This window comes from Bacillus sp. JJ1562 (genome assembly GCF_036962705.1).
GTDB lineage: Bacteria > Bacillota > Bacilli > Bacillales > Bacillaceae_L > Ferdinandcohnia.
Window position 1 is genome coordinate 77459 of the sequence record NZ_JBALOQ010000024.1, and the last position, 115343, is coordinate 192801.

Below are 115343 nucleotides of genomic sequence, written 5' to 3' on the forward strand. Positions count from 1 at the left end.
ATACGTTATACAGTATTGCAACACGTAATGGCACGACCGTAGATGGTATCAAAAAGGCCAATAATTTGTCTTCGGATTTATTAAATATTGGACAAACATTGACAATCCCTTCTGGCGGTACGACCGCAAAGCCTGAAAAGTCTATCGCCTCTGAGAAGCAGTCAGCGTATAACCAAGAAGAAGTAGAGTGGCTTGCAAAAATGATCTATAGTGAAGCAAGAGGTGAATCACTTGAAGGGCAAATTGCCGTTGGTGCTGTTATCATGAATCGGGTAAAAAGTCCTTTATTTCCAAATAACGTGAAGGATGTTTTGTTTGAGAAAAGCTACGGTTATTATCAATTTACACCAGCAGAAACCGGTGCAATCAATACTGCAACTCCTAATGCACAGCATCTAGAAGCAGCCAAACGAGCGATGAATGGTGAAGATCCAACAAATGGAGCATTATTTTTTTACAACCCTAATAAAACATCAAGCTCCTATCTTAGAAGTCGTACAGTCTCAACAACTATTGGGAACCATGTATTTGCTTTTTAGTGTATATATCTGCCGTAAAAAACTACTATTGGAGGTAAATAATATGTCAAAAAATAATAAAGAAACGCCAAATAATATTGAGTTTAGTATTTGGGACACAAATACAGAAAAAAGTCGATCAATACCAACTTCTAATTCTTCTGAAACAGTAAAGCAAAAACCTCTCGGAATAGAAAAACTGAAGAGTATCACATGATAAAAGAGAACAACTTATAGAAGGGATGAACGACATTGAACTTTAAAAGCAAATTACAAGAAGCTCAAGATATTATTCATAAAGCACATCATCATTTAAAACAAGTTAATTCAAATAGTAGTGAATCAGAGGCATGTCATTTCGCCCAAAGTGAACTAGAAAAAGCGCAACAGATCATTCAACAGGTTCAACAACAAATACATAATTAGATTATTAAGTACAAAATGGCTAAGAAATTCAGCCATTTTCTTTATTTATTTATATTAAAAAAATAAATAAATGACACCATTGCCGATAAACGGTGTCATTGATTTATAGGATTTTGTAGATTATTTGTGAAATTATAAATAAATGATCAATCTTTTTGATGATGCATAGATTTTTGCTCGTTCAATCTACAGTTCTGTCCGTTAAAATGAAAGTAATGCCCCTTTCATAACATTCGTTTAATTCCTCATCAATCCCCTATACTAGCGATTTACTGCATCCAATCAGGTCTATGGAAGCCTTGGAATTTTTCATCAATTACTTTCTTGAAGGCATCTGATTCTATTGCTTCTACAATATCCTTCACAAATTGCTTATCGATATTTTCTGTTTTTACAACAACCCGATTGATGATATTTTCAGGCAGTTTATCTCTAACAAGAGCAGTGTTTAAGTCTAATCCCGCTGATATAGCAAAGTTACCATTTATGGCAGCAAGATCGACTGATTCTAGGGTTCGTGGTAATTGCGCTGCTTCAATTGGCTGAAATTTTAACTCTTTTGGATTGATTGTGATGTCTTTCTCGGTAGCTCTGAGCGGATCCACATTACTATCAAAGTCAATAACTCCGTTTTCCTTTAACACGGTAAGTCCTCTGGCTAGATTCGCAGGATCATTAGCTATTGCGACGGTACTGCCCTTTTCTATTTCACCCAATGAATCATATTTATTCGAATAGATACCTATTGGCGCTGTTGGAACCGTAATCACACTGGATAATTCCATATTATTTTCCTCAGCGAATGCATCCATATACACTTTGTGCTGAAACAAGTTTGCATCTAATGACCCATTGTTTAGTGCTGTATTTGGTTGTACGTAATCATTGAACTCTTTCACTGTAACCGTATACCCTTTTTCTTCTAAATAAGGTTTTACACCCTCTTCAAGCATGTCACTATATGGAACCGTTGCACCTAACACCAACTCTTTCTTTTCTCCATCAGTCGCCGAACTATTATTAGCCCCACAAGCAGTAAGTGCACTAACGACTAATACCGATAAAACTACAAAAAACATTTTTTTCATTTTTCACTATCACTCCTTTTTATTTACCTTTTATTAACGGCCTTTGCTATAAAGTCCCCAAAATACTGCACTCATTGTAATAACACAATTTAAAAAATAATCTTCAACACACTTATGATGGCTGTTTCCCTTACTTCCTATTTCAGGCATCTTCTACTGTTTAGCAGGCACACGTCTATATTTACTTCCAGGGTGATCTTCCGGCAAGGTACTTTTACCCTCTGGGAACAGCTTTTCTCGTAAAGTACCTTTCTTGTATTCTGTTTTATAAAACCCACGTTCCTGTAAAACAGGGATTACTAAATCAACGAAGTCTTCCAAGTCGCCAGGCGTGACTAAATGATTTAAATTAAAGCCATCAACCCCGGATTCTTCAAATTGGAATTGAATCGCATCCGCAACCTCTGTAGGACTTCCAAAAATAATACTGTTTCGGTCCAATGACTCAAAACGATTCAACACTTCACCTACCGTTAATTTTTTGGGTGCATCTTTGGTAAGAGTCGCAGCTTTATAATGCCCTCCTTCCGTCTTCTTTTTATATTCAAATGGCTCATTTGGATCCAAATCTTCGTACTCGGCAATGTCATATCCACTTGCCCCATACTGTGCTTTTGCAGCATCTGAGCTCCACAGCTTGTTATATTCCTCAAATTTCCGTTCCGCTTTTTCAGTTGTTTCAGCAACAATTACACTGAGAAATGAAAAGATCTTAATATTTTCTGGATTCCGACCATGTTTTTCTGCTCTTTTTCTAATATCATCTGCATAATATCGAATTCTTTGAGGCGTCGGACCGCCAACAAATATACACTCGGCATGCTTTGCAGCAAATTCCCGACCTTTTTCGGATGTACCTGCTTGATAAATAACAGGAGTTCGTTGTAAAGATGGCTCACTTAAATGCGGCCCTTCAACTTTAAAATAACGGCCTTCATGATTAATTTCATGTACCTTGTCTGGATCAACGAGCGTATTATTTTCAACATCTTCAACGACCGCATCATCTTCCCAGCTTCGCTCCCATAATTTATACGAAACATCAAGAAATTCATCTGCAATATCATATCGCTCATCGTGCTTAATCATATCTTGCAGACCAAAGTTTTTTGCAGCATTTGGCAGATAAGAAGTGACCACATTCCACGCGATTCTTCCCTTTGTCAAATGATCTAAAGTAGAAAAACGCCTAGCATTAGCAAATGGCGGTTCATATGTAGTACTTACCGTAACCGCAAAAGACAGATTTTTCGTTACATGAGCCATTGCAGAAATAAGCAAGGCAGGATCATTTAATGGCACCTGCAGCCCATCTCGGATTGAGGGTGCTTTACTCTTTTGATACACATCATAAATGCCAAGGACATCAGCGAAAAACACCGCATCAAACTTCCCTCTCTCTAAAAGCTTCGCTAAATCAACCCAATAGTCTAAATCCTTATATCTACGATGTCTTTTATTTTCTGGATGCTTCCAAAACCCGTGTGAATTATGCATGGAACTATTCATTTCAAACGCATTTAGAATAATTTGTTTTTGTTTACTCACTTTCAATCCTCCTATTGTTAAATTTTTTTAAAAAATAAAAAAGCCTCTCCTAAGAAAAGAAGAGGCTTTTACACAAATAAGCACAAATCCTTCCTTATCTTTCAAGCTTATCGCTTGCTGGAATTGGCACAGTACTTTTTAAAGCCTGTTGCCGAGGTATCAAAGGGCCAGTCCCTCCACCTCTCTAGATAAAGAAAATAGATTATTAAATTTAATCCAAAATATACATGAGGATGAAAATATTGTCAACATGTTTTTTGAACACTTTAATAATTCCTATTTGATAGTACTTTTTTAATATTGACAATAACAGAATCATCATATAAAGTGTAAACTAATTTAAATAGTTTAAGAAACTTATCAAGAGTCAGGGGAGGAAACTGGTCCTACGATCCTGCAGCAACCACTTATATTATTAAGCAAGGTGCTAATTCCAGCAGACATAAATGTCTGACAGATGAGAAAGGATAGAACAACCGAAGTCCTCTTTCGTCGCCTCGAAAGTGGGCTTTTTTTATGAGAAAAAATGATTGGAGGAATGAGTATGACAATTGCATATGATCAATTAACCAACAGCACGATACAACAAAACTTATTAAAACAAGCCAAAGATTTAGCTGAGATTTTTAGGGAAAGGTCTGCCAATATTGATGCAAACGGAGAATTCCCTTATGAAAATTTTGAGGATATAAAGCAACTTGGATTCTTAGCACTTACTGTCCCAATCGAGTATGGTGGCCTTGGTATTAACCTATATGATTTTCTCAAGATTCAGGAACAGATAGCCACAGGGGATGGACCAACTGCCCTATCACTCGGCTGGCAGCTCGGCCTTATCCTCGAGGTAGCTGAAAGTAGAAATTGGAAGGAAGAAAGCTTTGCCAAGGTATGTGATTTAATCGTAAAAGAGAATGCACTTATTAACCTTGCTCAAACAGAACGCGCTACAGGGAGCCCTTCTAGAGGTGGCGTTCCTACCTCTACCGCGATTAAAGAAAAGAATGGATGGCGGATAAATGGAGCTAAGGCCTTCACTTCAATGGCCGTTGCACTCGATTATTCAATTGTTACAGTGGATATTAATCTAACTGGAAGAAAAGGGTTTATTTTGGTTGACCATAAATTAGACGGAGTTCATATAAAAGAAACTTGGGATAGTGTTTCCATGAGGGGAACAAAAAGTGATGACCTTATTTTAGACCAGGTGCTTGTTGCTGAGGATGCTTTATTGGTAGAAGAGGATATCCAAAAACCATTCCCTAAAGCTTGGTATCTACAAGTCCCAGCTGTATACATAGGAATAGCTACATCTGCTAGAGATTATGCGATAAAATTCGCTTCTGAATACAGCCCTACCACATTACCAGGTCCGATTAAAGACGTACCAGAAGTAAGAAGAAAAATTGGAGAGATGGAACTAGAATTATTTAATGCACGTGAAGTACTCTATTCCGTCGCCAGAAAATGGGTAGAACATCCTGAACAGCGTGGTAGTATGGGATCAGAGCTAGCAGCGGTAAAACATATAGCAACAAACAGTGCAAACAAGATAGTAGATTTGGCAATGAGAATTGTTGGGGCTAGAAGCCTCTCCGCACAAAACCCTCTCCAACGCTATTTCCGTGATGTTCGTGCAGGGCTCCATAACCCTCCAACAGATGATGCAATTGTTTATACACTAGCAAAGGCAGTATTAGATGAATAAAAGATTAATATTTGCTATTACCTTGTCGAAAAGGACCTGTCCCGATGTCGATTGTTAAAATGAAATAAAAATGACACCATTTGAATGATAAATGGTGTCATTGGCTTTTAGGATTTTGGTTGATTATTTGTGAAATTAAAAAGTTAATCCACCTTTTCTGGTGAAAACACATGGAAGCCTCATGATCCTGAAGCTACAGCCCTTCTCTTTTTTATAGGTTCCACAATTATGGCATCTACTAAAATCAGGATTATGCCGAAATTGAGTGCATAGTCTGCGAGATTAAGAATACCTCCATTGTATTGAAAGTCGATAAAGTCTGTAACTTGATTGAAAAATATCCGATCTATAGCATTTCCAATCGCTCCACCAACATAAAGTCCGGCTCCTATTTCCATAATGAACCCATTTAAATGACCCTTCTTACGCATATAAAGGAAAATACCTACAACAATGATGGCAACAGGAACAAATAGACGACCATATCCTTCAAACATTCCAAAAGCCGCTCCGCTATTTTGATAGTGTGTGAAATGGAGAACCCCATTCCAAACTTCGAGAGTCTCTCCGACTTCTAAATGGGCACGAACCAAATATTTTGAAACTTGATCAATGAATATCGCAACTATAGCAACAGCATAGAACCAAATATGAATCACACTTTCTTTGTATTTTGATAGTAATTTTAATATATAGATTCAAGATATTAAAGGAATCTGCTTAACTAGCGTGCGTTCCTCTAAAAGCGTTGCAGCATTTTTTATTTCAGCTGTGCAATAGTCCTCCTTTAAAAAGGTGTAGTTTAATACACGTTATTTCGTCTAAACTATAACTATCTCATCCAATGGAGGTAAAAACATGCAAAAAATCGCAGGAAAAGTCGCAGTAATTACAGGAGCTGGCCGTGGAATAGGACGAGCAACAGCAATTGCCTTCGCGCAAGAAGGTATTCATGTAGGTCTTATTGGGCGTACACCTGAAAATTTACAAAAAGTAGCAGAAGAACTTAAAGAGTATGATGTGAGGACAGTAATAGCTGCAGCAAATGTAGCGGATTTAGACTCTATTACCTCAGCGGTTCAATCCATTCGTGGTGAACTTGGAGCAATCGATATATTAGTAAACAATGCCGGCATTTCAAAATTCGGTAACTTCATGGACTTAACGCCTGAAGAATGGACAAATATTATCGATGTTAATGTAAAAGGTGTGTATTACACAACACGTGCGGTATTACCGGAAATGATAGAGCGCAACACAGGCGACATCATTAACATTTCATCAACAGCCGGTCAAAAAGGTGCACCCATTACGAGTGCATACTCTGCTTCAAAGGCTGCAGTTATCGGACTAAGTGAATCATTAATGCTTGAAGTGCGCAAGAAAAATATTCGCGTAACAACGTTAACACCAAGTACGGTTGCAACAGATATGGCGGTTGAGTTAAACCTAACCGACGGCAACCCAGAAAAAGTGATGCAAGCAGAAGATTTAGCAGAATTAATGGTTGCACAGCTAAAACTTCATCCGCGTGTTGTATTAAAACATGCTGGACTTTGGTCGACAAACCCTTAATAGGGCTATTCGAAATAAAAAGACGCTATCCGATGTATTTTGGATGGCGTCTTCTTTTTATAGGATGTTATGCACTAAGGGGGAACTACTACCTTGTCATAACTATTCATTCCAATGTCATGAACGGTTTTATTAAAAGTATGGGACTCCTGCTGAATAAAGTTAAATTAACACGCCAGATACTTCAAGTGGAGTTAAAGCATTTGTGTTATTTACAAAAACAAACGCATCATATCGGTCTGCTATCACTGATGGAACATAGTTACCGTAATGCTCATATTGTGGATGATAGACAACGCCAATTGCGCGATGGCCAATAGGCCTAGTAAATAATTTTCTATTTTTATCCGTAAATACTAGGAGTTTATCGTAAGCACCTGCTTTATAGAGAAAATCTTCCCAACTTCCGGAAACCGCGGGAGGGGTATTCATTTTTTCAAAGTCTACACCCCACTTGGTAGCTGCAATAACCGTCCCATGATGTGTACCGAAACCAACAATAAACACGGTTTCCGAACCTACTTGTTCCCTTATGAGTTGTCCTACATTGACAATTCCTTCTTTTTCCATGTCCGTCGCTCTTGCATCCCCAACATGTGTATTGTGTTCCCATATAATCCCTTTGGAATGACTGTTATTAAACGAATCAATTTTATTTATGACTTCTACCATGTGACGATCTCTAATATTCCATGATTCATTATCGTTTGTAATCATGGTTGTATAATAGTTTTCAGCGTTAGCGGTAATAAGCGCGTTTACCTCGACGTTTAAACTGCTTTCCTCTGAATCATGATAGGTATGTTTGTTTAAACTCACTTCCATTAGAAGTTTTGTTACTTCTTCATGACATCCCTCAGAATAAAAAGATGAGGACAAAGCATACTTTTCCGCATCACGATTAAATGGTTCAAAACAGGCGAAAGCCTTTCTCGCGACCTCAAAATCTGGTGAGTTTCTTTTTTCTAAATACTTAAGTATTTCATCCATCGATTCCCATAGATTATAGATATCAATTCCATAAAAACCAACTTTTCTATCAAACGGTTTTCCTTCATTAAATTCTTTTAACCATTCGATTAATTCAATTATTTCTTCATTTGCCCACATCCAGGTTGGCCACTGTTTAAAAGACATTAGGACATCACGAGCATTATTATATTGAGTTGAATACCCTTTTATATAGCGATTCACCTCTTGACATGCTGGCCAATCACCTTCTACAGCTATAAAGGTGAACTCTTTTTCAACGATTAATCTTTTGGTGATGTCAGCACGTATTTTATAGAACTCAGACGTTCCGTGTGAGGCTTCCCCCAACAAAACATATTTCTGATTTTTAATAGAAGTAACAAGTGAATCAAGGTTATCTTTAGAATTGGTAATTGGAATTGCATGTTGTTTTATTGCTTGTATCATTTTATCTTCCATAATAACCCCTTCAGTTTTTGTATTCTGCATTATACGTATTCTCACCTGCATGAACTGAGAGAAGAGTATCCGCATATCCAACCAATCGGTTTACAAGCTCATCAGAAATAGCATAAACAAGGTGATGAAGTGATTCTTTATGTAAGGCAGGGTCGTCAAATAGTATTGTAGTATTGATGAATATCTCCTTTGTATCATATAGGTTATAGTGAATAATAACCTTGCCAGCTGCACCACCAGTATTCGGGTCTTTATAGCTCGGTAAAAAAACGTACCATTCCTCGGCAGAAGGCGATCGAAAGTTTTTTGTAAACGTCAAACCTTCTATTTCTTTTTCTATTTGATTCCTCATTTGATGATCAATAACATCTAGTATCTTCTTTTCCATTCAGAATTTTACTCCGCTGGATTAGCATCAATAGCTATCTCATATGCATCTAGAACCATATCACGTTCGGATGGATCGCTAATTCCTGTCAAAAACTGACCATCATCCGTATTCTCCACTTGCATGACAAATGTGTTATTTTGATCTTGTTCAGAGCGTAACAATGCAAATGTTTTGTCCTTCATATCAAATAAGGCTTCAATCGAAAATTCTTTTTCAACCCCATTCTGATCCAAAACAACAATTTTATCTCGATATACGTCACTGTTCATGTAGTACACCTCCTGTAATTTGCATTCATATCTTTACCTAAACCATCAAAATTACTTAAAAAACAAATTTTCATAAGTGATGACCGCATTTAAAAAGTGTCCTTTTTTCTGGTATTTCGTTTCATATTTAAATACAACAAAAAAACAACTCTTATTACATATTAAGGGTTGTTTTTTGTTGTATTACTTTTACTATAGTTTTAATTTCCTCATTAAAGATCAGTTTTGTAATATCGATCTTAAATGGCTATTTCTTTGTTCAAGTCTGTATTCATCTTCATTTTCTTTTGAAACAGATTCTAATCCGTATCCTGTCGAACTAATTTCTAATGTTTCACTTTCTTTTCTTTTTAAATTGGCATCTTCATTATAATGACCCTTTTCCATATTACCCTCCTGTATTTTATTATATTTCTCCTTTTTTGTTATATTTCCACTTTTTCTTAGAGGCATACAGAAAATTTCTACGTAAATGCTTTTTTCCATATCCATTTTAATACGCCTTTTGAATCGAACAATCGACAATATTCGAGCATTTTCTAAGTGTTAAAATTTTCTCTATGTTAGAATAATAATGTAAAGACAACAAAAGGAAATTACATAAGGGGTGTTAGGTATGACAAATTCAAAAGTAGCAGTTATCACTGGTGGTGGAAGCGGTTTAGGACAAGCTTCTGCTGTTCGACTAGCAAAAGAAGGTATTAACATCGTAGTGGTCGATATTAATGAACAAGGTGGGGCTGAAACGGTTAATCTTGTTAAAGAATTAGGCGTTGATGCCATCTTTGTAAAAGCGGACGTATCAAAAAAAGAAGATGTAAAAGCTTATGTAGATGCAGCTATTGAAAAATTTGGTACGATTGATTACTTTTTCAATAATGCAGGGATTTCTGGTAGTGGCGTACCTTTTGGCGAGGTCTCAACTGATGAAATTGAACAGATTGTTGGAATTAACTTAATGGGTGCATTATATGGAGTTAAATACGTATTAGACGTTATGTTGAAAAACGGTGGCGGTTCAATCGTTAACACTTCTTCAACCGCTGGTGTGATTGGTCAAGCAGGTGTTGTCACTTACTCTGCTACAAAACACGGCATTGTGGGATTAACCAAGAGTATCGTGATGGAGTATGCAAGCAAAGGTATTCGTTGTAACGCGATTGCTCCTGGTGGAACAGAAACACCGATGATCAAAGCTTATTTCGAATCTCAACCACCTGAAATTAAACAGGCTGCAATCCAATCGGTTCCTCAAAAACGCTATGGTCAACCAGAAGAAGTAGCAGAATTAGTTGCCTTCTTATTAACATCGCCTGCCCAATACATTAATGGCGAAGTTATCAGCATTGATGGTGGGTTTACAAATACACGTGGATAATAGAAAATAATTAGCGTATGTTGCACAACAAACGCTCAGAATTGTCTGAGCGTTTGGTTTATTCTAAATTACTAATGCCTTTTTAGGAACACGTTTTCGACTTCTAATAATTTTCTAGTAATATTGGAAAATAGAAAAAAACTTTACCTCCTTGTTATATATTTTTTTATTTTTATTGAGATAATAGGCTAATGACAGTATTCAAGACGACGTTTACTCCTTTTTCGCATTCCTCCAAGGTGGTCAGTTCTTCTTCGCAATGGCTTTTTCCATTTTTGCTCGGTACAAACAGCATGGTGGTAGGGATATAGCTTGCGATGAACTGCGCGTCATGCCCGGCACCGCTAACCATGCGTTTATGGGTGTAACCAAGTGATTTTGCGGATTGCTCTATAAGATTGCAGAGTTCGGGCTTGAACCAAACTGTATCTCGTTCCCATAATTTCGTTGCTTCTATCTCACATCCTTCATTCATTTCCAAATTCGAAAGACCTTCAACGAAATTTTTCACATCGTTGACGATATCCATATCCTTGTGACGAGCCTCAAGGGTAAAAACAACTTTATTCGGAATAACTGTATGAATGCTTGGATAGACATTTATCCTTCCTATTGTATAGACTAGATCCTTATCTAAAGAACCAAAGTATTTCCGTATCTCATTTATAAGGTTATTCGTTGCAAACAGTGCGTCCTTACGCATGTTCATCGGGGTGGTACCTGCATGATTGGATTCCCCAGTCACTTCAATTTCATAACAAGCCATACCTACAACACATTCTACAACACCAATCGAAAGCGCTTCAGATTCTAAAATTGGTCCTTGTTCTATATGTAATTCAAGTAAAGCGGTTGCTTCTTTAAGGCGGTTTTCCACATTCCCTTCGTATCCAATCGCCTTTAGTGCTTCGCCAAAAGTAATTCCTTCAGAATCCTGCTTTTGCATCATGACGGACTTTGTAAATTTACCTGCTAGAACACCAGATGCCATCATCGAAGGCTCGAATCTAGCACCTTCTTCATTGGTAAAATTCACAACAGTAATTGGAATTTTAGGTTTAATATTATGGTCTACGAGGGTTCTTACTACTTCTAAACCGGCTACTACCCCTAGTACACCATCAAACCTGCCTCCTTTTTTGACGGAATCTAAATGGGAGCCAATCAGGATAGGAGGTTTTTTCTCAGTGCCTTCAAGTGTAGCATACATACATCCCATATCATCAATCTTCACATCCATTCCTAATTCCTCACAACATGCTCGGAAATAATCCCTGGCGTGTCGGTCTTCATCTGTTAATGCTAGCCTTGTCACTCCATTTTTTTCTGTCCTGCCAAAGTCTGCAAATCGTTCCAATTCGTTCATTAATCTTTCCCTATTGATTAACAGTTTTTGTTTTTGCAACATTGTAGACTCCCCTTTAATTAGTGATAACCAAAGATCCTTCTTGCATTCTAGTATCTGATGGAGTTGAAACTAAACAATCAAAAGGACCTCGTCAGAAGCATCCCATGCCAAAAAGTCTTAATGTATTAATTACTTAAATATTCAGTTATTTAAAATTATAACTCTATTAACCATAATGTCATTATACAAAATGTAAAAAATATAAACGGATTATTTTATAGTATGTTAAATCATTATTGGCAGCATCATAGCCTAATTAAAAATGAGACCCAGTACACCTTTGCGTTTTTTCACTTAAATAGAATCAGATCAACGGCATTCCAATTAATTTGGAAATTGATGCAGCATCTTTCGTGTCTTTGCTCTCATTTCTGAAACTGTTTGTCCAGCCCCATCGAAAATTTGGATATTGGTTTCATTTAGCTGCCCAATTACTTCCACCCATCGATCCTTTTGACTTTGACTTAACATTTTCCCAGGGTCCCTCATTTTCAATCGATTAAACCCACAAGTTGACGCAATTAATCGAGAGGTGATCAGTTTTTAAGGCATCTCTAACGAAAAGACAATTAGCAGATAACCTGCCCATCCAGCTTCCTTTGCAAAATGCAGCATCACGTCGGTTTTTCTCATAAAAAAACGCGCCTTACTAGGGTAAGAGACGCTAAATTTATCATGTTTGCCTTTTAATTTTGATCAAATGAGAGTTACGAAAGAAGCAGGGCGAAAACAATTGCATAAACTATAAAAATAGATTGGGGAGGATTTCTAATGAATAATTTCAACACACTCTGCCAACAATTTGGCCAAATTCTAAACCAAAAACCAGAAGTAAAAAATGAAGTTTGTTCTGTAAGTATTAAACGGAATCTACATGTTACCATTCAAGGTCGTCCAAGCCCTGGAAAAATAGAGGCCGAAATATCATTTGCATCTTTGGATTATGAGGGCAATGCCCTTAATCTTGGGGAAACCGTTATACTCGAAGAAGAAATTCCAGCATTTACAAAAATTTTAATTAAAAATGGGATAATAGTGAGCGCCATTCATAATCATTGGCTGTTCACCAAACCGAATATTCTTTATATCCACTTTCAATCTGTTGAACCCCCATTACATTTTGCTCACAAAATTTCAGAAGCACTGAAGGTTCTTCGATAATTGTTTTCCGGAGATAGAAGCTTATTTTTGAATCGAGGATCCAGTCAAGTTGAATGAACCGTTTTCCGTGCTTTTTCAATCCCACAAAAAAATCACAGGCTTTACACCTGTGATTTTCATTTTATTATTAATATTTCAACCCATGACCAAGTTTATATACATTACCATCACTGTCTTTATACGCATAAGTCATTCCTGCTGGCATGTATTTGTCTTTGTCATATCCTGGTACGTCATTTGGTGATACGCAATCTCCATTTTGGTAAACGGCAATCACTCCTTCACTTGCTGGTAAAGTTATTGGTAAGACACCTGTTGGCTTATGATTCCCTGCAATCACTTCAAGCTGTGCATTGTGGAATGTATCGTAGCCCGCAATCAAAGCATCAGCCATTGGTTCTACATTTCCTAAAATCCATGGAAGGATAATATTTACACTCATCACGACTTTACCGCCGCGGCTATGGATGCTGTCAGCAACTTCTTTTAGGTGGTCAAGTCCACTTAAAGTAGATTCCTGATACAATGAACCATCAATCGCCGAGTTTACTTTATCCTCACAAATATCAAGCTCTAGTAGACCTGGTGTTGCATTAAAGTAAGAACCAGATTTTGGATGTAGGAACAGAATCGCTGTATCGGCTTCTTCATAGTTGCCTGTTAAGTTAAACAGTCCGAGTTCTTTTGCTTCATTTCTTGCTTTTTCTGTATAAGAAGTTGCTCTTTCCTGCTCCTTATGGAACACTTCAATATACACCTTTTTACCATCCAGCTTGTCCGATGTAAGTGGCAAGGTTTCGTTTGAATTTTTTAGTACGGTCACTGATTTTTTATGCGCTTCGTATGCAGCTTCCCAGTGCGCTTTCGTGCTGACAACCTCAGTTGCCTTTTCTGGATCATTGTATGTGCGGTCATCAAATAGACCTAAAGCGAACATTTCTGTTAAGAGTCGTACATTTGACTCATCGATTCGTTTTTCAGTGATCCATCTATTGCTAATAGCCAATTTCAGATTTTCAATATCATTCGTATCAGCAATCAAATCGGTACCCGCATTTATTGCTTTCGCAAAGCGTTCCGCTTCACTGCTGTTTTCCATACCCCAGCTCATGTTATTAATAATCCCGCTGTCACTATTCACATAGCCTTTGAATCCAAGCTTTCCACGAAGGATATGGTCGATGAAATAACGATTAAACGTAAATCCAACCTCTTCGAATGGGATTTCTTCCCCTTCAAACTCCTGGACCACACTCTTCTTAATACTTGGAATCGAGTAATATGGCATGATGGAAGATGTTCCATGATCTGCCGCTGCTTTAAATGGTGGTAGATGGTATTTTTCTAAGCTACCCGGAGTTGGGTATAGATTCCATTTTCCTTCTTCATAGTGAGGGTCAAAGCCATTTTCTCTCGCTCCCCCACCTGGGAAATGCTTCGTAGTCATCGCAATACTATCTTTTCCTAAGGTTTCGCCTTGGAATTCGTCAAGGATACGACCGATCACATCAGCAATAAACTCTGGATCTTCCCCAAATGTTCCATACGTACGCTGCCATCTCGGATCTGTCACCACATCTGCCATATACATATACCCTTTTCTTAAACCTGTGGCATTCCATTCTTTTTGGGCAATGTTTGCAAATTCACTAATAAGGGAGGCGTCACCACCATTTTGGATATCGCCCTTAGCCGCTGCTGCCAATCCTAATGTTCCTGGCCATGTAGAGAAGATACCGATTGCATCATTCATACCAAATACTGCTTCACCATTTTCATTTCTGGAGTTCGATGCAACGAGAACGGGAATTCCTAAGCGCGTACCCTCAGCTACTTCATTCAGCGCGTTAACCCATTCCGCCATTTCAGCTGGTGTGAAGTTATCTCTTAAAATGAAATGTCTTAGTTTCCTGTTAGCAATCGTATGAGTGGTTCCGTATACTTTGCTAGTAGCGAAAATGGTTTCTCCTCTTTCGATAATACTTTCATCTAAGACGCCATCATGGCTTGTCTTGCTTTTATCTTCCTGGGCAAGTCCCATTTTCCTAGAATTGATCAGCATCATCCCGATTTTTTCATCGATGTTCATCAAGGAAACAAGATTTTCTGCACGTTCTTTCGGGCTTAAACGCCAATCTTCATAAGGATCTAGTTTGCCATCATTATTTAAATCTTTAAATTTCAAACCATCTTGTTCAATCAGTTTCTTCGTTCTAACTTGTAAATCAGGTTGCTTTTGCATGTCAGTTCCTCCTAATAGGTTTCATTATTACGATTTCTAAGTGTTTACACCATTGTTTTTGTTTGCTATGCATCTAGTTTTAGTAATGTATCATCACCTGATTCAACATTACCCGTTTTTATTGGTTTTACTTCTAAATATTCTTCTGTATTGGTAATCACGACAGGAGATTTCAGATCGTATCCAGCTGCTTTAATATTCTCGATGTCAAATTCAATGAGTAGATCACCTTTTTTCACTTGAGACCATTGCTCTACATGGGAAGTAAAATATTTACCCTTCAACTTAACTGTATTAACCCCAACCGAGATTAAAATTTCAGCCCCGTCATTCGATGTGATTCCAATCGCATGTTTACTCTGGAATAATGTCGTTACGACTCCGTCCACTGGAGAAATGATGGCACCTTTTGTTGGTTCGATTGCAGTTCCCTTTCCTACAATTTCTTTTGAAAAAAGCGGATCGGCTATTTTACTTAATGGAACGATATGACCTGTTAATGGACTTGCGATCATTTCTTTCTTTACGTTTCCTAATCCAAATTCTTTGTTTGTCTTCTTAGCTGCTCTTAGGTCGTTCTTGCCTTCATATCCAAATACAATGGTAAGTACCATTGCGATTAGTAAGGAAGCAAACACACCGATTGCAAAGATTCCGATTGGTGTAAATACAGGAATGGACAAGAAACTTGGAAGTGCAAAGGCCGTTGCCGATACTCTAAACGCTCCGATGATTGCCCCACCGACTGCTCCAGCTATCCCAACGTATAACATTGTTCGCTTATATCGTACGAGAATACCATATGTGATAATTTCTGTTGTCCCTGCTAATGCACTTGGTAGTAGTCCTGATCCAGCAAGTGTTTTTAATTGTTTATCTCTTGTTTTAAAGAAAACGCCAAGCCCCATACCGATTTGTGCAAATGGTGCCGCGGCAGCCATCGCAATAATTGGATCAAGACCCGATGCACCAAGATTGGCAATCGCGATTGGAATAACCGCCCAATGAAGCCCTAAAATCGTAAGGAAAGACCATGCCGCACCCAATACGGCTCCTGTAACTAATCCACTTTGATCACTTAAAAACTGAATAACGAATGCTAAGCCCTGCCCCACATACGTCCCAAATGGACCAAAAATAAGGATGGTTAATGGCACAATTACGATTAAGGAAATCATCGGATTGATGAACATTTGTAAATCTTTATAAATCACTTTCTTTAAAAACTTATCTAATAAAGCATAGATGGATGCTGCGATTAAGATAGGAAACACGGTGGATGAATAACTGGCTAGTAGAACCGGAATCCCTAAGAACGATACATCCTGTGCCTGAGAGGTAACTAAATTCACATAATTTGGTTCTAATAACGCTGCTCCAATTGCTGCTCCAACAAATCCATTGGCTCCCAGCTTGTTTGCCATCGTAAATCCGAGGAAAATAGGAAAAAAGTAAAACACTGCATGTCCAGCAGCAGCAAGGATTGCATAGGTACCGCTTTCAGCGGATACCCAGCCTAATGACTTTAAAATAGATAATAAAGCCGTAATTAAGCCCGAACCGGCAAGTACCCCTAAAATGGGTGCAAAACTTCCACTAATGGCCCCTAATATTTTATTAAAGACTGTTTCCTTTTGCTCTGAAGTAGTATCATTGTTGTTCAAGATCATGTCCTCCTTGGTGTGAGTTCTTTTGATGTAAATGAAATTCTATTTCTAATTTATCTTAGAGGAATAAAAGGCCGTTGGTTCAGACTAACTAAACTAGATGTCAAGTGCATCTACTAAAAATCTCCACAAGACAAGGCTTTCATTTTCAAAACTTTTTACGCCTAGATAGGGCTTTCATTTACTCTGAGACTTCTTTTTTTAAAGATTATAGTGATATAATATCAAGGAAATACATGAAATAAATTGTTAATCTTGCTGATAACATTGTATATCTTGCTATATTAAAAGGAGCAAATTATGAAAGAATCTACATTTATGCCGGTATTAAATGAGAATTTTGAGGTTTATTATTGGAGCAAAAAATATCAGTCACATGATTGGGGCAGACCGCCTGACAAATCATCAGAGAATTATTCTGAAATCGAGCCCTTATTCCGCTTGCATAGTCACGACGCAATGGAGGTTCTCGTATTTTTAGGAGGTGAATGTGAGTTTTTTTGTGAAGGACAAGTATATTCACTAACCAAAGGGGATGTTGTCATCATTCCCCAATATGCGGTACATAAGGCAGAAGTAAGTGATTTCGACAACTATGAGAGAATTGTATCGACCATTAGCAAATCATTATTGGCTGAATTCTTATCGATTTCTCCCTATATGAGTGATAGGATAAATTATCATAAAACTCAGGGTTCTTATGTCGTCCATCTCCAATCCGAAAATATAAAGGAAATTCTCTCGCTTTTCCAAGATATAAGTAATCGTCTAAAAGTTAATAGTGGCCCTAATTCCTTTGCCTTACATTATCTATTATTTCAAGCTCTGCAAATTATCTTAAATCCAGCCAGTAGTGAGCCAACAAACAGTCTAAGCAGTGATGCAGATCAACGCTTAAATTCCATTATCGAATACATTGAAAACCATTTGACCGATCCAGAAATGAATTTAGACAACGTATCAAGTCATTTTCATTTAAATAAATATTATTTTTCTCATTATTTTAAAAATCACATGAAAGTACCATTTTATCGATATGTACTTTTGAAACGACTTGCAACCTCCGTTGCATTAATTAAGCAAAATGAACTCTCAATCGAGGAAATTGCTACGAAATGCGGTTTTCAAGATTACTCCAGCTTTTATCGACTCTTTAAAAAGGAATATAATCTGTCTCCCAAAAACTTACAAAAGGAGTTTAGAAGGTAGTCCAAATAGACACCTAGGAAGTCGCTGAACGAAGGATAATCGAAACTTTACTAATTAGCTACCAAATAAGTAATAGGCCTAACACCAAGTGCGGTGATGCTTTAACACACTTGCGGTCAGGCCCTTTTATCTGAAATGTTCTCGACAGGATGAACCCATAATGGTAAATAACTTTATTTCTCCTGATGATATCCTCAGTTGGAATGTCATATCCACCGCATTTTATATCTCCCCTACACTCTCCACAGTTTTAATGGAAAAATAGATACTAAGTGCTCCTAGTATGCAAAGTACTGCAAGAATGGTTTCCAGATCAAAATTAAAGTATATTGATAATTTCGGTGAATTCATTATGACTATTGAGCTTATAACAGTGGTAATTGTTCCTCTTTTCACAATCCCAAAGAGAAAGAGTGGTATGAAACTAATTAGAGTTATCATAAGCGAAACGAAAATCATATTTTTTAAATAGGCGATCATATCCGAATTCGTTGGCTGTCCGTTAATAAAAGGGAATGCCTGATCAAGCAAATAGGTTGTTAAACCCGTAAAAATATAGGAAAGAATTGTTGTAAGAAAGATAAAAAGAGAGATAAAAAGTACTTTTGCCATAAACAACTTTTTTCGGCTGATCGGGTATCCGAAAGAAAGCGAGATTGTTTTATTTTTATATTCATCAATGAAAACCTGACAGATAAGGGATCCCCCAAACAGGACGAGTCCCATTTGTATATTAAAATTAAGTTCCATGAATGCAGCATAGCTCTCACCAAAAAAGGGCGTAACCGTTTTTATAAAAATCATAGGCATTATCATTAGCACTAGCAAGTAAATGATTACTTCAGAAATAATAGAAACACGTTTTAATTTTTTCCACTCTAGCATCATTAATTTAAACAATTTTTTCACCGCCATTAATTTGCTCATAAAAATAATCTTCCAAGGAGCTCGTATGCTTTTGAATCTCCTCAATGCCAATATCATGGAGAATCAACAATTTTGAAATATCGCTTTGAGAATGAGTTAGATCATATATCCGGATCCTATTTCCTTGAATGACTTTCATATTGGAAATATGCAATTTATATTCAAGTAAATAAAGAGTTTTTTGTACATCTGTTGTCAATAACTCAATATAATCAGTTCGTTGGCTTTGAATATCTGCTAATGTCACTTCATTTAACAACCTTCCATTATCAATGACGCCAATTCTGTCTACAACCTGTTCCATTTCTCCTAAAATATGGCTTGATAGGATAAAGGTTATTCCGTACTCCTTGTTAAGCATTAAGATTAAATCCCTGGTATCTTTTATCCCAATCGGATCGAGACCATTTGTAGGCTCATCTAAAATAATCAGTTCAGGCTTAGTAATAATCGCTCTAGCTATCCCAAGTCGTTGCTTCATCCCTAGTGAGAATTCTTTCACAGATTTATTCTCAATCCCTTTTAGATAAACCATATCCAATGCTTGTTTTATTCCCTTATCATCATAGTATCCTAAATATTCGCAATGGAGCTTCAAATTTTCCATTGCAGTTAAGTGTTCAAAGAAGATGGGATATTCAATAATACTTCCGACTCTCTTTAACATAAATTTCGAACTTTCCGTAAGCCTCTTGCCAAATAATTCGATCTCTCCGCTCGTTGGCTTCAATATTCCGGTGAGCATTTTCATAATCGTTGTTTTTCCAGCACCATTTTGACCGAGTAAACCGTATATTTCTCCTTTATGAATATGAAGATCTATATTTGTTACCAGCTCTTTTCCTTTTCGCTTTTTTGTAAGCCCGGTTGTTCTTACCACACCATTCATTCTGATTTCTCCTTTCCTTCATCTATTTTCATCATAAACATCAAACATATCTTTTTTCTTTCTCAATCCTTACAAATTTCTTAAGTTATACATTAGTAGTAAAATGAGGCCGTTCTACCTCTAACGGATTCCGTTACTTTTGCAAGAACCTAATTTACACAAGAATATCAAACCCCAATCAGCGGTGCTTTTTGTATATAAAAATAGCTTAGTAGTTACCAAGCTATTTCTTGTGATTATTTATAATCCCTTATTAAACTATAGTACCCCGTAAGCCATCCATGAAACAGAACTCACCACAGAAAAAATGAAAGTTAATAACGTTCTTTCATGGTAGCTTAAGTGTAATTAATCACATTCATAATTTTTACAACACCTTATAAACGGCGATATTTATAAGACTTTACTCAAAATCTCTCCAGGCAAACCTCCTATTTCACACAACTTTTCTGAAATAAATTCTTGTCTAATTAAAATTTTTCTTGAAGGCAGATTTTTAGGGTCAATAGTAGCAGTTACCCGTTTTAAGTTTGATTTTTTAGCTTTTTGTATTAAAATCGCAGCAACTTCACTGCCATATCCTTTTCCCCAATGCTCTGGATGTATCATATAACCTAATTCAGCTTCTTCAAGATTTCCTTCATTCAATATCAAACTTCCAAGTCCTATAAATTCATTAGTTTCATTGTTATAAACTTTATATGTACCAAATTGCTCGAATTTTTCGTTTCGTTGTAATATTTTTTGGAAATTTGTGATTGCTTCTTCCATTGGTAAAGAACGTTCTGTAATCATTGCCATTACTGATTCATTTGATACGAGGCGAAAATAATCATTAAAATCATTGGATTGAAACTTTTTTAAAATAAGATTTATCATTTTTATAACCACCCTAATAACTCCTACAATGTAGTTTAGTATAGACCTGAGAAAACAACTATAGAATACATATTTGTAATTAAATTCTTCATAACGGCAAATAATCCTTTTTTTTCTAACCTGCCCCGGTTGTTCAATTAGGAATTGAGCAAAAAAGGTGGTTAATCCTTCTAAGATCAACACACCTGTGAGGTTAAGTACAATTCTTCACAATTAATTTTACGATTAATATTAGATATTATTCTTCAAAACGTTCCAACACTACATAAATCACATTTGAGTATATATCCTTAGAACGAACAATCGTTTCCCACGATCCTCCAACTGTAGCAACTACACTAACAGGAACTACATTCCAAATTAATGATCCTAAAGTTGTTAGTACTTGAAACATTCTAAAATAGTCTCCCAAGCCTTTTCCCCTTTAGTTGTAGAACGCATTTTTTACATCTTAAAAAATAGTGCTTTAATAATTGTTTTTATCGTTGATTCAGTTTCTTTATGGACCCTAACCTTATCTAAAAAAGGAAAATCAATTGGTGTAACGGTTAATTTCGCAAGCGGTTCCACTTCTTTTTTACAAACCCATTCGTCTCTAATTCCACCTTGTTTGAATAGGGTCTTTGAAAAGAAATATATCGTTCCGTCTGTCCAACGATTCGGAGCATCATTATTATTAGTCGAAAAATAATAATAACGTTTTTTTCCTTTATTTGAAGCAATAGAAAAGCACATATTTCTAATGGAACCAACATAATCTTTTCTTTTTAGAACTGCAAAAAATAATGACCATACTCCGTCAGATGAAGCAAAAACAGCTTTAATAGGTTTACCATTAAAGAGAGTACTATTTCTTGGCTCAAATTTATTTATTGAGGAATTATTAGAACCGTGTACTACTAGGCCCTTATTCTCAATTACATAATTCAAAAACATATATAATGGGTATCTACTGTTATATGTAAAAATACTACCATCACTTGATGATATATATCTGATGAACATTTTATCAAACTCTTCAATAGCTTGGTCAGACAAATTCAGTTCTTCTATTTTTAATAATCTGGTTTTATCTAAAATAAACTTTTTAATCGGGCTTAACATTCCTTGTTTATTAATATTGACCCCTCCTAGACGAAATGTAATACAGTGCTTTACTCTTCAACCCTGCTCCGTTACTTCAATAATTTTTTCTTACTTAGAATTGATGACACGCTCAAGTTTCTGTATCCATTTATAATCCAAAGGTGCACTCAATACCCTGTAAACTCTGTTTGATACAACAACATCCCGTTCAAATGTATATATTTCTATTTCCCCATTTTTGTATCCAAGGTAGAGTTCAAATCTTTCATTCTCATTATTGGAGATCCAACCATCCTTATTTGTTAGTTTTACTTTGTATTGATTTATAAAGTTAGCAAGTTTATTAATATTTTCTTGATCAACTTTTGAAATTTCAAATTCTTAAGAGTCTTTATACTCAGTAATAATATGAAACTTATCAACGTTATCCATATCTAATAACTCACCCAAGTTCTGCTCACGATACTTATAAAAATTAATTAAAACTACTCCAATTATTAGTACTATCAGAGAAAAGAACAAATATTTTTTCATTAATATCCCCCTAACAATCCTTACTAAAAAGTATGTAGATAAAATCTAACTTTCTTAATTAGTGTTGGGATATCCTATTTTCATAATTTAGTTAGCCTAGAATTATATCTTTTACCCAACTAATTCCCTCATTGACAAATATCTCTATTGAATTTATATGTGGTGTATGTTCAAAATTGAACTGGCAAAGTTATCGCTTTTTCAACTTTGTCTTGACCAAAAGAAAACCATAAATCGCTTATTCCACTGCCACTCCATTTGGTGTCGTGAAGTGTAAGCGTTTTTATTCAAAGTATACGTAAATACGAAGTTCCCTGACTTGGCCTCTTTAAGACCGCTAATGGTCATTTGGTCATATCGGGACTGTTCCCACACTTTGGGCCATATGGAGTGGTTATCTTGAATTTGTTTGACGGTGTTACGTGCTTTCAGTAATATTCTAGTCCCAATTACCACACTCTTGATATTCTTTTTAAGAGGGTGTTGCAATTTATGTAATCTATCAAATCGAAATTTTAAGCGTCCTAACCGATTTTTCAACTTTTTAATTTGAACATCCATATATTCAAGTTGTCTCCCATAGGATTTAAGCACTCCGTTAGCACAAGAACCAGCCATGCTTATTTTTCTTTACCTTGTTTTAATAGTTCTACGATTTCTTTGTTTTGTTCGCTTACTTTTCTTAATTTCCCATCTATTGACAAACAAGAAATTGCAATAACAACGATTGCTATTGTTATAATAAATTCCATAATACCAACCACTTCCCTCTCCATAAACCCAAATATTTATATATTCCTGTTTTTTAATTGAAAAAGTCACTACACGACCACTCAGCTATGTTAAAGCTACCCGTTTACTTTAAGTTTATAATTCACAATCTTTCTTCTGATTTAGTAAAAAGACAGGCTTCATCTAATGGCTTTCCATACCTCACTAAAACGTGCCACAATAGTTTTAATTCTTGAAGTACCTCCTTATAATCCCCACAATTGCTCCAAGATGCTGGATTGCGTTTTAAGTCCATTACAGCAGTTCCAATTATGCTCGCATCGATAACATTATTTTGTCCAATGCGTTTTGCTAAGGAGGGCATAGATGGGCCTCTAAAATCTTGTGGAACTTCGTCTATCATAAGTGCAAAACCCTTGTGCCAATACAGTTGAATGGAATATTTAAGGCATAGGTGCTCTAAGATTCTCCCTACATGAGTTTTCTTGAAAGAAGGGTCTGCAACAAGCAAATCCACGTCTTCTTTCAGTGAAATATCTCCATGAATCTGGGCTTCAATATAGTGATTAAGATTTCGATTTGGCTTTATCGATGCTGGGTCTGTAATCGATCGTTCAAGTTTAACTAGTAAATGATTTACTAATCTAACTGGAGTCAGATTTCTTTCACCAATGGCAAACTCTCTTACGAACGCCTCTTCTAAAAGTGCAGCCAAAATCATGTCAAATTCTTCATAAGTTCCCTTTTCTTTTGGGTCTTGATGCGAATCTAAATATGTATAGGTGGAACGATATGAAACCCTGGGAGATAGAAGAAAATAGCATGAACCAAAACGTGGAGCAGGTCCATCTGGGTGCAACATCAAATTTAATGCACCATATTTAGGACGTTGGTTATTGGTTGTGCCCTCCAGTTGATATGCACCTCCAAAAATTTTCTTCTCCCAAAGGTCTCGTTCACCACCAGGGTAAGCAGATACACTGCCGTTAGACAAACCTGTTTCAAACTGGCTCTTATATATTCCGGACTCTAACAATGCTTCAGCAACATTTTTCAAAGATGAATCTGGTCTATCTGGGTGAAAATGTAATCCTATCCTTGCATAGGCTTTTAATTTATCAACAGCATTTTCAAATGTTTTATCCGAAATATTTGACATTTTCAGTATGTGATTTATTGTCTTTTTAGCTTCATTGGTATAGTTCCTTGCATATTTTGTAATATTTTCCAAAGCTAATAATTGTGACCTTGATAATTCTATAAATATATGAATCTCTCCTTTCATCTGGTTAAATCAAAATTCAGAAAAGATACCTTATTTTCTTTCTTCAACAAACCCGCACCTTACTTCAATAAAAAAAATCATTACCATCGTTATGGTAGAGCAGCCGTTAAACAACTACTCATTATTCTTCTTTCCTAATAATCTTGTAATGAAATACGCAAAAACTAATTTCCAAGAATTTGGGTGCCGTACCACTCACATACATTGCATTGTCCATATTCGTTACCACCTACGGCCACCGCCGTGCCGTCAGATTTAATTCCAATGGTATGTGTGCAACCTGCCGCAACTGCTTCTATATCGCACCAGTCAATTACATTGCATTGACCATACTCATTCCAGCCCACAGCCAACACTGTTCCGTCAGATTTTAGTCCAACGGTATGATTACTCCCCACCGCTATCGCAACAATACCACCCCAACTACTTACATCGCATTGTCCTACATTATTTTTACCCACAGCAACCGTCGTACCATCCAATTTAAGACCAACAGTATGAAGATCTCCCGCTGCAATCGCTTCTATATCGTACCAGTCGCTTACATTACATTGACGATACCTATTATTACCAACTGCCGTAACTGTTCCATCCGATTTAAGACCGATGGTATGCCAGTCACCCGCAACGACTGCCACTATATCATGCCAACTACGCACATTACATTCACTTTCATTATTTCTTCCCACAGCAAACACCGAACCATCTTTTTGGGCTTTTCCATAACATTATCTCAAAGATAAGGATATCTTGTTGCAATAACTTGCACAGTTTGTTCAATAAGGAATTTAACAAAAAAGGGGGTTAATCCTTCTTAGATCAACGCACCCATTTGTTAAGATGATAGTTTTTTAAACATTACGATATGTAAACCAATAGGCGGATAATCAAAAACATCTCCATACGGCTTAAAACCCAATTTCTCGTAATACTTTTGAACTGTCGTCCTTCCTTTACACCACAGAAAATCATACCCACGTTCTTTTATAATATTCTCGGCGAAATTTACCACTGCTCTTCCAGCACCTAAATTTCGATATTCCTCAAGAGTAGCCATTTGCCTTAAACGATATTGTCTTTCAATTGTAAAATCAGGATTTTTTTCTCTAATAAATGATGCAACACTAATCAACTTTTCTTGTAAAAATGCCCCAACATGAAATGCATCTTTTTTATGGTCAGTGTCATATTTAGAGTCCTCAATACTTTGGTTCGGTCGCAAAACCGTATGTCTAAGACTGTATGTCATTTCTGGTTCAATAATTCTTATATCTAGCATGTTTTCCCCCTCTTATTATGAAAATCAACGGGAAAATAATTCTTCATATTAATATGGAATCCTCTTTAATGCTTTCTAAAATGTTTAAGGATTTAGTATGAAATTAATAAAAATAAAAAATGCCTTGCTATAATGAAGCAAAAGTTATCCTTTTGATGACTTAGAAAATCATTTAAATATTTTAGATTTAACTGGGAAATGTAATGAAAAACTCGCAACCTGTCGCTCTAATGCATTGTATTCCTCGGGATACATCTCAAATCCGAATGACCCCGCTTGTTCATACTCTGAATCATTAATCCATTCGAACAATTCTCCATATGCACTCCCAGCATTATCTATGTCTCCATGATATTCTAAAACTGCATAAGTTCCTTTTGGAATTACATATGAAATCATATCAATTGGGGGTTCTGCTTCATGAGATACTTCTACTCCTGCTATCCAAGTAAAAAGATCAGTATCAGGGTTGTAATTTGGAGGATCAATAAATATTCCATAAGTTGTTGGAAAACCAATAGCTCCAACTACCTCATTTACCCTTTTATTAAATGATTGTTGAAGCGTAGGTATAAGTTTTTGTTCTCTGGTATCTTGTAATAATGTTTCTAACTTCAAACCGATAATACGAACGGGTCCTCTTTCAACAATTGTTATTTTCATCTACTTATCCCCTTCTATTATTTTCTATAAATGAATTCTACTTTAATTTTCAAATTCCCTCTTTTTGCAGGAATTATTCCTTTGATAAATATCAACCTTCTTGAACTGCATCATTGGTAAAATTACTTCAACAAAAATGAGCGATAATCCTTTGTCTCTTGCATCGCACATTTTTGTTTAAGTACATTGTTTCACAATAATCCTATCGAAAAATTTTTTAGAAGGATCTTGATAAGCGATAGAATTAGCCAATGTAGTTCTCGAAACTTTTTCTTTTTTAGAGTTTCAAAATGCCGAAGCCATTAAACAATGTGCAATTACGGGAATCGGTATTGCCTTCTTCCTGAAAAAAAAGAAAACCGACGTTGAACTGAGTAAACTTGTTGCTCTTCCATGGCAAAATCCCGAATTGCACGTTTATACACATATTGCAAGGCATAAAGTCAAGTCGATTTCACCAATCATTTTATCTTTCATGGTAGCAGCAAAGGAGGTTATAGCTATAAAAGAGGAGAATAAAACGGTTTAGCCGATTCAGCGATATTTTCCTTATTTCTGCTGATTATCTATCAGGCTTACAAACAGTAGTAAGGCATCTTGGTATTGATAACTAAGGTTCCTTATTTATGCTCTTCTATAAATAGTGAGGTATTTTTTTACGTTGTTATTTAATAGAAGATTCTAACAGCCGTTTACTAAAGTTTCGTGAAAAGTTTCACTTAAACTATTCTTCTTCGTTTGTTCAATAAGGAAATGGTGGTTAATCCTTCTTAGATCAACGCAGCCGTAACTTTAGGTGAAGCACTTCATAAGTTAGCCTTTATCGAAAAAAAAGTGGCTGATAATCCATAGTCGTTTAATCATTTTTTATTAGTATTTTGTGCTTTTTTATTAAATAGATTGTTTGTAACAATAGAAACAATAAATATTGTTAAGCCTATTAGTACGGCTCTTAATATACTATGATCCATAAATATCGTTATTAGTACTGCGATAATAGCGCTTATTATTGCTGAATTAAATATACCTTTCATTTTTGATGACTTCATATAGATAATCCCTACCTTTTGATTGATTAATAGTATTTCTATAATCCTTTAATTCGTAAGGAAAAAGTGATTATTCGTTAAGCATTGCACCCTTTCGTATTAAGTGAAGTTATCCACATAGCATTGTCATATTATTATGGGCAGTAGCGATTTATAATCTCAATAAGTCTTTCTGAATTCTCCGATGAGACACTTTCAGATAATCTTGCCCCAGCAATGATCGGAGCCCATTGAAATACTTCAGATCTTAAAAGCCCACTCTTTTCACAATAAAGTCGTAAGTACATATCAGCTAATTTAGACGAAAATTGGGAGTATAAAAGATAGGTCCGATATATATCAGCATGAATATCTCCAGCACTCGAATCAACCCAATCGATAACTACTACTTGGTTATCTGTCATTATCAAATTAAATAAATGAAAGTCACCATGACAGAGCCTATCTTCGTAAGTAAATGATTCCAATTTCTTTAATAAATAATTTTTTTGCCTTTTATCTAATTTATTCACACTCTCAATTTGACGGTATAACTTATCATACATTGGTTCGATTGCATCTGGAATAACACTATGAATATCAAGTTGCATATCGACTGAAATATTCAAGTAATATTCTGCTTGTTCATTATCTTTGATAAATAAATCTCCCAATGTTTCTCCCTTAACATATTCCATTATGATTGCTTGTTTTCCGTTTATCTGAGTAACATCAAAAATCTTAGGTACAGGAAGTCCACATGAATAGGCATGTTTTTGTTTATTTGCTTCTTTTATGGATTCCGTATCTGGCAAATACTCGTTAAAAACTTTTACAATTTTGTTGTCAGAAAGATATATTTTTGCAGTATTTCCACTTGCTATTGGATTACCTAAAATCATTGGGTTATCTCCTTACATTATTAATTACCCTACTTCGTTAATACTATAATTTCAACAAAACAAGCGATAATCCTTCATGGATTACCGCACACTTTAGTTCAATAAAGATTTAATTCTGCTCAATTCATACAATAAACTTTTTATGTTGACTTTATTACAACTTCCCCATCTTGTGAAGGTACTTCAAATCCGTTTAGGTAAGAAATTAACGTATTTTCAGTGATTGGAAAGGATGCATTTGCATCAAATCTTTTACTCCTATGCTAACTGAACTCACCTTCAGCTATTTCCGACTCCATATGTTTCTACTCCCCCTATTACTTCATTACCGCTATACATTGAATCCCCAACATTTAGCGTTCAGTATGCAGGTAAGAGTCCGAGGGTAAACAATAGCATCGGGACCACTATAAAGATCAAACCAAGCACCACGGGTGCGCCGACCACCCCGAGAACGGCGTAGCCTCTTCGTGTGCCATGACGCCGTGAGTAGGAGACGGCCAGGAAGCCATAGCCAACCGCGGCCAACAGGAACATAAATACGTAGCCGACTCCTTTCAGATTGATTTGGTCGGCAGTACCCGCAAATCCGGAAATCATGCCTAGCGCTTGCGTCACGCTACCCAGGGCATATAAGCCGAGCGTGGCGAAAGCTCCCCACAACAATACGGTCATGAGAGCCGGTAGGTGAAGTTTGGGAATGTTCGCAACCGACAATAACGCCACAACCGCGCCCAATGCCTTAAAGCTAACGACAAGCCAGTTCATCACCGTGATGCCGGCCGTGTAATCGGCAAGTGGACCCCCTGCGAAATAGTCTGTGACCTCGAAGACGATATTTACCACCGCAAACGCCATGCACCACAGAGCCATCAGGACCCCGATCACAGTAACACCTGGCCCAGGGGATGTCTGTGACACCTGACTTGTTATTAAATGCGTTTTCATTATAAATATTCCAACTCCTTTGATTATCTTACCTTTGATGATACATGAGAAGTGTTTTATAATAACGGTTCCGGAGTTCTATTTATAACTACGTCTGGAGTACTATTTATAATGGTTTCCTGTCGTTTCACTCTACAATTGAATTGTTATCCTTTATTATTTTTGTGATTGTAATAAATAACAGGATTAATGTGGCACCAAAAAACGCTAATGTACCGAGAAAACTATATATAGCATAGGAAGTAACACTATTCATATCAGTAGTATTTTCTCTGCTAAAGAACCAGTTATCAGCCAAGTTATTAAGCAAATGATAAATAACGAGAATGAAATCATCAAGTATCTATGCTTTTTCAAGATTTATATCCCCTTATGTTTATATAAATAAAATTCACCATAAAAATCCATTATCATTGGAAGTTTTTAATTTTAAATGACATAAAATGAATAATTCACCACCAATATATTGTTTTTATATATGAATTATCTCTTCCTACTTCAACTATACGCAACGTTAGCACAATAACTTCAACAAAAATAAGCGATAATCCTTCATCTATCGCTATCCGATAGCCATCTATGAAGCTGAGTTTCAGCACATAAAATGAAAGTTAATTACATTCTTTCAAGCTAGTTTAAGTGTAATTCTTCACATTTACAATTATTTATCTGGTAATCTTTTGTTTCGTAAAACAGTTATAAATCCATTCAAAATATTGTGGCTAACAGCAAAACCTTTACGTGTATAAAATTCTAATGCATCATTACCGTTTGAAACAAAAATAAAATAATCCTCTATATCATCAAATTGATTCAACCATTTCATTGAAATATCAAAGAGCACTGAACCAATCCCATATCGTCTATATTCTTCTTTTATATAAAACTGAGATAAACACCCTACATTGTTTCTATTCACTGAAGAAAGGTCAAAAAAAGTTGCGAAATCATTTGAGTAGGCTTCTTTAGGAGAGATATTTGAATAAACATAACCAACTATTTTGTCACCATCTCTTACAACTACAATTTGATTGTCTATTGCACTTTTTATAGAAGAAAGCATCCTTGTCTCAAAATTCATATCATCAAACAATTCAGGTGTAATTTTTGCCTTTGATTTTTGAAAAACCATAAGTTCATTACACAACTCTTTACAAGAGTAAGCTTTTTCAATTGGTATAATTTCATATTTTATATTCATCTTTTATTTCACACCTTTTGATATCATAATAATAATAATCATACCTTCCTTATCTAACAATCCTGTTTCTTTAGTTTAATAACTTCAACAAAAAAGTGCATTAATCCTTCTTGAATCAATGCACCAGTTTGTTTAAGTACAATTCTTCACAATGTTTGCTTTTAATGCAATCATCATTATCATTCATCATCTGCCCTTGTTATACAAAGGCTTAAACTAAAAGTGCGTTAATTCTCTTTGGATCAACACACTATAACTTTGAAGTAAAAAGGCTTCATACTATTTAGTAGTATTCAATATTTCAGTTCCAGTTCGGACTTTTTCGATGGTTAGTGGCCTGTTCAAATGCATATGCTAACTTAATTAATTTTCCTTCACTATAAGCTGTTCCTGCAAAGGTAACTCCAAAAGGCTGGCCATTCTGCTTATAACCAGCAGGTATGGCAACGGATGGATACCCTGCTTTTGCACTAATTGTTGAACCTATATAAGAAGGGAAAAGAATTGAATCTAGATTGTACTTTTCCAAAGCAAGATCGATACCTTGATCCTGGGAAAAATAGAGGTCTTCCAATTTGCTTAATAAATAATCGGGATTCCTTAATGTATTTGAAAAGATGGCTCTTTGTTCCAGTTTATCCTGTCCATATTTTAATGCCTTTTCTTTGTTGATTTGATTATATTGAATTAAATCTCTAATTGAATGAATAGGTAAGTTTGTTGGGAGTTGTGAAAGAAAATTATCTAAACTGTGTTTCAATTCGTATAGATTTACCCCCCAACTCCATTTTCTATGAAAGGAAGGTATTTCTATCTCTTCTATAATGGCTCCCTGATTTTTAATAACTTGTATAGCTTTTTGAAACAAGGCCTCATCGTACTCATCCGAATTTAGAAAGTCATTGGATGCATTTTTAAATATGCCGACCCTAGCTCCTTTAAGGCCATCGGAATCAAGGAATATAGAATAATCCTGCTCTATCCTTCCTTCACTTTTTAATGTCGCAGCATCATTCTTATCAACACCAGCCATAACCCCGAGCAAAAGGGCTGCATCCGTAACATTCCTTGCCATTGGCCCAGCAGTATCTTGAGAATATGTAAAAGGAATAATACCGCTTCTGCTAATTAAGCCTACAGTTGGTTTGATTCCTACTACTGAATTTTGTATAGCAGGACTAAGAATTGAAGCATCTGTTTCTGTACCTACGGATAAAACCGTAAAGTTAGCAGCAACTGCCACAGCAGAACCAGAACTAGACCCACCCACAAAAAGGTCGGGGTCTCCATAAGGGTTTAGTACTTGCCCTCCTCTAGAGCTATAGCCGGCCCACATTGTCGTAGACATTGCATTAGCTAATTCAGTCATATTCGTCTTACCTAAAATAACCGCACCTGCTTTACGGAGCTTTTCAACAAGAAATGCATCTTTTTCCCCAATATAATGCTCCAATGCAATCGTACCTGCACTTGTATGCATTGAATCCGAGGTTTCAATATTATCCTTTAGAAGGACAGGAATTCCGTGCATAGGGCCTCTAACTCCCTTTGTGTTTCTTTCATTATCAAGGGCTTCGGCTATAAAGATAGCGTCAGGATTTATTTCAAGAACGGAATTTATTCCCGGCCCGTCCTGATCATATTTCGCTATCCGATATAAATAATACATCACTAATTCTTTTGAAGTAACTAACCCATCTCCCATTGCACTTTGAATCTCATTAATCGTTAATTCCTCTTTATAAAACTCATTAAATTTAATAGTCATAATAATACCCCTTATTGAATTGCGAATTTACAACATTTTAACACTTTTATAAATATTTAAGCACTATTTCTTTAAACCATTCTTCCACTATACTGCACCTTTAGTACAACAAGAAAAAACTGCCCCTTATGATAGCTCTAAACTTCAATTCTTGCACCCGATAGCCATCCATGAAGTAGTTTCATAAAAGAAAATGAAAAATGAAAATTGAAAAACGTTCTTTCAGGGTTGTTTAATACAACTTTAGGAAGTTTTTAAATGTCAATCTTATATAGTTTAATGAATTACTCTCTTTTTTCTTAAAGTTCCCGTCCAAATGCTTTTGTCTTAATATTTTTCTTATCAAGGAATTCTTCTATTTTTTTCTGTTCTCTTCCATTCACCACATTACTTTTATTCATAATTGATCCAATGTTTATTTTTGGAAAAACCCCTTTATTTGCGTCATCTGTAATATTACTAAGGATTTCATCTAGTTCATAAAGAATCTCATTGTAAGTTGTAGTGTACTGGCTAATTCTTTCAGACTCTTCTTGATAACCTGTAGGTAATGTATTATTTAAGATAAAGTTAGAAAAATTTTCATCATTTTCTTTTGTAAGCTTGGTAATTTGGGCGAACTTCTTTAATTCATTTTTATTTAATTCCTCTCCCTCATATATAATCTCTTGAAATGGGTAACTAGCATTAACTAATTCATCATGGCTGTCTAGATATGTTTTTATGCTTCCTTTTATCTCTTCTTCGTCAATTACACTATTCAGTTTTTCAGAGGTAAAAATAATACTTGGAACCTTTACATCCTGCGTAGAAAGAATTTCATTTTCTCCATTATCAATACTTTCTGTATTATCAGTATTTTCACCCTGCGAACATGCGCTTAATGCAAAAATAATTAAGAAGCTATAAATAATCCTTCTCATAATCATTTCTTCTCCTTTGCTTGATTTATTGCTTTTTTCTCTTTACCCCTTTATCAATAGCATAAACAGCGTTTAATTCTTTAGCGATCTCAACTTTAATACGATTAGCTCATGAATAAGTTCCAATTTCAATAAAATTTTCCATTTGAAATTACAATCCAATCTTATCAGTTAGCTTTTTTATCGCACTGACTACCACTTCGGGAACATCATTTTGTATATAATGAGCACTGTTTTCAACTATAACCAATTCATTATCAGAGGATATTTCAAGAATTGCCCTCTGCATTTCATTCCATAACTCTTGTGATTCCTTTGAATAATGAGCTTTTTTACCAGCTGAAAGAACAATTAGTGGGACATTTAATTTAAATTTAGTTTCTTTTACCTGCTTTAGGCTTTCCATAAATTCATCATAATTGCCTTCATAAACGAATTGCTTGTTGTATGCTTGTTGAAACTCTTTTGACATCGTTGGAAGAAATCTTTCTCTGTAATCTTCAGGCGTAGAGTCAACTAAGACAAGTCCACAAACTTCATTTTGATATTCAGTTGCAAACATTCGCATATTAACTCCACCAAATGAATGACCTACTAATATGTAGGGAGGTTTAATCTTGGCTTCAATAAGAAGTTCCTTCAATTCTCTTACCATCTCACGACTGGTTCTGGGATTCGAACTTTTTTCACTGTTCCCAAGTCCTGCTCTATCATAAATTAAAACGTTAGAGAGCATTGAAATATCTCCAATTACTGAATCCCAAGCCTTGGAAAAATCTCCATATCCAGCGTCCATTACAATTGTTGGTTTTCCTATATTTTCTCCCACTAATTTAGCATATAAATTACAATCACTTATTTGCACAAACATTTCTTTAGTCATTTAGTCCATTCCTCTCATTTTGCCAACTAATTAACAATCCTTAGTTGAAAAAATTCAACAAAAAGGTGCATTAATCCTTCTTGGATCAACGCACCCTTTAAGTACAATACTTCACAATCTTTTGTAGTTATAGAATCCCGTACTTTTTCAATGCAAAATATATCCCATCTTCACTTGATTTTTTTGTCACAAAATCTGCTACCATTTTCAATTTTTTATTTCCATTTCCCATCGCAATTCCAAGTCCTACTAATTCCAACATATCTATGTCGTTCTCTCCATCCCCAAACGCAAGCGCCTCAGACTTATCAATATTAAAATACTCTAATACTTTGTTGATTGCTAAAGATTTTGATATGTCTTTTTCTAATACATTTAATATATAGGGATGCCATCTTTTAAAGGTTAGGTGCGGGAATCTTTTAATATATTTCTCAACCATTTCGTCATTCGCGAATAGACACATTAAAAATATCTCACTATTATATACCTGTTGGTTTATGGTAGGATATTCCTCCAGTGATAAGGTTTCCCTTAATGCTTTTAATATATTGTCATTCTTTACACCATTCATACTGTAATCTTCAGTATAGAATGATAGTCCATTATTCTCCGCATACGCAAATTCAACCATTTCTTGAACTATTCTTTTATCCATCGGCACTTTATGAATAATTTTTTTATTTTGTTTTACATACGCTCCATTTGCTGTGATGAAAGTATCAATTCCTAACGCTTTTATTTCGTTACACATGGATAATGGTCTACCTGTTGCCACTACAACCTTTAGCCCTTTACCTATTAAAGCTTTAATTGCCTCTTTGGTGCTTTCTGAAATGCTACCATCCTCATGGTTCGTAATTGTTCCATCTACATCAAAAAATACAATTTTATACTTCATTTAAAACTCCTTTACTTTTTTGAAGAGAAGCAATATTAACCCAATTAAAATAAATTGTACCAAAATATTAGTATCTAAGGTTAATATAAATTCAGAGTGTTATTTCTATAGGAGTGAGTATGCTGTTAGATATGTTGTTATATAACTGGCAGGTAAAAGAGGACTGATAAAAACTTTGATACTAGAAGAGTAGAAATAAAGAGTGGAATGGGATTACATTTTCATTTACATATGGAATAATCATTCATCATATGATTTCACATGAAATTCATCATATTGGGCAATTATCAATTTGGGCAAGAGCAATGGATCTAAAACCAATTTCTTCGGATTTAATTATAGGCTGTTTTCGTAAACTTTGTTGCTTTTGTAAGTAAGGGATTTATGTTATACTTTATAAATCAATATAGTTCAGAATTATCAAAAAAAATATAAAGAGGGATGAAGATACTTTGAAGAGGAAATTTGGATTTTTATCTTTTATTTTAGCCATTGTAGGGATTTTGCTATTTTACTTGAGTTCTCAGGGCAGTAACGGAATTTTCAACCCTTATTTTTTCACAGGACTTGCTTCTTGGATAACAAGTTTTGTGCTAGGCGTTAAAGGAGTCAAAGCAAAAGAAAGTGGTTCTTTAAAATTTGTTGGTATGGGAATGATTTCTCTTATTATTATTGGTTATGGATTGTCAATAGTTCTAATGGGCATTCGTGGATTCGGAGCTTAAACACATTTTTGGACAGATTATCACTGTTTAAGGGTGAATTTTTTGTACTACTTATGCTATTCCTTTCAACATACAAGTTAAACAACACTCTTCAACTGAACCGTTAGCACAACAAGAAAGGATTACCACAGCAATCCCCTTTTTTCACTCTTGCACCCGTTCGTATTTAAGCTATAACGGTTTCCAATTAAAGTCTCTCTTATCATTTTCATTAGGTTTTCTTACATACTCGGTACAGCTTTCCTCACAAGCGCCAAATAGGATATAGTTTCTCTGTGCTTGTCTTAAAGATGGAATATTGGCTCCACCCTTATAATCAGGGTCAGCATATTGAATCCCATCATCTTCCCAAAAACAGATTCTACATATATCATAAGTTCCAGGAGGTTCTACATCTAATGTTTTATAACCGCAGCAAGGACAAGTGAATTTCATATAATCACCCCAATAAAGCATACCTCTTATCTCAATTATACTACCCTATAGCCATCCATGAAGCAGAAAAATCATTGCCTCATCACAGAGATTGAAAATACATTTGTATGACTATAATGGTGATTAATCCAGTCAACCAAGCAATATCAATGATTTGCAGCTCTCTCATTTTTAAAAAACACATGAGACGGGTTTCTTTTTTTGGATTTTAGAGAAGTTTATTTTCATGGTAATTTAAGTATATTCTTTCACAATCTCCATCTAATTTAACATAAAGCAAGCGTGCAATTCTTATTACAGAATTGCGCCCGTTAATTGAATAACGAAATAGTATTTATTACTTTTATTTGAAAATGTTTATTAATTTCATTTAATATTTATCTAAACTTTTCCAAGTTTGAATTAGCCATTCTTCAAAAACGGTCTCTTCTTCAAATTGTGGATAATGTGCAGATTTTTCAAAGACGATAAATTCCTTAATAGGAGCCTTTACGATATCATAATATGCTTTTGCTGAATTCGTAGATGTCATATAATCATATTTTCCCATGACAAAATAGAGAGGGATATCTAAGCTACTAACTATTGTTGTAATATCATTCTCCTTTTCTTCAGAAAGTAATATATCCTGTGTGGCTGAAATTCCATTTAAATAACGAATGACATCAAGTAAATTGTATTCGGGGTTCGTTAGAAATCCTATGTAATAATCCATATTATCATTAATTAACCTTGATGCCCCTCCATACTTCCGAACCAGATCTCTAGGGGTATTTGCTTCCCCTATTTCAATAGAATCTTCAAGAAGCTTGAGTTTATCTACATCCTTTTGATTTCCAGCTTGATTTGCTTGACTAATTGTATAGTTGAGGCTATCTACTTCACTATTAATATAATTAGAAACTTGACCAATCCCAATATATGCAGCAAATTTTTCAGGAGCCTTTTTTGCAGCCTTCATTCCTATGTATGTACCGTAAGAATGACCAATTAATAATACCTTTTCTTTAGAAAATTCATTTTTTACATAGTCTGTTAGAGCCAATAAATCCTCAACATGTTGATCTGAGGAAATATCAGAATAATCATCAAAGAACTGATATGATTTTCCACTTCCTCTTTGATCATAATGAACAATAGTAAAATGCTCTTCAAGTAAATCTTGATACTTTCTAACATAAGGAATTTCAGAGCACCCTGGTCCCCCATGTACGAAAATAATAATTGGATTGTTTCGATCAACACCTCTTATCATTACTTCAAGTTCTGTTCCGTTTATTTCTATGCTCTCTAATGTAGCAATGCTGTTTTCCCCATCTATCTTAGGTGTCCATGTTGGAAACAATAGAATAAGAAGTATGAACAGAGTTATAGATATGAAAAAAATGATTAACTTTCTTTTACTTTTCAAATAGAAAACTCCTTATCTACTTTTGGCCATAACTCTTGAATAGGGAAAATTATCAAAAATTGCGTTGAAGTTTATTCGTTGAAATTTTTTTTAGAAAGTAATTTTTTTAAGAAATTCACTTTAATGAAAGATATAAAATACGTAAAGTTTCGCTATTTCTTTCGCATACATTTTTCATCTTTCTTCCCCCAATAATCTACAGTTATTAAGGAATATTCATTCAACCTTTTATTATACCTTCTTCAAGTAATAATAACTTCAACAAAAAAAGCGATAATCCTTTATCTAGGATTATCGCACGCTTTTGATATGAATACCTGCTTATGACATTAGAAGAACATCATTATATAGTTTAACAAGTGTTCTTCCACGTACTTTTCCTTCTAAAATACCAGCTAATACTACCGGTAGTTCTTTTAAAGAGATTTCATTGACCATATCTTCATTTAACGCTGTTGGTTTCAAATCATCTCCTAGACGATTCCAAACTTCTAAACGCTTCTTCATTGGACATTCGACCGAGTCGATGCCCAGCCAATTGACACCTCGTGAAATATAAGGAAGAACAGTTGTGGAAACATCAATCCCACCTGTTAAACCACTTGTAGCTACAGATCCTCCATATTTCAATGTACTGAGTATGTACTGGAGGGTTTTCCCACCTACAGGGTCAATAGCTCCAGCCCATTTTTCTTCGCGTATTGGCGTTTGGTCGGTATCAATAATTTCATTACGATGAATAATCTGTTTGGCCCCTAATCCTTTCAAATATGCTTCTTCATTAGATTTGCCTGTACTAGCTACAACATCATAACCTCTTTTAGCGAGAATATTTACAGCAATACTACCAACTCCACCCGTAGCACCGGCTACCAAAACAGGTCCCTGACTAGTTTCTAATTGATTATCTTCAAGCCTTTGAACGGATAATGCTGCGGTAAAACCAGCTGTTCCAATAATCATCGATTCTTTTAAAGTCAATCCTTTTGGAAGAGGAACAACCCACTCTGCAGGTACACGAGCTATTTCACTAAATCCACCAAAATGTCCTGTTCCTAACTTATAGCTAGTCACGATGACTTCATCACCTGTTTTAAATCGGTCATCCGTTGAATCCACAACCGTTCCAGCTAAATCGATTCCTGGTACTAAAGGATAGGATTCTACTAATTGATTTTGGATGGCTACTAAACCGTCTTTAAAATTCACACTCGAATAAACAACTCGAATAGTTACTTCCCCTTTAGGAAGATCCTGTATATTTAATTGTTTGATTTCTAACTTTGTTTGATTATTCACTTTATCTAATACCATTGCTTGAAAAGTATTCATATATCGAATCATATCCTTTCTACACAATTACTTATTAATCTAATTTGAATTTATTTGTAGAGAGACATTTTCTTCTTAAAAGACCGAGTATGATCACTTTTCTTTTTGGTAAAATCGTCTTGCCTTGGCACGGTTGCCGCAATCGGCCATTGAACACCAGCGGCGGCTCCGGTTCCGACTCGTATCGAAGAATAACCATCCACAAGGGTCTCCCTCACATTGTTTAACTCGATTCAGGTCGTTTTTGGAAACGAGTAAATCTACAGCAGATTGCAAAATCGGAGGAAGCATAGTGTCTAAGTTTTTCTCGGTTTGCTTGAACTTTAAAGTAAAATGATCATTTTCATGGATTATTTGCAAAGATTGATAAAAGTGACTCACAGTTTCATTGAAACGTTCCAGATCTGGCGGGTGTGGCGATGTTTCCTTTGAAATGGACTTGAAGATTCGATACATGACTTCCCGCATTTCGATTGCCTGTTTCAGAACATCATCCGCTTCAGACGGTCTCTCCTCTGCTTTTAAAAGAAGAGCTTTTGCTTGTTCTCCGGCCAAGACTTCAGCATGGATGCACCAGTCGACCAATTTGGCGTAACTCGTAAACCAATCCCGCCTTTTCTCAGCACTTTCCCGCCAACTGACGGTATTGATGAAATCCATACACAAACGTTCTCCTACCATCATATAAGGGTTCGTTTCCGACATGTTCAAAACTCCTTTACTATAACCATCATAATACATATTGACAGTTAGAAGCAACTCGGTTAAGCTATAACCATCTAAAGTAGTTTTGATGGTTAAATACAAATTCAGGAGGTACTGAGATGAACAATCCGATGTTAGTAGCTGTTAGAACATTGTTGAAGGAAACATTTGATGGACCTGAAGAAAACGCAAGCTGGTACACAGAGGCGAAGCCTGGTAGTGGTTTATTCGGAACGCTCGTAGAATTATCAGCGGAAGATGCTTCGATACCTGTCAATGGTACGACAATCGCCGCACAAGCGGATCATACCCGCTATTACTTATGGGTTGTGAATTCCTACTTAAATGGAGAAGAACCCAGGAAGGATTGGGAAGCATCATGGAAAATCACAGAAGTTGATAAAATCACATGGGCACAATTTAATGTCGAACTTCAACAAGAATACACAACACTACTTAAAAAGATTGATTCACTTGACTCCTTAGACGAACAGACATCGAATGGTCTGTTGGGAGCTATTGCTCACTCCGCCTACCATCTCGGTTCGATACGACAGATGGTCAAAGCGATCAAAGTCCCAAACCAATCATAAGAGTAAAAAAGCTGCATGGAATCAGTCCTTGCAGCTTTCAGCTTGTAGAGAAAAACCTCGTTTTTCTACAAGCTTTTTTTGATGGTTTTAGAAAAATTCTTTTTTTATTTTTCTTTTCTCAAGAATAAGACTCTCTTCCAACTAGTGTGAACCCCTCTTTGGATTATATTTAATACGTAATTCTACGGAAAACACATGTAAAAACCGTTTTTTCAAAAGGTTGGCTACTTAAGGAAATGGAACCTTTCATTGCTTTCATTAGGTGTTTCGTTATACTTAATCCGAGCCCACTTCCTTGAAATTCTGGACCTCTCGCATCATCCAGGGTATATAACCGGTCAAAAACCTTCTCTTGGTGCACCTTAGCGATTCCTTTCCCTTTATCCCAAATATCAATTGCAATAAACTCTCCATCTTCTCGAACGTTTAAGCCAAATATTCCCCCATCACTTCCGTAGCGGATGGCATTTGAGATAAGATTGCTTAATACCCGATTTAATGCCTCCTCATTTCCAAGAATATAATAATATTGTTCTGGAATATTGACTTCCACCTGAAGATTTTTCGATTGCAGCAAATCATAAAACTCTAGCACATTTTTCCTGCATATTTCATTAATAGAAATCCTGCTTAAAGGAAATGTATAATCCCCGGAATCAAGTTTAACAAGGTCAAAAAATTGATTGAGCATCGTAACTACATATAGCATTTTTTGATGAAGGCGGGAAATGGTCTGGCTCCGTTCATCCACACTCATATTGTTGTCTACATGTAATTTTTCAACATAGCCTAAAATGACGGTCAATGGCGTTTTCAAATCGTGAGACATATTTGATAGCATTTTTCTTAAACTTTCCTTCGTTTTTACATACTCCGCAATGACTTGCTGATTGTAATCTAATAGTCGGTTAATTTGAATGAGAAATTGTTTAATAGTTTTCTGTTCTGTTTGTATTAACACTTTTTCAGTAGTCTTCTGCTCAATAATATCTGTAAGTTTATTTTGTATGTCGTTCAAGTCCCTATTCATTTTTCTCCTAGAATAGGATTGCACTGCAACAATCACGAGCAAAATAACTATGATTGTACTCAATAAAAGGACCATGCGTTAATCACCCAATTTATATCCGATTCCCCATATCGTCCGAATGTATTGCGGGTTGGACGGGTCCTCTTCTATTTTTTCCCGAAGTCTTCTAATATGGACGTTAATCACATTTTCATTACCATAATAGTCATCTTCCCAGATGAGTTGGTAAATTTGCTCCTTTGTAAACACCCTGTTCCGATTGGTCATAAATAGCTTTAAAATATGAAACTCCTTTGATGTAAGCTGCACGGTCTCCCCATTGACTAATGCCGAGAACGTTTTCAAATCAAGAGAAAGCTCTTTAAAATGTAGGATCGTTGAAGTAGATGTATTCTCTGTAGGAAGGTATTGTGTTGCTCTTCGAATAGCAGCATGTACCCTAGCGGTTAGTTCAAGCATAGAAAAAGGCTTACTGATGTAATCGTCTGCACCAAAACCTAGACCTAAGGCTTTATCTATATCACTCCCTTTTGCTGAAGTGATCAAGATAGGAACTAAACTTTTTGTTCTTATCTGCTTAAGAAAGTCCATGCCATTTAACTTAGGAAGCATTAAATCTAGTAAGATTACATCCACCTCATTTTTATGAAATTGTGCCAATGCCTCCTCCCCATCAAATGCAGTAACTACCGTAAAATTCTCCTGTTCCAAGTGACTTTTTACCAAATTACTAATATCTCTATCATCTTCAACTAGCAGAACATTTCTTTGCATATTTACACTTCCATTCTTTGTGCGAATGTCACCACATTTTTCAAACAATTGATATAGCAATTCTAAATCCGATATCATCTATGAAAAAATCAGGCATACTCTTTCTACGACTAGTAGCTCCACATCCACGTTCCTCTTCTGCCCAACTGCCTCCACGAATTATTCTGTAATTGCCAAATGTCTCTTCGTCGTATAGGTCCCAGCACCACTCCCAAACATTACCGATCATGTCATACAAGCCCCATTCATTAGGCAATTTCATACCAACTTCGTGTACTACTTTATTCGAATTATCTTTGTACCAAGCTATTTCATCTATTTCGGCATACCGATATCCTGTTGATTTCGCCTTACATGCATATTGCCATTCAGCATCTGTCGGTAAACGAAAACCATTAGCATGATAGTTGCAAATAACAGAATTACGTTCTTTATCAAAATCATAAAACTTGTCATAGCCCAATGCATCAGATAGTAAATTACAAAAATTCACTGCATCTATCCATGAAATATTAACAACAGGTTTTCGAGCATCAGTTGTTGTTAAAAATTTCTCCCCCATAATAATCGAATAAAGTTCCTCTGTCACCGTATATTTACCTAGAAAAAACGGCTTAATCTCAACATTCCAAATAATTTCCTTTAAATTTTTTCGAATACCAGGTATTCCTAATTTGTAATTTGAACTAATCCATTTTTGCTCGTTTCGAAAATCTCTTAGGCTGATTTCTCCTTCAGGAATATACACCATTAAATCTTTTAAGTAGTCATTTAAGTTAGCTAACATTGCCCTCTCCTAGCTCTCGACTTTATTGTTTTAGACACCACTCTTCAGTCAAGTTAGTGGAATATTCCACTTTACTAATTTTACCATATAATTACTCGATCCAATAATATATATAAGGCAAACGAATTGATCTGTTTGCCTCTCTTTTAACACACTAACAATCAAGCTAAATGAAATTACCACAGTAAGGTACCATTTTAGTTTGTTACAAAAGAACAAATGTTCTATAATGAAAAGTATGAAAAATTTGGAGGTATAATCTATGAGACCTAAACTATCGAAAGATATTAGTGTAGATAGTTTTGTAGATTTTTATTGGTTAAAGGAAGAATTACAATCTTTTTGTAAAGAAAATGGACTAAGTGCTTCTGGGTCTAAAATAGAGATTTCCAACCGGATTGAAGTATTTCTAAAGACTGGGGAGATAAAGAAGCCTGCTAGAAAAGAAAAAGCGATTAAAAAGAAGGAACCTCAAGTAGATTTGGGCCTTGAAACAGTCATTACAGAAAACCATCGTTGTAGTCAAAATATAAGAACATTTTTTAAGACAGTTATTCCAAAATTTCATTTCTCCACTTATATCCAAAATTATTTTAAAAACAATGTCGGAAAAACTTATCGTGATGTAATAGACGCTTGGTATGAGGAAGAAGAACGAAAGAAAGACCCTTCGTACAGGAAAAACATTTCACCACAATTCGAATATAATCAATTTATTCGTGATTTTTTTAATGACCCGATTAACCAAGGGAAAGGTCGTGAAGAAGCGATTAAAGCCTGGAATGAAATCAAGATACTTCCTGGAAGCAATAAATATAAGCCTGATAATTACTAAAGCACACTCTGATGTTGATAATGTTTAATTCAATAAGTAAAAAAGAGTTCCGATCATGTTTGATCGGTAACTCTTTTACCTATGGAACTTCTATGAATTTTAAGATCTGAAACGACTGAGGAACTGCTGGAGCCGTTCACTTTCCGTATTTTCTAATACCTCTTCGGGTGTCCCTTGCTCCGCGATTACACCATCCTCTAAGAAAATAATCCGATCGGCGACATCTCGAGCAAAATCCATCTCATGCGTCACAAGCACCATCGCCATTTCACCTTCTTTGGCGATTTCACGGATCACCTCAAGGACTTCACCAACAAGCTCAGGGTCAAGGGCAGAGGTTACCTCATCAAACAGCATAATCTTCGGACGCATCACAAGGGCACGTGCCATCGCTACCCGTTGTTTTTGACCACCAGAAAGCTGATTCGGATAGTTATCTAATTTATCTCCTAAACCCACCTTTTCTAACATTTCCATTGCATTTTTTCTAGCTATATCCTTTGATTCGCCCTTCACATTAATCGGACCTGTCATACAATTTTCTAGAATGGTCATATGAGGAAACAAATTAAAATGCTGAAATACCATCCCGATATCTCCTCTAATTTGCCTTAAATGCTTTTCATTTGCTTTCACTAGTTCACCATTTTTCTCCATTTGCCAAAGGTTTTGGCTATTCACCTCAATGACACCTGAACTAGGTTCCTCTAATGTCATTAATAACCGAATAATAGTTGTTTTACCAGACCCACTAGGTCCGATCAAAGCAATCTTTTCAGCCGGTGCGATTTCTAAGTTAATCCCTTTTAAGACATCCACCTCGTCGAAAGATTTTGTTACATTTTTATATTTTACAATTGGCTCAGCCATTGATTGCCACTCCCTTTTTTAATCTTCTAGCTCCTGTTGGATCATTCTTGTCGAATCGTCGGTTCAGTTTGATTTCTAATTTTTTTATCAGAACTGCTGATGGATAACTTAAAAGGAGGAAAAAGATCGCCACTAAAGTATATGGTTCTAAATAAGCCCAATTTCTCGCACCGAATCTATCAGCCATGAACATCATACCTGCAACACCAACTGTCGATGTCAACGGCACTTCCTTGAACATGATAATCAAATAATTCCCTAACATCGGGATCGTCGGAGGAATCGCTTGCGGAAGGATGACTTTTGTCCACCTATCCTTAATTGACATATTTAACGCAATGGAGGCTTCCCATTGTCCTTTATCCACAGCTTGAATTCCGGAACGATAGGTTTCAGAAATATATGTGCTATAGTGAACGCCAAGACCTAGCACAGCAACCGCCAATGGACTTAAGCTCACTCCTATATATGGAACCATTGGTAATCCAAAAAATAAGAAGAATAATTGTACAAGTGGTGGTGTGGATCGAATAAACTCAAGAACAAATGACACGACCCACTGAATAGGTTTAAATGGAATTCGTTTTAAAAAAACCCAGACGAAACCGAATACCATCGCAAACAGATAACAAACAATCGTCACCCCGAGGGTCACCCACATCCCTTTAAAAATCATCGGAAGTGATCCAAAAAACATATTCCAATCCCACATTATTCGCTAGCAACTCCCCTCGATGATTGTTTTTCCGCCCACTTCGTTAAACCGATTAGAGGTAAGGCGATAATAAAATAGAAAACAAGTATGATTAAGTAAACGGTAGGCGTCGAAGAAAGATTGGTATTTGTATATAGTTGCCCTCGATACACAATATCGGCCAAGCCCACGAGAGAGATAAGTGAAGTTGCCTTTAACATTTGAATCAGATAATTACCGAATTCCGGAAGCATCATCCTGACTGCTTGTGGCAAAATAATAAGTCTCATACGTTGAAAACGTGACATATTCAGCGCGATAGCTGCTTCTGTTTGTCCACGCGAAACAGAGAGAATCGATCCACGAACCGTTTCCGACATGTAGGCTCCATAGTTCATGGAAATCGCAATCACACACGCCCAAAATTCGGATCCTAAATCAATCCCAAACAAAATCGGCAGTGCATAGAAAAACCAAAACAACTGAATAATTAAAGAGGTTCCGCGAAAAACTTCTACGAAAAACCCAGTAAATTTTCGTAGAAAAATGTTCTTCGACAATCGACCAAACCCCGCTAAAAATGCGATTAGAAAAGAGAAAAATGCGGATGCACCTAAAATAAGAAGCGTAATATTAAGACCTCGTAGTAATATCGAAAAGATTTCACCTATTTGACTAATTTGACTCACCTCATTTTTATGAAAAAAACAGATCTCCCATTGGGAGACCTGTACAACCTTCCCCGTGTTATTTTAAACTTTTGATTACTTGTTCCGTTGTTATATCATTCGGAACAAGGTTCCCTTCACCAAAACCAGAAGGGGTAATGAGATCTAGAATTTCTCCGTTTTCTTTCAGCTTTTTGAGCTCTGCGTTATAAGCTTCCCTGAGTTCATCGTTGCCTTTAGCAAATCCAGCAGCACCATAACTAGGTACACCTTTGATATCTGGCTGCTCAAAATCCTCAACAAATTCTAATGACTTTTTATCAGAAGATTCCAAGGCCATCTTCACAGTCATTTCTGTCCCTGTAGTCGCATGAGCACGGCCTGATTGTACGGCTGAGAATGTAGCAGGAATATCAGCAACCTCAAGAATTTGATCTTCACTAACACCCATCTCTTTTAAAAACTCTATTTCTGTTGCACCAGACATTACTGCCACTATGGTCTTAGGATTGTTCGCAATATCTGTGTAGCTATGGAGATCTAATGGATTTCCTTTTTCAACAATTAAGCCTTCACCATATTGAATTTCTGGTTCACCAAAGTCCACTTGTTCAGCACGTTCTGGTAAAATCGCCATTCCCGCTGTGATTACATCGAATTTGCCAGCTTTTACGCCTGGAATAAGTTGATTCCACTCGGCAATCTGACCTTCAACATTTTCAATGCCCATATTTTGAAAAACCTTTGTCGCAATTTCAACGGCTGCTCCTTTTAATTCACCCGTTTTGGGATCTTGATAGGCATATGGTGCTTCGTTTGAAAAACCAATCGTAACCGTTCCTTTTTCTTTCAGTTCATCAAGACTTGATCCCCCTGAGGTAGCTCCCTTAGTCGTGCCACCCACTCCTTCACCTGTGCCACAAGCTGTCATGATTCCTATGACTAGTATTAAAAATAAAATCGATAATCGTTTTTTCATTAACTTATTCCCCCTTAAATTTGAAAACCAGCAAAATATTAAATGGCAATGCCTTTTAAAAAATAGAAATTTCATATTTACTTCGAAACACAGTCGTCTTTAAAATTGTATATCTTTTTAGACTATTTGCTCAAATGCCGTATTTTTGGATTTTTCGGGATATTTAGGGTTATTACATGTTGTGGTCTGTTGACTAGGCGGATATGCAAACATAGGCAAACATGCTCCCTTAGATTTGTGTATGCTCCAAATTTGAACCATGAAGGTGATTTTTGATGCAAGACTTATTCAGACTTTACTTTCGGATATAAATATTCAATAAAATACCAAAAAGCAGTGTCTTGTGAAAAACACTGCTTTTATACTAGATTCTATTAACGCTTTTTAGTTATGCAAGTACTTCAAAGAAAACGGCTCAATATTGAACAGGTGACTCTACAGAGATTTATTGGAATTATTTAATTTTAATTCCTTTCCCCCTGTCTCCACATACGAATCCATTATGTCCTTTGGAACCATGCTCCCGCCTGTTGCCCATGAAATATGAATGGCTTGCTTCATTTTTTCTGTTAATCGATTATTTTCGATATACTTTTTTCCTTCTGGTTCTACAAATAATCGAGCTGGACCGGCCATGCCTGCTAAGGCAGAGGGTTCTAAATAGAGGTTTTCCGTTTGAGCCAACATATTGAGATAAGCAAATAGATAATGATCATCTACCGTATAAACCCCACTAATCAGGTGTTTCAATGTTTTTCCAACAAAGCCCGATGGTCTTCCAACAGCTAATCCATCAGCGGCTGTTTTGTTATCAATGCCAAAATCTTGGACCGAAATTTTGTCATGCTGCTCGGTGAGTAATCCCAATAACATACAAGGTGAATGGGTCGGTTCAGCAAAAAAACAATGGACATGATCTTTGAAGATAAGCTTTAGTCCAAAAGCCACACCTCCTGGCCCTCCTCCAACTCCACAAGGAAGGTAGACAAACAATGGATGATGTTCATCGATGGTGATTTTCATTGCCTCTAATTGTTTTTGTATTCTTAATGCTGCTACGGCATAACCTAAAAACAAATTGGTGGAATTTTCATCATCTACGAAATAGCTTTTGAGATTTTCCTGAGACTGCTTTCTTCCTTGTTCAACTGCAACACTGTAGTCCAATTCATGTTCAATTACTGTTACTCCCTTACTTCTAAGCAGGGCTTTTTTCCATTGCTTTGCATCGGCTGACATATGAACCGTTACTTTAAATCCTAGCTTAGCACTTATAATTCCAATACTTAATCCTAAATTACCGGTTGAACCCACAACAATCGAATAATTGGAAAAGAACTGTCTAAATGAATCACTGTCGAGTTTGCTATAATCTTCATCCACAGATAAAAGTTTATTTTCAATTGCTAAGTCCTCAGCATGCTTTAAAACCTCATAAATACCACCTCTTGCTTTAATTGATCCAGAGATCGGTAGATGACTATCACATTTCAAGAGCATTTTTCCTTCTATCTTTTCAGTAAAAAAACTCTCAAGAAAACCCTGCATAGCTTGAATCTCAATTAATGGTGATTCGATGATTCCATTCGATTCCCTTGTCTCTGGGAAAGGACTAGCAATGTAAGGAGAAAACCTCTTTAATCTCTCTTCCGCATCTCTAACATCCTTGATTCCTAAAGAAACGTGTTGAATCGCTCTTTCAAAATCTTGGTACTTTGGATTATTCCAAAATACTTCCTCGGTTAACATAAGTTTTTTTAATAATGGAAAGGTTTGAATCCATGCATCTTTTGTTTTTCCTAAAATAGTTTCCATCCCCACACCCCTTTAAAAATGATAATACAAATTCGTTATTTCCATTTTATCTTTTTAAATTGTGTTCAGGCTACTCAGTCCATAAGCAAAACAAAAAGAGAGGATCTCCTCCTCTCCGCTCCAAACATTAGTTTATATTTGAACCTATTCTGAAATCAATCAGCTAAATTAGCAAATGGTCTTTTTCTATACCTTTTCTTAAAGCCTCTGATTAGATGGTTTTTTACTTCATTAGGATCTTCAACAGGTAGTTCCTTCCAACAAATGATCAAATCATTGTTATTTTCTAGTTGCCACATAATCCTCCCTCCATAGTGGCCAACATTTTTACCTCTACCGAATTTTAATAATTGATTTATTCTTGAATTCAATGTTGCAGAGCTTTTTCCACCACCGGCTTTGCCTATATATATCACTTTCGTATCAATCACCCAATTATCTTCTAACTCTTCTATTGGAACATTAGGATCCCGCCCCTTAAAAAAACCACCTGAACCTTCACTCAAAAATTCCGGAGATTCATCAGGAGTATAAAGTATCAGATAAACTCCTTTATTATGGGGAATTGTTGAATGATTATGCATTAATTGACTAACTGGAATATAACCTTCAAAGCCATAATCCTTAATTGATTTAAAATTGCTAAAATCCATATATTCACCTCAGATTTTAAAGTATAAAAGCCATGCGCTGTTATATCATCTTATTTTCTACATATCCATTAAATTACCAAAATAATATTTTTTGAAAAATCTTATTCACTAATTACAGTTAATTATGTTAAATTATGGATATATATGATATAGGAACTGAAAATGAATTTAGACTTTTTTACGTGATTCTTTAGGGGGGATTTGTTTGGTAAAAAGAAGCATCGGCATAACATTTATCGCCATTTCAACCATTGCTATTTTGGTTAAAAGTTTAAGTGAAGCCTTTGGTGGTGCGCTACTAGTTGGGGATACCATTATTAACTTAAGTTTAGTCTGTTTTTTAGCTGGATTATGCTATTTGTCCTGGGGTGAATATGACAAGTATAAGGATGGTAAGAGAATTTCAGGAAAATAAATTTTGCTATACTCAACTGTTGCTTTCATTCAATATTCTTTTAAAGAAATAGCTCGGTAATAACTGAGCTATTTTTATATACAAAAACATTGATTATTGAACACCGTTACATGGTAATGACAATTTTTCCTTGTGCATGCCCCTCTTCTAAATACTTGAGTGCATCAGGGGGACTTCACTCAGCACATAATTTCGATTAATCACTGGTTTTACTTTTCCCGACTCGAGCATTTCAGCCATCATAACCAAATCCTTTTGGTTTGGTCGATGCAAAAAGCTCCACATTTTCTTATCTTCTGACAGAGAATTTAATGGACCAAGTGCCATAGATTTAGGAATTGTTTGTAAGTTCCACATTTATAACAACATTTCCCCTCTTATGACCTTCCTCGACATATCTATGAGCTTCTACAATCTCATCAAATTCATAGTACCTATCAATGACCACTTTTAACTTCCCCATCTCAACAAGATCTTTAAGGAAGTTTAATGCTTCTGGAGTTTCAGGTGAATTTTGACTCAATACTAACTTCCGCTTGCTTGTCAGTTTAGTCCATAGCATTTGAACACTTGGTAACGGTTCAGTGATATTTATATAGGTACCGCCCTTCTTTAACACTTTCATACAAGCTGAAAAGGAACTTTTGTTTACCGCTTCAAATATCACATCATAAGTCTCTTCTGTCCTAGAAAAATCTTCAGTTGTATAATCAATTACCTTGTCGGCCCCTAGAGATTTTACCAATTCCAAATTTTTGGTACTGCATACCCCTGTAACATTTGCTCCGAAATATTTGGCAATCTGAACTGTATAACTTCCTACACTTCCTGATGCACCGTACACTAGAATCTTTTGTCCGTTCTGAATATTAGCTTTTCTAAGAAAATACAAAGCTGTGCGTGCTCCAATTGGAATCGCAGCAGCTTCTGCAAAAGTTATATTGGAAGGTTTAATTGATACTGGACCATCTTCCGGTAAACACATATATTCAGCGTAAGCGCCGAAACCGGAAAGAGTTGCTGCGAAAACCTGGTCACCTTCCTTAAACTTTTTGACATCTTTCCCAACTGACTCAATCACTCCAGCTAACTCCATCCCTAATATCTCTTTTTTGGGTTGTCTGAAACCAAGTGTAATTCGGGCAGGCAGCCAAAATGCGGGAGGAACTGTAAAACTCCGTGACCGGATATCAGCTACTGTTACCGTTGTCGCTTTTACCTTTACCAAAATTTCATTTTCTTTAGGAAGTGGTTTTTCTACTTCCTTCAATTGAAGAACGTCTGGGGGACCATAATTTGTATACACAATTGCTTTCATTTATCCACCTCTAATTCGTAATACCTACTACTATCATACGAATATTACGAATATATAGACCAAAGGTTTGACCTTCAAAGACAGTTCTTTAACTGGGAAGCATTCAATTTATAGATGTCAGACTAACTTATTTTTCTTTTTTTCTATGAACAAGATATTTAGAATGATGACCACAAACATCATTACAAAAGAAGCCATATTAATCATAAGGATTGATTCGACACTCCAGTTTGTAAATCGGGTAAAAACATCAGGAATAATAAGGAATGCTGGTATCCAAATGGAAACCCATGTTTTGCTCCAAATCGCAGTTCCGATAAAAATACTGCTACAAATCATAATCACAATAAGATCTGCTGTTGTGTCACCTCTATAAAACGGATTAACGAATATAGAACTAACAACAATTATTAGAATCGCTAAAGTTGTTACAATCGCACTCGCAACCATTCCCCCAAGAAAAAATTTCTTCTTTGAATATTGCTTTCGACCTGCATTTTGTAAAAAATAAACGTAGATCGCAAGCCCCAACACAGCTAATATGGGCATCCCAATGACTTGTATAATGTTTAGTTCAAACTCTCCTCTTATGGCTGGTCCTATTAGGAAGTAGGCAATAACCCCAAGAAAATAGACTGGAAGGAACTTTACAAGTCGTTTATAATCTGTCTTCATTTCCTGTTTCAGTGAAGCCATATACTGTTCGGGTGTTTGACCAATAATATCAGCTACGCTTCTCCCACTTTTCTCGGCTTCGGTGAGATGATCACTTAATTCCTCTATTAATTCCTTAATTTCTTGCTCGTTTTTTCCTGACATCATTAAGTACATCCTAAGATTGTCTATAAAAGCCTCACTTTTTATTGATAGCATATCCTTACCTTCCTTTCAGTAATTCGTTCACTGGTATTGAAATTTGTTCCCATTCTTCAGTAATACTCTCTAATGCCTCATACCCAGATTCTGTCAAAAAATAATATTTCCGATTTGGTCCTGATTCTGAGGGTCGCATTTCACCACGAATGAGCCCGTTCTTCTGAAGTCGCAATAAAATCGGGTAAATTGTTCCTTCACTCACATCCGCTAAGCCAATATTCAGTAGTTTTTGTGAAAGTTCATAGCCATAGATAGGCTCTTTTTCAATTACAGCTAAAACACATCCGTCTAAAATTCCTTTTAACAATTGGCTTCTTATCGACATTTCATCATACTTCCCCCTCTAGTTTGTTATACAAGATAGTGAACAAAAAAATTAATCTATCCTCAGGTAGTTGGTAAAACAAGATAGCGGTTAAAAAAACAACTATCTTGTAATACAAAATAGTTGTTTTAAGTTTAAAATTATTTCATTTATTTGTCAATAGGTTTTTTATGCTCATTTATTTTCTTTTAATCTACCATAAACTAAGACTTCGCTAAACATCACGTTTTTTAAAGCTATAAATGGAAAATATCACGATAAGTCCCCCATATAGCAACGCATACCAAATCATCAAATTACTAGGTGTGGAGACACTAGTGAACATCCCACCTTGTGCAAGTGACAATGGATTATCAGTCGTATCAAATAATAAAATGGTCATTTTACGATATACTGAATCAATAGGAAAAATAAGACTCATAATAATCCCGATATTTACTAGATTCGTTTTCTCGATTAAAGCTCCAAATTGTTCAATAAAGCCCCCAATAAAGGCCGCACCATACAAGACGATTGAAACAATTCCTGCATTTAAAGTGGTCATTCGAGTACTTAAAAATAATCCGAATGCTATCAAAACAAACGGCTGAATGGCAAACATACTTACGGCTTTGATCATTTGCAATGGTTTGATGTCCAACGCCATCCATTCCTCTCCAATCCCTTGATGAATCAGGATGATACTAAAAAATAGACCGACTGCATAGGTAATCAGGAGAAGAGCTAATCCTACAAACTTCCCCAATACAAATTGGGACCTAGATATTGGGCGCATCAACCATGTATCAATTTGATGACTTGACACTTCTCCTGAAATGGAACTAACACTAGACAAAATCGCAAGTAAAGCAATAATAAAAGATGAAAAATAAAGGCCGACACCTAATAACTGTGAGGCGATAAACTGCTGCAGTAATATAACTTCTGTTCCTTGAACAGCAGTAGCATCCGCCGGTGATTCCTTTCCAGCAAAATAAATAGCCGTTCCATACAGCGCCAGAAAAACGAGTGTCATAATGATCGTTATTAAAAAGATCCGCTTTGAGATCATTTCTTTAAAGGTTAGTTTACTGATTGTCCACATAATCGTTCTCCTTTTTCTGGTTCACCCAATACAAGAAAACATCCTCTAAGTGAGGAATGATTGGTTTCACTTCATAAATCGCAATCTGCTTTGAAGAGAAATATTGAATAACTCTTGGTATATCGGATTCATTTTCTAGCTGAATAATCGACCGCGTACGTCCTTCTTCCTCTTTTATTTTTTGATATCTTTTCACAAATGAAGGAACCGGCGTACTTATTGGCTGATCTGTTACAACTTCAACCTGTGTTTCAGTCATCATTAATTCTCGCCAAGGCCCTTGTGCAACCATTTCTCCTTGATGTACAATCGACACATGATCACACACTGACTCTACTTCATATAACAAATGACTATTCAAAAAAACTGTTTTTCCTTGGTCTCGAAGAAATACCATGAGATCTCGTACATCTTTGCGTCCAATTGGGTCAAGTGCAGAAGTAGGCTCATCAAGAAAAACGACCTTCGGATCATTTAAAATAGCACAAGCAAGACCAATTCGTTGGGACATTCCCTTTGAAAATCCACTAATCCGCCCATTTTCTCTTCCAGTCATTCCTACTAACTCGATTACTTCTTCAATTCGTTTGTTTCGTTGCCGAACCGGTATTTTACATAGTTCCGCATGACTATGTAACAATTGCTTACCAGTTAACCAATCTGGGTAACGAAATAACTCTGGAAGATACCCTACTTGTTCCCGTGACTTTGTAGTTCCAATCGGTTCTCCGAGAATATAACCTTCTCCACTTGTCGGTTGCAATAATCCAAGAAGTGTACGAACAAACGTACTTTTTCCAGAGCCATTAGGTCCTAAAAAACCATACACAATTCCCTCACCTACCGACAAGGTTAAATCTGAAATACCTCCTTTTCCATCATAAGTTTTCGTTAAAGAATTCGTCTGAATAACGTTCATCATCTACCTCCATGATGTGTATTAAGAAAAGTTCAGAGTACAATGAGACCTCTGGTGAACTTTTAATTTAGTTTAATTAATTTGTTTAATTAATTTGTTTACTTAACTGGATAAATTCATCTGCAGTCTTTTTACCTGTAGCAAAGAGCATCTGAATATCGCCATTTTCCTTCCAGACCATATAGGAGTCATTTTCACTTTCTATTACAAATCCCGGAGCATTACCTACACGCACCTCAGTCATTATAGATCCTTCTGTTTCTACAAGCGGAATGGGTAATGTCGTTTCAATATTATCAATGCCTGCAAGCTGCGACTTCACATTTTCAGGTATAAATGGAAGAGAAAGCAATGTTGCTCTTAACTGTTCGATCGATACTCCCTCAGGAACCTTGATTTCTGGAGATTTTGTGTGCCTATATGAGATGGATTGATCGTTCAGCTTGTATTCAGTTTGAATAGCTTCAAAGATTGATACTGAAAACGGCTTTTCATTTAATAATGCTTCAAATTGATGTTCTGAACCTAATTGAGTTAATAATTGATTCGTTTTTTCTACATTAAGGGTAAAGGTTATCGTTGATGCTGGAGTTACCCTTACTCTCTCAATATCAAATTCTCCTAATTTAGGTACTGGATAGCCAGCTTCAACAGCTGATTCGTATGTTTCATAGAATGTTGGTTCTCCTGATGTCTCTGACATTTCCAACTTTCCAATTCCCATTAGGTCCAAAGTTCCTTCTTTATTTTCACTTACCCAATTCTCAATCTCTCTTATATCACTTTGGGTCAGCTTCACCATTTCAAATTCATTAACTCTGAATAATGATAAAAATTGATTCGCTTCAACTCGAACCTGAGGAATCGCTAACGAGCTAAAAATAGCTGCTGCTGCAACTCCTGAAATAAGTAATTGTTTTGTTTTTGATTTCAAAGAACTACATCCCTTTCTCGTTTATATATCTTTTTGTTCTGTGATTTTCTGACTGCCAGCATGTTGAAGATTTTCTCAAATATCGTCCATAACTGATTAAGCGTCATATTGATTATAAGATATTATTTATTGAATATCAATAAATAATTTATCTTAGTTAATATATTATTATTGATTGATCAAATCGTTTTTGAAGAGGTAATTACAGCTATGAGAGGATTGTGGGAGTAAGTATATAATTAAAATATGAAAAAAGGAAACACAAACCTTTGGAGTAAAGTTTGTGTTTCCCATCAATTAGATTATTGTCAAATTACTTCTCATCATAGGCATTGAGTGCATTTACACTATGTGCCAACGCAGATCCTGCTTTTAATGCAACAGCAACGAAAATAGCTTCCGCGATTTCTTCCAAATCGGCACCCGCCTTCTTGGCATTTTTCGTATGAAGGTCGATGCAATACGCGCAGCCTGTTGTGTGTGCAGAAGCAACCGCAATCAACTCTTTATCCTTTTCTGTTAAATTTTGTACTTTGAGAGATTTTGTATCAAAATCAATAAATGCTTTAAATGCCTCACCATTTAAGTCAGCAAATTCTTTCAGTCTTGCAAAATAGGCTGCTTTATAAAGCTCCTCATCGCCGTTTCCATCATATGCATTTAGTGCATTCACGCCATGTGCCAAAGCAGAACCTGCCTTCAATGCTGTTGCTACAAAAATGGCCTCTGCCACTTCTTCTCTAGTAGAGTCATTCTTTTTCGCATTCCCAACATGTAAGTCAATGCAATATGGACAACCCGTGATATGGGCTACCGCCACTGCAATCAATTCCTTCTGCTTCACGGATAGTCTTCCAGCAGCTAAAGCTTGGCTATCAAACTTTATGAAAGATTGAAAGGCTTGCGGTGCATACTTTTTCAATTCCGGAAGTCTTCCGAAATATTCCTTTTTATACAAGCTATCAGTTTTTGCTATTGACATTAAAAATCTCTCCCTTTACTATTATTCACCAATTAAAATACGACTTTCCTTATGGATTTACTCACCTTAAATGAAAAAAACTGCGAAATTCAAAAAGCCCCTTCCGACGAGGAAGAGGCACTATGTACATCCAAACTCATCTTTCAAGCATTAGCTTGCTGGAATTAGCACCTTGTTACTCTCAGTAACGGTTGCTGCGGGATCAACGGACCAGGTTCCTTCCCCGACTCTTGATAAGAGAAAATCGTATTTAATTTAGTATTATTAATAACCTTACCTGAGTTGACAGAAGATTGTCAACGTAAATATCGGATTATTTCGAAAAATGTTTTTTTACTTTTAATCATAAGATCTAACACTTATAGTTTAATCGGCCACTCGTCTAGGTTTTCCGCCATATCCCAAAACATGTATTCAAACATGCTTGTCTTGACGACGATTTCTTCAAGTGCTGCTAAATCTCGTTCTGGTTTACCAGTTGCGATTTCATTGATTAGATTTTTACAATCTTCAGCTAACGCAGTAAATTCATCCGATGAATACATTTTCACCCATTCACCGTAAAATTCATGATCAATGGCTCCTGGCCATGTTACTAACTCTTTACCGATAAAGCTATAGCTCCATGCACAGGCAAGGACAGCTGCGACAACATTTTCAACCCCTCCAAGTTGTGCCACATTCAGCATGTAGCTTGTGTATGAAGTCGTAGTCGATGCGGGCTTGGTTGCCTCGAGCTCTTCATTAGATATACCAAATTTTGATGCATATTGGCGGTGAAGATCCATTTCTATCTCGAGTGTGCCATGCAAAAGATTTGCAAAAATAGACATCGTTTTTAGATCAGGAGCCTTTGCACTCCCTAATGCAAATAGACGGCTATACTCTATCAGGTATACATAATCCTGCTTCATATAATGCTTGAACTTTTCCTTTTCTAACCAACCCTCGCCAATCCCTTTCACAAAAGGATGCTCCAAATACGAACTCCAAATCGGCTCTACTCGATTCCATATACGGTCTGTAAATAAACTGCTCACTTTTATTTCCCCTTTCTATTTTCGACATCGGGGAGATAAAAAACAAAAACCCATCACTAGTGACTAGGAATGGGTTCGGCAATAAATATACGTTTATATTACCAACTCCACTTCCCTACGCTAGTGTTACCTAGATCAGGTTCAAAGGGTCGATATTTCTACCTCTCAGCACTTTCATGCACCCCTAGTCGAATTGTTAGATTATTAACTTATTAGATATAAGTTAAACATAGCAGGTGAAAAAAAGCAAATGTTCGGAACTTTCATTTATAATTTCATTCTTTTGGTTAGTGATTTACACACGTTTTCTTTACTCTCTGGACAAATTAATGTACTGACCAAAATCAGGAAATACGTTCTTGTTTCTCACTGATAATATTATTATTATTTGTATTGTAAAGAAGTTCTTCTAGAAAAACTATCTCTGTGTTACCCATCAAATATGTCTATTCTCCATACTTATTAAGTGTTTTCTTACTCATAATTTGTAGCAGTAATAAAATCAAAAGCATCAGTTGAAGTAATTTCATTGTTATACTCAAAATTGTATATCAGAATTACTGCATTATATGATTTTTTTAAGTCTATACTATTCTTAATTTTTGGGATGATAATTTCTTCATACGAACAACCGTCTAATAATGTGGAAATATCATTACTACTATTCTTATATACCGCTTTTTCTATAGTATCCTCATCTGTTTCATCCATATCAATATTAAAATCGATAAAAAATTTGGAAGGGACAGACTCGCCATCCTCATCATACGATAAATCTACATACTCTCCTATAGAGTCCTCTTCTTTAATATTACCTAACCAAATAGAAACCCATCCTTGTTTTTCCATTATAGTATCCTCCTATTTTAATCTAAGACCTTCGGGTAAAGACGAAACCCCACCCTCTAGTCTATAATTAGCCCAATTATTAAGTCTTCTTACAAATGTATTATAGTCGCTTGAAGTATCTATTATTGCTAACAATTCATTATGTGCTTTAGTTGATCCTAGCCCTCCATGTGCACCGTTTGGATTGACAAATTTAACATCAGATATTGCTGTTCGTAAATCTTTAATCTCTTCAGCGCTAATTTTCCAATACTTAAATTGCGGTGCCCTTGAAACTAGATGCCACTCATGTAAACCTCCAGGTTCTCTAAGCTGACGTTCAATTTTCTTTCTAATCTTTTTTATCTTTCCAAAGTTCCTCTAGTTCACTACTTTTAAGAGAATTGAAGAATTTATTAAAGTTCCCACTCTTTGCGGTTGGTATATCATCAACAGTTAATTTGGTTATATCTTTAGCATTATCAATACCCTTGGTCACATTCTCGGATACATTAACACCCTTAACATCCAACTCATTCAGCTTTGAACTCTTGATTAACTGAATAAAATCCTTTGCCTCTCCGAAAGCATCTTTAACGGTTTTATTTACTACTCCAACTCCTGCAAACGTCTCTTGCCTGATTTGTGGAATTGGAATGTCTCCAATCCCCTTCTTGATTTTATCAAACCAGACTTTTGTCGCTGCGATTGGACCTTTTACCACTTCATTATACACGGAGCGGAATGCTTGTTGTACCCTTTTCGGATCTAATACATTTCGGATTTCCATGAATGCTTCTGGTGATTTTGCTAGGGAAGGAAGACCAGCTTTAGCACCTTTTACCGCAACTTTCCCTCCAACCCCAACTGCTTTTGCAGGTGGAACAAATGTTAGAGCGAGAAATCCTAAAGCCAGTACCCGATCTCCTGCTGAAAGCTTTTCACCTGTAACAGGATCATACTCACTAAATACACGCTGGATGTCGTACCAGCCGACTAATTCTAGTAAAAACTCCCCTACTTTACCAGACATCTTTTGTTCATCGTTTTTCATATTAGCAGCTGTCAGCCTTACTAATTGTTGGGCTCATCGAGCTTACTTTTGTATTTTTTAATTGAATATTTTAAATCAGCCTCTAAATTATGTATAGAGCCAGGAACTACTCCTGGGAAATTCGATAACAACGAGGAAAAATGCCAGTTAATTGCATCCAAAGCATCATTACAATCCCGCTCCGCTTTTCCAATTTGATCTGCAAACTCCTCCAACTCATTCGCCTTGACCGTAATTTCGCTCATCTTAAAGCCTCCGCTTTAGCTAGTAATCTACGAATCTCCTTGTTGATTTCTTTTATTAGAAGCTCACCCTGATGATTTATTTTGTTCCCCGTACTATTGATCTCAGCAGCAATTTCTTCGTATGCATTTCTTGTTTGCCCTTTCCAATGAAAGGAATACCTACCATGAGCAGACCGATAAATTTGTTTACTATTGCCCATCCTGCTTAATGCCTGGTGAATATTGGACCGATATCCTTCTAAAATATCAACCATCATCAAACATTTACGGCGTTGCACCTTTCTTTCAATTTCATCTATAAGTTCCATTCGTCCTCTCCTCTTGGCAATATACCATATTGTAAATTTTACCAATTACTTACTGGTTTTTAATGGACCAAAAGTCATGAATTTCCGGCACAGAGGGGCAGGTCCAATGTCCCATACTCCTATCAAATCAGGTGATAGGCGCACAATGCTTAAAACTAAAAAAGGTATTACAAGATCAACAAGGAAATATTAATAAAAATACTCCAAAACTTAGGAGATTTACAATTGCAGTTTAGTTATGATGGTAATAAAGTTCCATTATCAATTCATTTTGTAGGAGGATTTATATGAAACCACGAATTTCAGTTATTACATTGGGTGTAGATGATTTAGAAAGATCATTGAAATTTTATCGTGATGGACTTGGGCTACCGACACAAGGAATAATAGGCCAGGAATTCGAGCATGGTGCTGTCGCATTTTTCGATTTACAATCAGGTTTAAAACTTGCAATTTGGAACCGTAAGGATATCGCTCATGATACAAAAATGATTCAGGCCGCACCGAGTCCAACTGAATTTACGATCGGTCATAATGTCGGGAGTAAAGAAGAAGTTGATATGGTTATGGAACAAGCAAAAGAGGCTGGTGCAAATATTACAGTTCAAGCACAAAGTACTTTTTGGGGTGGATACTCTGGATATTTTCAGGACCCTGATGGACATTTATGGGAAGTAGTTTGGAATCCAGATTGGGAGTTTTTAGAATAAGTCAAAGAAGTTTTTTTACAAATCGGTGTATTGATTATCTTGAAGGATTTGAGCTAAAGGGGCATTTTACATCATTTCTGTATCCGAAAATTAAAATAAATCTTCCAAGACGGAAGATTTATTTTAATTTGGGATATCCTTGCTGGCGCAATGCCTCATACACTAGTATTGTTGCCGTATTCGAAAGGTTGAGTGAACGAACATTTTGATTCATCGGTATTCTCAAAAAATGGTTTTTATTTTTTTCTAGTAAATCTTTTGGTAAACCCGTAGTTTCTTTTCCAAACATAAAATAATGATCCTTTGATCCATCACTGAAATCAAAGGCTGAATGTGTTTTTTTACCAAAAGTCTCAATATAGTAGAACTCACCTTCATTTTTCGAAAAAAAGTCATCCAGTGAGTCATAATATGTGATGTTTACAGAATGCCAGAAATCGAAACCTGCTCGTTTGATCATTTCTTCATCTGTTGAAAAGCCAAGTGGTCGGATTAAATGCAAGGCTGTATCCGTTGCTGCACAAGTAAGTGCAATATTTCCAGTATTAGCCGGAATATCTGGTTGATATAATACAACATGTATTGCCAAGAATGGTCACCCCTAATTAATTTTACCCTCCAAATTATAGCATACAGACGATGAATCCAGTTTAAACAATATCAGCCATTAATAAATAACTCCCGCCAGCACTTAAAGTAACACGCAATCTATTATTATCTATGTCTTTTTTTATGATAATTTTTCATATTTTGGGAATGTTATTTTATATAGGAAAATGACATGACAAAACAACAGCAATTTAAATTGTGTATATACTGATTACTTCATTACGAAACCAAACTCAGAACTAAAAATCGGAGGTACTTTCTTTGGGTATTTTTAAAGAAACAAAAAACAGCAATACTTTAACCGCTGCTGAAGTATCCGCACTTTGGCTACAGTATATGGGTGACAGTATGGCAATATGTGTATACAAATATTTTCTTAACATTGTTGAAAACAAAGAGATTAAGCCAATTTTAGAAGTGTCATTGCAATTAGCTGAGAGCCACGTTACGAAAATAAGCAAATTCTTAAAAAATGCTAATTTCAAAATTCCAATTGGATTTACAGGGAGTGACGTAAATGTTAACGCCCCTCGACTGTTTTCTGATCAATTTTTACTTTTTTATTCCTATATTATGACAATCCATGGATTAACCGCTTATAGTTTAGCTATCACAAATACGGAACGAAAAGACATTCAAAATTATTTTTTTGAATGCACAGAATCCTCTAAGGAACTATTCCAAAAAATAGTTGAATTAGCTAAAAATGAGCCGAAATTCACAAGTGTACCATCCGTTCCTTCACCAGATGAAACGGATTTTATCGAATCACCGGGGTTCATTTCAAATTTAATCGGTGACAAAAGACCACTTAATAGTTCGGAAATCAGCACTCTTTTCTTTAATTCAACGAAAACAGGATTTATTAAAACATTAAGTTTAGCTTTTAGTCAGGTGGCGGAGCTGGAAGATGTTCGTACTTTTATGATAAAAAACGTTAAATTAGCAGGAAAAGATGCCGAAAGTTTTGACTCAATCTTGCAACAGGATCATTTACCAATACCTGAGAAATGGGATGCTGAGGTTACTGACTCAACTGTCAGTCCGTTTTCTGACAAGTTGATTATGTTTCACGCTGGTTTTTTAGTACACGCTGGTCTTTCTTACTATGGTGCATCATTAGGCTCTAGTTGGAGATCGGATATCATCTTAAACTATTCTAAAGTATTTACCCATGCTATGGAGGCAGGTGCTTTTTCTTACAATATTATGGTTAAACAAGGATGGTTAGAAAAACAACCAGAAGCGATTGACAGAAAAACTTTAGCAAAAGGTTCAAAGTAATGATGCCTTTCCGTTATTCTATGGCTGCTTTCTTTTGTAGGCTATTGGAGGATTTGGATGATAAAATTAATGAAATATAAGAAAATACTACTACTATTTATGATGATCTTATCATGGCTTACAGTTCCCTTAATGAAGAAAAAAGAGATTAAACGTTATTTCCTAGCAGCTGTATTTATGTCTTTAGTTACAATGTTCGAAAATATTATAGCTAAAAAAAGGACTTGGTGGTGGTGGAATGTAAAACTCCATCCCAAGTTATCGGGCTCATTCCCTTTCGTTTGGGGACCGTTCATGATTGGTTCATTGTGGATTCTTAAATTGACATACGGAAAATTTTATCTTTATATGATCCTAAATTTGATAGTAGATTCTATTTTTACTTTTGTTTTAGTGGAAAAATGGCTGACAAAATGGGGAATCGCGTCATTGGTTCGAATGAAAAAATATCAATTATCCCTTCTATTATTCATTGATTCCTTGCTTTTATATGGATTTCAATACCTTATAGAGAATCAGAATAGGGAGAGATAGACTGGTCTCTCCTTTTTTCCATTTACAATATCCTTCCATTTTCCACTATCTCATTCACTCTTACAATGTGATAACGACGTTTCCTCTCTTGTGTCCTTTTTCTACATATGCGTGTGCTTCTGTAATTTTTTCTAAGTCATATAAAAAAGAGTTGAAGGATATTTTTCAATAGAACGTGCAGTTTTGTAGTTAAATTTACTCTGTTATATCTACTTTTTGTAGGTATACCTAGTAGTCGAGATATATGGGTCAAATTGATTGGATTATTACTAAGTGCGAGCTTTATTTGGTATCTAACAAGCTACATTTCGTTAAAACACTCTTATAAGAAAAATAAGGAATTGTTATAAAGAAGAGCTTATGAACAACAGTACTTACGATAACTCATTCCAAGTTTATCAATGTTCAGATATAATTCGATTCATTCATAAATGCAAAGGTCACCAAGTGGAGCCATTAAAACAAGTAAAAACGAGACAACTATCTTGCCCAAGAGACTAAATTGTATTCCCCTTTTTCTTAGCATCTGCATCTAAACCGGCACCAATTGCAATGCCCATACTCATTCCAATCGGTAGTCCTAAACCAATATTATCAAATATCGTTAATCCAAACACAATCCCCAAACTCACGCCTATCGACATGAATAATGTAAGGTACATACCCTCAGGTACCAACTTATGCTCCTTTTGGAGATGAGACACAATGTCATGGATTATTTTTTTATGTTGTTTTAGATCCGTCTCAATCCCATCTATATTCGCTTCTAGTTGAATAAAATAATCCCTCAAATCAAGCAGATATTGCTGACATTCCGCACAGCTGTCTGAAAAAGAAGCAAGCCTTTGAACCACTCGTTCACACTTATTTAGATCAAGCTTTTTACAACTTTCTTTACTGATGGTGCTTTTCAGCTTCCTTATAATCGATATTAATTCATCTACATGTTTATCCAACGTAATACCTCCTTACTAACTCCTTTATGTCAACTCTCATTCCGTCTACATTTATTTACGTAGATTTGACAACATCCATTTTACTTATATTTTATTTACGGATATAACATCATTTAGTTTCGCTTTTTCTTAAATTCCTTAAGATAACAGGCTCCAACCATTGCGAAAGTTTGTGATAGAAATAGAATACAGACCACAAAGAAACATCAAAAAAGCAGCCCCCATTAATCAGGACTACTTCCGAATTCCAATTCCTGTTTCGAGTATTACATTCACAAAACGGAACAGGCACATATTTATTTAAATATACTTTGCAGTTATCGATCGCTCACAATTCTTAAGACCTGCTGGTGTTCCTTCGTATAATATTTCTCCACCACCAGTACCACCATCCGGACCTAGATCAATGATCCAATCACTATTTCGAATGACGTCCAGGTTATGCTCGATGACAATGACTGTGTTGCCCTTCTCAACTAATTTTTCGATAATTAGCAGAATATTGGAGACATCTGAAAGATGCAATCCAGTTGTCGGTTCATCTAGAATATAGATATTACCCTTTTTATTTAGCTCTTTCGCAAGTTTCAGTCTTTGACTTTCCCCGCCAGATAATGTGTTCAATGGTTGTCCTAATGACAGGTATCCAAGTCCAACTGTCTCCATGCTTTTTAGTTGTCTCTGAATGTCTTTTGCTTCAAAAAATCCCACAGCCTCCGCGACGGACATCTCCATGATTTCTACAATGTTTTTTCCTTTGTAAAGATATTGAAGTACCTCCTGTTTGTAACGGTCGCCATGACATTCACTACATTCCATTTCCATTTTATCCATAAAAGATAAATTAAGCTCCACCGTACCAGTTCCACCACATGTTTCGCAGCCCCCTTTAGAGTTATAGCTGAATAACCCACTCTCCACATTATTCGCATCCGAAAAAGCTTTTCGTATCGAATTCATAATACCGGAGAAGGTTGCTGGATTTGAACGAATGTTACCGTGTACTTGGCTTTGATCAATACGAATGGAATCTGGGTAATCTTTTGCAAAAACCTCATTTACAAGCGTACTTTTACCAGAGCCCGCTACTCCTGTAACAACAGTAAAAACACCTATTGGCACGCGAAGGCTGACATTTTTCAAATTGTGAAGGCTGCTTTTTTGACTTTCCAAAAACTCGTTAACTGGTTTTGGGTTTGCCTTTATCTCCATTTTCTTGTTTAAAAACTTACCAGTGAGTGTATCAGATGACAATAACCCCTGGTAGCTTCCACTAAACATAATGTTTCCTCCACCAGCACCAGCTTTCGGACCAACATCGATGATATGGTCTGCAATCTGAATGACGTCTGGGTCATGCTCCACGACTAAAACCGTATTTCCCTTATCACGTAATTTAACGAGTAAATCATTTAAACGATAGACATCGCGCGGATGAAGTCCAGTGCTTGGTTCATCAAATATGTACATTAGTCCAGTTAAGTTGCTGGACAAATATTTTACCATTTTAACCCGTTGTGACTCACCACCTGATAAGGTAGGTGTTTCGCGTGTTAAGGTCAAATAACTCAGACCAATGTCACAAAGATTTTTCACACGTTCTAAAATCCCGTCTACAATCGGTTTCATATTTGGATCATCAAATTGAACAAGCACATCACATAATTCATCCAGCTGCATCGCTGTCAGGTCATAAATGGAATAGCCTTTAATTTTAGAAGACAAGACCTTCTCATTGTAACGTGCTCCTTGGCAGCTAGGACATGTGCCAGTAGTAGTAAATTCTTTGATTTTCTTCTCGGCGGCTTTCGATGTATCTTTGTCTCTATTGATATTTTGTCGCATAAATCTTACTGCCAAGCCCGTATATGTGGTATTGATTTCACCATTCATGTAACTGATTGCGATTTTTTCCTCTTCGGCGTACACGAGCTTTTCATATTCTTCTTTTGTATAATCCTTGATTTTTTTATCATTGTCAAAGAAACCAGATTCAGCATATGCTTTCCATTGCCATGTGCCTGGTCCAAACCCTGGAAGTAAAATTGCGCCTTCATTTAAAGATTTCTCCTTATCGATCGCGGCATCAAGGTTTATCGTTATCGTTCTACCAATTCCTTCACAATGTGGGCACATTCCAATTGGATCATTGAAGGAATATGCATTACTCCAACCAATACTCGGTTCGGCGAAACGAGAAAAAAGAAGTCTGAAAAGTGGATGAATATCGGTAATCGTCCCAAGCGTAGATCTTGCGTTTCCACCAAGTCGTTTTTGATCCACGATGATTGCTGTGGACAGATTATTAATTTCATCAGCCTCAGGTCGGCTATATTTCGGCAGAAACTGACGAGCAAAACTACTAAAGGTCTCGTTTAACTGGCGACCCGCTTCCTGAGCAATCGTATCAAACACAATGGATGACTTACCAGAACCAGATACCCCTGTAAAAATCGTTATTTTCCCTTTTGGAATCTCTACATGAACATTTTTCAAATTGTTCTCTCTTCCATTAATAACCTCGATAAACTCCTGTTTCACTCATGATCATCTCCTTTATCATTTAGTACGTACTATGTAGCGGCTTGTCCATCTTATCATATAAGAATGTGAGAGGAAACAGGTTCTGGGACTGAGGGACAGGTCCTGCAAGTCAATCACCGGTCAATATTTTAACGTATATCTAGTTTGAATAATAGATTAATTGAACAACACCAGACGAAAATCTGTTTGTTTGAACCAATTTCAAATTCAATCTCTGCTTTACGTCGATAAACAAAGGTTTTCCTTCTCCCAATATTACAGGGTGAACAGATAATCTATATTCATCAACAAGTCCTAAATTTATTAAAGTGGTAATCAGACTAGCTCCTCCATAAAGCCATATGTCTTTACCCGGCTTTTTCTTCAATTCATTTACTTTTTCAAAAATATGATCATTTATATATTTCACCTTATGATCCTTACTGGTTTGCGTTCTCGAAAACACATATTTATCTTTACCATGGACGATATTCCACATTTTTTTTTCCGTATCCGGGGCATCAGTTGTTGGGGTATATTGCCCCCATAAATCATAGCTTTTTCTTCCGTATAAAATGGTATCAATACTATTTAAGAAGTCTTTAAAACCCATATCTGAGTCCATTACACACCAGTCAACTTCTCCGTTTCGACCCTCAATAAATCCATCTAAGGTAACCGCTAAATCTAAGATAACTCTTCTTGGTTTTATAATACCATTTGCCATTGTCCTACCTCCCCATTCTCTCACCTAGTTCATATAATAAGAGGCACATCACTTATTTAAGAAATGCGCCTAACTGTTTTAGGATACCAACAACAAAAGTTTATATCGATAATCCATTTGAATTTTGATAGTTAAAAGTAAATCTCACTACTGCATTTGCCAATTCGTCTGGAGCCATTATAACTGCGGAGTGATCTTGCTCATGAAGCGTTTCATATTTGGCTAGAGGTAAAAGTCCGGTAAGTGATTTTCATCATTGAATGAGTCTATATAGACTAATCTACTTGGTTCCATAACCTCTTGATATACGGCTCTACAATATGCCTCTTCTCCATCCCCGATATTAGGCCTTAAATTATAGCGCCAAACACCATTTGGTCTAACATTCATTTCGTATACGGTTGAGGTCCATTTTTTTGGTCCCTGCCAACGAGCAATATGTTCTGGTTTAGTCCTTCCCTCCCATGCAAGATTGGGAGGAATAGCAACGGTTCGTTCAACTGTAAGCTCTCTACGCACATTATCTTTGTAGATTTTTGTTTTGTTTCTCATTTCAAATTCACCTTTGCTAACAAATTAGTTCAAACCTCTAGATCTTTTATCAGTTCTAAATGAAGAAGATGTTAGGGCGATTTATCCTCCTTTCGATTTATGTCGAGTATATAGTCTTCAAAATTTTCTAGACGCTCCTCCCATAAGATGCTGTATGAATCGAACCAAGCATCTAATTCCTGAAATGGCTGTGATTCAAGGCTATATATTCGCAGTTGTCCTTTAGTCCGGGATCTTACCAAGCCAGCATCCCCCAAGATCCGTAAATGGCGTGACACCTGAGGTTGACCGATTTCGAGAGCCTGAACTATTTCACTTACAGAGCGTGGTCCTTTTTTCAATAGCTCCACAATATTAAACCGATTCGGCTCTGATATTATCTGTAATGTTAATTGCATCGTAGTTGTATTCATATTATAAATATACACCTAAATATATATACACATCAATGTATATATAAAAACTAAGAAATTGTTGTTATTTCTTTAAAAACGGAGTACGAAATTATTTACTAATTCATACTCCGTTTTAATGTTTTCCCCAGTCAGCAGGACCCGTTAGAAAAATAAATTTCTGTCTATTGATTCTAGATTTATCAAAGTTGTAAGATATCCCCCTTCAATAATAGATGGTAAAATAAAGAAATAATCTTTTGTTGAACTAATTTACTAGATTGAGGAGGAAAGGTAGATGACCAAAAAAGTACAACTAGGTAAAACCGATCTATACATAAACCCAATTGGTCTTGGTACAAATGCTGTTGGAGGGCATAATCTATACCCAAATCTTGATGAAGAAGCAGGAAAAGAGTTAGTTCGTGTTGCGTTTGATAACGGAATTAACTTCATCGATACTGCCTATAGGTATGGAAATGGACGTTCTGAAGAATTAATTGGAGAGGTTATTAAAGAAACCGGTAATCGCAGTGATGTCATAATTGCGACAAAAGGTGCGCAACGAGAAAATGGTAGTGAAATGTTAATAGTAATTCACCCGGATTTTTACGCCAAACAGTTGAGGAGAGTTTGAAACGGCTTCAAACAGATTATATCGATTTATTTTATATCCATTTCCCTGATGAAAAAACACCTAAAGATGAAGCGGTCGGTGCTTTACAACGCTTAAAAGAGGATGGGATCATTCGTGCGATTGGTATATCTAATTTTTCGGTGGAGCAAATAAGAGAAGCCAATAAAGATGGTTATGTGGATGTCTATCAAGGTGGTTATAACTTGATTGATCGTTCTGCAGAAGAAACATTGCTGCCATACGTAGCCGAACATAAGATTTCGTTTGTTCCCTACTTCCCTCTTGCATCCGGTTTGTTAGCTGGGAAATACAATAAAGACACCACCTTCAATGACTTACGCAAAAATAAGCCACATCTTCAAGGTGGCGCATTCCATCAGAACTTGGAAAAAGTAGAACAACTCCGAGAAATTGCACATGGCAAACAAATAGAAGTTGCACACCTCGTATTGGCATGGTATCTAATCCGAGACGAGATTGATGCTGTCATCCCTGGCGCCAAGCGTGCTGAACAAGTGCTAGATAATCTGAAAACGTTAGATGTCGTATTAACACCTGATGAAATTCAAGCAATTGACCGGATTTTCAAATAAGTATTGATTAGGAAAAGTGTAACGTTACTTCTCCTTTGTGGTAAAATGAAGTTCCTTGGCAGGGGCATTACAAAAGCGAGTTAGCCTTTAATAGCTGACTTGCTTTTTTTTTGGGGACAGAGGGACAGGTCCATCGTACCACTTGGGTCAACGACCTGTCGCACTCACTTTTATCTGCAAACCCTTTCAATAGACTAGTTAACTAAATATGGTATTCTATTACTATAAAGATAGAAAGGTAGAATGAGATGTACACAAAACAAGACTTACTAGATCATCTTAAACAATTAGGAATCGATGAAAATGGAACATTACTTGTTCATTCGTCTATGAAAAGTATTGGCTTAGTAGAGGATGGCGCGGATACCGTTCTTGATGCTTTGTCTGAATATATGAAAAATGGCCTTTTAGTTTTCCCTACCCACACTTGGTCGTATATTAATGCTGAGAATCCTCGGTTTTATGTAGATGAGTCACCATCATGTGTTGGTCTATTAACAGAACTTTTCCGGAAACGTCCGAATGTAGTTCGCTCATGGCATCCCACACATTCTGTAGCTGCATTAGGAAAAGGTGCTCGTGAATTTGTTGAAGGAAATGAAAAATTTGACACGCCCTGTGCGAGGAAATCGAGTTGGGGGAAATTACTAGATCAGAATGCGACCATTTTGTTAATAGGAGTAGATTTACGAAGATGCACCTATATTCATGGAGTTGAGGAATGGGTCAATATTCAAGGTCGATTAACCGATTCTTACGAAAAGCTATACACCGTATTACCTGATAAAACAGAAATTTCTGTACCACAAAGAAGGCATATTGGTCACACCTCTGAAAAATATGAGCGTGTTGACGAAGTTTTTCTAAATAATCAAGTTATGTACAAAGGTCATTTTGGCGATGCAACCGTAAGAGTCTGTGATACTGTAAAAATGACTGACTTGTTATATCAGATCCTAGAGGAAAACCCCGAAATATTTTCATGATATTGGATGCCGCAAGATATGGCCTGTCCCCCAGTGTGCAGCAATGCTTAGTACACTGGGGGACAGGCCCTTTTGTTGTTCAAATAAAAACTGTATTATATAAAATGTTTTAAAAAAACCTTTTTTCCTTTTACACACCCTTACTCTATATGGTTAATATTATGATTTTCACAAAACTCATTGGGATTTCCTTTTATCTATTAGTGCTATTGGGAAAGAGGACAGGTTCGTGTCCCATCAGTAATTTACGCTTAATTTTTCACCAATAAAATGTAACTAATTGGGAATTCCGTCGTCTAAGTCATTGGTAAAACAATTTAGATGATATAAGGAGTGTTCATAAATGAAAAATTTAATTGCTGTGGGTGTTCTTGGAATTACAATTGTAGGTGGAATATTGGGTGTATCAAAATTTAGTGCTGAAGACAATTCAAAAATTGGCGCTGAGCAAAAAATCATTGTTGAATATAAAAGGGAAATTGAATTTACGGAGCCTAAAGAAGAAAATGTAAAAACTACACTTCTCACAGTTGAAGGATCTTTTACAGGTTGGATTGATAATCAATCGTTTGAAGTAATGATGGATTCAGGAGCAATGGCTTTTAGATTCTTTGAAGCAAATATTAATGATTTTAAGGAAAATGATTTGATTGTAGTGAAATACCATGAAAATGATGATGGGCAGAATGTTGTGGAGTCAATTAATAAGAAATAATGGAAGATTGGTATTTTTGGTATGCATTTAATGCAGCATAAAAAGGTATGGTATTTATCTATTATGTACTAGTAAAAGCGACAAATAGTACCCCCCTTTCTATTAACATCTATCAGAATATCGCTCGTAAACGTTGGATTTTACAACGTTTACGAGAGTTCTCATGATTCCTATCAGTCTATAGTAGACTTTCCTCACCGTTCGCAAGTAGCGGAGTTTCAATTTCTACATCTAACTTTTTTAATAGTTTAGCAATGGTTTTCATACCACTTTCGGGATTAATTTTGGTTTCAAGGTAGTATGTCTCGCCCGTTTTAATAGATTCATACTCGTGGATGGAGGCAAATTTTTTTCTGTTTTTATGGATTGGTTGCAATGCTATTGCATAGCGCTGTCCTCTATCTCCTCCGCCAAGAATAAAACCTTCTTCTACAAGCTGATGAAGAGGAAGATTATGCTCTTCAACCCACAATAACGTCTTTTTCCAAAGTTCAGGTACATTGTTTGCATAAATAACTGTATCTTCACTCTCGTAATGAATGACGATTTTAAGCTCGTCCCATCTTTTATAGATGCTTCTTTGGAATGGTGTTGAAAAATTCCATATCTCTTCCACGTCATTCTCCTCGAGAAGAATCCATTTGATGGTTCTAAAAACTTCCCCGTAGGTTTCGTTCACTACTGTGTTCACATAGTTTCGTTCTTCGCTATCCTCTTCATTTGAGATTTTAGTAATTGCCTTAAAAACATCCTCAAAACGATCATATAAGGAGCGAACTAAGGTTCTTTCCTCTTCAATGGTAGCTAATTTCTCACGGTTTCCTTTATAAGGCATCCGTAATGCGTCTAAATATTGCTGTATGATGGGTTTGGCAAAAATACTTAAATCAGGATTATCTAGACAAGGCATTAAAACAATGTCCACTAATTGCTGATAGTCCATTCCAAACCATTTTGAACTGCCAAACGTTGCTTCATTTGAGTCTTTGATTTGGCTTTTTGGTACCAAGCCTACAAGCAGAAATGTTTCGTCCTTGAACTTCTCTTCGAACTTTCTTAAGTATTTATTACATTGATTTATATCAACTCTTGCATATACCTTTTGTTCTACAGCGAGAATAAGCCTTTTTTCCATACTGGGGTCTTTTTCATCGACGATATTCACCTTAAAAAAGACATCTAGTCTTCCTTTATCATCATTTTTTTCTACGTCCTCGTTGGTTTCCTGCTCATCTATATCTAGTTTGTTAATATCCTTTTCGGCTATGACCTCAGGATTTCTAAATTGATTCACGTTCAGCATTGCTATATCGGTAAGATTGTCTAAATTTTCATCTGCTGATTCGGCAACAGCCATTAAGAATCTCTGAAAAGGATAATACCCCAGCATATGCCTTTCTGTCGGATCCAATAGCCAGGATAAGAACCTTGAATGCCAGGTTTCTAAATGAGTAGCACCAACAACATGGAAGACATTCGGACGATCAATTAGGAATTTTAAGGCGACAAAGTCTTTATCCATCGTTAGTTCATAGAGCATTCGTTTTAGTGATTTCAAATTAAATTCCCCCGAGTTTTCTAGTTTCTTATATAATCACATATAAATAGTCACTCCCAGTGAACCCTACTTATACAGTTCATTCATTTTCTGGATTTCTTCTTTCATCTGTTGGACCAAAGATGGCGGTGAAAGAAGCTTTGCTTTACTGCCCCAACCACGAAGCCAATTAAAAAATCCTTCACCAACAATTGCTTTTGTTTTTAAAATAAAGGTATCCTCATCGACCTTTTTGATGTCAGCATCCAATCCGAATTTATTAATAATTGGATTCATGAGTCCTTTACCTGTAAAGACTACCTCCACCCATTCCCCTTCTCCAGAAAACATGTGAAAATTGGTATGTAGATATTCATCAATATTGTAATCCTTGCTTTTGAAGTGCTGATCCAACACCATGACGTCTCTCATTTTATCAACTCGGTAATAACTCAGGCCTTCCTTATTATCCTTTTGACCAATTAAATAATAAAAACCTTGATCCCAAATTAATCCATAGGGATGGTAGAGGTATTCCTGGCCATTCCGATTCAGCTCAAACTTGAGTTCCATATTGAACTTTCCATATTTAAATGAAAGTACACGTTTTTCATCTATCGCTTGGTGTAGTTTATCAATGTACACTTTTGTTAGATGAAAAATGTGATTCATCGATTTGTTGTACTTGATTGCACTTGGAAGTGTTTTTGCGATATGTACACTAGTTAGTTGACCCAGCTTCTTGATAATATTTGTAGCCTGTTCCTCTGTGACAAACTTTGCAGAAAGAATGGCATCGACTAACATTCTCAGTTCATATGTTTCAAATAACCTCGACTGATGACTGTAGACGATTTTCCCGTACTTCTCCTCTTCCTGCAGAATTTCAAAGCCACTTTCATTTAAAGATTCTATGTATCGTTTGATTCGTTTCTTATCGATTGGCTCATTCGTCATTAATTCCAGGTGTAATTTATCAATTAAATCGGCTACCGATAATTTATGTTCTTCATCTGTTTCTTCAAAAAAAATCTTCTTAAGCGCTAAAATTTTAGTTGTATTCGGTATCTCAGCCAAGCAGTGAACCCCTTTCAATATCAAATAAATGTCTGCCACTTTTTTATCAAGGTGGCAGACAATCAATCTATATTAATTCGTCCTCGGTAAAATGAATCATCGTACCAACTACTGGCATATGAATCCAGGCTTCGCAAACTGGACGTCCAGTCGCCTTAGATAAGGCTTGCGCGTAGGTTCTAAGCTGCGGAAGGTAACTCATTCCGCGTGACAGCCAATCTGCTTCTTTACCTGGGAATGATTTATGGTCAATAATCACCCAACCACTTGGTGTATCGAGCAGTAAATCAATCCAACCAGATGCCTTTTGCAATCCTTTCCGAAGATGAATTGGCCACTCAGGATGTAATGACACGAGTTCTTGGTACTTTTCATCAATAAAAAGCTGTAACCGATCAGACGCTTCCACCATAGCTTCTGCCGTTAATGCACTAATACCATACCTTCCTTGTATCGCTTGAGCCATTGACAATCGCTCTTCTCGAGGTCTTGTCCGTTCGTCTACGGCTAGAAAGGAGTGAACCATATCTCCGAGAAGTGCCATGTCTGGGTTGCCGGATAGTGGAAGTCGATTTCCGATACGATGAATCTTTAGAACATCCGATGCAACTTCGGTCAAATTCCTAGTTTCATGCTCAGTTTGATCATCCTTTATCTCGCTCGGAACAAATCTAGCCGGTACAAATGGTGGCGCATCAAGAGTTTCTCCAACATAAACATGTTCCTCTACTGAAGGATGTTGAACTATATGTTCCGTCTCCTCTTCAATTGTTAACACCCTGACCCTGCAATCAAATTCTTCTCCCTTAACGACAATTTTTCCGAAATTGTTATCAGATAGAATCTGCTCTTGGTTGTCTAATGTAACCCCAAGATTTTGAATCACAGGAACGCCATCATCATCTGTTAATTCATTAAGCCAACTCACTTTTGAAAAATCACGAGCTGTAAAAACTAGGTAATCTCTTGCTCGTGTCATTCCTACATACATCAGTCGTTGGTTTTCATCAATGAGCTGTTGTTGCCTATAGTGTAGTTCAGGTGCATCTAGTACATGGGCATCAAGGCTTACCTTGCTTGTTTGCTTGCCGTATGGCCATGGCCAATAATAAAGCTTGCGTCCGTGAAGTGGATCCTCTACATCAAAGCGAGTGGTGCTAACGGCCATTATTTGATCGAATACTGGCAGTTTGCTTCTTTCTGATGATTTCTCTAATGAATTTAAAATGACAAATGGCCATTCTAACCCTTTAGCCTTGTGGTACGTTAGTACGCGTACTGCATTCTCATCGTTGGATTCGGCGACAAGATTTAATTCCTTGTCCTTTTTTACAGCATCACTAAGAAATAAAAGAAATCCCGTTGCTGTTGCTGCTGTTCCATTAGTACCTGCAATGTCTTCATACTTGACCGATAACTTTCGAAGGGCGTCTAAGTTTGCTAGCCGTTGATCACCCTTTCCCCAGCTTAAGGAAATTTCATCTGCTCTTGATATGACTAATGCCAGGTCTAATACTTCAGATGGGCTCATTTGAACGATTTTTCCACGGGCCTTATCTAATTCTTGGATGATCGGCTCAGTTTCGATTATGTTTGCTCGTTTCTCTGAATCAAGCCAATCAGATAGCCAGCGTCCCTCTCCCCATAATTCGGAAGAAAAATGGATCAATTCCGCAAGCGCTAAAGTATCCCTAGGGTCTACTAAATATCTGAAAGCTGCTACTGCAAAAACCACTTCAGGTGTATCCAATAAACCGCTTTCCCCGACGGTTGCAGGGATTCCGAGTTTCGAAAGCGCTTCGGCAATCCTCACACAATCATCATTTACCCTACAAAGGATGGCGATATCCCCTCCCTTTAGCGGACGAAGATCTCGAGTTATTTTATCAACAATTTGATACTGATCTGTTTGGCTTAACACTTTTTCAACACCTAATGCAATATGGGCAGCATCCGATTTTACATTTTTCGAATAGGAGTATGACCAGGTTTCCACTGCCGATGCTTGTTCGAGCTTGTCCTCCCGCTTAGGGTTCAAAGCGATTCTGTCGGCAGACATCCCTCTTGCTTCAAAGACAGGAACAAAAATTGCGTTAACGAAATCAACGAGTGACTTGCGTGAACGATAAGATGCATCCAAAATTTCGATGTCTAAATCAGCGATGCTGGTCATCGCAGTTTGCATTAGCTCGGGATCCGTTCCTCTGAAGCCGTAAATGGCCTGCTTGACATCGCCTACCCATGTTGCATTTTCGGCTAACTCGCGAAGCTGCATATTTAATGCAATTTGCAGCGGACTTGAGTCTTGAAATTCGTCGATAAACACAGCGGAAATTCGATCCTTTAACACTTCAACATTTTGTTCATTCTTTAGTAAATCTAAAGCCATTGATTCCTGGTCGGTAAAATCAATTATGCCTCGTTTGCCTTTTTCCTCTTTATAGAGCTCCATTGCCTCCGATGCGCATAAAAATACAGCATACATCGCGTGTTTCATATCCTGATGTAGCCTTGGATGACGATCGTGAACCGCGGCTGCAGCATGTATCGGTGAAACAGCGTCCATACTTTTCTTTCCCGGTGATAGCTTGCTCATTTTCGCCCATTGCTGCCAGGAGAGGAATCCATTCCACTCCCACTCCCGAAGCGTTAGATCCAGCGCCTCGACTGCCTTTGCTGTTGTTTTCGTTGTATCGGCACCTGGTAGTTCTGACTTTGCTACGTTTAAAGCAGACCTTAATGCAATATCAAGCTTATCGGGATTCGGTAAAGGATCTGGCAACCAAGCAGCCATGATCTCCCATGAATAATCTGCACATGCTTGAACATCAACAGGACCCATGCCATTCTCCCTAGCAAGTTTTAACACCTGAAGGACTTTTTTCCGCCAGTTATTTTCATCAGCTAGGTCATCTAAACCGAGACGGATGAATACTTCTCGATAGTCCCGGTAAAATTTCATTATTACCTCGTCTGCAATTGTATTGAACATTGCGGAGGCTTCTGTTTCGGCCAGTACTTTTTGAACAGGTGAAAGTCCCATTTCGAGAGCAAATTCACGTAATAGTCTACCGAATACGCTATTCATGGTGCCAACATATCCGTCAAGAATACGGGCAGCAGAATCGGCATCCCCCGATTCCAGCAATCTAAGACGAACTCGCTCAATCAGTTCATCAGCCGCTTTTGTTGTAAAGGTGGTTGCCATAATATTTTCAGGTGGCACCCCGTTCTGGATGGATTTTAAGATTTCACCGGAAAGACGATAAGTCTTACCAGCCCCTGCTCCAGCACTCAACATGGTTAACTTTCCAGTCATTCCTTCACCCTCCTAAATCCACATAGATTCTGATATTCACAATATTTGCAAGGTGGATCAATCACCGACACAAATGGATTCTCCTCAGCTAGATCCTCTGAAACTTGTTCCGATACTGATGGAACCCCAGGTGCGATTGCCGTCCCGTTTGCGAGCTGTGACCAAACATCAGCAACCGATTTTTGTAAAACCTTCTGTGATTCAATGAGGGATGGTCCCTCAACATGGTAATCAGAAGGAAATTCCTCATGTGGCACGCTATAAAAGTGCCCTGTTCGAAGCATGAAATAAGCGACTGGAAGTTCTTCATCTTCATGTTCCGTTAATAGCCAATGATAAAGCGTCAATTGCACGGATAGGTTTTGTAAACGCTCTTTGTAGTTTGTTGGTCTTTTTGACCATTTCGAATCGAACAGGATCTTTTTCCCAGTCGATGTTTCGCCCACCAGGTCTAATCGACCTTTGAATTCTACCCCGTCCTTCCAGTTTTTTTGTAGCTCTAATTCCGTATGTTTAATTTGGATACCTTCTTGATTCAACACTTTAAAAAATTGCTGTAGTGAATTTTGTAATTTATACCGAGTTTCGTTTCGAAGAATACCGTTTTGCGGCTCAAGCAGAGTAGCCGCCAACTTAGGAGTCAGGTCATCAAAAAGATCCCCAACGCGGATTCTTACCTCATCTTCCTGCCAACTCGATTTTTCTGTAAGTAATGTTTCCAAAATGACATGTCCAAGATTCCCAAGCATTAATGACTCGTTCGGCAAGGACAAAATCGTTCCAGGTTTTACATTTGCCGCATATCTAAAGGTCCACTTAACCGGACAGCCTATCAACCCTTCGAAACTTGTGGCAGATTCTTCTGCCCGAGGCAAAACGACATTTTCAGGTATCTTCCAGTTTCTAATTGGCGCAGATATCGTGTGCTTCTTTAAAGCGGTACGCTCAAAAACGGTTCCGAACAGGACAGGGTTCTGTTGTTTACGAAGTTCCACCGCTTCAAAGCTGATTTTATTTACAGTACTGCTATCTCTCGCTACAGCAAAACGAATTTCGTCCCAAAAAGGGTGAATTGGATATTCCTCCCCTTTTACTTTTGCTGGAGCAATTAAAATTAACCGACGATTGGCTAATCGTGCTGCCCGCTGCCAAGAAGCCGCTTCTCTCCTACGGCGTACATCTTCTCCTGATAGGTTGACACCATGGTCCTTTAACCAAGACCTCTCTGCCTTTGTCCACGTACGAATGCTTGGCCCTTCCATACTTTTATGAAATCCCCACCAAACAATCGTATCGGCTATCCCCCAAATTTGGCCGGGATGATCAACAACATGCCACTTTGATGCTTCTTGTCTGTAACTTTCTAATTTTGACCCTTCACCCAACACAGAGTCTAGGATACGGGCAACTTGTAAATGGGTTACGTTACTAACACCAAGCGTTTTTGCGCCTTCCAGAAAATCCTGGGCAAGCTGAGAGGCATGTAAATAAATCAAGTCATTTGTCATATGATATTTTGTCGCCGCCCACTGACTGACTTTTTGACAGATGTGAGCCAATTTTTCAAAAGGCATTCCATCGTTCGGATTATAATACTCATGACGAACCCATAAATCAAGTTTCTCAACTATGTTTTTCCGACGCTTCTTTACCTCTGATTCATCGCAGCCCTCTTGTATCCATGCTTCCTCATAATCCTGTTTCCCATCTTCTATCGCCTTCATCCATTGCGGTCCGCCAATTCCAGGATTTGAAGCCAACACACTAGCTAATCGATAGCGAATTTCCCCTGGAATCGGAGAGGTAGGAATCGTCAATAACTCCATCATTCGGTCGACCCGTACCGGCTCCCAATAAGTATCAATCGTTAGGGGTAACACTTGTAGAACAGCACGCCATTTAGATGTGGCGTCAACCCCGGATCCTGGAACTCCACGTCTGTGAAGAAGCTCATCAAGGAAAGTAGATCCTTCCCCTTTAATTAAGACTTTTTTTTCCAAGTCATGAACTTGTAGCAAGCTAGTTAAAAAGTCTGCCGCTTCCCATTCCTGTTCTGAACGAACTAAGAACAAGCTTCCATCACCGTGAGCCTCACCAGCCGATTTTTCACCATAAATTACTGACTGCAGTAAAGCTAGATCTGTTATTGCAGGTTGCTCTGTTATACTTTGGAGATGTGTGTTTTCTTTATGAACTTGTATCCCTTGAAATTTTAATAAATCGATTAACTGAATACACCATGGGTCCCATAGCGATTCTTCTTCGTCCACAATCGTAACAGATTCAATATCTAACCGGACCTGGCCATGCAATTTATTGACCAAGGCTCTTACTCGATCTGGTAATCCCCGTGTCATATTGTGATTGGATAGCTCCAATTGAGCTAACGTTTCAAGCCATCTGCTGCCTCCACCGTTATGAATCGTCGGATCCCAGCCCGCTAGTATTAGCTCATCTCGGCGGCGCAGCAATTCTTTAGCTGTATTCCATGGGTCGGTTGCGAATGAATTTGAGAATGGCTTATTTCCTGTATCCTGTTTGCGTATAAGTTCCTGCCATTCTGCGATTCGAATGTTATCGGATGCCTTCGGGGCAGTAAGTCCTAGCTGAGTTTCCAGAATGCCGATCAAGCCATTGAAACCGGTTACTACAGTGCCAACCGCTGCCTCTTTTTCTCCAAGAGCATCAGGATAGGTAGCTGAATCGAGCCAGTAGCCTAGTGNNGCCTAGTGTGATCTTCAAAGCAATGTCCTCCTCCTAATATCATTACAAAATCTCTTTTTCGATTTAATAGAAAGAAATGAATCCAAATTATAATAATCCTAATTTTATTGTACACAAAAAGGTGTACCAAAAATAGTACACCTTTCAATCATGGACAGAGGGATAAGAGACCTCCCCTGTCCCATATATTCATCTTAAATAAATTTACTCAAATCTGGGTAACCACTTACTGCCCATGCTCCATCCACAATTAGGCTTGCTCCGTTTACGTAAGATGCATTATCACTCACTAGGAATAATGCAGGTCCTGCCATTTCATCTGGTGAGCCAGCACGTCTCATTGGGATACGTTCCATATACGCTTCGTTAATTGCTTCAACATCTGTTAATCCTTTAGTTAGTGGTGTTGAAACTAATCCTGGTAGAATGGCATTTACACGGATATTATGCTGAGCTAGTTCTAAGGCTGCATTCTTTGTTAACATTTCTACTCCCGCTTTTGCAGATGAATAAGCAGCTCCATAAAACATTGGTACATGCGCATTCAATGACGCAACGTTGACTATTGCTCCTCCGCCATGTTCCTTCATATATTTCGCTTCATGCTTAACGGATAAAAATACACCTTTTAAACAAAGATCAACCGTGAAGTCCCAATCTTCTTCACTTTGGTCTACAATTGCACCTGCTTTAGAAGCACCTGCAACATTAAATGCGTAATCTAGTCCACCAAATGTTTCAACCGTTTGGCTCACTAGTGCTTCGATATCACTCTCTTTTATCACATTGGTGACACAACCAATTACATTCCCCTTATGGTTTTCTTCTAACTCTTTTAGCTTATCTGCATTTAAATCAGCAACGGCTACTTTTACATTTGCTTCTAATAATCGTTGAACTATAGCTAATCCAATACCAGAAGCTCCTCCAGTTACAATCGCTACTTTACCTGATAAGTTTGTCATCGTAATCCCCTCTCCTTATGTAAAATTGATATATTACTTACTTGACGGTCTTACTAAAATTTTGGCTTGCTTTTTATCATTAATTAGCTGATTAAAACCTTCTTCAACAATATCTTCTAATTCAATTTTCTTTGTAATAACAGATTTCACATCTAATCTACCAGTCGCAATCATCTCAATTACTTCTGGAAATACATGTCTATATGCAAGTGTAGATGTGATATCAGCTGCCTTAAACATAAGTTGTCCCATATCAATTGCAACAGGTTTGGCATACACAGCTATTGCCATTACTTGTCCACCTTGCTTCACAGAAGATACTGCACTTGTCATGGTTTGCTGTGCACCAGCACACTCATAAGCAACACTAACTCCACCATTTGTTAACCCAAGAATCGTTTCAACAATATCATCACGAGTTCCATCAATAACAGTAGTCGCCCCTAGTTCTTTTGCCTTTTCTAAGCGTTCTTGAGACAAATCAATTACAATAATTTGAGTCGCACCAGCTGCTTTAACGGAAAGTAATGTTAATAATCCGATGGGTCCAGCACCAAAAATAGCGACAGCGTCACCCGGCTTTAGTTTACTTTCTCTTACTGCATAGAAAGAAACCGCAGTCGGTTCAACTAATGCCCCTTCCTCAAATGAAACATTGTCAGGCAGAACATGCACCATTGTTTCATCAACAATTACATATTCAGCAAAACCGCCATCACGGTTTAATCCAACAAAGCCAACCTTGCTACACTGATTATAATAGCCTCTTTTACATGCATAACATTCTCCGCAATAAAGGAGTGGTTCGATTGCAACTCTTTCACCAACTTGATAACGTGTTACATCACCCGCAACCTCTACAATTGTTCCAGAAAATTCATGACCTAACGTAAGCGGTGGCTTTTGACCACTTATTGGATGCGTTTCCATCGATAAACCATGTAAATACGCATGTAGATCACTTCCGCAAATACCTGCCCACTCTACTTTCACCTTGATTTTTCCCGATGAAATGACTGGTTCTGCTATCTCCTCAACACGTAGGTCTTTTACATCATGCCAAACTGCTGCTTGCATGGTATCCCCTCCCTATTCTTATAAACTACTATTCTTATAAACTACTACTCTTTTAGTATAACCCTTTGATTCCTTTTGCAAAAGTTAATATAATTAATCTTATGTTAAGTATTACTTAAGGAAGTGAAACTATGAATTTAGAGCAATTATCCTACATTGTAGAGGTTGCAAAAGTAAAATCGTTGGCTGAGGCTTCGAAAACATTAAATATAAGTCAGTCTGCATTAAGTCAAGCTATTACGAAATTAGAAGCGGAACTAAATCTATTACTTTTTCATCGTAGTCGAGCAGGTGCATCTCCAACAAAGGAAGGCCTTATTATTGTAGAAAAAGCACAACAAGCGTTACATGCTATTTATCAAGTTAAAGAGGAAGCCAGAAATCAAATAAACAATAGTAATGATTTACTAAGGATTTCTGTCATACCAGGTTTAACAGGCCCAATCGTAGATACCTATTTAACTTTTAAAAGGAGCACTACTACCCTAAAGATAGAAGTTAACGAGAAAGCCAGCATGGAAATAGTAGATGATATACGTAATGATAAAATTGATATTGGTTTCATCGCCCTTAATAAAACAAATATTGACTCGATAACCGATCTTCATTTCACACCAGTTGTTAGGGGGGAAATTTTAGCTTATGTCTCTAAACATTCGCCTTTGGCTAAAAACATAGAAGAAATTACACCAGAATTATTAAGACAACAAACATTTGTCATATACAAAGATGAATATGTCGAAAATTTTATAGCAAACTTCCAAAGATTATATGGTCCAATTGATATTTTCTTAAAAACAACAAATTTAGATGTAATTTATAAAGGGATTCTAGAGCTAGGAGCAGTCACGATTGGACATGATATATCTACTAAATTTACGATGAACGATGCAACTGACCAAATGTCAGCGATAAAATTAGCAGATTTTATCGACACCTCCTTTCGATTTGGGTGGATCAAGAAAAATGATAATATTCTTTCGAAGGAAGCAAACCGGTATGTTAACGAGGTTAATCAAATGCTAAATTAAGTTAGAATACTTATGACCTTTTGAAAAGGACAGGTTCAATTGACCCAATAGGGTAAATGAACCTAGTCCTCTGTTTCAAACTCTATGTCAACTGCTGCTCCGCAAAACTCCGATACAATTCGTGCTCCGCAATCAATTCCTGGTGCGTTCCCTTTCCAGTAACCATTCCTTTTTCAATGAAAATGATTTGATCGGCATCCACGATTGTTGATAAGCGATGGGCAATAACGAAAGTGGTGCGTCCTTCCATTAGGCGGGATAATGCTTCTTGAACGATGCTTTCTGATTGGCTATCAAGGCTTGCGGTTGCTTCGTCCATCATAAGTATTTTTGGATCTCGCAGAAACGCCCTTGCAATTGCAATTCGTTGTCTTTGACCACCTGACAATTTTACACCGCGCTCGCCTACTTCTGTGTCTAATCCATGTGAGAAATCTCGAATAAATTCATCCGCATAGGCCATTTTTGCGACTTCCCATAGTCGTTCATCCGAAATTAGTTCTGCATTTTTTAGTCCATAGCACAAATTATCACGGATGGTTCCGGCCATCATCGCACTTTCTTGTGATACATAGCCAATTTGACTTCGCCAAGACTCTAATGATAGTTCTTGAATTGGGGTGTCCCCAATACGAATTTCACCAGTTGTAGGCTCGTAATAACGTTCTAACAAACCAAACATCGTCGTTTTCCCACCACCACTCGGACCTGCAAATGCAATCATTTGACCTGGCTTCGCTTCGAACGATACATCTTGGATGACTGGTTCTTCTTCACTATAGGCGAAGGAAACATGTTCAACTTGAATTGGTAAATTTGAAATATCGATGTCATTTCCATTTTGCCCTTCCTCTAACGGAAGCTCGATGATATCAATAATTCGCTCGGTGGCTCCTTTTGCTTTTTGAAGCTGAGTGAAGAACATTGCAAATGATGTGATTGGAAAAATGATTTGAAACAAATAAAGCAAGAATGCAACAAGTGAACCTGTTGTCATGGAACCATTTGCGACACGAATTCCCCCATACCCGATAATGATAACAATGACAATCATGACCATCGTGTACATAATTGGGCCAATTAGCGCAAAAATCCTTGCCTCTTTTAACCCATATGTAAGTAGGTTACGTACACCGCTTACTCCTTTTTCTTGTTCAAATCCTTCAGCTGTTGATGATTTCATTAAGCGAATCTCACTGAACGTTTGTTGAATTTTCCCTGAAAATGTCGCGGTTTCATCCTGTAACCCGCGTGAGATTTTCGCCATCTTTTTACCAAGTGGCATCATAATCATCATTGTGAGCGGAACCGAAATGAGCATAAGTAGCGTCATTTTCCAGTCCATAACCAGGAGGATGATGATCGCACCGATGATTGAAATGACCCCTGTGATAAATTGCGGGAAATGCTGTGAGATTAAATCCTTTACGATTCCCGTATCATTAACTACTCGGCTCACAGACTCCCCGCTTTGTTGCTTATCAAAATAGCTGACTGGCAATCGAATAAGCTTCTCCCACATTTTCTCCCGCAATCTGGCAACAATCCGTTGACCAACCGCAGCAAGCATGTAGGTCGACACTCCGTCAATAACAGCCTGTAAAATAAACACGGCCGCAATCACCGCAACGAGTGTGACATTAAGGGATATCCCAGAGAACCCATCCACAAGCTCCCGTGTTAATAACGGAATCGAAAGACCTACAAACGTCGTAATAATACTCCCTACTAACCCAATGGTTAAAGCAGCCTTTGGAATATTCGTCGACAAAATCAACCTAAAAAACGGTTTCAACCCATTTTCTTCATTTTTCATCTGCATTACTCCTTCATAAAAATCCTACCCCATTACCTACGAATCAAACCGAAAAAAGTTACACATTTGGGTCAGAGGAACAGGTCCATTGTCCCCATGTGCAACACCAATCCTAGTCCAAAGCACATTTTTCATTAACCACCCATAAGATGTGTAAAATGGGGTGTTCTTATGAAAAGATGGATAAAGATCCTGATATTAGCATACCTTTCCTTTTTATTTTTCGGGAGTTTTTTAGCAGTAGGTGCATTATGGGTTGGAGTGTTTGAAGAAACCTATCCCAAGCTATCAGAAATTGAACCCTTCTTGTATTATTTTTTCGCCGGCGCCATTGGTGGCTCGCTTAGGCATCTATATATGTTTTGTTCGCATTATATGAACGATGAATTTATCGATCCTCGGCATTGGATAATGTATATTTTCTTTCCACTGTTTGCAACAGGTACGGCTGTCATCGCCGTCAATTTAATCCAAAGCGGCATTTTAATGATTGATTTCGCCGACAATCTTAAAGGTCCATATGCACAGGTCGGTGTCGCCTTTTTTGTCGGATTTGGCTTTAACCGATTTCTCAATAAATTGAATGAGATTTCAACAGGCATGTTTGATATGAAAAAACAAGAACAAAAACAGGACTGAGTCTATCAGTCCTGTTCAGATAAAAAGTGGGACGGAGGGACAGGTCCCGTGATCCATCTATTTGACCCTCAACCCATTATCCTTTCAAGATTATCTAATAAAAACTGCTTACCAACTTCGTTAAAAACGATTTGTTGATATTCTCTATTATTAAAATGCCTTGTCACTGATTCAATACCATACCCCTCAGATTGATCATTTGTAATCGTTCTCGTATTCCCTTTTTCAGTTGTTTCTTCGCTTAAAATCCCTAAAGCCTTTAACCTTTTATTTATTACGGTACCATTTACCTTCTTGCTATTATTTTCATCAATTACTTCATTTACTGCTTTCGCAAATACATTAATTCCTATGTTTCCAGAAGGCAAAACGATAAGATTTTTTTCATCAGCAGTTATATAAAATTCCTTGGGTTTCTTTATAAAAATTAGAACAAGTTAAAATCCCGCTAGAATAAACTCAACTTTTCAAGGAAAAATAAAGGGAAATCAAATCTGCTTTAGGAGGTAGCTTGAATGTTGAGGGATTCAAAAGTAGATGCAAAAGGTCATATAAAAAATAGCCAAAAGAATTCAAAAAAGCAAGTAAACAATTCTGTCGAACCTAATGAAAAAAGATAAACATTGAAGACCGTCGTGGGACACTGAACCTCTGTCCCACCGAATCTCTTCTCAACAGTTTTCTTTTTCGTTAATACCCTTTACGATATCCTCTAAGGTTACATTTGCTAGGACCTTCTCCATTGCAAATTGGGCTTGTGCAAACAGAGGTTCAATTGTGTTTTGAATGTTTTTTCCGACAGTGCATTCTGGATTTGGGTTGTCATGGATACTAAAAAGCTCACCGTCTCGTACCACATCAACCGCCTTATAAATATCCAACAGTGTAATTTCTGCAGGTCTATTTACTAATTTTGCTCCAGCAACACCTGGATGCACATCAATTAACTTTGCTTTTTTAAGCATTCCCATAATTTTTCTAATTACTACCGGATTCGTATTCACACTAGATGCTAAAAATCCTGAAGAACATTCACCCTCTTTAGCTAAGTTAATGAGGGTTAGTATATGAATTCCAACAGAAAATCGACTACTTATGGACATCGTTCGTCACCTACTTTCGTACCTGTCACAAATGATATTTTTATTATACCTTAAAAAATGAATGTGTTGACATAGATAATACATGTAACTATAATAATTACATGTAATCGATATAATTACAAGTTAACCCATAGGAGGTCTATAAAATGAAAGTTGGAATTATTGGTGCAAGTGGTAAAGCAGGAAGTCTTATTTTAAAAGAAGCACTAGAAAAAGGTCATGAAGTAACTGCTATTGTTAGGGATGCTTCTAAAGTACAAAATGATCAGGTTACTGTAGTTGAAAGGAACATTTTAGATTTAAAATCCGAAGACGTTAATAATTTAGATGTAGTCGTTAATGCATTTGGTGCGCCACTAGGAGAAGAGCAAGGCCATGTTGATGCTGGTCATGCTTTAATTGAGGCTGTTAAAGGAACAAATACGAGAGTCATTGTTGTTGGTGGTGCGGGAAGCCTCTTTGTTAATGAAGCGAAAACTGTAAAAGTCATCGACACCCCAGATTTTCCAGACATGTTCAAACCAACAGCACAAGGTCAAGCAAGAAACCTTCAAGAATTACAAGAAACAGCTGATATCACTTGGACATTCATCAGCCCTTCAGCTATCTTCGACCCAGAAGGAAAAAGAACTGGTGCCTACCAATCAGGTAAAGACAACTTACTAGTAAATTCTACCGGACAAAGCTATATCAGTTACGCAGACTTCGCAATTGCAGTAGTCAATGAAATCGAAAATCCAAAACACATCAATGAAAGATTCACAGTTGTCGGAGAAGCTAACTAATTTGTGAAAGAGGGACAGGTTTTTTGACCCAACTTTGTGACAATGAACCTGTCCTCCTTTTTCTATTAAATATATGAGGTTAAAGTATGCGTTATAAAAAGAATATTGTATGGCTATCTACTATTCTATTGATAGTAATAGCGATCGTACTTATAGGATTTAAACCATGGGAAGCAAATAATGAGAAGCGATTAAATTATACTGGAGAGATGGAGCCTAGACTTGGCTACGTTGAATTACAGGTTTCTGATTTGGAGCAATCATTGAGCTTTTATCAAGAGATTATTGGTTTCAAGCTGTTAGAAAAGAACGGAAATAGTGCTAAATTAACGTCTGATGGAAAAACCCCTATTCTAACATTAATCGAAGAAAGTTCATTTGTGGAGCGGCCATTTGGAACGACAGGTTTGTTTCATTTTGCAATATTAGTGCCGAGTAGAGAAGAATTGGCTTCAATGTTAAATCATTTAATCGATTCAGAATACCCGCTTCAAGGGGTTTCCGACCATCAATATAGTGAGGCTATCTACCTTGCAGATCCTGATTTTAACGGGATCGAAATTTATGTAGATAGGGATCCCGACCTTTGGCTTGAAGACGAATCTGGCGGATATGTCGGAGGAACCTACCAGCTTGATGTCAAAGATTTACTTTCCGAAATTAGCGGTAAAGAATGGGATGGTTTAGCCGCTGACACGAGATTAGGACATATGCACTTACAAGTATCCAACATTGAGGAATCGGAAAAATTTTATGTTGATGCATTAGGTTTTAATGTTGTAGCAAGAGATTCCCAAATGTTATTCGTTTCGAAAGATGATTATCACCATCACATCGGGATGAATACATGGGCCGGTGAGGGTTTGCCTAAGCCCCCTGATAATGCTCTTGGTATGCGTTATTATACAACACATTTTACTCAAGAAGAATACGATCAAGCAATATCCCAACTTACGAAATTAGGATTCTCATTTACCGAAGAAAATAATGTCATTACTACCGAGGACCCTTCAGGAAATCAAATAAAGATTATTTTGTGGGACAGAATTTGACTGTCCCACAATAATTCATTCTAACCAATGATTAGGTCTTTTTAAGTAATTTGGTATTATTGTATCGACATTTCCTTTTGCTGAATTTATTTGAGATTGGGTTAAAAATATTGCGCCTGCTAAGTTTGCATTGCTTAGGTCTGCATCTCTGAGGTCAGCGCCAATAAAATCTGCCCTTCTTAAATCAGCATGATTTAAATTTGCTGCTATCATTAGTGTTCCTCGAAAACTAACCCCTTGTAAATTTGCCCCTTTTAGATTTGCTCCTACGTAATCTAAACTTTTCTTTACTTTTTTAGTTGGACCCTTACGATAGATCTCACTTGTTTTCACTAATAAAACATTAACCTTACTTCTATGTGAGACAATGTCTAATTTTAAAATTTCTTCAGGCTCTATATTTGTTAATGCTAACGTTTCATTATACAAATCTTGCAAACGTGATTGAAATGAATGTGTTTCCTTTAGGCTAAGAGCTTGGTTGAGATACCATAGCATTTCATGAAGTTGTTGAACAAGTGGAAATACCTCAAACATTTCTCTGGCACGCTCAGAATCTTTTCTCCAATCCCGACCGTTGTAAATTGTCTGTGAAACATGTTGTCCTGCTCCAAAGCACTCATAAGAAACGCATCCACGAAAGCCTTTTTCCCTTAATTGATCATGAATCCCGCAACGATGATCTGAAAATAAATTTCGACACGGGTCTCCACTTTCTTTGCTAAAAGGAAAGTCTGCTGATTTGGCATAAGGTAAGGCTACACAGCATAACCCGAAACAATTCGTACAATCTGACTTTAAAAAATCATTCATTCTTGACACTTCCAAACCCTAAGACTTAGTTCAAGTATAAATGATAGACTCTTAATTGAATACAGGTAAATTGTAATTTATAACCAAATCCCAGTTTGAGTTCAAGTACCTGACCCCGTGTACCCCAAAAAGGGAGTTGGTGTTTATAACACGAACTCCCCTTCCTTATGGGTTTGCCTTCGGTGAAAAAAATGTTGGCGCTACATCAACATTTTTAAGCCATATATGCTCCTGCCCATTTAAAGCATTTTTCACCCATATATCTCCCTTATTTTGTTCTGCCATCTTTCGAAACCAAGTGAGGTAAGATCCAACAACTTGAGGATCTTCGTCAAATTCATTCTTCCTTGGAAACGAAATTTGATTTTGCTCTCCTGTTCTAATGTTTATAGAGTAAAGTGAAGTAAACATTGTTGGTACGGGTCCTTCTTTCCACTCCTTATTTTCCTTCGCACGAGTCACAATGACCAAATCATTAGAGAACCATTCCAGATCAAGGTCTACAAATCCTTTAGGTGTGTACTCCTTTTGTTGTTTAGATATTGGGATATCAGCAATTGTCATTTTCTTGTTTTCAACAAAAAATCTTCCTTCTCCTGAAATATACGCCAATTGATTGGTTGAGGGAGCCCACTTAAACCAATCATTAAACCCTAACATTTTCCCTACCACTTGAAAGCGTTTTCCTTCTGATGATAGGACACATAAAGTATTACTATCCACGGACCAAGAAGCTGTAGGTATAAGTAAAAAGCTAACCCACTTCCCATCAAAACTCCATTTAAAATAATTGGCATCAATCCCAAACAACTCAGGCTCTTTAGTTTGAATCGTGTAAAATAGCTTTATTTTATCTTTCGCAAGATTTGCATTTACCGGAATTCTATAGAGTGGGATTGGACTCCACCCTGTAGGAAGTAAATTCGATTGAGAGGAAACAATAAATTCTTTCCCGTTCGGAAACCATTCGAAACCGTCAATTCCTAATGAGACATTATCAAATCCTTGTGGTCGGCCATCCTTTATTTTTGTTACATTTAATAGCCCTTGATCAGTGTAGGCCAACTGATTTTTGTTTGGGGACCATTTAAAATCAGAGGTTACGACCCTTACATAAGGTTGGTAGATCTCTTTTTCCTTTGAATCATAAATAAATAAATCCGATTTTTCTCCCTTTTCATCACCATCAATAAATCCTATAAAACGACCGTCATAAGACCATTTTGGAGAGTACACATATCGGTTCTTGGTGATTTGTATTTCTTGATCTCCCTCTTTGACCCACAACTGATGATCACGGATAAATGCAGCAGTTAGTGGTACCTCTGCACTTGCTAGCATCGAAAATTGAAAACAGATTAGAGTTAGTAGCAATAGAATTCGATTTCCCACACTCAATCCCTCCTACTACTAGATTCACCAATTCATAGTAAGGAATTCTCAGGGGAAAAATGGAAATTAAAAATAACAAAAAAAAATGGACTGCTGCTGCAGCCCATTACCTTGTATTCAGGTCAATGTACCTATCCCCGCGTCACCCTATTTTATAAACGTTGCATCTCCCACATCTACGTACATCGCTTTTCCAGTAACTGCGTCAATTGCTCGGACACTGCCAATTGTGTCAGGAAAATCTGGAACATAGGCAAGTGTGTATATGGACTTTCCGTCTTCATCGTACTCACGGGTAAACATTAGCTCCATTTTCACATACTTTTTATAGATTCCCTTCGCCTCATTGGTCGAAATCGTTGGAGTTGTAGGTAGCTTAAGGTAAAGATTCTGATCAGGCACATCCAAATTAACATGTGTAATTTTCCCCGTATACTTCCCTACTGAAATGAGTGTCACATGTTGATCCACTCGAATCCCCTTATGGTGTAAGTGGAAATAAAACGTATAGACATCTTCGTGCTCTATATATTTATCTACCCATTCATCTTCGTCAATATCATCCTCATCGAATTCTTCATCTATGAATTCCTCTTCTGTGAAATCCTCTTCATCAAACTCTTCCATTTCATCGTCAAAATCATCAATTTCATCTTCAGGAACCTCTAATCGATATCTCTCGTGTGTGTCAGAAAAAAACTTAAACATCACTTCCAATGCCCTTCCCTTAGCACTTTCTAACCCAATTTCCTCCTCTCCATGGTTTTCATACTCTTCACCACTTAAAACCTCAAGAAGCATATTTGTTTTTTCATCAAAACAAAGCTTTATCACATGGTCATCGGTCTCATCCTTCTCAAACGTATACTCATCAACATTATCATTTGTGGACCAGATTTCGATACGTCTACCTTCTTCGACCTGTTTGTCTAAAAGCTTATATTCAGCTGTTAAACCGATTAATTCATATACATTCTGCGTAGGAGTCTCCTGCTTTTGGATGGCCGACTCCAGTGCATAACCTTCATGAATACTCGTAGTATCAGATCCATCAACAGGAATATCCATAACTTGTTCAATAACGCTGTATGACAGATGGTACTGGTTATCACCATTCTTATAAACTTCTGAATTAAATTTCTGAATAATCACCTCAAAGTCTAACCCTTCGATGTATGTTTCTAAAGCTTTTTCTTCCGAAACTACAATATCAGAATAACGAACCTCATAATCTTCATCAGCACAATAAAAACTTGTAATTTGTCCAGAAGTCGAAACAGAAACCGTAAAGCCAGTACTATGGAGAAAGATACCGTATTTCTCATCCCTTTTTTCATAGGTAATCATATACGGATTATCTAAATCTAGGATGCCAGAAAGTTCAAATTCTTTTTGTTCTGGATAAAAAGTATCGACAAAATTTTGTGCAATTGCTGCCATTTGATCTTTTGAATGATTTCCCTCAGGTGGTTCGTCCCATAAAGAGAATCCAACAAGCTCCCCTTTTTCATTTAAAGAATAGCTACCGATTGTTTCATCTGTTTCTACTTCAATAATATCAAAACTATCTTCATCATATTCCGAAGCTTTTTCATATGCATTTACTGTTAGAAAAGGCTGCAATTTTTCTATCATTTTGCTCATCATGTTCCTCCGTAAATTTTCATTATATTGGTATTGTAGCATTTTGATAGGCTTTTGAAATATAGATTTTGCATATATCTTCCAAGATATATGGGTTATGACCATCTGTATAAATTTGATTCTCTTTCAGTAAAAGGATATTATCTGATTCTTAATGAAGAACAACCAAGAATAATCCATTATAAAGGGAATATAGTTTTAAAAGAATTAGAAATTAAGGAGTGATTGATTTTGGCGAAAATGATAATTATGTATGAGAAACCAAAGGATATAAAGGCTTTCGACAAACATTATTTTGAGGTACATGTTCCACTAGGTCGAAAAATCCCAAACATTGTAAAGGATTCCGTTCATCGTGTCATTGATTCTCAAAACACGAATTTAAACCTTTATCTAATTACCGTCTTAGAATTTGAAAATATGGAAAAGTTGACCGAGGCATTCGCAAGTTCAGAAGCAAGAGAGGCAGAAGCAGATGGTCCAAACCTATTTCAGTACTTAGAAAAGCCACCAATTATCACCGTTGTAGAATAACAAGTTGGTAAAAGAAGTAGATAACAAACAAGGATGTTTCAACTTTTGTAAGCTTTTTAGCTTTACATAAAATTGCACCTTGAAATTTTGTTAAAAATAGTTTCTTAATATGGTTTATAAATTGCGAAAAAAACACTCATAAACAATGTTATCACAATATTTACGAGTGTTTTTACGTTACTTTTGACGGATGAATAGTTTTATAGATAGCACAAAATCGACTTCTCGATCCAATAAGAAAATTCAGTAGTTGGACATGATTCATATTTTTTCATTTCTAAATACATGTCGATCCCGTCTGAAACATCATGCCATAAATCCGTAAACACGAAATTAAAGTTCCCTTTAGGCATCTGGTTTTGCGCAAATTCAAATGCATCTGATTTGATAATCTTAATTTTTTCGGCACTATTGAATTGAGGTAAAATGTGTTTCTTAAATAATTCAATCACATCTTCATTGCTGTCAACTATCGTGACACTATCAACATTATTTTTTTCCGAAACCATATAGGCATAATAGCCAAGTCCGAGACCATAAGTAAGTACGTTTCCTGAAGCCTTATCAACAGCTTCTTTCATTGTTTCAATTTCATTAGGTGTAATCGTCATCCAAATTCGCCCATTTTCTAGCACAGCCGGAAATGAAAATCCAGTTTCAAAAAAACCGATTTGTGGAATCTGTCTTCCCTCTTTTGTTCGAATAATATCATTACAAACAAATCCTTCAAAGGGTTTATACTTTTCATACTTCAATTCACTATTTCCTATTTTCATAGTGGGAATCTTGATATTTTTATAATAGAGATTATTCGAATACTCATTTACATCAAGCTGATGAAACATCTTATTAAAATAGTTGTTAAACAAATCCTTATCGTTAGGATTATCAACAATATCTAACCCAAAGGCAGCAGCCAATATCACACCAAACGCATATTCGAAAGATACACCACTTTTTGCAATTTCTTCGATTTCTTCTTTTTCAATAAAGTCAGGTGCGTTATTTAAGTAATTGCTGAGTAAAGAAAATACTTTGTAATTATCTACTTTTATTGTGTCTTCTAGTTGTTTATTGCGATTCAAGTCCTCACCTAGCTTTTTATTATTATCCAACCATAATTAAACCATAATAAAATTTTTTCCTCTAATGATTTGTTATGTGTTTTTTATATAGAAAAACCTCCAAATACGGAGATTTGGAGGTTCTTTTCTTTACTATATTAATAAGCTTCAAGCTGCACTTCATCAGAAACAATCAACTCGGCTTCAGTCGATTCAACAATATCTTGAATACTGAAGCCCTTAGCCACCTCAACTAATTTCAAGCCATCATTGGTAACATCGATTACAGCTCTGTCTGTAATAATGCGATCCACTACTTTTTGACCTGTAAGTGGCAAGCTGCACTCCTTCAATATTTTTGGTTGCCCATGCTTATTTACATGCTCCATGATGACAATCGTCTTTTTCGCACCGTGGACTAAGTCCATCGCGCCACCCATTCCTTTGATCATCTTCCCAGGAATCATCCAGTTGGCCAAATCACCATTCTCTGCTACTTCCATTCCACCTAAAATAGCAATGTCGATATGTCCTCCGCGAATCATGGCAAAGGATTCGGCACTACTAAAAAAGCTAGCCCCTGTCATCGCTGTGACTGTTTCTTTTCCCGCATTGATTAGGTCAGGATCTACCTCTTCCTTCGAAGGGTAAGGACCAATTCCCAATAAGCCGTTTTCAGATTGTAAAACCACATGTTTATTGTCAGAAATATAATTTGCCACCATCGTTGGCATTCCAATTCCCAGATTCACATAATTTCCGTCTTGAATTTCTTGCTCTGCTCTTCGTGCAATTTGCACTCTCACATTATTAGACATCGTTTTACCTCCTTAATCTCTAACGGTTAAACGCTCAATTCGTTTTTCATGCGTCCCTACAATCAACCCTTGAACATAAATGCTTGGAGTGTGTATTTCGTTAGGGTCGAGTTCTCCAACCTCGACAATTTCCTCTACCTCTGCAATCGTGTATTTTCCAGCTGCCGCCATCATCGGATTAAAGTTTTGCGCAGTTTTGCGATAGACTAAATTTCCGTGTTTATCCGCTTTCCATGCCTTTACTAAACTAAAATCAGCGGTTAATCCTTCTTCTAGTAAATATTCTTTTCCGTTAAACTCTCTTGTTTCACGTCCTTCAGCAATTGGAGTTCCTACCCCTGCAGGCGTGTAAAATGCAGGAATCCCTGATCCACCAGCACGAATCTTTTCCGCTAACGACCCTTGTGGTACCAATTGCACCTCTAATTCTCCGCTCAAAACCTGTCTTTCAAACTCTTTGTTTTCCCCCACATAAGAGGAAATCATCTTTTTAATCTGTTTATTTTGTAAAAGGATTCCAAGTCCCCAATCATCTACTCCACAGTTATTTGAAATGATCGTTAAATCTTTTACGTTCGATTTTCGTAAGCCCTGTATCAGATTTTCTGGAATTCCAACGAGTCCAAAGCCACCTACCATTAAAGTCATCCCATCTTTGATATCGCTTACAGCTTCTTCCAAGCTTGTAAATATTGTTTTCATTTGATTCCCTCCTAAAAATGAGACACCATGCCACTATTTCTAAATTTTCAATATCTTCTTAATAAAATTTTACAATAACTCCATTTATCCGTAAAATGAATAATAAGAATAAACTTTATTACCAAATGGAATATAAGGAGGATTCAATGGAGTTAAAAGATTTACGCTATTTTATAGAAGTTGTAGATTACGGTAGTTTTACAAAAGCAGCGGTTAACACCTATATTTCGCAACCAACCTTAAGTAAGTCCATCAAAAAATTAGAAACGGAACTTAAGGTTGAACTATTCGAACGCTCAACCCGGAAGCTGATATTGACTGATGCCGGTGAAATCGTTTATAAGCAAGCAACTAAAATACTAGGTGCCACCAATGAGCTTCATACCTTATTGGACGACTTAATGAACCTACCTACTGGAAATATTAAAATCGGGATTCCACCCTTAATTGGAACACTCTTCTTTCCAACGATTGCAGGGAAATTTGGGATGCAGCATGCGCAAGTTTCATTAGAATTAATCGAACTTGGAGCCAAACGGATTGAACATCTAGTCGATGAGGGTCAAGTCGACGTTGGTATTGTCGTAAATCCAACGGATTACAGTAAATTTATCGTCCATCCATTTGTCAAAGAAGAATTCATGCTTTTCACACATCCAACGCATCCATTGTCTAGAGATAAATCTGTTAAACTTGAAAAACTAGAAAATGAATCTTTTATTCTTTTTAATCAAGAATTTGCATTACATAATTTGATCATTCAACACTGTAATACAGCAGGCTTCTCACCTAAAATCGCTTATGTAAGTTCCCAATGGGACTTGATAACGGAGCTTGTCATCGCTCAACTCGGAATTACTCTTTTACCAAAATCCATCTATTCAAAAATGGATGAAACTCAAATTAACATGATCCCGCTTGAAACACCACCAATGTGGGAGCTTGTAGTCATTACAAAAAAAGACAGATACCAATCCTTCGCAGTACGGGCTTTGCTGGAGTTTCTTGCTGCGGAGATTCATGAAGAAAATTAAATTAAAGGGCCAGGGTTCATTTATTGGAATTTGCCTCCAATGACTCCCCAGCCTTTTTCAATTCCATTCTATTATTCTTCAATCATCGCAACTGCACGTACTGAGCCCGCCGTTCCACCCTTTACCTTTGTAGGGAATGCACAGAATTTAAAACCATGTCTTTTCGGAACTTTATCTAAGTTTGCTAATTTCTCAATATGATAATATTCCTTTTTTCTCCCCATAAAATGAGCCGGAAATAACGCACTCTTATCTCCTGCTTTTACAGACTCCACCATCGCCCCAAATGGACGATCAAATGTATAGGCATCAATTCCCATCAGTTTAACACCTTGGTCAATGATCCATTCAGTTGCTTCTCCTGTCATACCAGGTTGATCTTTTAAATACTTTTCTGTATAAATATGTCTATCGTAGCCCGTCATAATTAAGACAATATCTTTTGGTTTTAGGCTATAGTTCATTTCCTCAAGGGCTGCCTTTACATCCTCAACAGTAATCCCGCTTCTAGGCTCCTTATGTCTCATATCTAAAATAACCCCATCACCATAAAAATCCTCTAATGGTAATTCATCAATTGTTTTTGCACGTTCGCCTTCACAAATAGGTCCAAAGTGGAACGGTGCATCTACATGAGTACCAACATGAAAAAGGAATTCCCCACTAACATGTTCTCCTGACATCGCCATACGGTCTTGGAAATCATCTGTTTCGAGCCCTAATCTTTCTGCCATAAGTTCTGCTTGTTCAGCACTACTTGAAAATTCAACATTTAATGTCCACGGCTCAGCCATTGGATTTGCTTCCCAATACGAGCTTAAATCATACAACTTCATCTTGTTGTTCCTCCTTAGACACTTTTGGAAGCTTCTACTTTTTTAATTCCAAGCATTTCACGTGCTTCATTTGGAGTTGCAATTTCATAGCCTAAATCAGTAGCAATGCCTACGATTCTTTCAACTAGCTGTGCATTACTTGTTGCAAGCTCTCCTTTTCTAAAATAAATATTATCCTCAAGGCCAACGCGGACATTTCCTCCAAGAAGAAGTGATGAGATTGTTGCTTGGTGTTGCTGTGCGGCGATTCCCATTGCGCCGAAGTATACACCTTGAGGTAATTTTCGAACCATATGGGTTAAATTCTCCATACTGAATTGAATCGATCCTTGATTGATCTTCTGCATTCCGAATACGAAATTAAATGAAGCTGGAGCATCAATAATTCCCATCGGCATAAAGATGTTAATTACATCTTCAAGCTGTGCATGGTTAAAAATTTCTAATTCAGGTTTAATATTTTTTTCCTGCATTTTCTTTGCTGCATTTATCAGCCAGTCGCGATCCCATAAAGTAGGCTTTATAAATTTTGGTGTATAAGCCTGCATTAATCCACAATCAAGTGAAGCCATTTCTGGCTCTGCATCTAATACCTGCAAACCATCATCAATATGACTATCCGGTATCATCGCAGGAGCTGTACTAAATTGTGTAATAATATTGCTTTTGGCAGTAACTTCAGCCTTGATTTCTTTGAATACATTTACATCGTTGGTTGGAACACCTTTAGAATCCCTAGCATGGATATGAGCAACGGCTGCTCCAGCATTTAGACAGCGGTATACTTCTTCTGCGATTTCCTTTGGTTGTTCTGGTAATGCAGGATTTGCTTCCTTTCCGTGAAAATTACTAGTTGGTGCTACAGTTACAATGATTTTTCTTTTTGCCATGATTCAATTTCCTCCTTATTGTTTGAAATTATGAAAATAGTAAATGACCAGTAGAGAACTACTTCACACTTGACTCAGTTTCCGAGTTTGTAATAAGCAGTGTAAAGCACCAGAAAAAACTTGCGATGTAAATATGACGCTTATAACTCTTGATAAACTTCATATCATGCACCACCCTTTACATATTTGTTAGAAACTTTTTGAAAATGGACTATTTTGCAGTGACTGTTTCGAGATGTTTTTCAAGTTCAGTTCTGATAAAATCAGGGATTGCTACTTTCTTACCATCCGTAGTAATGAATACAATCGTCATGCTGCCTTTAATGGCTAACTGGTCCCCTTTGAAAAATTGGATGTAATACGTAAAGGATGAATTTCCAATTTTGGAGATTGAAATTTGTCCAACTAGTTCATCATCGTACACAATATTCCCCATGTAATTGCACTCTACATGTACTCTCGGTAATTCATACCCAAGTTCAAAGAGCTTGTTATAGGAATAACCGATTTCCTTAAAAAATTCATGATCGAGCGTTTCGAAAAAGCGAAAAATGGAGCTGTAATGAATTCGCTGTGTTAAATCGGTATCCACAAATTGAATTCGGATCTTCTTAGAAAACATATTGTTAACCTCCTTAACTAGTAATTTATATTTACACTAATTATATGAATGTAAATTTTACTTACATAAATGCCAGTTCAATAGAGGAGTAATCACGTCCTTCATGTGATTAGTAATTACTCCACCATTTTTTATGAATAAATATTATTCTTGAGATTTCTCAACAATCTTCGATAATAAATCATCGTCTAATGCTACAATTGCTGATAATACCACTGGATCAAGTAAAACTTGATTATTGTCAGTATCCTGAATCAATAGACGTTCACCATTTCCAGTCTTTACTTTCCCAAAGTAAACCATTGCAAATTCATTTGATATTCTTTCTAATGAACTTTTGTCATAAGACTTTGCCTCGCTCACATTTACACCCTCCCATTTTTGTAAAATTCACGTATATTATTAGAAGAAAAATCCTAAATTTCGGGTCGGAAGGGTTGTATGGTCTAAATAAACAACTCTACGCGCCAATTTAAACCCACCATTTTCATCCCGTCGAAGGACATCATGTCGTTGCCCAGCGAGAATATCGCCATCTATTTTATCTCTTCCTCGGTAAAGGATAAATGAACTTCGGACAAGATAATGATTTTCATCATTCCCTGGCATTACAATGACTCCGGAGATGACACGTCGCAACCTTGATGGGGATTCTTCAGCCCAAGCTTTTTCCGTCTCTAAGCGCTCAAGCCGCTTTAGAATAAAGAATTTATTATCTTGTTGGTGATAGGAACCTTCTGGAAACAAGGACTGATTCGAATGTCTTTCACGAGCAACTCGGACCGGCACTTCATATAGAAAATCATCAGTCAACAGGCTAAACCAATTCCAAAGTAGATGATAATCGTCTAGAAGCATCGCCTCGTAATCTAGAAAATCTTTAATTTCCTCAAGAACCTTTCTTTCTACCTTCCCAGGAAGAAAGGTTTTCTCAGCAGGTGAATGACTAATGTGTAAGCTTTTCATTACTTATCACTCTCCTCTTGGCGCATCATCCGTAGATAATTTATTTGGAAGTTACGTAGATTGGCATCATTTGTTGAATTTCTTTGACCCTTAATCGCAAGGGATGGATCAAAGTCCTCCGGAACATCTGTCCCAATGTCATTCATACCCATTTGATAGTTTAAATTCATCTCACGTTTCCTAGCGAAAAGTGTCTTTCCTGCAGTTGCAGACCCCTCCCAGTTAGCTCCATCGTCCATATCAAGGAAACCAGCGGCTCCCATCATTAACAGACCGCCTTGATAAGCGAGCTTCCCATTTTCTTCTGGCTCAATCGCATAGTTAAACATAATGTTACAAACCTCAGTCTCACCTGCACCTCGTGGCTGCATGATTCTTAGTTGATAGAAGGTCGCAATATGCCCTGTCATTGGATCCGGAGAATACCATCTAAAGATATATGCGTTTGGTAAATGCCCGATGATGAACGGGTGATAATCGTTCAAAAATCTCATATGACGGTCGTCTAATAATTTTTTATCAAATAAGTCCAATATCTCAGGAGTATATCCGTTAAACTTTGTATGTTCTGGCTTAAAACCTGGTACACTATCTAATTCTTTACACATGATTCCAGTTCCGTTACCTTCAGTATGCCATGTTGTATAATTAGGTGATAATTTGTGTACAGGTGGTAACATTTCGATATCGACCATCGAAGTATGGCCAGAGAAAATGTGGTAGCAATCACCAATCGCATTTTCAAGACCCATTTTCCAGTTCTTTTTCATAATGTAGTTACTAGGTTCACCTAATACGCGTAATCCCCTTGAATCAAGACCTAAGAATAAATCGTAGAAAAATGCGGCATCACCTAGAAACTCCTCTAAAGTTGGAGCGTTAGGATCAACATTTGCAAATATTAATCCCCATCTCACTTCGACTTTAGCTTGCAATAAACCCCACTGGTCACCATCTAAACATTTATAGCTGTTATTCTTATGTGGTGCAGCAATCCATTTTCCACTATTTTTATAGATCCAGCCATGGTAACCACATACAAAATGAGATGAGTTTCCTTTCATATCTCTGCAAACTGGAGTTCCACGATGGCGGCAATGATTTAGCATTACTCTTACTTCACCTGATTCATCACGAGTCACAATTACTTCATCTTCACCAAGGTATCGAAGCATGTAATCTCCTTTATTAGGAATCTCGCTTTCTAATCCAAGGATCAACCAAGATCGTCCATAAATACGGTCTAGCTCTGCTTTGTACACATCCTCGTCCCCATATAATTCAACTGGGACTTCTCCGTTCTTAAGCCCTTCTTCCAATCTTGATAAAACTTTGTCAACTTTTGTTTCATTCTCACGAATTGATTCCACTTTTTTCTCCCCCTTTATTTCGGATTTGATAAAATTTATGAAAATCTAGTTAGTACCAATAATTAATGAAGCATTAACCCACCAGTAACGTTGATCCCCTGCCCTGTCATGTTTTCAGCCATATCAGAGCAAAGGAAAGCAACAACACCTGCAACATCTTCCGGAGTTTGAAATCTATGCAAAGGAATTTCGTCAAGAAACTTCTCGATTACATCTTCCTTCTCAACACCTTGTAACTTAGCCATGTTCACTATCTCTCGATCCATTAAGTCCGTCATTACAATACCAGGGCAAACAGCATTAACGTTGATATTATGTTTGGCAACCTCTTTTGCCACTCCCTGTGTAATACCCATTACTGCGAATTTACTTGCAGAATAAGGGACATTATTACCGAACGCCTCCTTTCCAACCATGGATGAGAAATTAACGATTTTCCCAAATTTTTGTCCAATCATATGTGGTAGTACCTCTCGAATTCCGAGAAACACTCCTTTGACATTGATATCAAAAATGCGATTCCAATCCTCTAGACTATTTTCGATAAAAGGTTTATTATTACTTACTCCAGCACAATTCACGAGAATATCTACTCTACCAAATCGATCAATTGCGAAATCAACCATTCTTGTAATATCAGATTCTTGAGTAACATCTACTTGCAATGCCTCTGCGACTCGTCCCTTTTCTTGAATTTCATCTCGCACCTTGTTTGCATTTTCAGCATTAATATCTGCAACTATGACAGTTGCACCACTTTCAGATAGGGTATTAGCGGTGCACTTTCCTAACCCATTTCCCCCACCAGTAATCAATACTATTTTGTTCGTTAAATCAATGCTTGGCATTTCGAACACCTCACTTTTATAACGCTTTCATTTTATTGAATTTTCAGTTATCCTTTTACAATGATTTTAAGACTATTTTTTACATAAGAAAAGTTAACATTTTTTACATATCTGTTAATATTACTTACAATAGAAGTGTAGAAAATGATCCCCTCGCAAAAGGAGTCGATTGTAACAATGAATTTAGAACAAATTCAATATGTTATCGAGGTTGCCGAAGTAGGAACCATTTCTAAAGCAGCTGAAAACTTACATGTTTCACATTCTGCTATCAGTCAAGCCATTGCCGGTTTGGAGTCTGAACTAGGAATTGTTATTTTTGAACGATCAAGACAGGGAAGCAAATGCACCGAACAAGGAAAAACAGTCTTAAAATTATCCTATGAAATCATGAATAAAGTGATGGAATTAAAAGATCTGGGACAAAAATCTGAAACTCTTGTCGGTGAATTAAAAATAACGGCTGCCACTATTTACTTTTCAACCTTTTTACCTGAGGTGCTATATACATTTAAAAAGGAATTCCCTCAGGTACAAATAACAATTCAGGAAAATGAAACACATGAAATCATTAAATCCGTTAAAAATAATCAGTTTGATATTGGCCTTATTCTAGGTGATAACCAAACCTTTAAAGCAATGGATTCCAGAATCACCTCACAAATTCTTTTGCAATCAAAAGTGACGGTATGTGTAAGCAAGCATTCTCCCTTAGCATATAATCAGGTGGTTACCCCTGAAGAATTACTTGAGCAGCCATTAGTTGTTCGAAATGAAGAACTGTCTCAAATTTTCTGGAACAACTTGTTTACAAACTATGGAACCGGCAACATAGTATTTAGCTCCAATAATCATGATGTGGTAAAAAAACTTATCGCTAATAACATAGCCGCTGGAATATACACTGAATTTTGGATTAAAAACGATCCTTTAGTTGTAAACGGCGACATTATACCGATACCTTTCTTTGAAAACCACTTCATGGACTCTTATTTAATTAACATCATGTCAAAACAAAAACATCAGTCCATTGTAATGAAAGAATTTTTAAAATGCCTAAATCATGTTTTGACTAGTCATAATCTGGCATGATGACTTTTTTAACGGTCATCCTTAACAAATCTAGCATCTGGCTGTAGATCATAGTTCGCATTTTTCAGACGTGAATATAAAGTAGTCCTTGAGATTCCCAATTTTTTCGCAGCACTAGTAATGTTTCCGTTGTATTCACGAATCGCTTCTATAATCGCATGATGTTCAACATCCTTTAAGGATCTAGAATATTGCGGACTACTTTCATATTCGTTATTCTTGGTTCTTTGGCTATTCAACCTTTCATTGTTTCTAAATACTCTTTCTGGTAATATTTCTTTTCCAATTTCACCATTTGTCAGGACAACTGCACGTTCCATTGCGTTTTCTAGTTCTCTAACATTACCTGGCCAATTGTAATTTTCCAATATTTCCATTGCCTCACTTGTCACTTTTGGCACTTCTTTTAGTTCTCTCCTAGCAGCTTTTTCCGTAAAAGCTTGAATCAGCAGAGATATATCTCCCCTTCTCTTTCTAAGAGGTGGTACAGCCAGATGAATGACATTCAAACGATAGAATAGATCTAAACGAAAATTGTTGTTGTTTACTTCTTCTTCTAAATCTCGATTAGTAGCCGCAATAATTCGTATATTAATTGGAATCTCTTCGTTTCCACCTACTCGAACAACTTTTCTGTTCTGGATGACACGAAGCAAACGTGCCTGCATTTCTAATGGCATTTCCCCTATTTCATCTAGAAAAACTGTTCCTCCGTTCGCCAATTCGAATTTGCCCATCCTCCCCCCTTTTCGTGCACCTGTAAAGGAGCCCTCTACATATCCAAAAAGCTCACTTTCTATTAATTCACGAGGGATAGACGAACAATCGATTGCAACAAATGGCCCGTTACGACGACTACTATGATTATGAATGGCTTGAACAAGCAATTCCTTACCTGTTCCACTCTCACCTTCAATTAGAATATTGGAGTCATTTTGAGCCGCACGCTTTGATAATAAAATCAATCTTTGCATTTCTTCACTGCGATGCAAAATATGATCAAATTGGAAGCTCGCATTTGAACCAACAATATTGTTCACCATTTTCTTCATACTAGTCATTTCCTTAAAAATAACGAGTATTCCTAATGGCTCATCGTACTCACTAATGAGTGGTACAACTGTTTTTACAAGATGAAGGGAAGCTTTTGCTGTTTTCACAAATACTTCTTCATCATTCCAGCTCTCTTTTCTTGAGAGTGAGTCTAGTATATTAATAGAAAAATCAGCATGGTCATCTAATTTCGCCCCAGTAACTAGTTCGGCTTCAAGTCCTAAAATCTTTGAACCTGCCGGGTTTAAATAACGAATATACCCCTCTCTATCAACTGTCATATAACCTTCGGAAAAATGGTGACAAAGCTGCCGTTGATAAATACTGTCCAAAAAATCTGATGCGACGCTTCTATAAGTTTGAAGTTTCGTACTGATTAACTCTGAAAATATCGCAAGTACCTGTATAAGCATTTTGTCCTCTGCTAGCTCACAAAAACAGCTGATGTAGCATTCCACATTGCCGTCAATTTGTACTGGGGTAAAATACATCCAAGTATCTAGTCGATCATTTTTCAAAGATACAATTTCATTCTTAGCGGCTTGTTGTTTACGGAATAATTCAAAATCATTTTTCTGAAAAGAAATTTGGCTATTTCTATCCTCACCAAACTCAAATTCCTCCAATAATTCACCTTCAAGATCTAAAATATAAATTGACTGAAATTGATTATTAAATTGAAAGGTTTGATTACTAATGATCTGCTCTATTGTATTTATGATCTGCCTATCCAATTTCATAAGAATGCTCGTCCCCCTTCATACATGAATACTATAATTGCAAAAATGATCGAAATTTGTATTTCTAATCTTTTAAATATTTTAACAAAAACTTTGAGGAAGCTACTAGTTAAATGTTTTATACATATTTCAAAGGTGATTAGGATACTTTTCATCGGAGGGAATTCCCCTCCGATTTTTCATTTTTCCAAGCCAGTTTCATTCAAAGGAGAGACTTCTTTCCTTTTACAAATTATTTTTCAACCAATCAAACAACACGAAGGATTGGGTATGGTTATCCGCTTGGCAATGCGGATCACCCGTTTGTCCTGTTGGTACGATATGTATCGACTTTGGACACTTTAACGCATTATATACGCGATATGCATGATCTACATTTGCTTGTCGATCCTCTGCTCCATGTAAAATAAATGTTGGACATTGAATCTTTTCAGCTACATCTCGCAAATGATATTTTTTCAGTTTCTCTCTAGCTTCTGCCATCGTTTCAGCGCCAACAACATGCTTAAGAATATTGGCTAGAGGATGATCATCTGGTCTATTTTCCCACATCTCACTATAATCATAGACTGCGCTGAAAATACCGCAAACTTTATAGCGGGGTTCATATGCAGCTGTTCGTGCTGCCATGTAGCCTCCCATAGACCAAGCCATAATTCCGATTCTATCAGGATCGATTCCTGGTTGCCCGACGGCCCAATCCATAACAGCAGTTCCCGCTACTTCATAGTCATATCTTGATGTAATATTATTTACACGTAGTGCAGCACCTTGACCCGGTCCATCAACAGCAATTAGACTAATTCCGCGCTCTAATAAATATGGAGCAAGCGCAAAATACATTTCTTCTGCTGTAGAATCAAGCCCGCCAAACATTACAACTGCCGGAGACTTATCCCCTTTTGGACTTTTATAAAAATAACCTGGTAAATAGGAATTCTCATAAGGAATCTGAATAGACACTGGCGGGTTTGGCAAAAGCGCCGCACCTTTTTTAAATGCTTCAATCCCTTTTTGATAGGTTTCCAGCTTTCTAGCATCTTCTGGCTGAAGGAAAAATTCTGCCAGCCTTATATAGTCTGCTGCACGTAAATAATGAACTCTTGCAGTTTCTACATTTTCATTTTGCATCGCTTCGTTCGCTTGTGTTAACACACGGTCCCCTAAACGGTTCCATTCTGTATACCAGCTATTGTAATCACCAAGCTTAATGCGCTCGGCAGTTTGAATACACTCGCTAAATTGGCTACCACCATAAACTGTATGTCCAATAATTCGATTTACTTGGTATGACCACATGTAATTTTCAGGCCAAAAATACCACATACTATTACCTCCATTCCCATTATGATTCTAGCGACCTGATGTAATTTTCTTATCATCAAGTGGAATCATGATGTTTGTATCGCTCCATGCACTATTAGGGTTTTCTTCAATTTTCCATTTCACTGGCCCCCAGTCTGGTGCAAAAATCAAATGTGATAATGCATATAATTCGATTAAGTTTCCACCCGGCTCTCTTACATAAAGATAGAAACCTTCCGCTAACGCATGACGCTCTGGGCCACCCTCTAACTTATAGCCATAATCGATTAAAGTATCAGCAGCTAATAATACTTCTTCTCGGCTGTCAACTGCATAACAGACATGGTGAAGACCTCCACGTGGCACATTGTCCCCTGGTGTCAAGAAAGCAATATCATGAGATAAATTACTTACTGCCAACCATGCTGCCATTTCTTTCTCAGCTACTGAAGTATAGATTCCCTCATGGTATCTAAATCCGATACTTTGATAAAATTCACGATCTTTAGTTGTATTTGGTGTCAAAGTTGTTATATGATCAAGACGTTTTGCACCAACACCTCTTCGTACGATTTTCTGTGCACGGTTCTTCCATTTACTACGCATTTCTTGTGGTGCTTGGTACCACTCAATATCCCAAAATACTTCTGAGGGATGTCCACCAGGAGTTTGGAAACGATAGGCATCACCATGTCCTCGTTCACCTTCAACCCATCCTTCACCATATCCACTTGCTTCGATAATTTTAACTGCTTGCTGTAACCCTTCAGGACCTGTTGCACGCCATCCAATATGACCTAATCGGGCTTCGTTTCCTTCCGTAATTTTTAAGGTATGATGAAAATAATCATTCCAAGCCCTCATATACACAGATTGACCTTTCTGTTCAGTTACCTCTAAACCAATTACGTCTCGCATAAATTTAACGGTTTCCTCTGGCTTTGGAGAAATTAACTCCACATGAGCTAGTTGTGAGATCAAAAACTGATTTTGCATTCCTTTTCCTCCCTAACTTGTAAACCCTTCCAAAGAAGAATTTATTTATACACTTATTTAATATGCAAGAAGTGTGCCAAAACATAAAAATGTTAAAAAGGTGATAATAGTGGAATCGCCGCAACATGTAAAATTATTCAAAATGTTCAATAACTGGACGATTGTTCAGATGTTGTTTAACTATTTGTCAACTGTTCAGCGCGGATTACGCTGAATACTAAGGATAATTGAAAAATCATGTCGTAGAACAATACAAAAAAAGAACAATGTCTTTTTAAACATTGTCCTTAAATTATGATAGGAATTATATTTTATTTTGTAATTATGCTCTTAAACGCTTCGGCCTTCAACAAAATTTCATCCCTCTTAACTTCATAAAGTCCGTATGGCACCAATCGCAATCCCGGCAAGAAGTCACAAGTTAAAAATAATAGAGTATATAGAATATCATGGAATGGGAAGCCTCGGTCTTGTAAAGTTTTAAGTAATTCATCATGATACTCGACTGCTTTATCAAAAGAAGAATTAGTTGTCATCATCCCGGTAAGCGGTAATGGGATTTCAAGGATGATTTCGTCACCATCGACTATCACGATACCCCCACCCATTTCGTGAACCCTTACAGCTGCTTTTGCCATCGCCTCCGGATTCCTTCCAATAGTTAACAATTCCGTCGTCGTATTATAGGTTGTGGCCATTCCATCAAGTGAAACGGCAAATCTTTCTAAGACGGCCTTACTCACCCAATTCCCTCTCCGATCAATCAATGCTGAGTACACAAGACCTTTATGACCTGACAAATCCGCAAATCCATTATCCGAAGGAATCATCGTGTCTTTTCTCATAGTAATCACATTACTTTTAAAATAGGAAACAGGAATTGGCTCATTTTCATCTGGATGTGGATATTGGTAGAGTTCTGGATTCTCTAGAACTAACTTCGGAAATTCAAAAGCTTCACGCACAACGTATTTCGTCCAATCCATTTCCGGCATAGTTACAAGCAAGTGGCCATTTTCTGCCACGATTTCTCCACTCGCGACAACTAAGTCTGGTCGGAAGTCAACTAGATTCGGTAGCAAAAGAATATCTGCCTTTCTTCCTGGAGCAATTCCGCCAATATAATCCTCCAAGCGAAGAAAAGTCGCTGCATTGATTGTTACCATTTGAATCGCATTCATCACAGGCACACCAAGTTCAACCGCTTTGCGGACAAGTCCATCGACAAACCCTTCCCTTTCAATGAATCCTGGATGTGGACCATCTGTTGTCATCACGATACGACTTGTGTTGACGTTTCCTTCGGTGATCATTTTTATGACTTCTTCAAGGTCTGGTCGGAGTGAACTGTTTCGAAGTGTCGTCCACATGCCTAAGCGAAGTCTTTCTAATGCTTCTTTCGCCGTGATTGCTTCATGACACGCCGTAACACCCGATGCAACAATTGCGTTTAATTTTTCATACGAACAGCCTGATGTGTGACCATCGGAAACCTTTCCGATTTCTTTTACATAGTCCATTGTCTCGAGTAAAAATGGATCTCCATGATAAAGCAACGGCCAACGGGTTACTTCTGCTGAGCCAACTACCTCGTCCATTGCCAATAACTTCTGAATATCCTGATGGTTATACCACTCACGTTCCCCCGGATAATCCGCCTGTGAAACTAGTCTAACAAGCCAGAGGAAATTTCCAGGCAACGATTGTAAATCATGAACCATGTTCTTGAAACCTTTAGCTCCCATATGTAAATAGAAAAATAGATTATCATTTACAGAGGTTGTTGTACCTAGTGGCAACACCTTACTTGTCATGCTAATCGGATTGTAGACAACCCATGGATGGGAATGAGCCTCTATAAATCCAGGAGATACGTATTTTCCTTCAGCATTAATGACCTTCGTATGTTCACCAACCATCGATTCACTATTCCCAACATACGCAATACTATCCTTATAAACAGCCACATTAAGCTTTAAAAATTCCCCAGAGTATACATTGATAATCGTACCGCCTTTTATGTATAAATCAGCAGGTATGTTTCCCTTTGCTACTTCCACTAGTTCACTTCTTTTGGCTCTAAGCTTCAAACTGCTCACTCCCCATATACAGTTATATTACGTTTTATTACTTTTCGTCTTTATAACATAATATTAATAAGAAATGCTAATTGCTGTCAACGTTATTGCTTAAATTTATGAAAAATTTAGATTTCGGAATGTAGATGAGTCGAGGGGAACAGTCTATTGTTCCAAATCATAAACGAAAGGCAGCCACATAGGACTGCCTTCTGTATAACAATTATTAAACTACAAAATAGATTCGCCAACTATCGTTTATTTCTTGAATCGCTTAATGGAAAATGAGCTAATATCAAACTTAGTTTTCCGGTCTCCTGTTACTAACTCACTTAATATTTCTCCTACAACACTACTAAATTTAAATCCGTGACCTGAGAAACCACAGGCAATCACGACATGATTGTGATTAGGATGTTTATCAATAATGAAATCCTCATCTGGCGTGTTCGTATAGGTACAAACCTTACCCAACTTGTGCTGCCCAACCTTATCTATATGGCGCTTCGCAAAACCACTAACATCCTGGGTATCTTCTTCATAGGTTCCAAATTCTTCTATTGGTTTACCCATATCTCTTGGAAAGCCACCATCGTGTCGCCCAATTTTGACACCTGCTTTTTTAATACTAGGAAAACCGTAAAACGTTTCAGTTGGTAATTCAAAGGCGAAGGCTGGGAATGTGTCAGAATGGTAGATATCCTCATCTGTATCAAACCACGAAAATGTTTTTCTTACTTCTTGTAACGGCAACTCTAATCCAATTAACGGAAGAAGCTTTCTAGTACCCGCTCCTGGAGTGAAAATAAGTGACTCCGTAGTATAACTGTCCTGTTCTGTTTTTACCTCAACATGATTCTCAAAAATTGATATGGATGAAACTGGTGAATTAGGATTTAGAATGGCTCCATGTTTCAATGCTTCTGTCTTATATGCGCTAACACAATTCTCACTCATTAAAACACCTGAATCTCGTTCATAACAACCTATGTAACCATCTGGAACACTAAATCCTTTCCATCTTTGATTAATTTCCGCAGCAGATAACTGCTCCACATTTAGCGAATATTTTTTTGCACTATTGATTACATTTTGAATAAAAATAGAATTAGGTTGCGCAACATTCAGGACACCAGTATTTATAAATATCGTCTCTTCAGAAAGCTCATGAAGATCATTCCACAACGCCTGTGCCCGAAGTGCCATCTCAACATAACTTTCTCCTTCTCCATAAGCATGGCGAATAATTCTTGTTTCCCCATGGTGTGACCCTTGAGAATGTGGTGGATTATGTGAATCTATTAACAAAACACGTTTCCCTTGTTTCGCTAAATAATAGCCAGCTGCCATCCCCATCGAGCCAGCACCAACGATAATAACTTCAAAGTCCAAATGATAACCCCCAACTAGCAAACACTATTAAAATAAAACGAATATACTATTAAACATAGTTTGTTTCGCTCAATAATAAAACTTAATTCAATTCCTAAATGCTTTATTTCTCATTCAATTCAACCGCAGCCTTAATTAATTCTGTAAAAACTTCCGGCTGAATTTCTTCTATCTTTTTTATACGTATATGCCTCATACCTTTGCCTGAACCTTCTAATAATTGATTAATGTCCTTCTCTTGGAGTTCCACTCCTCTATGAAAACCAAAATTCACATGTTTTTTAGATGCCTGAAGATAACATACCAATCCTTTGTATGTGTAATTAGGCATCGACCATTTATATTCCTCAACCAGATTTGGAGACGCGTCAAGAATGATTTTTCTCAATGCCGCTGTAATGTTTTGAATATCCTCCGCTAGTTTTAAAATATACTGGTCAACCGCTTCAATCGTTTTTGTATTCTCCATAATTATCACCTTTCATGATTACGTTCTTTTCTCCTCAGTATTACCTTCCATTATGACAAATAATAGCACAAATAAAAAGGAGTATGTTGTATCTTGCAGCATACTCCTTTATAGTAAAATTAAATCATATAATGGAGGAGATAATATGAAGCTAGGTGCATTTTCCGTAAGCTTAAATGTAAAAGATATTCACAAATCAAAGGAATTTTACGAAAACCTTGGTTTTCAGACTTTAGGTGGGGACATTTCTCAAAATTGGCTCATCATGAAGAATGAAAATACTGTAATTGGGCTATTCCAAGGGATGTTCGATAAAAATATACTCACTTTTAACCCTGGATGGGATCAAAACGCGCAAAATCTAGATTCGTTTACAGACGTTCGTGATATCCAAAAGCAGCTTAAAGAAAAAGGCATCACAATGCTGACAGAAGCTGCTGAAGCAAGTGAAGGACCTGCACATTTTATAATCGAAGATCCAGACGGCAATCAAATTCTTTTCGATCAGCATCGATAACCAATTACATAACGCAATAAAAAGCCTTCTACCCAGTAGTATAGGGCAAAAGGCTTTATTATTTGTATGAGATTTTTAAAACCTATTTCGCATTTTCATCTGGCTGATGAATTCCAAAGATATTTCCCTCTGTGTCGACATAGTAGCCCTGCCACGCCATTCCTGGTAGCGCATATTTCGGCATTGCTACCTTTCCGCCTCTAGCCATAATTTTTTGCTCAGTAGAATCGTAATCTTCCACACCCATTGTACAAGCATAACCATTCAATGGCTGGTTTGCACCTGGAGGAGGACTCTGGCGTTGCATCAACGCTCCATTAATACCCAGTTCATTTGCTTCGCCCGTTACAGCGCCAAAATAAGGCATCCCGGCATATTCGCTCCAATCTTCAAATTTCCACCCAAATACTTCACCGTAAAACGTTTTTGCTCGCTCCATGTCATCTACATGAATTTCAAAATGAACTAATCTTCCCAAGATATCCACCTACAATTTCTACAAATTTTTGTTACACTATGTAATTTCTACTTAAGACGTTGTTACACCTTCTCCATTATCGGAAAAAACAAAAAATGTTATTCACGATTTCAACACTTTCTATAATGGCATTTTCACTTATTTCTCTAAATAGTTTTTCAACGCATCTAAATCTTTTTCACAGGCTTTCTTAAAGGTTCCTGCCATCAATTTACCAAAAAGTTTAGCCAAACCAGTAAGCCCTTTGATTTCACCATTCAATGTTACAAGCGTCTTATTTTCTAAAGATGTTAATATGTATGTAAACAAAAATTCACCTTTGCCCGTTGTCCCTTTGGTACCATCAACACGGAGCATAATTTTATTCGGTTCATTAAGCTCAACAACCTCAAAATGTTCAGAAGCCTCTTTTCCAAACATCTTTCTTGTTTCATTCCACTGACTTCCCTCACGCATTTGTCCCTCATCTAAACGTTCAATTCCTACAAACCCTTGCATCCATTGCTTGGCTGATTCAAGGTCAAGTAAACCTTCATAGACTTTTTGTTGGGATTCATGGATTGTCTTTTTTACTTCAAAACGAATGCTCAAGCGGACTCCCCCTCAATAAACTTTTTAGAAAGTATATCATACAACTTCTTAGTTGACTCAAGCAATTGCATGGATTTGTATTCAAATATATACTTAAAATAAATAAATTCTTGAAAAAAGGTGATTCAAATGAATACAACCGAACAATCAGCATTAACTCCTACGCTTAAAGAGAACGCAATTACATTCTTAAAATCCGTAGCATCAGGAAATGTTCGCGAAGCATATAAGAAATTCGTTGGTCCTGACTTTTCTCACCACAACCCCTTTTTCCGTGGTGATGCAGAGAGCCTCATGGTCGCAATGGAAGAAAACGCAGCCAAGAACCCTCAAAAGATTTTTGAGGTAAAGCTTGCTATTCAAGAAGGAGATAAGGTTTCAGTCTACTCCCATATTAGGCAAAATCCAGATGATCTTGGAATAGCAGTTGTACATATCTTTCGTTTTGTGGATGGCCAAATTGTAGAATTATGGGATATTGGACAACCCATACCAGAGAACTCCCCTAATGAAAATGGTATGTTTTAATACTTTCAAAACAACAAAAGCAGCCCCGTAGGACTGCTTTTTTAATACACATACTGAATTACAAAATTACTAATAAATAAAATAGCAATCATATAAAGCGCAGGATGAATTTCCTTCCCCTTCCCCATTAACAGTTTCATCACAGGGTATAAAATAAATCCGATTGCCATGCCGTCTGCAATGCTATATGTTAATGGAATCAACACAATAATTAAAAGTGCTGGAAAGCTTTCCGTAAAATCATCCATCGAAATGTTCACAATGTTTTGCAGCATCAGAACTCCGATTAAGATGAGAATCGGTGAAACCGCGCTTGCCGGAACCATTTTAATCACAGGAATAAACAAAATTGAAACTAGAAACATAACTCCTGTTACGATGCTGGTTAGTCCTGTTCTTCCGCCCGCTGTGATACCTGCTGCAGTTTCTACAGATGCAACAGTCGGACTCGTTCCAAAAATACCTGAAGATAAAACTGAAACAGCAGTTGCTTGAAGTGATTTTTTACTACTTTCCGGACGTTTTAACATGTTACTATGACCATGAATCAAACCAATATTTTCAAAAACAAGAACCATCGCTAATGATATGGAAGTTAACCAGAAGACGATATTGCCCGCTTCTGCCCAAGATAATTGGCCAAACACCCCGAAGTATTCCTGAAAATCAGGGGTAGTAAAGGAAATAGCTTCAAATTGGGCTCCACCAATCCATATCGATAATACTGATGTAATCAAAATACTTAATAAAAGGTTACCCGGCACATTTTTAATAAATAATAATACTGTTATAATCAAGCCAATAAAAGTTGTAATCACTGTAGGGCTACTTAAGTCCCCTATTGCAAGCAATGTGTGCTCAGAGCTTGTGATAATACCTGCGTTGTCAAACCCAATTAATATCAACAGGACTCCAATTCCAATCGTAATCGCTTCTTTTAAAGAATTCGGGATTGAGCTAGTTATCACTTTCGCTAATGGTGTAAAAGCAATCACTACGAAAATGAGTCCTGAAACGAATACCATCGCCAGCGCTTCCTGCCACGTGAACCCTCCAGATTGCACGATTGTATAAGTAAACATCGCATTAAGCCCCATCCCAGGAATAAGGAGAATCGGAGTATTACTCCATAATCCGATGATTACACATCCTAAAAAACTTGTTAAAATGGTAGCTATTATTCCCGCTTCCATCGGGATACCAGCCGCTGCCAAAATAGTTGCATTGACAATAATAATGTAGACTACAGTTATATATGAAATTAGTCCTGCAGAGAATTCTTTTCCAATTGTAGTTCCATGTTGTTTTAAGTTAAAAAATCGTTCCATATTAATCACCTTTCTATCCGTTGCAAACGAATATTATCATAACATGGACTTCTACCATATGAAAAATATATAATTCATATAGAAACCATACTTTTTTCATATAGAAGGTGAATTCAATGGACATTAAGCAATTACGCTATTTTATCGCAATAGCAGAGGAAAAGAATATTACAGCCGCTGCCAATCGGCTTCATATGTCTCAACCACCATTAAGCATGCAGTTGAAGCAATTGGAGGAAGAGCTTGGTGTTAAATTATTTGAGCGTAATGGCAGGAGTATGGAGTTAACCGATAAAGGTAAGATTCTTTATCAACGCGCATTACATCTAGTTAACAATATTGAGGAAATTAAAAATGAAATTCAAGAAACAGAAGAAGGAACGAAAGGTGTTCTTGCTGTAGGTGTTAACACATTGTCTGTTTCGGGGTTTTCAGACATGCTTCAAGCCTTTCATGAAAAATATCCGCTCGTATCATTGAAGGTCGTTCAAAATGACTCTTATTATCTAGCGGAGATGGTAAAAAGCAGAGCTATTGAATTGGCATTCGTACGCCTTCCACTTGAACATCGAGGTTTTATTTACGAGCACCTTCTAAGCGAGCCATTTGTTTTTGTGAGCAATAAGAAAACAGACATGATTTCACTAGAAGAAATTTCACAGGTACCCCTCATTATTCCTAGCACTGAAGGCTTAGGTAGCTATAACCTCATTCATGAAGCATTTTCAAGGCAAAAACTTCAATTTACGAGTATTGCAGAGTGCTCGGATATGCATGTATTAATGGAGATGGTTAAGGGTGGTATGGGGGCAACCATTGTGCCAAAATCTGTATTGGATGTATATGGGGATGCTAATCTTTATTCATCACCGATTAAAGATGCAAATTTGAATTCTTCATTAGGAATGATCTGGCTTGAGCATCATTATGTATCAACACCCGCTAAAAACTTTTTTGAGTTGGTGAAAAAAGAACTATCTTAAGGGACGGAGTGACCTTCGTCCCAAATATAATATAAAAAACAGCCCCACATTTGTAGGACTGTTTTCCGGTCTCATTTATAGGTTAAATTATAATTTAACTACGTTAGATGCTTGAGGTCCACGGTTACCTTCAACGATTTCGAAAGAAACTTCTTGACCTTCTTCTAAAGTTTTGAAGCCATCGCCTGTGATTGCTGAGAAGTGTACGAAAACATCGTCTCCACCTTGTACTTCGATGAATCCGAAGCCTTTTTCGCTGTTAAACCATTTTACTTTACCATTTTGCATGAAATATGCCTCCTAAAATGAACACACAAACCATTTGTGCATTGAAAATTTAACCATTGTACACTTACATAAATCTAAAACAAATTCACATATAACTTCAGAAGATTAGCCGAAATTAACGTTTTTTCTTTCTTTAAACTTATATAACGCA

The 115343-nt window shown here is 36.9% G+C and carries 119 protein-coding genes, 3 pseudogenes and 4 riboswitches; of the genes and pseudogenes, 29 read left to right on the forward strand and 93 right to left on the reverse strand.

Translation table 11 applies throughout. From position 1 onward, the window contains the following. From V7097_RS16130 to V7097_RS16140, 3 genes are all read left to right on the forward strand, one after another. On the forward strand, positions 1-539 hold a 539-nt coding region (locus V7097_RS16130), incomplete at its 5' end, for a cell wall hydrolase (RefSeq protein WP_335704656.1). A 43-nt stretch (positions 540-582) separates the two neighbouring features. Then, on the forward strand, positions 583-735 hold the full coding sequence (locus tag V7097_RS16135; protein ID WP_335704657.1) for a hypothetical protein: 153 nt from the start codon (positions 583-585) through the stop codon (positions 733-735). A 35-nt stretch (positions 736-770) separates the two neighbouring features. Next, positions 771-944: a hypothetical protein gene (locus V7097_RS16140; RefSeq protein WP_335704658.1), complete on the forward strand. Its 174-nt coding sequence runs from the start codon at positions 771-773 to the stop codon at positions 942-944. A 269-nt stretch (positions 945-1213) separates the two neighbouring features. Here V7097_RS16140 and V7097_RS16145 read toward each other — a convergent pair whose 3' ends face one another. After that, entirely contained in the window at positions 1214-2032 is an 819-nt protein-coding gene (locus V7097_RS16145) for a MetQ/NlpA family ABC transporter substrate-binding protein (protein WP_335704659.1), read from the reverse strand. Between the two features lie 153 nt (positions 2033-2185). Continuing rightward, positions 2186-3580: an LLM class flavin-dependent oxidoreductase gene (locus tag V7097_RS16150; protein WP_335704660.1), complete on the reverse strand. Its 1395-nt coding sequence runs from the start codon at positions 3578-3580 to the stop codon at positions 2186-2188. A gap of 91 nt (positions 3581-3671) precedes the next feature. Next, positions 3672-3775: riboswitch (SAM riboswitch) on the reverse strand. A gap of 159 nt (positions 3776-3934) precedes the next feature. Next, a riboswitch (SAM riboswitch) is annotated at positions 3935-4044 on the forward strand. Positions 4045-4124: 80 nt separating this feature from the next. On the opposite strand from V7097_RS16150, the gene V7097_RS16155 reads away from it, so the two are divergent. Beyond that, complete coding sequence (locus tag V7097_RS16155) at positions 4125-5285, forward strand: acyl-CoA dehydrogenase family protein (protein ID WP_335704661.1); 1161 nt, start codon at positions 4125-4127, stop codon at positions 5283-5285. Positions 5286-5464: 179 nt separating this feature from the next. Here the strand turns inward: V7097_RS16155 and lspA are convergent, their stop codons facing one another. Further along, on the reverse strand, positions 5465-5944 hold the full coding sequence (lspA, locus tag V7097_RS16160; protein WP_335704662.1) for a signal peptidase II: 480 nt from the start codon (positions 5942-5944) through the stop codon (positions 5465-5467). Positions 5945-6143: 199 nt separating this feature from the next. On the opposite strand from lspA, the gene V7097_RS16165 reads away from it, so the two are divergent. Further along, the gene (locus tag V7097_RS16165; RefSeq protein ID WP_335704663.1) at positions 6144-6860 is read left to right on the forward strand and encodes a 3-ketoacyl-ACP reductase; all 717 of its coding nucleotides are present in this window, start codon (positions 6144-6146) and stop codon (positions 6858-6860) included. A gap of 162 nt (positions 6861-7022) precedes the next feature. Here V7097_RS16165 and V7097_RS16170 read toward each other — a convergent pair whose 3' ends face one another. The 4 genes from V7097_RS16170 to V7097_RS16185 form a co-directional block, all read right to left on the reverse strand. Beyond that, on the reverse strand, positions 7023-8321 hold the full coding sequence (locus V7097_RS16170; protein WP_335704664.1) for an erythromycin esterase family protein: 1299 nt from the start codon (positions 8319-8321) through the stop codon (positions 7023-7025). Next, positions 8302-8679 (reverse strand): hypothetical protein, encoded by a 378-nt coding sequence (locus V7097_RS16175; RefSeq protein ID WP_335704665.1) that lies wholly within the window; start codon positions 8677-8679, stop codon positions 8302-8304. Before V7097_RS16175 ends, V7097_RS16170 begins: the two co-directional genes overlap by 20 nt. Before the next feature lie 8 nt (positions 8680-8687). Next, on the reverse strand, positions 8688-8951 hold the full coding sequence (locus V7097_RS16180; protein WP_335704666.1) for a DUF1292 domain-containing protein: 264 nt from the start codon (positions 8949-8951) through the stop codon (positions 8688-8690). A 219-nt stretch (positions 8952-9170) separates the two neighbouring features. Further along, a complete protein-coding gene (locus V7097_RS16185) occupies positions 9171-9443 on the reverse strand; it encodes a hypothetical protein (protein WP_335704667.1) in 273 nt (90 codons plus the stop codon). Between the two features lie 124 nt (positions 9444-9567). Here V7097_RS16185 and V7097_RS16190 point away from each other — a divergent pair, with 124 nt between their 5' ends. Then, on the forward strand, positions 9568-10329 hold the full coding sequence (locus V7097_RS16190; protein ID WP_335704668.1) for an SDR family NAD(P)-dependent oxidoreductase: 762 nt from the start codon (positions 9568-9570) through the stop codon (positions 10327-10329). A gap of 172 nt (positions 10330-10501) precedes the next feature. Here the strand turns inward: V7097_RS16190 and V7097_RS16195 are convergent, their stop codons facing one another. Next, positions 10502-11734: a Zn-dependent hydrolase gene (locus tag V7097_RS16195; protein WP_335704786.1), complete on the reverse strand. Its 1233-nt coding sequence runs from the start codon at positions 11732-11734 to the stop codon at positions 10502-10504. Positions 11735-12061: 327 nt separating this feature from the next. Further along, positions 12062-12208 carry a hypothetical protein gene (locus V7097_RS16200; RefSeq protein ID WP_335704669.1) on the reverse strand — a complete coding sequence of 49 codons (147 nt, stop codon included), beginning with the start codon at positions 12206-12208 and terminating at the stop codon, positions 12062-12064. Between the two features lie 300 nt (positions 12209-12508). Between V7097_RS16200 and V7097_RS16205 the strand changes: the two genes are divergently transcribed. Continuing rightward, the gene (locus tag V7097_RS16205) at positions 12509-12898 is read left to right on the forward strand and encodes a DUF1259 domain-containing protein (protein ID WP_335704670.1); all 390 of its coding nucleotides are present in this window, start codon (positions 12509-12511) and stop codon (positions 12896-12898) included. Positions 12899-13025: 127 nt separating this feature from the next. Here the strand turns inward: V7097_RS16205 and V7097_RS16210 are convergent, their stop codons facing one another. Both V7097_RS16210 and V7097_RS16215 read right to left on the reverse strand, forming a co-directional pair. Then, positions 13026-15140, reverse strand: a complete 2115-nt coding sequence (locus V7097_RS16210; protein ID WP_335704671.1) for a glycoside hydrolase family 3 protein — start codon at positions 15138-15140, stop codon at positions 13026-13028. A 65-nt stretch (positions 15141-15205) separates the two neighbouring features. Further along, the gene (locus V7097_RS16215) at positions 15206-16804 is read right to left on the reverse strand and encodes a glucose PTS transporter subunit IIA (protein ID WP_335704672.1); all 1599 of its coding nucleotides are present in this window, start codon (positions 16802-16804) and stop codon (positions 15206-15208) included. A gap of 303 nt (positions 16805-17107) precedes the next feature. Between V7097_RS16215 and V7097_RS16220 the strand changes: the two genes are divergently transcribed. Next, complete coding sequence (locus V7097_RS16220) at positions 17108-18016, forward strand: AraC family transcriptional regulator (protein ID WP_335704673.1); 909 nt, start codon at positions 17108-17110, stop codon at positions 18014-18016. A 222-nt stretch (positions 18017-18238) separates the two neighbouring features. Here the strand turns inward: V7097_RS16220 and V7097_RS16225 are convergent, their stop codons facing one another. From V7097_RS16225 to V7097_RS16310, 18 genes and pseudogenes are all read right to left on the reverse strand, one after another. Further along, positions 18239-18943 (reverse strand): ABC transporter permease, encoded by a 705-nt coding sequence (locus V7097_RS16225; RefSeq protein WP_335704674.1) that lies wholly within the window; start codon positions 18941-18943, stop codon positions 18239-18241. Continuing rightward, the gene (locus V7097_RS16230) at positions 18909-19832 is read right to left on the reverse strand and encodes an ATP-binding cassette domain-containing protein (RefSeq protein WP_335704675.1); all 924 of its coding nucleotides are present in this window, start codon (positions 19830-19832) and stop codon (positions 18909-18911) included. The genes V7097_RS16225 and V7097_RS16230 overlap by 35 nt, the downstream gene beginning before the upstream one ends. 393 nt (positions 19833-20225) lie before the next feature. After that, the gene (locus tag V7097_RS16235) at positions 20226-20711 is read right to left on the reverse strand and encodes a GNAT family N-acetyltransferase (protein ID WP_335704676.1); all 486 of its coding nucleotides are present in this window, start codon (positions 20709-20711) and stop codon (positions 20226-20228) included. A 238-nt stretch (positions 20712-20949) separates the two neighbouring features. Beyond that, a complete protein-coding gene (locus tag V7097_RS16240; RefSeq protein WP_335704677.1) occupies positions 20950-21105 on the reverse strand; it encodes a hypothetical protein in 156 nt (51 codons plus the stop codon). Positions 21106-21155: 50 nt separating this feature from the next. Continuing rightward, the gene (locus V7097_RS16245) at positions 21156-21749 is read right to left on the reverse strand and encodes a hypothetical protein (RefSeq protein WP_335704678.1); all 594 of its coding nucleotides are present in this window, start codon (positions 21747-21749) and stop codon (positions 21156-21158) included. Between the two features lie 429 nt (positions 21750-22178). Beyond that, on the reverse strand, positions 22179-22331 hold the full coding sequence (locus V7097_RS16250) for a hypothetical protein (protein WP_335704679.1): 153 nt from the start codon (positions 22329-22331) through the stop codon (positions 22179-22181). A 620-nt stretch (positions 22332-22951) separates the two neighbouring features. Further along, positions 22952-23095 carry a hypothetical protein gene (locus tag V7097_RS16255; protein ID WP_335704680.1) on the reverse strand — a complete coding sequence of 48 codons (144 nt, stop codon included), beginning with the start codon at positions 23093-23095 and terminating at the stop codon, positions 22952-22954. A 110-nt stretch (positions 23096-23205) separates the two neighbouring features. Further along, on the reverse strand, positions 23206-24324 hold the full coding sequence (locus V7097_RS16260; protein WP_335704787.1) for a DUF3626 domain-containing protein: 1119 nt from the start codon (positions 24322-24324) through the stop codon (positions 23206-23208). Between the two features lie 188 nt (positions 24325-24512). Continuing rightward, positions 24513-25055: pseudogene (locus V7097_RS16265) on the reverse strand (RCC1 domain-containing protein); the annotation flags it as partial. A gap of 128 nt (positions 25056-25183) precedes the next feature. After that, positions 25184-25627 carry a GNAT family N-acetyltransferase gene (locus tag V7097_RS16270; protein ID WP_335704681.1) on the reverse strand — a complete coding sequence of 148 codons (444 nt, stop codon included), beginning with the start codon at positions 25625-25627 and terminating at the stop codon, positions 25184-25186. A gap of 168 nt (positions 25628-25795) precedes the next feature. Next, complete coding sequence (locus V7097_RS16275) at positions 25796-26290, reverse strand: GyrI-like domain-containing protein (RefSeq protein ID WP_335704682.1); 495 nt, start codon at positions 26288-26290, stop codon at positions 25796-25798. Between the two features lie 1183 nt (positions 26291-27473). Next, the gene (locus tag V7097_RS16280) at positions 27474-28220 is read right to left on the reverse strand and encodes an aminoglycoside phosphotransferase family protein (RefSeq protein ID WP_335704683.1); all 747 of its coding nucleotides are present in this window, start codon (positions 28218-28220) and stop codon (positions 27474-27476) included. Between the two features lie 360 nt (positions 28221-28580). Continuing rightward, positions 28581-29168, reverse strand: a complete 588-nt coding sequence (locus V7097_RS16285; protein WP_335704684.1) for a hypothetical protein — start codon at positions 29166-29168, stop codon at positions 28581-28583. A 661-nt stretch (positions 29169-29829) separates the two neighbouring features. Continuing rightward, a complete protein-coding gene (locus V7097_RS16290) occupies positions 29830-30369 on the reverse strand; it encodes a GNAT family N-acetyltransferase (protein ID WP_335704685.1) in 540 nt (179 codons plus the stop codon). A 301-nt stretch (positions 30370-30670) separates the two neighbouring features. Further along, a complete protein-coding gene (locus V7097_RS16295) occupies positions 30671-32137 on the reverse strand; it encodes an amidase family protein (RefSeq protein WP_335704686.1) in 1467 nt (488 codons plus the stop codon). Between the two features lie 299 nt (positions 32138-32436). Further along, positions 32437-33060: an NDxxF motif lipoprotein gene (locus V7097_RS16300; protein ID WP_335704687.1), complete on the reverse strand. Its 624-nt coding sequence runs from the start codon at positions 33058-33060 to the stop codon at positions 32437-32439. A 151-nt stretch (positions 33061-33211) separates the two neighbouring features. Beyond that, positions 33212-33943 carry an alpha/beta fold hydrolase gene (locus V7097_RS16305; protein WP_335704688.1) on the reverse strand — a complete coding sequence of 244 codons (732 nt, stop codon included), beginning with the start codon at positions 33941-33943 and terminating at the stop codon, positions 33212-33214. Between the two features lie 127 nt (positions 33944-34070). Beyond that, positions 34071-34844, reverse strand: a complete 774-nt coding sequence (locus V7097_RS16310) for a Cof-type HAD-IIB family hydrolase (protein WP_335704689.1) — start codon at positions 34842-34844, stop codon at positions 34071-34073. A 221-nt stretch (positions 34845-35065) separates the two neighbouring features. Here V7097_RS16310 and V7097_RS16315 point away from each other — a divergent pair. Further along, a pseudogene (locus V7097_RS16315) lies at positions 35066-35221 on the forward strand (DinB family protein); the annotation flags it as partial. A 75-nt stretch (positions 35222-35296) separates the two neighbouring features. Next, the gene (locus tag V7097_RS16320; protein WP_335704690.1) at positions 35297-35569 is read left to right on the forward strand and encodes a hypothetical protein; all 273 of its coding nucleotides are present in this window, start codon (positions 35297-35299) and stop codon (positions 35567-35569) included. Between the two features lie 171 nt (positions 35570-35740). Here V7097_RS16320 and V7097_RS16325 read toward each other — a convergent pair whose 3' ends face one another. The 4 genes from V7097_RS16325 to V7097_RS16340 all read right to left on the reverse strand — a co-directional run bounded on the left by V7097_RS16325 (position 35741) and on the right by V7097_RS16340 (position 39452). Further along, positions 35741-36004: a CPCC family cysteine-rich protein gene (locus V7097_RS16325; protein WP_335704691.1), complete on the reverse strand. Its 264-nt coding sequence runs from the start codon at positions 36002-36004 to the stop codon at positions 35741-35743. Between the two features lie 370 nt (positions 36005-36374). Next, positions 36375-37415, reverse strand: a complete 1041-nt coding sequence (locus V7097_RS16330; protein WP_335704692.1) for an alpha/beta fold hydrolase — start codon at positions 37413-37415, stop codon at positions 36375-36377. A gap of 321 nt (positions 37416-37736) precedes the next feature. Next, on the reverse strand, positions 37737-38747 hold the full coding sequence (locus V7097_RS16335; protein WP_335704693.1) for an acrylyl-CoA reductase family protein: 1011 nt from the start codon (positions 38745-38747) through the stop codon (positions 37737-37739). 93 nt (positions 38748-38840) lie between these two features. Beyond that, the gene (locus V7097_RS16340) at positions 38841-39452 is read right to left on the reverse strand and encodes a CGNR zinc finger domain-containing protein (RefSeq protein WP_335704694.1); all 612 of its coding nucleotides are present in this window, start codon (positions 39450-39452) and stop codon (positions 38841-38843) included. Positions 39453-39571: 119 nt separating this feature from the next. Between V7097_RS16340 and V7097_RS16345 the strand changes: the two genes are divergently transcribed. After that, positions 39572-40045, forward strand: a complete 474-nt coding sequence (locus tag V7097_RS16345) for a hypothetical protein (protein WP_335704695.1) — start codon at positions 39572-39574, stop codon at positions 40043-40045. A 169-nt stretch (positions 40046-40214) separates the two neighbouring features. Here the strand turns inward: V7097_RS16345 and V7097_RS16350 are convergent, their stop codons facing one another. The 3 genes from V7097_RS16350 to V7097_RS16360 are packed head-to-tail and all read right to left on the reverse strand — an operon-like array spanning position 40215 to position 42636. Then, entirely contained in the window at positions 40215-41150 is a 936-nt protein-coding gene (locus tag V7097_RS16350) for a sensor histidine kinase (RefSeq protein WP_335704696.1), read from the reverse strand. Between the two features lie 3 nt (positions 41151-41153). Continuing rightward, positions 41154-41849 carry a response regulator transcription factor gene (locus tag V7097_RS16355; protein WP_335704697.1) on the reverse strand — a complete coding sequence of 232 codons (696 nt, stop codon included), beginning with the start codon at positions 41847-41849 and terminating at the stop codon, positions 41154-41156. 40 nt (positions 41850-41889) lie between these two features. Then, positions 41890-42636, reverse strand: a complete 747-nt coding sequence (locus V7097_RS16360) for a formylglycine-generating enzyme family protein (protein ID WP_335704698.1) — start codon at positions 42634-42636, stop codon at positions 41890-41892. Positions 42637-42898: 262 nt separating this feature from the next. On the opposite strand from V7097_RS16360, the gene V7097_RS16365 reads away from it, so the two are divergent. Next, positions 42899-43471: a DUF6434 domain-containing protein gene (locus V7097_RS16365; protein WP_335704699.1), complete on the forward strand. Its 573-nt coding sequence runs from the start codon at positions 42899-42901 to the stop codon at positions 43469-43471. Between the two features lie 99 nt (positions 43472-43570). Here the strand turns inward: V7097_RS16365 and ehuA are convergent, their stop codons facing one another. The 6 genes from ehuA to V7097_RS16395 form a co-directional block, all read right to left on the reverse strand. Then, positions 43571-44341 (reverse strand): ectoine/hydroxyectoine ABC transporter ATP-binding protein EhuA, encoded by a 771-nt coding sequence (ehuA, locus tag V7097_RS16370; protein WP_335704700.1) that lies wholly within the window; start codon positions 44339-44341, stop codon positions 43571-43573. Then, on the reverse strand, positions 44334-45053 hold the full coding sequence (gene ehuD, locus V7097_RS16375) for an ectoine/hydroxyectoine ABC transporter permease subunit EhuD (protein WP_335704701.1): 720 nt from the start codon (positions 45051-45053) through the stop codon (positions 44334-44336). Before ehuD ends, ehuA begins: the two co-directional genes overlap by 8 nt. Further along, entirely contained in the window at positions 45053-45715 is a 663-nt protein-coding gene (locus V7097_RS16380) for an amino acid ABC transporter permease (protein WP_335704788.1), read from the reverse strand. Before V7097_RS16380 ends, ehuD begins: the two co-directional genes overlap by 1 nt. A gap of 67 nt (positions 45716-45782) precedes the next feature. Next, positions 45783-46682, reverse strand: coding sequence for an ectoine/hydroxyectoine ABC transporter substrate-binding protein EhuB (ehuB, locus tag V7097_RS16385; protein ID WP_335704702.1), 900 nt, complete (start codon positions 46680-46682; stop codon positions 45783-45785). A gap of 435 nt (positions 46683-47117) precedes the next feature. Beyond that, complete coding sequence (locus V7097_RS16390) at positions 47118-48497, reverse strand: D-serine ammonia-lyase (protein ID WP_335704703.1); 1380 nt, start codon at positions 48495-48497, stop codon at positions 47118-47120. A gap of 155 nt (positions 48498-48652) precedes the next feature. Next, positions 48653-49150, reverse strand: a complete 498-nt coding sequence (locus V7097_RS16395; RefSeq protein WP_335704704.1) for a hypothetical protein — start codon at positions 49148-49150, stop codon at positions 48653-48655. Between the two features lie 205 nt (positions 49151-49355). Between V7097_RS16395 and V7097_RS16400 the strand changes: the two genes are divergently transcribed. Beyond that, positions 49356-49565 carry a hypothetical protein gene (locus tag V7097_RS16400; protein WP_335704705.1) on the forward strand — a complete coding sequence of 70 codons (210 nt, stop codon included), beginning with the start codon at positions 49356-49358 and terminating at the stop codon, positions 49563-49565. Between the two features lie 147 nt (positions 49566-49712). Here the strand turns inward: V7097_RS16400 and V7097_RS16405 are convergent, their stop codons facing one another. The 13 genes from V7097_RS16405 to V7097_RS16465 form a co-directional block, all read right to left on the reverse strand. Beyond that, on the reverse strand, positions 49713-49922 hold the full coding sequence (locus tag V7097_RS16405; RefSeq protein ID WP_335704706.1) for a hypothetical protein: 210 nt from the start codon (positions 49920-49922) through the stop codon (positions 49713-49715). Further along, on the reverse strand, positions 49897-50883 hold the full coding sequence (locus V7097_RS16410; protein ID WP_335704707.1) for an NAD(P)-dependent alcohol dehydrogenase: 987 nt from the start codon (positions 50881-50883) through the stop codon (positions 49897-49899). Before V7097_RS16410 ends, V7097_RS16405 begins: the two co-directional genes overlap by 26 nt. Positions 50884-51000: 117 nt before the next feature. Beyond that, on the reverse strand, positions 51001-51705 hold the full coding sequence (locus tag V7097_RS16415; RefSeq protein ID WP_335704708.1) for an HAAS domain-containing protein: 705 nt from the start codon (positions 51703-51705) through the stop codon (positions 51001-51003). A gap of 55 nt (positions 51706-51760) precedes the next feature. After that, positions 51761-52084, reverse strand: a complete 324-nt coding sequence (locus V7097_RS16420) for a PadR family transcriptional regulator (RefSeq protein ID WP_335704709.1) — start codon at positions 52082-52084, stop codon at positions 51761-51763. A 214-nt stretch (positions 52085-52298) separates the two neighbouring features. Further along, positions 52299-53168: an ABC transporter permease subunit gene (locus V7097_RS16425; RefSeq protein WP_335704710.1), complete on the reverse strand. Its 870-nt coding sequence runs from the start codon at positions 53166-53168 to the stop codon at positions 52299-52301. Further along, positions 53152-54087, reverse strand: coding sequence for an ABC transporter ATP-binding protein (locus V7097_RS16430; RefSeq protein WP_335704711.1), 936 nt, complete (start codon positions 54085-54087; stop codon positions 53152-53154). Before V7097_RS16430 ends, V7097_RS16425 begins: the two co-directional genes overlap by 17 nt. Before the next feature lie 85 nt (positions 54088-54172). Further along, positions 54173-55021 (reverse strand): hypothetical protein, encoded by an 849-nt coding sequence (locus V7097_RS16435; protein ID WP_335704712.1) that lies wholly within the window; start codon positions 55019-55021, stop codon positions 54173-54175. 313 nt (positions 55022-55334) lie between these two features. Continuing rightward, complete coding sequence (locus V7097_RS16440) at positions 55335-56003, reverse strand: carboxymuconolactone decarboxylase family protein (protein ID WP_335704713.1); 669 nt, start codon at positions 56001-56003, stop codon at positions 55335-55337. Between the two features lie 133 nt (positions 56004-56136). Beyond that, a riboswitch (SAM riboswitch) is annotated at positions 56137-56243 on the reverse strand. 119 nt (positions 56244-56362) lie between these two features. Then, the gene (gene tenA / locus V7097_RS16445; RefSeq protein ID WP_335704714.1) at positions 56363-57043 is read right to left on the reverse strand and encodes a thiaminase II; all 681 of its coding nucleotides are present in this window, start codon (positions 57041-57043) and stop codon (positions 56363-56365) included. A gap of 95 nt (positions 57044-57138) precedes the next feature. Beyond that, a riboswitch (TPP riboswitch) is annotated at positions 57139-57239 on the reverse strand. Positions 57240-57517: 278 nt separating this feature from the next. Beyond that, positions 57518-57892 (reverse strand): immunity 22 family protein, encoded by a 375-nt coding sequence (locus V7097_RS16450; protein WP_335704715.1) that lies wholly within the window; start codon positions 57890-57892, stop codon positions 57518-57520. 331 nt (positions 57893-58223) lie between these two features. Then, positions 58224-58925, reverse strand: a complete 702-nt coding sequence (locus V7097_RS16455; RefSeq protein ID WP_335704716.1) for a pre-toxin TG domain-containing protein — start codon at positions 58923-58925, stop codon at positions 58224-58226. A gap of 20 nt (positions 58926-58945) precedes the next feature. Then, positions 58946-59170: a hypothetical protein gene (locus V7097_RS16460; protein WP_335704717.1), complete on the reverse strand. Its 225-nt coding sequence runs from the start codon at positions 59168-59170 to the stop codon at positions 58946-58948. Continuing rightward, entirely contained in the window at positions 59167-59478 is a 312-nt protein-coding gene (locus tag V7097_RS16465; protein WP_335704718.1) for a hypothetical protein, read from the reverse strand. Before V7097_RS16465 ends, V7097_RS16460 begins: the two co-directional genes overlap by 4 nt. A gap of 287 nt (positions 59479-59765) precedes the next feature. Here V7097_RS16465 and V7097_RS16470 point away from each other — a divergent pair, with 287 nt between their 5' ends. Continuing rightward, positions 59766-60188 (forward strand): VOC family protein, encoded by a 423-nt coding sequence (locus V7097_RS16470; protein WP_335704719.1) that lies wholly within the window; start codon positions 59766-59768, stop codon positions 60186-60188. A gap of 118 nt (positions 60189-60306) precedes the next feature. Here the strand turns inward: V7097_RS16470 and trmL are convergent, their stop codons facing one another. After that, a complete protein-coding gene (gene trmL / locus V7097_RS16475; protein ID WP_335704720.1) occupies positions 60307-60777 on the reverse strand; it encodes a tRNA (uridine(34)/cytosine(34)/5-carboxymethylaminomethyluridine(34)-2'-O)-methyltransferase TrmL in 471 nt (156 codons plus the stop codon). A gap of 281 nt (positions 60778-61058) precedes the next feature. Between trmL and V7097_RS16480 the strand changes: the two genes are divergently transcribed. Further along, positions 61059-62081 (forward strand): DUF3231 family protein, encoded by a 1023-nt coding sequence (locus V7097_RS16480; protein WP_335704721.1) that lies wholly within the window; start codon positions 61059-61061, stop codon positions 62079-62081. Positions 62082-62138: 57 nt separating this feature from the next. After that, positions 62139-62615 (forward strand): hypothetical protein, encoded by a 477-nt coding sequence (locus V7097_RS16485; protein WP_335704722.1) that lies wholly within the window; start codon positions 62139-62141, stop codon positions 62613-62615. Between the two features lie 497 nt (positions 62616-63112). On the opposite strand, the gene V7097_RS16490 is transcribed toward V7097_RS16485, so the two are convergent. The 5 genes from V7097_RS16490 to V7097_RS16510 form a co-directional block, all read right to left on the reverse strand. Beyond that, the gene (locus V7097_RS16490; protein ID WP_335704723.1) at positions 63113-63571 is read right to left on the reverse strand and encodes a hypothetical protein; all 459 of its coding nucleotides are present in this window, start codon (positions 63569-63571) and stop codon (positions 63113-63115) included. A 300-nt stretch (positions 63572-63871) separates the two neighbouring features. Next, a complete protein-coding gene (locus V7097_RS16495; RefSeq protein ID WP_335704724.1) occupies positions 63872-66112 on the reverse strand; it encodes an excinuclease ABC subunit UvrA in 2241 nt (746 codons plus the stop codon). Between the two features lie 142 nt (positions 66113-66254). Further along, the gene (locus V7097_RS16500) at positions 66255-66821 is read right to left on the reverse strand and encodes a dihydrofolate reductase family protein (protein ID WP_335704725.1); all 567 of its coding nucleotides are present in this window, start codon (positions 66819-66821) and stop codon (positions 66255-66257) included. 222 nt (positions 66822-67043) lie between these two features. Further along, positions 67044-67373 (reverse strand): SRPBCC domain-containing protein, encoded by a 330-nt coding sequence (locus V7097_RS16505; protein WP_335704726.1) that lies wholly within the window; start codon positions 67371-67373, stop codon positions 67044-67046. 71 nt (positions 67374-67444) lie between these two features. Next, the gene (locus V7097_RS16510; protein ID WP_335704727.1) at positions 67445-67786 is read right to left on the reverse strand and encodes an ArsR/SmtB family transcription factor; all 342 of its coding nucleotides are present in this window, start codon (positions 67784-67786) and stop codon (positions 67445-67447) included. A 277-nt stretch (positions 67787-68063) separates the two neighbouring features. Between V7097_RS16510 and V7097_RS16515 the strand changes: the two are divergent. From V7097_RS16515 to V7097_RS16525, 3 genes and pseudogenes are all read left to right on the forward strand, one after another. Beyond that, positions 68064-68995 (forward strand): annotated as a pseudogene (locus V7097_RS16515) (aldo/keto reductase). A gap of 248 nt (positions 68996-69243) precedes the next feature. Continuing rightward, positions 69244-69981 (forward strand): AAC(3) family N-acetyltransferase, encoded by a 738-nt coding sequence (locus V7097_RS16520; protein ID WP_335704728.1) that lies wholly within the window; start codon positions 69244-69246, stop codon positions 69979-69981. A 343-nt stretch (positions 69982-70324) separates the two neighbouring features. Then, positions 70325-70696: a hypothetical protein gene (locus tag V7097_RS16525; RefSeq protein WP_335704729.1), complete on the forward strand. Its 372-nt coding sequence runs from the start codon at positions 70325-70327 to the stop codon at positions 70694-70696. Between the two features lie 178 nt (positions 70697-70874). Here the strand turns inward: V7097_RS16525 and V7097_RS16530 are convergent, their stop codons facing one another. From V7097_RS16530 to V7097_RS16555, 6 genes are all read right to left on the reverse strand, one after another. Then, the gene (locus V7097_RS16530; protein ID WP_335704730.1) at positions 70875-72254 is read right to left on the reverse strand and encodes a PD-(D/E)XK nuclease family protein; all 1380 of its coding nucleotides are present in this window, start codon (positions 72252-72254) and stop codon (positions 70875-70877) included. 66 nt (positions 72255-72320) lie between these two features. Then, positions 72321-73310, reverse strand: coding sequence for a helix-turn-helix transcriptional regulator (locus tag V7097_RS16535; protein WP_335704731.1), 990 nt, complete (start codon positions 73308-73310; stop codon positions 72321-72323). 67 nt (positions 73311-73377) lie between these two features. Beyond that, the gene (locus tag V7097_RS16540; protein ID WP_335704732.1) at positions 73378-76629 is read right to left on the reverse strand and encodes a UvrD-helicase domain-containing protein; all 3252 of its coding nucleotides are present in this window, start codon (positions 76627-76629) and stop codon (positions 73378-73380) included. After that, complete coding sequence (locus V7097_RS16545) at positions 76626-79259, reverse strand: PD-(D/E)XK nuclease family protein (protein ID WP_335704733.1); 2634 nt, start codon at positions 79257-79259, stop codon at positions 76626-76628. Before V7097_RS16545 ends, V7097_RS16540 begins: the two co-directional genes overlap by 4 nt. 288 nt (positions 79260-79547) lie before the next feature. Continuing rightward, positions 79548-80318, reverse strand: a complete 771-nt coding sequence (locus V7097_RS16550) for an SDR family NAD(P)-dependent oxidoreductase (protein WP_335704734.1) — start codon at positions 80316-80318, stop codon at positions 79548-79550. Positions 80319-80351: 33 nt separating this feature from the next. Next, entirely contained in the window at positions 80352-81395 is a 1044-nt protein-coding gene (locus tag V7097_RS16555; protein ID WP_335704735.1) for a 2,3-butanediol dehydrogenase, read from the reverse strand. Between the two features lie 131 nt (positions 81396-81526). Here V7097_RS16555 and V7097_RS16560 point away from each other — a divergent pair, with 131 nt between their 5' ends. Continuing rightward, complete coding sequence (locus V7097_RS16560; RefSeq protein WP_335704736.1) at positions 81527-82426, forward strand: LysR family transcriptional regulator; 900 nt, start codon at positions 81527-81529, stop codon at positions 82424-82426. 82 nt (positions 82427-82508) lie between these two features. Here the strand turns inward: V7097_RS16560 and V7097_RS16565 are convergent, their stop codons facing one another. Then, entirely contained in the window at positions 82509-84242 is a 1734-nt protein-coding gene (locus tag V7097_RS16565; RefSeq protein WP_335704737.1) for an ABC transporter ATP-binding protein, read from the reverse strand. Positions 84243-84413: 171 nt separating this feature from the next. Between V7097_RS16565 and V7097_RS16570 the strand changes: the two genes are divergently transcribed. Then, a complete protein-coding gene (locus V7097_RS16570; protein ID WP_335704738.1) occupies positions 84414-84881 on the forward strand; it encodes a hypothetical protein in 468 nt (155 codons plus the stop codon). A 68-nt stretch (positions 84882-84949) separates the two neighbouring features. Here the strand turns inward: V7097_RS16570 and V7097_RS16575 are convergent, their stop codons facing one another. Both V7097_RS16575 and V7097_RS16580 read right to left on the reverse strand, forming a co-directional pair. Then, the gene (locus V7097_RS16575) at positions 84950-85249 is read right to left on the reverse strand and encodes a hypothetical protein (protein WP_335704739.1); all 300 of its coding nucleotides are present in this window, start codon (positions 85247-85249) and stop codon (positions 84950-84952) included. Between the two features lie 303 nt (positions 85250-85552). Then, positions 85553-85984: an Rrf2 family transcriptional regulator gene (locus V7097_RS16580; RefSeq protein WP_335704740.1), complete on the reverse strand. Its 432-nt coding sequence runs from the start codon at positions 85982-85984 to the stop codon at positions 85553-85555. A 146-nt stretch (positions 85985-86130) separates the two neighbouring features. On the opposite strand from V7097_RS16580, the gene V7097_RS16585 reads away from it, so the two are divergent. Both V7097_RS16585 and V7097_RS16590 read left to right on the forward strand, forming a co-directional pair. Continuing rightward, positions 86131-86769 carry an NAD(P)-dependent oxidoreductase gene (locus V7097_RS16585; protein ID WP_335704741.1) on the forward strand — a complete coding sequence of 213 codons (639 nt, stop codon included), beginning with the start codon at positions 86131-86133 and terminating at the stop codon, positions 86767-86769. An 86-nt stretch (positions 86770-86855) separates the two neighbouring features. Next, positions 86856-87821 carry a VOC family protein gene (locus V7097_RS16590; protein ID WP_335704742.1) on the forward strand — a complete coding sequence of 322 codons (966 nt, stop codon included), beginning with the start codon at positions 86856-86858 and terminating at the stop codon, positions 87819-87821. 15 nt (positions 87822-87836) lie between these two features. On the opposite strand, the gene V7097_RS16595 is transcribed toward V7097_RS16590, so the two are convergent. From V7097_RS16595 to V7097_RS16605, 3 genes are all read right to left on the reverse strand, one after another. Further along, positions 87837-88634, reverse strand: a complete 798-nt coding sequence (locus V7097_RS16595) for a pentapeptide repeat-containing protein (protein ID WP_335704743.1) — start codon at positions 88632-88634, stop codon at positions 87837-87839. A gap of 165 nt (positions 88635-88799) precedes the next feature. Beyond that, positions 88800-89975, reverse strand: coding sequence for a translocation protein TolB (locus tag V7097_RS16600; RefSeq protein WP_335704789.1), 1176 nt, complete (start codon positions 89973-89975; stop codon positions 88800-88802). Between the two features lie 198 nt (positions 89976-90173). Beyond that, on the reverse strand, positions 90174-91670 hold the full coding sequence (locus V7097_RS16605; protein ID WP_335704744.1) for a YcdB/YcdC domain-containing protein: 1497 nt from the start codon (positions 91668-91670) through the stop codon (positions 90174-90176). Between the two features lie 240 nt (positions 91671-91910). Between V7097_RS16605 and V7097_RS16610 the strand changes: the two genes are divergently transcribed. Continuing rightward, positions 91911-92204: an EthD family reductase gene (locus tag V7097_RS16610; protein WP_335704790.1), complete on the forward strand. Its 294-nt coding sequence runs from the start codon at positions 91911-91913 to the stop codon at positions 92202-92204. Between the two features lie 200 nt (positions 92205-92404). On the opposite strand, the gene V7097_RS16615 is transcribed toward V7097_RS16610, so the two are convergent. The 3 genes from V7097_RS16615 to V7097_RS16625 all read right to left on the reverse strand — a co-directional run bounded on the left by V7097_RS16615 (position 92405) and on the right by V7097_RS16625 (position 94788). Then, complete coding sequence (locus V7097_RS16615) at positions 92405-93319, reverse strand: hypothetical protein (RefSeq protein ID WP_335704745.1); 915 nt, start codon at positions 93317-93319, stop codon at positions 92405-92407. Positions 93320-93426: 107 nt separating this feature from the next. Continuing rightward, the gene (locus tag V7097_RS16620; protein WP_335704746.1) at positions 93427-94086 is read right to left on the reverse strand and encodes a CoA transferase subunit B; all 660 of its coding nucleotides are present in this window, start codon (positions 94084-94086) and stop codon (positions 93427-93429) included. Between the two features lie 12 nt (positions 94087-94098). Continuing rightward, complete coding sequence (locus tag V7097_RS16625) at positions 94099-94788, reverse strand: CoA transferase subunit A (protein WP_335704747.1); 690 nt, start codon at positions 94786-94788, stop codon at positions 94099-94101. A gap of 146 nt (positions 94789-94934) precedes the next feature. On the opposite strand from V7097_RS16625, the gene V7097_RS16630 reads away from it, so the two are divergent. After that, entirely contained in the window at positions 94935-95822 is an 888-nt protein-coding gene (locus tag V7097_RS16630) for a LysR family transcriptional regulator (RefSeq protein WP_335704748.1), read from the forward strand. A gap of 71 nt (positions 95823-95893) precedes the next feature. Here the strand turns inward: V7097_RS16630 and V7097_RS16635 are convergent, their stop codons facing one another. The 7 genes from V7097_RS16635 to V7097_RS16665 form a co-directional block, all read right to left on the reverse strand. Continuing rightward, positions 95894-96658, reverse strand: coding sequence for a cyclase family protein (locus tag V7097_RS16635; RefSeq protein ID WP_335704749.1), 765 nt, complete (start codon positions 96656-96658; stop codon positions 95894-95896). Between the two features lie 14 nt (positions 96659-96672). Further along, positions 96673-97548: a 3-keto-5-aminohexanoate cleavage protein gene (locus V7097_RS16640; RefSeq protein WP_335704750.1), complete on the reverse strand. Its 876-nt coding sequence runs from the start codon at positions 97546-97548 to the stop codon at positions 96673-96675. Positions 97549-97759: 211 nt separating this feature from the next. Then, complete coding sequence (locus V7097_RS16645) at positions 97760-98170, reverse strand: acyl-CoA thioesterase (protein WP_335704751.1); 411 nt, start codon at positions 98168-98170, stop codon at positions 97760-97762. A 144-nt stretch (positions 98171-98314) separates the two neighbouring features. After that, positions 98315-98533, reverse strand: a complete 219-nt coding sequence (locus V7097_RS16650) for a hypothetical protein (protein WP_335704752.1) — start codon at positions 98531-98533, stop codon at positions 98315-98317. 39 nt (positions 98534-98572) lie between these two features. Beyond that, positions 98573-99136: an aromatic-ring-hydroxylating dioxygenase subunit beta gene (locus V7097_RS16655; protein ID WP_335704753.1), complete on the reverse strand. Its 564-nt coding sequence runs from the start codon at positions 99134-99136 to the stop codon at positions 98573-98575. Beyond that, a complete protein-coding gene (locus V7097_RS16660) occupies positions 99136-100506 on the reverse strand; it encodes an aromatic ring-hydroxylating oxygenase subunit alpha (protein ID WP_335704754.1) in 1371 nt (456 codons plus the stop codon). The genes V7097_RS16655 and V7097_RS16660 overlap by 1 nt, the downstream gene beginning before the upstream one ends. A 62-nt stretch (positions 100507-100568) precedes the next feature. Then, positions 100569-101354: an SDR family NAD(P)-dependent oxidoreductase gene (locus tag V7097_RS16665; RefSeq protein WP_335704755.1), complete on the reverse strand. Its 786-nt coding sequence runs from the start codon at positions 101352-101354 to the stop codon at positions 100569-100571. A 177-nt stretch (positions 101355-101531) separates the two neighbouring features. Here V7097_RS16665 and V7097_RS16670 point away from each other — a divergent pair, with 177 nt between their 5' ends. Beyond that, positions 101532-102446 carry a LysR family transcriptional regulator gene (locus V7097_RS16670; RefSeq protein WP_335704756.1) on the forward strand — a complete coding sequence of 305 codons (915 nt, stop codon included), beginning with the start codon at positions 101532-101534 and terminating at the stop codon, positions 102444-102446. A gap of 8 nt (positions 102447-102454) precedes the next feature. Here V7097_RS16670 and V7097_RS16675 read toward each other — a convergent pair whose 3' ends face one another. The 6 genes from V7097_RS16675 to V7097_RS16700 all read right to left on the reverse strand — a co-directional run bounded on the left by V7097_RS16675 (position 102455) and on the right by V7097_RS16700 (position 110479). Next, positions 102455-104239, reverse strand: coding sequence for a sigma-54 interaction domain-containing protein (locus tag V7097_RS16675; RefSeq protein WP_335704757.1), 1785 nt, complete (start codon positions 104237-104239; stop codon positions 102455-102457). A 225-nt stretch (positions 104240-104464) separates the two neighbouring features. Further along, a complete protein-coding gene (locus tag V7097_RS16680) occupies positions 104465-105565 on the reverse strand; it encodes an alpha/beta hydrolase family protein (protein ID WP_335704758.1) in 1101 nt (366 codons plus the stop codon). Positions 105566-105592: 27 nt separating this feature from the next. Further along, a complete protein-coding gene (locus tag V7097_RS16685) occupies positions 105593-106540 on the reverse strand; it encodes a VOC family protein (RefSeq protein WP_335704759.1) in 948 nt (315 codons plus the stop codon). 311 nt (positions 106541-106851) lie between these two features. Continuing rightward, a complete protein-coding gene (locus tag V7097_RS16690) occupies positions 106852-108630 on the reverse strand; it encodes an adenine deaminase C-terminal domain-containing protein (RefSeq protein WP_335704760.1) in 1779 nt (592 codons plus the stop codon). Between the two features lie 246 nt (positions 108631-108876). Further along, positions 108877-110010, reverse strand: coding sequence for an N-methyl-L-tryptophan oxidase (gene solA / locus V7097_RS16695; RefSeq protein ID WP_335704761.1), 1134 nt, complete (start codon positions 110008-110010; stop codon positions 108877-108879). 103 nt (positions 110011-110113) lie between these two features. Then, positions 110114-110479, reverse strand: a complete 366-nt coding sequence (locus tag V7097_RS16700; protein ID WP_335704762.1) for a DUF1801 domain-containing protein — start codon at positions 110477-110479, stop codon at positions 110114-110116. Positions 110480-110624: 145 nt separating this feature from the next. On the opposite strand from V7097_RS16700, the gene V7097_RS16705 reads away from it, so the two are divergent. Then, positions 110625-110996 (forward strand): VOC family protein, encoded by a 372-nt coding sequence (locus V7097_RS16705; RefSeq protein WP_335704763.1) that lies wholly within the window; start codon positions 110625-110627, stop codon positions 110994-110996. 82 nt (positions 110997-111078) lie between these two features. Here the strand turns inward: V7097_RS16705 and V7097_RS16710 are convergent, their stop codons facing one another. Together V7097_RS16710 and V7097_RS16715 are read right to left on the reverse strand one after the other, a co-directional pair. Next, positions 111079-111474: a VOC family protein gene (locus V7097_RS16710; RefSeq protein WP_335704764.1), complete on the reverse strand. Its 396-nt coding sequence runs from the start codon at positions 111472-111474 to the stop codon at positions 111079-111081. 138 nt (positions 111475-111612) lie between these two features. Then, positions 111613-112065 (reverse strand): SRPBCC family protein, encoded by a 453-nt coding sequence (locus V7097_RS16715; protein WP_335704765.1) that lies wholly within the window; start codon positions 112063-112065, stop codon positions 111613-111615. 129 nt (positions 112066-112194) lie between these two features. Between V7097_RS16715 and V7097_RS16720 the strand changes: the two genes are divergently transcribed. Beyond that, positions 112195-112593: a nuclear transport factor 2 family protein gene (locus V7097_RS16720; RefSeq protein ID WP_335704766.1), complete on the forward strand. Its 399-nt coding sequence runs from the start codon at positions 112195-112197 to the stop codon at positions 112591-112593. Positions 112594-112634: 41 nt separating this feature from the next. Here the strand turns inward: V7097_RS16720 and V7097_RS16725 are convergent, their stop codons facing one another. After that, complete coding sequence (locus V7097_RS16725; RefSeq protein ID WP_335704767.1) at positions 112635-113921, reverse strand: NCS2 family permease; 1287 nt, start codon at positions 113919-113921, stop codon at positions 112635-112637. A gap of 116 nt (positions 113922-114037) precedes the next feature. Between V7097_RS16725 and V7097_RS16730 the strand changes: the two genes are divergently transcribed. Continuing rightward, a complete protein-coding gene (locus V7097_RS16730; protein ID WP_335704768.1) occupies positions 114038-114904 on the forward strand; it encodes a LysR family transcriptional regulator in 867 nt (288 codons plus the stop codon). Positions 114905-114991: 87 nt separating this feature from the next. Here the strand turns inward: V7097_RS16730 and cspD are convergent, their stop codons facing one another. After that, on the reverse strand, positions 114992-115192 hold the full coding sequence (gene cspD / locus V7097_RS16735) for a cold-shock protein CspD (protein ID WP_229140071.1): 201 nt from the start codon (positions 115190-115192) through the stop codon (positions 114992-114994). Positions 115193-115343: the final 151 nt, after the last annotated feature.

What these genes read in the sequence shown, in the direction of transcription:
- V7097_RS16135 (WP_335704657.1), top strand. Translation starts at nt 583, where the DNA reads ATGTCAAAAAATAATAAAGAAACGCCAAATAATATTGAGTTTAGTATT.
- V7097_RS16145 (WP_335704659.1), bottom strand. Translation starts at nt 2,032, where the DNA reads ATGAAAAAAATGTTTTTTGTAGTTTTATCGGTATTAGTCGTTAGTGCA.
- V7097_RS16155 (WP_335704661.1), top strand. Translation starts at nt 4,125, where the DNA reads ATGACAATTGCATATGATCAATTAACCAACAGCACGATACAACAAAAC.
- V7097_RS16165 (WP_335704663.1), top strand. Translation starts at nt 6,144, where the DNA reads ATGCAAAAAATCGCAGGAAAAGTCGCAGTAATTACAGGAGCTGGCCGT.
- V7097_RS16170 (WP_335704664.1), bottom strand. Translation starts at nt 8,321, where the DNA reads ATGCAGAATACAAAAACTGAAGGGGTTATTATGGAAGATAAAATGATA.
- V7097_RS16175 (WP_335704665.1), bottom strand. Translation starts at nt 8,679, where the DNA reads ATGGAAAAGAAGATACTAGATGTTATTGATCATCAAATGAGGAATCAA.
- V7097_RS16180 (WP_335704666.1), bottom strand. Translation starts at nt 8,951, where the DNA reads ATGAACAGTGACGTATATCGAGATAAAATTGTTGTTTTGGATCAGAAT.
- V7097_RS16185 (WP_335704667.1), bottom strand. Translation starts at nt 9,443, where the DNA reads ATGGATATGGAAAAAAGCATTTACGTAGAAATTTTCTGTATGCCTCTA.
- V7097_RS16190 (WP_335704668.1), top strand. Translation starts at nt 9,568, where the DNA reads ATGACAAATTCAAAAGTAGCAGTTATCACTGGTGGTGGAAGCGGTTTA.
- V7097_RS16200 (WP_335704669.1), bottom strand. Translation starts at nt 12,208, where the DNA reads ATGTTAAGTCAAAGTCAAAAGGATCGATGGGTGGAAGTAATTGGGCAG.
- V7097_RS16205 (WP_335704670.1), top strand. Translation starts at nt 12,509, where the DNA reads ATGAATAATTTCAACACACTCTGCCAACAATTTGGCCAAATTCTAAAC.
- V7097_RS16210 (WP_335704671.1), bottom strand. Translation starts at nt 15,140, where the DNA reads ATGCAAAAGCAACCTGATTTACAAGTTAGAACGAAGAAACTGATTGAA.
- V7097_RS16220 (WP_335704673.1), top strand. Translation starts at nt 17,108, where the DNA reads ATGAAAGAATCTACATTTATGCCGGTATTAAATGAGAATTTTGAGGTT.
- V7097_RS16225 (WP_335704674.1), bottom strand. Translation starts at nt 18,943, where the DNA reads ATGAGCAAATTAATGGCGGTGAAAAAATTGTTTAAATTAATGATGCTA.
- V7097_RS16230 (WP_335704675.1), bottom strand. Translation starts at nt 19,832, where the DNA reads ATGAATGGTGTGGTAAGAACAACCGGGCTTACAAAAAAGCGAAAAGGA.
- V7097_RS16235 (WP_335704676.1), bottom strand. Translation starts at nt 20,711, where the DNA reads ATGATAAATCTTATTTTAAAAAAGTTTCAATCCAATGATTTTAATGAT.
- V7097_RS16240 (WP_335704677.1), bottom strand. Translation starts at nt 21,105, where the DNA reads ATGTTTCAAGTACTAACAACTTTAGGATCATTAATTTGGAATGTAGTT.
- V7097_RS16250 (WP_335704679.1), bottom strand. Translation starts at nt 22,331, where the DNA reads ATGAAAAAATATTTGTTCTTTTCTCTGATAGTACTAATAATTGGAGTA.
- V7097_RS16270 (WP_335704681.1), bottom strand. Translation starts at nt 25,627, where the DNA reads ATGCTAGATATAAGAATTATTGAACCAGAAATGACATACAGTCTTAGA.
- V7097_RS16275 (WP_335704682.1), bottom strand. Translation starts at nt 26,290, where the DNA reads ATGAAAATAACAATTGTTGAAAGAGGACCCGTTCGTATTATCGGTTTG.
- V7097_RS16280 (WP_335704683.1), bottom strand. Translation starts at nt 28,220, where the DNA reads ATGATTTTAGGTAATCCAATAGCAAGTGGAAATACTGCAAAAATATAT.
- V7097_RS16285 (WP_335704684.1), bottom strand. Translation starts at nt 29,168, where the DNA reads ATGAAAACGCATTTAATAACAAGTCAGGTGTCACAGACATCCCCTGGG.
- V7097_RS16290 (WP_335704685.1), bottom strand. Translation starts at nt 30,369, where the DNA reads ATGAATATAAAATATGAAATTATACCAATTGAAAAAGCTTACTCTTGT.
- V7097_RS16295 (WP_335704686.1), bottom strand. Translation starts at nt 32,137, where the DNA reads ATGACTATTAAATTTAATGAGTTTTATAAAGAGGAATTAACGATTAAT.
- V7097_RS16300 (WP_335704687.1), bottom strand. Translation starts at nt 33,060, where the DNA reads ATGAGAAGGATTATTTATAGCTTCTTAATTATTTTTGCATTAAGCGCA.
- V7097_RS16305 (WP_335704688.1), bottom strand. Translation starts at nt 33,943, where the DNA reads ATGACTAAAGAAATGTTTGTGCAAATAAGTGATTGTAATTTATATGCT.
- V7097_RS16310 (WP_335704689.1), bottom strand. Translation starts at nt 34,844, where the DNA reads ATGAAGTATAAAATTGTATTTTTTGATGTAGATGGAACAATTACGAAC.
- V7097_RS16325 (WP_335704691.1), bottom strand. Translation starts at nt 36,004, where the DNA reads ATGAAATTCACTTGTCCTTGCTGCGGTTATAAAACATTAGATGTAGAA.
- V7097_RS16335 (WP_335704693.1), bottom strand. Translation starts at nt 38,747, where the DNA reads ATGAATACTTTTCAAGCAATGGTATTAGATAAAGTGAATAATCAAACA.
- V7097_RS16340 (WP_335704694.1), bottom strand. Translation starts at nt 39,452, where the DNA reads ATGTCGGAAACGAACCCTTATATGATGGTAGGAGAACGTTTGTGTATG.
- V7097_RS16345 (WP_335704695.1), top strand. Translation starts at nt 39,572, where the DNA reads ATGAACAATCCGATGTTAGTAGCTGTTAGAACATTGTTGAAGGAAACA.
- V7097_RS16350 (WP_335704696.1), bottom strand. Translation starts at nt 41,150, where the DNA reads ATGGTCCTTTTATTGAGTACAATCATAGTTATTTTGCTCGTGATTGTT.
- V7097_RS16355 (WP_335704697.1), bottom strand. Translation starts at nt 41,849, where the DNA reads ATGCAAAGAAATGTTCTGCTAGTTGAAGATGATAGAGATATTAGTAAT.
- V7097_RS16360 (WP_335704698.1), bottom strand. Translation starts at nt 42,636, where the DNA reads ATGTTAGCTAACTTAAATGACTACTTAAAAGATTTAATGGTGTATATT.
- V7097_RS16365 (WP_335704699.1), top strand. Translation starts at nt 42,899, where the DNA reads ATGAGACCTAAACTATCGAAAGATATTAGTGTAGATAGTTTTGTAGAT.
- ehuA (WP_335704700.1), bottom strand. Translation starts at nt 44,341, where the DNA reads ATGGCTGAGCCAATTGTAAAATATAAAAATGTAACAAAATCTTTCGAC.
- ehuD (WP_335704701.1), bottom strand. Translation starts at nt 45,053, where the DNA reads ATGTGGGATTGGAATATGTTTTTTGGATCACTTCCGATGATTTTTAAA.
- ehuB (WP_335704702.1), bottom strand. Translation starts at nt 46,682, where the DNA reads ATGAAAAAACGATTATCGATTTTATTTTTAATACTAGTCATAGGAATC.
- V7097_RS16390 (WP_335704703.1), bottom strand. Translation starts at nt 48,497, where the DNA reads ATGGAAACTATTTTAGGAAAAACAAAAGATGCATGGATTCAAACCTTT.
- V7097_RS16395 (WP_335704704.1), bottom strand. Translation starts at nt 49,150, where the DNA reads ATGGATTTTAGCAATTTTAAATCAATTAAGGATTATGGCTTTGAAGGT.
- V7097_RS16405 (WP_335704706.1), bottom strand. Translation starts at nt 49,922, where the DNA reads ATGTGGAACTTACAAACAATTCCTAAATCTATGGCACTTGGTCCATTA.
- V7097_RS16410 (WP_335704707.1), bottom strand. Translation starts at nt 50,883, where the DNA reads ATGAAAGCAATTGTGTATACAAATTATGGTCCCCCAGACGTTCTTCAA.
- V7097_RS16415 (WP_335704708.1), bottom strand. Translation starts at nt 51,705, where the DNA reads ATGATGTCAGGAAAAAACGAGCAAGAAATTAAGGAATTAATAGAGGAA.
- V7097_RS16420 (WP_335704709.1), bottom strand. Translation starts at nt 52,084, where the DNA reads ATGTCGATAAGAAGCCAATTGTTAAAAGGAATTTTAGACGGATGTGTT.
- V7097_RS16425 (WP_335704710.1), bottom strand. Translation starts at nt 53,168, where the DNA reads ATGTGGACAATCAGTAAACTAACCTTTAAAGAAATGATCTCAAAGCGG.
- V7097_RS16430 (WP_335704711.1), bottom strand. Translation starts at nt 54,087, where the DNA reads ATGAACGTTATTCAGACGAATTCTTTAACGAAAACTTATGATGGAAAA.
- V7097_RS16440 (WP_335704713.1), bottom strand. Translation starts at nt 56,003, where the DNA reads ATGTCAATAGCAAAAACTGATAGCTTGTATAAAAAGGAATATTTCGGA.
- V7097_RS16450 (WP_335704715.1), bottom strand. Translation starts at nt 57,892, where the DNA reads ATGGAAAAACAAGGATGGGTTTCTATTTGGTTAGGTAATATTAAAGAA.
- V7097_RS16455 (WP_335704716.1), bottom strand. Translation starts at nt 58,925, where the DNA reads ATGAAAAACGATGAACAAAAGATGTCTGGTAAAGTAGGGGAGTTTTTA.
- V7097_RS16460 (WP_335704717.1), bottom strand. Translation starts at nt 59,170, where the DNA reads ATGAGCGAAATTACGGTCAAGGCGAATGAGTTGGAGGAGTTTGCAGAT.
- V7097_RS16465 (WP_335704718.1), bottom strand. Translation starts at nt 59,478, where the DNA reads ATGGAACTTATAGATGAAATTGAAAGAAAGGTGCAACGCCGTAAATGT.
- V7097_RS16470 (WP_335704719.1), top strand. Translation starts at nt 59,766, where the DNA reads ATGAAACCACGAATTTCAGTTATTACATTGGGTGTAGATGATTTAGAA.
- V7097_RS16485 (WP_335704722.1), top strand. Translation starts at nt 62,139, where the DNA reads ATGATAAAATTAATGAAATATAAGAAAATACTACTACTATTTATGATG.
- V7097_RS16500 (WP_335704725.1), bottom strand. Translation starts at nt 66,821, where the DNA reads ATGGCAAATGGTATTATAAAACCAAGAAGAGTTATCTTAGATTTAGCG.
- V7097_RS16505 (WP_335704726.1), bottom strand. Translation starts at nt 67,373, where the DNA reads ATGAGAAACAAAACAAAAATCTACAAAGATAATGTGCGTAGAGAGCTT.
- V7097_RS16510 (WP_335704727.1), bottom strand. Translation starts at nt 67,786, where the DNA reads ATGAATACAACTACGATGCAATTAACATTACAGATAATATCAGAGCCG.
- V7097_RS16520 (WP_335704728.1), top strand. Translation starts at nt 69,244, where the DNA reads ATGTACACAAAACAAGACTTACTAGATCATCTTAAACAATTAGGAATC.
- V7097_RS16525 (WP_335704729.1), top strand. Translation starts at nt 70,325, where the DNA reads ATGAAAAATTTAATTGCTGTGGGTGTTCTTGGAATTACAATTGTAGGT.
- V7097_RS16540 (WP_335704732.1), bottom strand. Translation starts at nt 76,629, where the DNA reads ATGACTGGAAAGTTAACCATGTTGAGTGCTGGAGCAGGGGCTGGTAAG.
- V7097_RS16550 (WP_335704734.1), bottom strand. Translation starts at nt 80,318, where the DNA reads ATGACAAACTTATCAGGTAAAGTAGCGATTGTAACTGGAGGAGCTTCT.
- V7097_RS16555 (WP_335704735.1), bottom strand. Translation starts at nt 81,395, where the DNA reads ATGCAAGCAGCAGTTTGGCATGATGTAAAAGACCTACGTGTTGAGGAG.
- V7097_RS16560 (WP_335704736.1), top strand. Translation starts at nt 81,527, where the DNA reads ATGAATTTAGAGCAATTATCCTACATTGTAGAGGTTGCAAAAGTAAAA.
- V7097_RS16565 (WP_335704737.1), bottom strand. Translation starts at nt 84,242, where the DNA reads ATGAAAAATGAAGAAAATGGGTTGAAACCGTTTTTTAGGTTGATTTTG.
- V7097_RS16570 (WP_335704738.1), top strand. Translation starts at nt 84,414, where the DNA reads ATGAAAAGATGGATAAAGATCCTGATATTAGCATACCTTTCCTTTTTA.
- V7097_RS16580 (WP_335704740.1), bottom strand. Translation starts at nt 85,984, where the DNA reads ATGTCCATAAGTAGTCGATTTTCTGTTGGAATTCATATACTAACCCTC.
- V7097_RS16585 (WP_335704741.1), top strand. Translation starts at nt 86,131, where the DNA reads ATGAAAGTTGGAATTATTGGTGCAAGTGGTAAAGCAGGAAGTCTTATT.
- V7097_RS16590 (WP_335704742.1), top strand. Translation starts at nt 86,856, where the DNA reads ATGCGTTATAAAAAGAATATTGTATGGCTATCTACTATTCTATTGATA.
- V7097_RS16595 (WP_335704743.1), bottom strand. Translation starts at nt 88,634, where the DNA reads ATGAATGATTTTTTAAAGTCAGATTGTACGAATTGTTTCGGGTTATGC.
- V7097_RS16600 (WP_335704789.1), bottom strand. Translation starts at nt 89,975, where the DNA reads ATGCTAGCAAGTGCAGAGGTACCACTAACTGCTGCATTTATCCGTGAT.
- V7097_RS16605 (WP_335704744.1), bottom strand. Translation starts at nt 91,670, where the DNA reads ATGAGCAAAATGATAGAAAAATTGCAGCCTTTTCTAACAGTAAATGCA.
- V7097_RS16610 (WP_335704790.1), top strand. Translation starts at nt 91,911, where the DNA reads ATGATAATTATGTATGAGAAACCAAAGGATATAAAGGCTTTCGACAAA.
- V7097_RS16620 (WP_335704746.1), bottom strand. Translation starts at nt 94,086, where the DNA reads ATGTCTAATAATGTGAGAGTGCAAATTGCACGAAGAGCAGAGCAAGAA.
- V7097_RS16625 (WP_335704747.1), bottom strand. Translation starts at nt 94,788, where the DNA reads ATGAAAACAATATTTACAAGCTTGGAAGAAGCTGTAAGCGATATCAAA.
- V7097_RS16630 (WP_335704748.1), top strand. Translation starts at nt 94,935, where the DNA reads ATGGAGTTAAAAGATTTACGCTATTTTATAGAAGTTGTAGATTACGGT.
- V7097_RS16635 (WP_335704749.1), bottom strand. Translation starts at nt 96,658, where the DNA reads ATGAAGTTGTATGATTTAAGCTCGTATTGGGAAGCAAATCCAATGGCT.
- V7097_RS16640 (WP_335704750.1), bottom strand. Translation starts at nt 97,548, where the DNA reads ATGGCAAAAAGAAAAATCATTGTAACTGTAGCACCAACTAGTAATTTT.
- V7097_RS16645 (WP_335704751.1), bottom strand. Translation starts at nt 98,170, where the DNA reads ATGTTTTCTAAGAAGATCCGAATTCAATTTGTGGATACCGATTTAACA.
- V7097_RS16655 (WP_335704753.1), bottom strand. Translation starts at nt 99,136, where the DNA reads ATGAAAAGCTTACACATTAGTCATTCACCTGCTGAGAAAACCTTTCTT.
- V7097_RS16665 (WP_335704755.1), bottom strand. Translation starts at nt 101,354, where the DNA reads ATGCCAAGCATTGATTTAACGAACAAAATAGTATTGATTACTGGTGGG.
- V7097_RS16670 (WP_335704756.1), top strand. Translation starts at nt 101,532, where the DNA reads ATGAATTTAGAACAAATTCAATATGTTATCGAGGTTGCCGAAGTAGGA.
- V7097_RS16675 (WP_335704757.1), bottom strand. Translation starts at nt 104,239, where the DNA reads ATGAAATTGGATAGGCAGATCATAAATACAATAGAGCAGATCATTAGT.
- V7097_RS16680 (WP_335704758.1), bottom strand. Translation starts at nt 105,565, where the DNA reads ATGTGGTATTTTTGGCCTGAAAATTACATGTGGTCATACCAAGTAAAT.
- V7097_RS16685 (WP_335704759.1), bottom strand. Translation starts at nt 106,540, where the DNA reads ATGCAAAATCAGTTTTTGATCTCACAACTAGCTCATGTGGAGTTAATT.
- V7097_RS16700 (WP_335704762.1), bottom strand. Translation starts at nt 110,479, where the DNA reads ATGGAGAATACAAAAACGATTGAAGCGGTTGACCAGTATATTTTAAAA.
- V7097_RS16705 (WP_335704763.1), top strand. Translation starts at nt 110,625, where the DNA reads ATGAAGCTAGGTGCATTTTCCGTAAGCTTAAATGTAAAAGATATTCAC.
- V7097_RS16720 (WP_335704766.1), top strand. Translation starts at nt 112,195, where the DNA reads ATGAATACAACCGAACAATCAGCATTAACTCCTACGCTTAAAGAGAAC.
- V7097_RS16725 (WP_335704767.1), bottom strand. Translation starts at nt 113,921, where the DNA reads ATGGAACGATTTTTTAACTTAAAACAACATGGAACTACAATTGGAAAA.
- V7097_RS16730 (WP_335704768.1), top strand. Translation starts at nt 114,038, where the DNA reads ATGGACATTAAGCAATTACGCTATTTTATCGCAATAGCAGAGGAAAAG.
- cspD (WP_229140071.1), bottom strand. Translation starts at nt 115,192, where the DNA reads ATGCAAAATGGTAAAGTAAAATGGTTTAACAGCGAAAAAGGCTTCGGA.